Raw genomic sequence first — 113,316 nt, 5'->3', positions numbered from 1 at the left:
GGCGAGCAGGGTGCTCTTGCCGGTGCCGTTCGGGCCGAGGATGTGCACGTGATGGCAGGAGTCGGGGACGCGGAGCGCGACGGGCCGCTGGTGGCCGGCGTCCGCGGTACCGAGCACCTTGCCGTGCTGCGCGACCTGCGGTGTGGGCGCGACCGTGTTCGCTCCCGCCCGTCGCACGCCCGGGACGGCGGGATCGGTCGGCAGGTGCGCGAGCGCGGCGAGTTCGGGAACCGACAGCAGGAAGCCGCGCCCCAGACGACGGGATGCCAGCCCATGGGCCGGTCGGAGCAGCCGGCGCCGTTCCAGCCGGTTATGCCCCGAGTACAGGGCGAACGCGGCGGCAACCGCGTGCGCCCGACCTCGGATGGCCCGGCGGCGCAGCTTGGCCACCCCACCGTCGTCTCCTTGAACGGCGTAGCGGATGGCCACCTCGAAGCGGGGCTGGAGGGCTTTGTCCCGCACGGCGCGGGCCTCGGCGTAGCGCTCCAGCCGTAGGGCGTGATCCGGCTCCCGGTGCTGGCGGGAAGAGCCGGGGACGGCGAGATCGAGGATGGCGCGCAGCACTGCGACCGGGATGGGTGGGCGGGAGAGGCGGCGGCCGGTGGCGGGACGGGCGAGGATCTGTACCGCGGCGTGCTGCCAGGCCGGCATGCCCACCCCCGCGCCGAGCAGGGCGCGAAGAGGGTCCTGGTCGTGGTCGCTGCGGATCGGCAGCCGCTCCTCGCGGGCGATCACGAACTGCCCGCCGGTGGCACGCCCGCTCAGCGGCACCGGCGGGGCCGCCTCCACAACGGTGGTACGAGCTGACGGCCAGGCGGCTTCGACGGCGTGATCAACCAGGTGCTGCGGGACGGTGCCGGGCACCCACATGAGGATGCGCACGCCGCCCGCACCGAAGTGGTACTCGAAGGTCAAATGAGGCTGACCGAACAGGACCCGCTTCCACGCTGGGCGCAGCAGTCCGAGCAGGTTGCCCCACAGCGCCTCGGCACCGTGGAGATCCGCGACCGGCGGGGCCAGGATCTCCAGGCACCGTGCGCCCTTGGCCGTGGCGTTGTGGCGCAGACGTGTGAGCAGAAACCGGCTCAGGCTCACGGCGAGGACGCCGGGCGGGACTGCGACGGCGACCTTCCAGCCATCCCTGTGCAGCCATTTCAGTACGAAGGCCAGCAGGACGTCCGGGTCATGGAAGAGATGGTCGAGAAGCGTCACAGCTCCTCCTCGTACTGGGCGAGTTCTTGCGGGGAGGAGGTGACGAGGCGGTGTTCGCTGTCGCTGGCCAGGACGTGGAAGGCCACTCGGGATGTGCCGGAGTCCGCGGCCAGCAGGCCCGTGCCGCGCTCGGCCGACAGGAGGAGTTGGCGTTCGCCTTCTGACAGGTTGAAGGCGTCCGTGACCGCGTCGATGGCCTGGGGCGCCTGGCGGAGCAGGATCTGCGTGGCGGAGTTGGCGATGATCGCCTGCCCGACCTCGGAGCCGAGCAGGTCGGCGGCGTCCTGGGTGACCACGGACAGCCCGGCCCAGTGCTTACGGGCCGCTTTGGCCATCCGGAGCAGGAACCTGGCCCCTTCCGGGTCCTTCATGAGCAGCCAGGCTTCATCGACCACCACCAGCCGGGGACGGCGCAGGTCAGGGTCGGACACCCGCCGCCAGACGGCATCGAGGGTGAGCAGCGTGCCGACGGCCTTCAGCTCGTCGGGCACGTCTCGCAAGGAGAACACGATTAGGTGGGAGTCGGGCCGGGTGGTGGTAGGCCCGTCGAAGAGCCGGCGATGGCTGCCCGTCACGTACGGGGCGAGTCCGGCCGCTATGTCGGCGCCGTCATCGGTAAGCGCGGTTACCAGATCGCGCAGCAACGGCGCAGGCCGATCCCAGGTGTCCGGGTCGAAGGTTATTCCGGCCTGCTTGTACGTGGCGAGGATGGCCCGATCCAGTGCGGCCTTGTCCGCCTTGTCCGCCTTGTCCAGCGGTTCGCCGAGCATGACCGCGATCAGCGTGTGCAGGAACAGCACTCGGCGGGTCAGCGCGTCCCGTCCGTCGGCGGGTAGGTCGAAGGGATTGAGCCGGACGTCCGGTGCGCCGAGGTGGAGATAGGCGCCGTCGACGGCTTCGCACATCCGGGCGTACTCGTCTTCGGGGTCGATGACCGCGACCTCGACCCCGGTGTAGAGCGAGCGCAGCGCCTCCAGCTTGGCCAGGTACGACTTGCCGGCTCCGCTGCTGGCGATGATGGCCGAGTTGTGGTTGGGCTGCGCGAACCGATCCCAGGTCACCAGGGATGCGCTGGCCGCGTTCGCCCCGTACAGCACGGCGGTCGGCCCTGTCGCGGCGGTCAGGTCCGGGCTGGTGAAAGGGAACGCGGCGGCCAGGGCCGGGGTGTCGAACGTGCGAGTGGCCTGCAGGTTGTCGAAGGCGACCGGCAACGAGGACACCCAGCCCTGCAGCTGGCGGAACGTGGCCTGGCGAGCGTCCAGGAGCAGAGAGGCGGCCAGCGCGCGGACCTGGGCGCAGGAGGCGTCCAGTTCGTCGCGGGTGGTCGCGTGGACGGTCAGATAGATCGAGACGCGGAACAGGCGGGCTTGGCCGCGTGCGATCCGGGACGCGAGCTCCTGGGCGTCCTCGGCCGCTACCTCGGTGCTCGGATCGAGGAGCCGCCCGTGCTGCTGGTCGCTGCGTAGCCCGGACTCCAGCCGGGCCAGCTGCTTGCGCAGCCGATCCGCGGCCACGAGGGACGGGATCGGGTCCACGTGGAGTGACACGTCCAGGCGGCCGGGATAAGTGAGCAGCGGCTCCAGCCACCCCGGGGTAACCTCTCTCGGATACCCGCTGATGGCCAGCGTCGTACACAGTCCATCACCGACTCGAAGATGAGAGGGCCGGACCAGGACCGCGTCCGGCCCGAGTCCACCGCGCGCCGGCTTCGCGCGCCGGAGTTTCATCGATGCTCTCCCCTCGTGATGACTTCGCCGGGCTCGGCGAGCTGATCGGCGGGCAGGGGTGGCGCGGCCGGGTCGAAGCAGGACGCCAGTACAGCGCTGACGGCCTCGGCGTTCAGAAGCCGGACCGTGACCCCGCATGCCGGAAGCAGTCGCGTGGCCTCCTCCACCCGCCGTAGCGCTCGCGCCGTGGCCGTGTCCTGTCCGCCCGCGGCGGGTTCGCGGACGATCAGGAGGACCTGGCGGCTCAGGAGGTCGTGCCGGGCGGACAGCTCGGCGAGGAACGCGGCATGCTCGTGCGCGGCGGCCGTCAACGCTGAATGAGCAAGAGCGTCCGCGCCCTCCAGCAGCTGGTTGATCGTCGGAGCGAGATCCACCCGTTGGGCACGTACCAGGATCTGCGCCGGTCCGGACAGCGAGTTGAGCCAGCGTCCGAATGTGGCTACGAGCGCGTCCTGCTCCACGGGTGTCCGCAGCGCGAAACTGACCGTGGACACCTCCGCCACCGCGGCGACGCCATCCGAGCCGAGATCGATCAATCCGTCACCGATCACCCCACGAGCAGGCAGGCGCAGCGGAGCAGGCCGGGCGTCGGATCGAGCGGCCACCCACGACGGAGCCGCAGGCGCTTGCTCCGGTGAGGGGGCCATGGCCTTCGGCGAGACCAGGTGACGCAGGGCGGCCAGCAGATACCGATCCAGCGGGACGCCGTCACGCCGCCCGATCGCCAGCAGCAGTCCTGCCAGCCCGACCGGCAAGGCGCCGGCCGCGAACACCAGCAGGTCGACATGGTCGCCGGCGATCAGGTAAACGGCGTACAGGGTGGCTGCGGTGCCGCCGAGGATGGCTACCTGGCGTGCGGTGCACGCTCCGACGATTCGGTCGTCTTGCTCCACATCAGCGGGAATCCGTACCGACCAGCTCATTTCCTTTCACCTCCTGCGGCGGGCGGAGTGCGCCGCCCTGGGTTCGTGGTGGTGCCGGGGTAGATCGGTGGCTGGAACACGGCAGGCGGAACGGGCCTACCGGGTACGGCAGGGAGAGGGGACGGCTGAGCGCGTCCGATAGGGCCGGTGAAGAGCGGCGGCTGTAGCCACTGGGGCTGTGGCACAGGGCTTCTGTTCACTACGTGGACCGGCGGAGGAGACGATGCCGGGCTGCGGCGGTTGCTCGGGCGACGGGTGCCGGTCGGCGAGTGGCCGCCCTGGCCTGGTCCTCCACGGGGAGCCGGTCCTGCGGGAGGACGCGGCGCGCCCGGACCTGGGCGTCCAGGCGGGCGGCCCGGGGGCAGCGCTCTCGTCGGAACTCCCGCGCTGGTAGCGACTCGGCCGCGAACGCCCCGGCCCAGGTGCAGGGCGTTCAGCACAGGTGAGGTCAGTTTGTAGGCCAGGGCGTACTTGACGATCCGCGTGATCGACGAGCCGCGTCCGGCTGTCTGGGCGAAGATCGGGCGCAGGACCCAGCGCGGGATGCGTACCAGGATGATCAGCAGGCAGAGGGCCAGGACGAGGTTGATGAGCTGCCCGGACGGTATGAGTCCGAGCAGCAGGCGCCCATCCTGGTTGAAGAAGATCCGTACCGTCATCACCAGGGTCAGTGACTGGGCCACCTGGGCGATCAACAGCCCGGTGAAGGCGCGCCACCAGAAGCGGGCCAGCCCATCGGTGTAGGGGAGCGCCAGGCAGGCCAGCGCCAGCGGCGCGGCCACGACCAGCAGCAGCACCATCGCGGCCCGCATCACGAAGGCGATGAGCAGCAGGACCATCAGGATGACGGCGACAAGGGCGAGCAGGATGTAGAAGCTCTCGTCCTGCGCCGGAGGCAAGATCATGGACCGCAGCGTCGTCAAGGCACGCCGGCCGTCGAAGTTCTGCCCGAGCAGAGCCGCTGAGAGCGCGTTGGCCAGCTCGATGATCTTCGCGCAGATCGTGAAGCTCGTGTTGGCGGCAAGGGCGGCAACGAGCAGGCGCGGCAGGACCTCCTTGATCGCGTACCGGGTCTGAACCGTTCCGTGGCCCATTGCCGCGATGGCACCGATGGTGGCAAGCAGGATGAACCCGCTGTTGGCGATCACGGCGCTCGCCTGCCACAGGTCGAAGACCCTGGCGTTGCCGGTCACGTCCGGGGTGGCGAGCAAGGTCACCGAGAGGACCTTCAACATGGGTTCGATCGCCAGCGCGACCAGGTTGGAGAACCACGAGTTGATCCAGCCCGCGATCCAGTCGCCGATGCCGAACCCGAACCCGGGCGCCTCGACCGTGACGTCTCCTGGCGATGGGGACGGCACGGGGGAAGGCGACGGCGTGGCGGCAGCGCTGGCAGTGGTCCCGGCGAGACAGGTGGCAATGACGGCAGCGGCGGCAGCCGTTCTGGCAAGCAGGGCGGCAACGGCCGTCAGCCCTGTGCGCTGCTGAGCGGAAACGCCGATGGTCGGGCGCGGCATCGGGGATCACTCGCCCACGATTCGCTTCAGTACGGACATGAACAGCGGGGCCAGCACCGCCAGCGCGTAGCCGAAGGCCGCCGCCTTCAGCGCTCCCTTAGCCTTCTGGATCTCTCCGGGGTCGCCGCCCGCGATCAGATAGCGGAGCCCGCCGATGGTCAGCATGAGCGTTGCCAGGGTGGCAAGCAGCCCGATCAGCCAGTTCCGCAGGTTGGTGAACACCGCGTTGAGGTTCGAGGGAGCGGCAGCGACGGGGTCCGCGGCGAGCGCTCTGGTTGCCACCACGGCAACCAGCAGCGCGGCGATTGCCGCCGCGGCGATGAGAGAGGTGGCGAGGCCACGAGGGTAGCGCTGCCTCTGTCGGGGCTGCCGCGCGGCCTGCCGCCGCTTGGCCCGACCGGCAACGGACGGGTGGTTGGGGGAGATCCGCGCGGAGCCAGGGATCGTGTCCCTGCCTCCTTCTCTGTCGGTTGCTGGGTCTGCATCCGGGGCTTCCTGGCTCCGCGCGGAATCTGTGGTCGCCTCTCCCAGATCGGGGAAGGCAGCGAGGGGATCGGTGGCCCGCTGGCACAGCTCGTGCAGCAGGGTCATGTCCGTTGCGGACGGCTTGCGGGCTGGGTCCGGCGGGCGCAGGGGAGAGTGCTTCAGCCGGGTCAGGCTGATGAGGTCGGCCTCGTGCTCGCTGAGGACGCCGTCGGCGATGGCGTCGATGAGCACCACCTCGGGGTGGTACCAGGGGCGTGACGCGGTGGGCGGCTCGCCGGGCTGAGCTCGGTCGATCAGGTAGCGACGAGTGCGCTCCCCCGAGTAGCGCGCCGCCTCACACAGGCGCGGGCGGATGCCGGTCAGTTGCGGGTCCACACGGTGCAGTCCCCGCAGGAAGCCGGCCAGGACCGCGATGTCGATGTCCACCGGATCGCCACAGGGCAGGTCGCGGGAAAGCGCGAGCGCGATCCGGCGCAGCGGGGGCATCGCCATTCCGACCGCTGCGACCGTCCAGGACGGTCCGGACCGGCGGGATCGTACGACCAACTCCCGCCAGACGGCATCGCGGCTGTCATCGGTGACCTCACCGCTGGCGAGCAGCTCGCGCAGCTTTAGCAGCACGATCGGTCCCCGAGGAAGGCCGGGCGCCAGGGTGGTGCAGTCCAGGGAAAGGCTTCCCGGGCCGGTGGTCAGCAGCCGGAACGAGGTTTCCGCGGTGTCCAAGGGCGATTCAGCAGGGCGGCGAGCGCTCATGTCGTACTCCGGTCGAGATGAATCTCTGTGGTCTCGAAACCGGTCTACGCACCTGCTCAGAAGCGGCTGAGAAACGTGTTCAGACTTCGCTCAGAAATTCGTCAGAACCGGCCGCATCTGAGCGATCCGCAAATCTGGCAAGCCGGACCTTCCGCCTTCTCGCGCCCGACTTCTGAGCGGCTTCTGATCATGCTGCTTGCCTGGTCACGCATCCGGAACGCGTCCCGACAACCACGATGGAGAACCGCCATGAGATTCACGAGAACGACCGCCTGGACATTCCAGCCCGCCCGCACGACCGACGTCTGACGATTTCCGTGCTGGCGGTCCAGACCGCACGGGCATTCGCCGCCTGGACACATGACCGCCCCAATCCGCCGACCTATGCCGAGATCGTTCTCGGCGCCCATACAGAGGACGGAACTCTCGTGGGCGTCGTGTTCGCCGGCAGCCGGGAGCACGAAGAGGCGGACACGGTGGAGATCGCCTGCCTGTCCACCGACGGCACTCCCGACGCCTGCTCGACACTGCTGGGCGCCGTCTGCCAGGCGGCCGGAGCGGCGGGCTACCGGCGACTGGTCGTGCGCCTCGGCTCGCACGACGCCGCGGTCGGAGGTCGCCGATGACCGGGCTGCGCGAACCGTACTGGAGCGACGAGCAGGCGGCCATCTACCACGGCGACGCCCGTCAGGTGCTGGCCGAGATGCCCCCGGGTTCGGTGGACTGCATCGTCACCAGCCCGCCGTATTGGGGGCTGCGGCACTACTGCGACGACCAGTACGGCCAGGAGTCCACGATCTGGGCTTACGTGGACACCCTGCGAGCCACCTTCGCGGAGGCGCGCAGGGTGCTGGCGAACGACGGCACCTGCTGGCTCAACCTGGGCGACGTCTACGCCGCGAACTCCGACGGCTGTGCCCGCGGAACCGACTTCAACCCACGTCAGCCCTCCGTACGCCCCAAGGCCCGACAGTCGGTGCCGCCCAAGAACCTGCTCGGCATGCCCTGGCGGGTCGCCTTCGCCCTGCAGGACGACGGCTGGATCCTGCGCAACGCCATCGTCTGGCACAAACCCAACGCGATGCCGCAGTCCATCCGGGATCGCCTCTCCAACCGCTACGAGCTGATCTTCCTGCTGGTCAAACAGCGGCACTATCGGTTCGATCTGGATCCGATCCGCGAGCCGTACACCGGAGACCGCCCGATCGCCAGAAGGGCCCGCTCGGGCGGCAACAAGCCGAACAGCATCTCCACCGCGTGGCCACCGTCCGGCAAGTACGGCCAGGGTGCGGCAGGCCCTCGGCACGGCGCGGCAATGTGTCCCACGGGCAGCCGGCATGCCGCCGGCCATCCGAGCGGCAGGAATCCGGGGGATGTCTGGTCGATCTCCACCCGCCCGCTACGCGCGGCACACTTCGCGGCCTTCCCCATCGACATCCCGCTCAAGGCCATCGCCGCCGGCTGCCGCCCCGGCGGCAAGGTCCTGGACCCGTTCATGGGCAGCGGCACCACCGGCATCGCCGCTCAGCGACTCGGCCGCACCTTCGTCGGCATCGAACTCAACGCCGACTACTGCGACCTGGCCCGCACCCGCATCACCGAGGCAGGTGGCCAGGGTGGCTGAACAGCTACAAAGGGCCTGCTCAGGGCCTCCGGCAGAGGGTTCGGAAGCGTACCCTGCAGGGCCCGGATCGAAGGGGTGCCTGCGCGAGCATCGAGAGCTGCGCGTGGAGATCCCCGAGACGTGTCCGGCACTGACCGCTGGAGCAGCTCGTGCGCTCCTGCGGATTCTCCAGAAGTCCAACATCGCGCTGGCGGAGCGTCAGCCGGAAGAAGGGAAGCCTGAATGATCCCATTCGCCTTCTGGGGCCGGGTGTCCACGGAGGACAACCAGGACCCCACTTCGTCGAGGAACTGGCAGTTGTCCCGGTCCCGGGCCTTGATCGAGCCTCACGGGGGTGTGATCGTCGCGGAGTTCTTCGACATCGACAAGTCCCGATCGATCCCGCCGCAGCGCAGGCCGCGCGCCGGAACCCTGCTGGATGAGTTGAGCAACCCCACTCGGGGGTTTGACGCCGTCGTGGTCGGCGAACCACAACGGGCCTTCTACGGCAACCAGTTCGGGCTGACCTTCCCGTTGTTCGAACACTTCGACGTCCCGCTGTGGGTGCCCGAGATCGGGGGCCCCATCGATCCGGCCAACGAGGCGCACGAGCTGATCATGTCGATGTTCGGCGGCATCAGTAAGGGCGAGCGGAACCGCATCAAGCTGCGGGTCCGCACCTCGATGGCCGCACTCGCCCAGATGGAGGGCCGTTATCTCGGAGGGCGTCCACCGTACGGGTATCGCCTGGTCGATGCCGGTCCGCATCCCAACCCGGCCAAGGCCGCGGACGGCAAGCGCCTGCGCCGCTTGGAGCCGGACCCGCTCACCGGCCCCGTCGTGCAGCGCATCTTCGCCGAGTTTCTCGGGGGCAGGGGACTGCTCGCGATCGCGGAGAAGCTCACCCGCGACGGCATTCTGTGCCCCTCGGCCTACGACCGGGCCAGGAACCGCCATCGCAGCGGGATCGCCTGGTCGAAGGCGGCGGTCCGAGCGATCTTGCTCAACCCTCGCTACACCGGCCGCCAGGTCTGGAACCGGCAGCGGAAGGACGAGGTGCTCATCGACGTCAATGACGTCGCCCTCGGGCACATGACCAAGCTCCGCTGGAACGACTCGGACAACTGGATCTGGTCCCAGCAGGCCGCTCATGAGGCGCTGGTGGAAGAAGAGACCTTCGCTCAGGTGCAGGCGCTGCTGTCGGCTCCTGGAAGCGCCCAAGAGGGACGCAAGCCGCGCCGGACTCCCCGCCCGTACATCTTCCGCGGACTGCTGTTCTGCGGCATCTGCGAGCGGCGCATGCAAGGCAGTTGGAACAACGACAAGCCGCACTACCGCTGCGTCTTCCCACGCGAGTACGCGCAGGTCAATCACCTCGATCATCCACGCTCGGTCTACGTCAGAGAGGAACTCATCGTCGAGCCCCTGGACACGTGGCTGGCCACGACCTTCGATCCCGCGCACCTTCCGGACACCATCCGGGCGATGTCCGACGCCCAGCTCGCCGATGACCACCGCCTGGCGGAAGTCGAATCCGTCCGTCAGGTCGTGGCCGAGTGCGAGCGCAAGCTGACCTCCTACCGCGCCCTCGTCGACGCCGGGAGTGATCCTGCCGTCGTCGCCGGGTGGATCGCCGAGACGGAGGCGAAACGGAAGGTCGAGCAGATGCGCCTCGACCGAGTCATGAGCAAGATCCCGAAACGACTCACAGAAGAGGAGATAGCCGAGATGGTGGCCACGATCGGAGACCTGCGTAGGGCACTCCGTAACGCGGATCCGACAGACAAGGCCGAGGTGTACGGAGAGCTCGGACTGGGCCTGACTTATGAACCGGCCAGAAACGCAGTGATCGCCCAAGCTCAGCTTGGACGATCATGTACGAAAATGTGTCCGAGGGGGGACTTGAACCCCCATGCCCATCACTGGGCACTAGCACCTCAAGCTAGCGCGTCTGCCTATTCCGCCACCCGGACTTGGTGCCTGCACGCGGGACCGTCATCTCGCGTCGGCTCCGTAAGGTTAGCAAACTCTGAGCAGTGCGTCATACCAAGTATCGCGACCTTGCCGGCGACGGGTCTTCGACCGCTCAAGCAGAGGCTCCGATGGGGTGGGCATGGGGGCGCACGGGGGTGGGTGGGGTGGTTGGGGAGGGTTTGGGGGGAGGGTGGTTGGCCAAATTCTGGGTCTCGGGTGAAAAGCTCTTGCGGCAACCTTGAGTGCTGCTACGGTTACGGAACGTTGAGGGGTGAGTCCACGGACCGGCCTCACGGTGTGAGGCCGGTTCTGGATACTCGGGAGGAATTGTGGCGCGTGAGGCGGTGTGGCGGCAGAGGGCTCAGGCCCTGGCTGTCCGCCGCCCTCGTGTGATCACCCCGGCGCAGGACGTGACCACCGATCGGGCTGACCGGATGGCGCGGTTCGCGGCCGGCGCTCGTCGGGTCGTCGTGCGGGCAGCCGCTGTCGGCGCCCTGGTGGCCACCGGCTGGCTGCTCGCTGTCCTGTTCGGCACGTTCACCGCCGCCCCGGCGGCCGCGGATTCCACCGCGGCGACAGGGAGGGCGGCGGACGCGAGTGCGGAGACGGGAGCGGCAGCGGCCACCACAGCGGCGGCGAGAGCGGCTCTGTCCGGGGTCGCGCAGCAGTCCCTCCTCGATCCCGGCCACGCCTCGGCGTCGGAGAACGCCGAAGCCATGGCCGGACGTACGGTCGACGGCCTCAACAGCCAGCAGGATCCTGGCCTGCCTGTACCTTCTTCCGCCGGAGAGATCCTGGACACCAATGGTCTGGTGCCCAACGGCGGTGGCAGCGGTCCCTTCGGGGCCGCGACCGGGGATGTCGCGCGGTCAGGGTTCGACCCGCGGCTCCAGGCTGGGCGCGCCCCCCTGGCGCGCCTGCTTCCCCCCGTCGTCCGCACAGCGGCGGACGACCCTTCCTTCTCACCCGACTGAGTCACCCGACTGGGTCACCAGCCTGAGTCACTCAGGCTGGGGCACTCAAGCTGAGTCACTCAGGCTGGGGCACCCGACTCAGTCGCCTGGCTGACTCACCCGCACTGATTCCCCGCCTGATCCCAGGCCGGTCCCAGTCTGTTCTCCCGCCCGGTCCTCGGCTGGTCCTCGTGCGATTCAGCTGATCCCCCCGTCGAGGGCCGCGGTCGAGTTCGAGAGGGCCCGGCCGGTACGTGGCCGACCGTAATAGAGGTCGAGCCGGCAGGCCGGAATCAGGGCAGAGCGGCGGAGCGTGGCATGAATCCCCTCCGCCCGCAGGTGAAGGACATCACGTTCGACTGGTTCGCGAATCCGAGGTCTCCGCTGTGCGCGATACCTCGCACGGCTTCGGGCTGCCCGCGAACCGTTCAGGTATCCCCCCAAAACCACTAGGAGCATCCATCATGCGTACGTGGGCGAAGGCAACGAGCCCTGCGGCTCTCCTGGCCGTGGCCGTCATGTCGTTCGGCGGCGGCACCGCCCTGGCCGACACCTCCGGCGACGGGTCTGTCGCGGGCGGCAACCAGGTCGACCTGCCGGTCTCCATCCCGATCGACATCAGCGGCAACGCCATCGCCGCGGTCGGCAAGTCGGAGGCCACCTCCCAGGGTGGCGCCGAGGTCGTCAACTCGGGCCGGCCCGGCATCCCCAACGAGACGTCGGGCAACGGGTCCGTCGGCGGCGGTAACCAGGTCAACGCGCCGATCAGCGTCCCGATCAACGCCTGCGGCAACGCGGTCTCGCTGATCGGCAAGTCCGACGCGGGCTGCAAGGGCGGGGCCACCGTTCGCAACCAGGGCAAGGGCGGGGCCGGCGGCAACCGTACCTCCGGCGACGGCAGCGTGCTCGGCGGCAACCAGATCACCGCGCCGATCAGCGCGCCGATCAACGCCTGCGGCAACGCGGTGGCGATCTTCGGCGACGCGACGGCGGGCTGCAAGGGCGGATCGGCGGTCCACAACACCGGCGTGGGGGCGGGCGGCAACCGTACCTCGGGCAAGGGGTCGGTGCTGGGCGGCAACCAGGTCGTCGCGCCGATCAGCGCGCCGATCAACATCTGCGGCAACTCGGTCGCGGCGGTCGGCCGGGCGTTCTCCGGCTGCGCCGGCGGGTCGTCCGTCACCAACAACGGCGGGCCCGGCCACCACTACCGCGCCCCCCACCACGCTCACGGCTCCACCGGCAACGACACCGACGGGCGCTTCGGGGTCGGCAGCGGCAACCAGGTCATCGCCCCGATCAGCCTGCCGGTCGAGGCCTGTGGCAACGCCGTGGGCAACGCGGTCGCCGGGTGCAAGGGCGGCGCCGAGGTGCACAACACCCGCGGCGGCTCAGGGGCGGGCGGCAACCGTACCTCGGGCACCGGGGGCGTGCTGAGCGGCAACCAGGCGGTCGCGCCGATCAGCGCGCCGATCGACGTCTGCGGCAACGCCGTGGCCGTGCTCGGCCACGCGTTCGCCGGCTGCAAGGGCGGAGCCGTGGTGAAGAACGGCGGCAAGGGCGCCGGCGGCAACCGTACGTCCGGCGCGGGTGGCGTGCTGTCGGGCAACCAGGTGATCGCGCCGATCACCGCCCCGATCAACGTCTGCGGCAACGCGGCCGCCGTGCTCGGCGCGTCGCGGGCCCACTGCAAGGGTGGCGCGGGCGTCTGGCCGCACCACGGGGTCGGGGGCGGCGGCAACCGTACGTCCGGCGCCGGCGGGGTGCTGTCGGGCAACCAGGTCGTGGCCCCGATCAGCGCGCCGATCAACGTCTGCGGCAACGCCGCGGCCGTCCTGGGCGACGCCGCCGCCGGGTGCCTCGGCGGTTCGAACGTCGGCCGGCCCGGCTTCCAGCGTCCCGACGGGTTCGAGCGCTTCGCCCGGTTCAACAGCAAAATGTCGGGCGCCAAGGGCGGCATGCTGCCGATCACGCCGTCCCTGCCGGTCCTCGGCGGGGTGCAGGAGGTCGGCGGCAAGGTCGGCGGCCTCACCCAGGGGCTCGGCGGCGCGAACGACCTGACCAAGCAGCTACCCGACGTGACCAAGCAACTGGAGAGCGTCGGCGGCGTCACCCACCAGCTCCCCGTCGTCGACGACGCCGCCAGGACGTTCGGCCTGCCCCAGCTCCCCGAGCTGCCCGGCATGCCCGCCGCCCCGGCCAAGCCGAAGCGCACCGCGGTCTCCGCGCCGGTCGACAGCAAGGGCCGCTCGGTCGCGCCCCGGTCGAGCTCCCCGCTCGCCCCGGCCACCGACCTGGTCGCCTCCACCCCGATCGGCGGGGCCGTCAACTCCACCACCCGCGCCCTGCCGGTGCCCCAGCTCGGCCTGATGAGCGCCGAGCAGCCCGCGGGCGTGACCGGGATGAACTCGGGCTCCCTGCTCGCGCTGCTGGCCGGCGCCATGCTCGCCGCCTCGGCGACGCTCTTCGGCGCCACCCGCCGGTTCCGGATCGGCCGTAAGTAAGGGATCAGGAAGTACGTAACACAGGACGGCTTCCGCTCACAGTCTGTGAGTAGGCGGCGGTAGACGCTTTGCCCGTTCCGGGGGCGCGGCCCGGGGCGGGCAAAGCCATGTTCGCGTTCAAAGCGTGCTGCGTACCTTCATGATCTTGCGCCGCAGGCGGACGCGTCGGCTGCCGTCGGGGTAGACCCGGACGCGCGCGAGCTCCCACTGACCGTACTCTGCGTGTTCGGTCAGCAGTTGACGTGCTGCTTCGCGAGTGAGATCGCGTGGAATGAAGATATCCATGTAGGAGTAGTCGAGCACAACGATTAGTCTCCAGGGTGAGTCAGGGCGCCAGGCCGCTCGATGGGCCTTATTCTGCGTGCTTGCGGGTGGACCCGGAAGCTAGTGGGTAGCCCGGGGGAAGGAAATTTCCGCGAGTCGGGTTACCTTTCAGATCTGTGCCGACTCCCGGCAGGGGGATTTGCAAGCGAACAGCGAGGTAGGAAGCAGCGTGCCAGCCAAGAACGGCAGCGCCGGCGGAACACGCCTGGTGATCGTCGAGTCGCCCGCCAAGGCGAAGACGATCGCGGGGTACCTCGGGCGCGGCTACATCGTCGAATCGAGCATCGGTCACATCCGCGACCTGCCGGAGAAGGCCGACGACATCCCCGAGAAGTACAAGGGGGCGCCGTGGGCGCGTCTCGGAGTGAACGTCGAGCACGAGTTCGAACCGCTGTACGTCGTCAACCCCGACAAGAGGTCGCAGGTCAACAAGCTGCGGCAGCTGCTCAAGGACGCCGACGAGCTCTATCTGGCCACTGACGAGGACCGCGAGGGCGAGGCCATCGCCTGGCACCTGCGCGAGGTGCTCAAGCCCAAGGTGCCCGTGCACCGCATGGTGTTCCACGAGATCACCCCGCAGGCGATCCGCGACGCCGTGGCCAACCCGCGCGACCTCAACCTCCGCCTGGTGGACGCCCAGGAGACCCGGCGCATCCTCGACCGCCTCTACGGTTACGAGGTCAGCCCCGTCCTGTGGAAGAAGGTCAAGCCCAAGCTGTCCGCCGGCCGGGTGCAGTCGGTGGCGACGCGGCTGGTGGTGGAGCGCGAACGGGAGCGCATAGCGTTCACGGTCGCCCACTACTGGGACCTTCAGGCGCTGTTCGACACGGGCAAGGCCGACGAGCGGCCGCGCGACTTCACCGGCACGCTGACCGGGGTCGACGGCAAGCGGGTGGCGCAGGGGCGCGACTTCGCCAGCACCGGCCAGCTCAAGGGCAACGCCGACGTGCTGCACCTGTCGGAGGCCGCCGCGGGCGAGCTGGCCGGCCGGTTGCAGGGGGCGTCGTTCGCCGTCAAGTCGGTCGAGCGCAAGCCGTACACGCGCAAGCCCTACGCGCCCTTCAGGACGACCACGCTGCAGCAGGAGGCCAGCAGGAAGTTGGGCTTCTCCGCGAAATACACGATGCAGGTGGCGCAGCGGCTCTACGAGAACGGCTTCATCACCTACATGCGTACCGACAGCATCACGCTGTCGGAGACGGCGGTCGCGGCGGCGCGGTCGCAGGCCGTCAAGCTGTACGGCGCCGCGTACGTTCCGGACAAACCGCGCGTCTACTCCAGCAAGGTGAAGAGCGCGCAGGAGGCGCACGAGGCGATCCGGCCGTCGGGCGAGGAGTTCCGCACGCCGGGCGAGACCGGGCTATCGGGCGACATGTTCCGCCTGTACGAGCTGATCTGGCAGCGCACCGTCTCCTCCCAGATGAAGGACGCGGTCGGCGAGTCGGTCACCGTGAAGGTGGGCGGCAGGTCGTCGGCCGGCGAGGACGTCGAGTTCAGCGCGTCCGGGCGGACGATCACGTTCTACGGCTTCCTGAAGGCGTACGTCGAAGGCGCCGACGACCCCTCGACCGACCGCGACGACTCGGAGAAGCGGCTGCCGAACCTGGTGGAGGGCGACGCGCTCAGCGTGACGCGCCTCGACGTGGCCGGCCACTCGACCAAGCCGCCGGCCCGCTACACCGAGGCCTCGCTGGTCAAGGAGCTGGAAGATCGGGAGATCGGGCGGCCGTCGACGTACGCCTCGATCATCGGCACCATCCTCGACCGCGGTTACGTGTTCAAGAAGGGCACGGCGCTGGTGCCGTCGTTCCTGGCGTTCGCCGTGGTCAACCTGCTGGAGCAGCATTTCGGCAACCTGGTCGACTACGACTTCACCGCCGACATGGAGAAGGTGCTCGACGACATCGCCAACGACCGGGCGGAGCGCGTTCCCGAGCTGCAGCGCTTCTACTACGGCAGCGGCGACGACGGCGACGAGGGCCTGAAGGAGATGGTCACCGACCTCGGCGACATCGACGCCAAGGAGATCAGCTCGTTCCCGGTCAAGGGCAGCGACATCGTCCTGCGGGTCGGACGTTACGGCCCCTACCTCGACCGCGACGGCGCGCGGGTCAACGTGCCCGAGGACATGACGCCCGACGAGCTGACCGCGGAGAAGGCCGAGGAGCTGTTCTCGCGGCCGACGGGTGATCGGCAACTGGGCGCCGACCCGGTGACGGGTCACATGATCGTGGCCAAGGACGGGCGTTACGGGCCTTATGTGACGGAGGTCCTGCCTGAGCCGGCCGCCGACGAAGAGGCGCCCAAGCGGCGGACGAAGAAGGCGGACGCGGTCAAACCGCGTACGAGCTCGCTGTTCAAGACGATGTCGCTGGACACGATCACGCTGGACGACGCGCTCAAGCTGCTGACGATCCCGAGGGTCGTCGGCGAGCTGGAGGGCGAGGAGGTCGTGGCGCACAACGGGAAGTTCGGCCCCTACCTGAAGAAGGGCACCGACTCCCGCTCGCTGGCCTCCGAGGACGAGCTGCTGACGGTCACCATCGACAAGGCGAAGGAGCTGTTCGCGCAGCCCAAGCAGCGGGGCAGGGGCCGGGCGGCGGCCGCGGCGCCGCTGCGCGAGCTGGGCGACGACCCCAACTCGAAGAAGCCGGTCGTGGTCAAGGAGGGGCGCTTCGGGCCCTACGTGACCGACGGCGAGACCAACGCGTCCCTGCGTAAGGGCGACACGGTCGAGGACATCACGATCGAGCGGGCGGCCGAGCTGCTGGCCGAACGGCGTGAGCGGGCGCCCGCACCCAAGAAGACGACCACGCGGAAGGCGCCGGCGAAGAAGGCTCCGGCCAAGAAGCCCGCGGCCAAGTCGTAGATCACATTCCGGCGGCCGCCTGGCCGGGGCCGCCGGAATGTCGGCCGCCGGAAGTAGCATCGTTCATGTGTTCGTCCTGTTCTTCTTGGCCTTGGTGCTGCTCGCGCACGCATACCTGTGGTTTCGGCTGGTGCGCCGCACGACCGGTCCCGGGAGGCTGCGTAAGGCGCTGACCTGGAGCGTCGTCGCGCTGTTCGCGATCCTCGTGACCACGCTCGTGGGCAGCAGGATGGGGCTGGAGGGCTGGGCGCTCTGGCCCGGGTTCATCTGGCTGGCGGTGATGTTCTACCTGGTCGTGATCCTCGTCGTGCTGGAGGTGCCGCGGGCGGTCGTGGCGGCCCTCGTACGGCGTGCGGGGCGGCGGGAGCCGCAGAGTGTGGCGGCGCCGCCTGTCGCGGTGTCGGCCGGGGCGGGTGCTGGGGGCGGTGCTGGGGCCGGGGTGCCCGCTGACGTCGCCGTGGACGTTCCCGTCGCGTCTTCGATGAGCAGGCGGCTCTTCCTCGACCGGGCCACCGCCGCGGTCGCCGGGGTGGGCGCGCTGGGCACGGTCGGGTACGGGATGGTCAGCGCCCTGGGCGATCCCGTGATCGAGCCGGTCAAGGTCACGCTGCCGAAGCTGGATTCGCGGCTCGCCGGCCTGCGGTTCGCCGTGGTGAGCGACATCCATCTCGGGCCGCTCACGGGCATCGGGCACACCGAGCGGATCGTCCGGATGATCAACGGGCTCGAGGCCGACGTGGTCGCGATCGTGGGCGACCTGGTGGACGGGTCGGTGGCGCAGCTCGGGGCGCTGGCTCGGCCGCTCAAGAGTCTCGAATCCCGATATGGCGCTTATTTCGTTACCGGTAACCACGAGTACTTCACGGCCGAGGGGCCGGGGGAGTGGATCGAGGAGCTGGCCGAGCTCGGCGTACGCTCCTTGCGAAACGAACGGGTGGAGATCAGGCACCAGGGCGCCGTGCTCGACCTGGCCGGCGTCAACGACATCGGGGGCGCCCCGGCCGGTGAGTCGCCCGACTTCGCCAAGGCGCTCGGCGGGCGCGAGCCCGGCCGGTCCACGGTGCTGCTGGCGCACCAGCCGGTCCAGGTGAAGGAGGCCGCGCGGCACGGCGTCGACCTGCAGCTCTCCGGCCACACGCACGGCGGGCAGATCGCGCCGTTCAACCTGGTGGTGGGGCTGCAGCAGCCGGTCGTGTCTGGGCTGGCGACCGTGGACGGGGTGCAGGTGTACGTCACCAGGGGAGCGGGCTTCTGGGGCCCGCCTGTGCGCGTCGGGGCACCGCCCGAGATCACGATTCTCGAACTGCGCGGCTGACCTTTCGTAATCCGGTGGTCACGCCATGCCATGATGGCGTACAGTATCCGAGCGGATACTTTCGGAGGTGTGGTCATGGTCTCCTCGCCGTTGGAGCGAGCGCTGCGGCAGGACGTGGCCTTCTGGGCCAGACGCGGCGGGCTGCTGTTCAAGCAGGCCAGGCATGCGGCCAGCCTCAACCAGAAGGCGCTGGCCAGCGTGAGCGGCACCTCGCGCACGACGCTGTCGGCGTACGAGCACGGCAGGAAGTCGCCGACGCTGGAGACCGCGGGGCGCATCCTCGACGCCGCCGGGTTCCGGCTGGTGCTGGAGGCCAAGGTCGAGTGCGTGCCCCGGGTGACCGGCGAGGGGCGGACCGTCCACGTGCCCACCCGGCTGGGCCGGCTGCCGGTGGCGGCGGCGCTGGGGTCCGTGCGGGTCGGCGGGCGCGACTACGATCTGTCCGACCGGGACGAGCGCCGGGCGGCCTACACGGCGTTGCTGTGCGAGGGCGAGCCCGGAGAGCTGCTCGCTCACGTCGACGGCGTGCTGCTGATCGACCTGTGGGACGAGCTCGCTCTGCCCGACGACGTCAGGGCCGAGTGGCGGCCATTGGTGGAAGAGGCGCGACATGAGGCCGGAGTTATGAATTGAGAAGGTTTTCGGGGGCCTATTCGAGTGGCGAAACCTGCGCCCGAGCCCGATCACGTAATACTCTCAGCCACGAGCAGCCGGGAATATCCGGCTCGTCTTGTTCCCTCCCTTCCGGTCGACACCTGGATACGCTGAAATCATGACTGCCCTTGGCCGTAGCCGCTCGACCCATGTGCTGGCCAATGCGCCGTTTCGACGGCTGTGGACGGCCATGTCGGTGTGCAGTCTGGGCGACTGGCTCAACCTGCTGGCGCTGACGGCCCTCGCGGCCAACCTCACCCAGGGCGACTACCGGGTGCAGTCGCTCGCCGTCGGCGGCGTGTTCGTCGCCAAGATGTTGCCGGCCGTGCTGCTCGGGCCGCTGGCCGGCGTCTTCGCCGACCGGTTCGACCGGCGGCTGACGATGTTCTCGGCCGACCTGGCCAGGTTCGCGATCGTGCTGTCGATCCCGTTCGTGGGCAGCTACCAGTGGGTCATCGCCGCGACTGTCCTGGTCGAGTGCGTCAACCTGTTCTGGGTCCCGGCCAAGGACGCGACGGTGCCCAACCTGGTGCCGAAGGCGCAGCTCGAGTCGGCCAACCAGCTCAACCTGCTGGTCACGTACGGCACCGCGCCGGTCGCGGCGATGCTGTTCGCCGCGCTGTCGGTGGCGGGCGACCTGATCGGCGGGGTGGTGCCGTTCGTCGAGGGGCGCGACGCCACCGGGCTCGCGCTGATCGTCAACGCGTGCGCCTACCTCGTGTCGGCCTTCCTCATCTTCACGCTTCGCGACATCCCCAGGCGTGACGGCACGATCTCGACGCCCTCGGTGCTCAAGCAGGTCGTCGAGGGCTGGCGCTTCGTCGGCGGCAACCGGATGGTGCGCGGCCTGGTCATCGGCATGCTGGGCGCTTTCGCCGCGGGCGGGGCGGTCGTCGGCGTGGCCAAGGTCTACGTGGCGACCCTCGGCGGCGGCGACGCGGCCTACGGCGTGGTGTTCGGCGCCGTCTTCGTCGGCATGGCACTGGGCATGTTCTTCGGGCTGCGGCTGCTGCGCGAGCTGTCCAGGCGGCGGTTGTTCGGGCTGTCCATCACCGTCGCCGGGCTGGTGCTGCTCGCCATCGCGCTGGTGCACAACCTGGTGATCGTGGTCATGCTGACCGTGGTGCTGGGGGCGTGCGCGGGCATCGCCTGGATCATCGGCTACACGCTGATCGGGCTGGAGGTCGAAGACGGGCTGCGCGGCCGTACGTTCTCGTTCCTGCAGTCGACGGCGCGGGTGACGCTGCTGCTGGTGGTGTCCCTGGCCAACCCGCTGGCCGCGCTCTTCGGCCTGCACGTGCTGGAGTTCGGCACGCTCAGCTACCGCTTCGACGGCACCAACCTGGTGCTGGTGGTCGGCGGGGCGCTCGCGATGGGCGTCGGCATCCTGGCCCTGCGGCACATGGACGACAGGAAGGGCGTCTCCCTGGCGGCCGACCTCATCGCGGCGGTGCGCGGCGAGCGCTTCCCTGCCGAGTCGGCCGAGCACGTGCCCGGGCTGTTCGTGGCGTTCGAGGGCGGCGAGGGCTCGGGCAAGACCACGCAGTCGCGGCTGGTCGCGATCTGGCTGCGCGACCAGGGCTACGACGTCGTGCAGACGCGTGAGCCCGGCTCGACCAAGGTCGGCATGCGGCTGCGCGCGATCCTGCTCGACGCGGCCGAGCGCGGGCTGTCCGCGCGGGCCGAGGCGCTGCTGTACGCCGCCGACCGGGCCGAGCACGTGGAGAAGGTGATCAGGCCGGCCCTCTACCGGGGCTCGCTGGTGGTCACCGACCGCTACGTGGACTCGTCGCTGGCCTACCAGGGCGCGGGCCGTTCGCTCGACCCGGCCGACGTCTCCAAGATCAACGCCTGGGCGACCGGCGGGCTGGTGCCGCACCTGACCGTGCTCATCGACACGCCGCCCGAGGTCGGGCTGGCCCGGCTGGGCGGGGCGGCCGACCGGATCGAGTCCGAGCCGCTGGAGTTCCACGAGCGGGTGCGCAAGGAGTTCAGGGCGCTCGCGGCGGCGGCGCCCGAGCGCTACCTCGTGATCGACGGCACGATGCCGCAGGAGGCGATCACCCGCCGGATCCAGGACCGGATCAGGGAGATCCTGCCCGACCCGGTGCCGAGGGAGTCGGAAGACATCACGGGGACGATGCCGGCCATCCGCGACTAGCCTTACCCCGTGACCGTTTTCGATGACCTCGTAGGGCAGGAGCAGGCGGCGGCCGTGCTGTCGCGGGCCGCGGCGGCGGCCGGTGAGGTCGTCGCGGGCGGTCGGGGCGCCGGCATGACGCACGCGTGGCTGTTCACCGGCCCGCCTGGCTCGGGCCGGGAAGAGGCCGCCCGCGCCTTCGCCGCGTCCCTGATGTGCCCCCAGGGCGGCTGTGGCCACTGCGACCAGTGCCACCAGGTGTTCATCGGCTCGCATCCCGACCTGGAGGCCGTACGCCCGCAGGGGCTGTCCTACAGCGTCAAGCAGACCAGGGAGCTGATCCTGCGCGCGGCCGGGGCGCCGACGCAGGGGCGGTGGCGGGTCATCCTGTTCGAGGACGCCGACCGGGCCACGGAGTCCGCCGCGAACGCCCTGCTCAAGGCCGTGGAGGAGCCGCCGCCCCGTACGGTATGGCTGCTTTGCGCGCCCGCCCCCGACGACCTGATGATCACCATCAGGTCCCGGTGTCGCGTCGTCAACCTCACCACCCCCGCGACGGAGGCCGTCGCCCACGTGCTGGCCACCCGCGACAGCGTGCCCTGGGAGACCGCCAGGTTCGCCGCCAGGGCATCCCAGGGCCACATCGCCAGAGCCCGCTCCCTGGCGCTCGACGAGGGCGTCAGGAGCCGCAGGGAGGCGGTGCTGAGCATCCCGCGCACGCTGACCGGGGTCGGCGAGTGCGTCTCCGCCGCCGAACGGCTGGTGAAGACGGCCGAGGAGGAGGCCGCCGCCGCCACGGCCGCGCTCAACGAGAACGAGACGGCGGAGCTGCGCAAGCTGTACGGGGAGGGGTCCACCGGCAAGGGGCTCAACCGAGGGCTCGTGCGCGGCGGGGCCGGGGCGCTGAAGGAGCTGGAGGACCGGCAGAAGTCGCGGGCCACCCGGATCAAGCGCGACTCGCTCGACTCGGCGCTGCTGGAGCTCGTGGCCTTTTATCGTGATGTGCTGACGCTGCAGTTCGGGGCGGCCGGGGTCGAGCTGGCGAATGACGACATCCGGTTCGATCTCGACCAGCTCGCCCGGTCTTCGACGCCTGAGGAGACGCTGCGGCGGATCGACGCGATCATGCAGTGCAGGGAACGGCTGGCGGCCAACGTCAACCCGCAGATGGCCGTCGAGGCGATGATGCTTTCGCTGCGCTGAAGTTGTCCACAGGGCGGCCGGCGGGCGGTTGAGAGCCGTGGCGGCGGCCGCAAGATACTCCGGTGACCCAAGCAGCAGACGAGGCCCTCAGACGTCTCTGTTACGTGGAAGCCGAACTACTCATCCAGCAGGACGCTCGGACCGCGCGTCAGGTCGATGTGGCGGCGATCTTCGCCGAGCAACACGTCGGTCTCGTGCGCCTGGCGCTCATCATGGTCGGTGATCAGGCCACCGCCGAAGACGTCGTGCAGGAGGCGTTCGCGCGCACTCACGCGGGCCGGGCCCGGCTGCGTGACGCCGACCGGGCGCTCGCCTACGTGCGCTCCGCGGTGCTCAACGGCTGCCGGTCGGTGCTGCGCAGGCGGGCGACGGTGTTCAGACGGGCGGTGCCGTACGAGCCGCCCGTCTGGTCGGCGGAGAGCGCCGCGATGCTGGGCGAGGAGCGGCGGGAGGTGCTGCTGGCGCTGCACGGGCTGCCGCGCAGGCAGCGGGAGGCGTTGACGCTGCGCTACTACTTCGATCTCACCGACCAGGAGATCGCCGAGACGATGCGGGTCAACGCCAGCACGGTGAGGTCCACGATCACGCGAGGGCTGGCCGCCCTCGGGCGGGTGCTTAGGGAGGAATCATGAACAGCCCTGTGGAAGACCGACTGCGGCAGGCCCTCGCCGACGCCGGGGCGACGGTCGACACCGGCACGCTGCGGCCGTTGCGGCCGCCGGAGCGGCGGTGGTTCCGGGTGGATCTGCGGATGGTGAGCGCGGCGACGGTGGTGGTGCTCATGTGCACGGCGGCCTTCACAGCGTTCACGGCGTTCGGCGTGGACGGCGGCGACCAGGGCAGCGTGGCGGCGATGAACCCGCCGGCCGCCCAGGGCAAGGAGAGCGAGCTGGTGGCCTTCCTCTGCTCGGCGTCGTCGAAGCATGCGCGGTGCGGCACGGGCGACGTCCCACCTGACCGGATCCGGGAGATCGAGACCACGCTGAGAGCGCTTCCGCAAGTGGAGAGCGTGGTCTACACGAGCAGGGCGTCAGCCTACGAGAGCCTCAAGAAGGACTTCGTTCACAACAGGTCGGTGCTGAAAGAGGTGAAGATCACCGACCTGCCCGCCTCGTTCACCCTGCGGCTGAGCGAGGGCGCCGACGTGCGCGAGGTGCAGGACAGACTCCGGCAGGTGACCGGCATCCAGGAGGTCGTCAATCCCTCCGGGCCGCCCTGGCCGCAGGCCGCGGAGCTGCGCAAGTGGCCGATCAGCGTCTTCCTGTGCAAGAAGGGCACGGCTCTGCCCACGTGCGGTGCGGTGCGCGTGGACGGCGAAAACGGCGACTTCAAGGTCACGAAGGCGGGGAAGGGGGCGACACCTGCCGAGAAGAAGGCGCTCGAGGTGCTGATCGGGAAGATGCCCGAGGTCGAGAAATATGAGTACATCGATGAGAAGGCGGCGTACGAGGACTTCCGGAAGACGTACAAGAGCAACAAGACCCTGCTCGACGCGACCAGAGTGGAAGACATGCCGCAAGCCTTCCGCCTCAGGCTGAAGCCGGACTCATCCTGGCAGGACGTGCTCTCCGAGCTGCGGGAGCAGCCCGGGGTGGCTCAGGCCACGTACCTGCCGTGTCCGGCCGATAAATCCGCTCTGCAGTACGAGTTCGGAGTGACCCTGCCGGAGAGCACGATCTGCCCGGCGAGCGGCTGACGCGACGCAGCCCCGGGGCAAGCGTGCCCTCCGGGGCGGCTGACCCGACCAATAACCTCGCCACCACCCCTGACCACCGGCGCATGGACCCACGTAATGTGGCAACGAAGGCCGTAAGCGATCCCCCAGGCCGTCAGGAGGCGAGCTCGAGTCCATGGGCATGATGATGGCTGTGAGCTTCACCCGTTACGGGAGGCTCTACTACCTCGATCCCGGCCAGCACAGCCCGAAGGTGGGCGACAAGGTGCTCGTGCCGACGGACTCGGGCCCGGAGGTGGCGGAGTGCGTGTGGGCGCCCCAATACACCAGCGAAGACGTCGACGGCCTCCCGCTCTGCGCGGGGCCGGCCGGCGAGGAACACCTGGCCCGCGACGAGTCCAACAAACGCCGTAGAGCCGAGGCCCGCAGCGTGTCCAAGCGCCTGATCAAACGGCACGGCCTGCCGATGAAGGTCGTCGGCATCGACTATCTCGACGCGGACAACGTCTACACGGTCTACTTCTCGGCCCCCCACCGGGTCGATTTCCGCGCTCTGGTCCGTGACCTGGCCCGCAACCTACGGGCCAGAGTCGAGCTACGCCAGATCGGCCCGAGAGACGAGGCCCGCCTCCAGGGCGGCATCGGCCCCTGCGGCCGCGACCTGTGCTGCGCCACGTTCCTGAAGGACTTCGAGCCGGTCTCCGTCCGCATGGCCAAAGACCAGGACCTCCCGGTCAACCCGCTCCGGATCGCGGGGGCGTGCGGGCGGCTCATGTGCTGCCTGAAGTACGAGCACCCGCTCTACCAGGAGTTCCGAGCCTCGGCTCCGCGGGTGGGCGTGAGCGTGGAGACGCCGGAGGGCGCGGGCACCGTGGTGGGGCACAACGTGCCGTCGGACTCGGTGGTGGTGCGGCTGAACGACGGGGGGCGGCGGTGCGCCTGTTCGAAGGCGAGTGTCTGCGGGCCGCGGAAGGCTTATGACTCGACGTACGGGGACGGGGAACCGGTCTGACGGGCGGGGCCTCGTCCGTACGTCAGTGGTGCCTTGGCACGGCGATGGCGCTTGGCGGAGGAGGCCCCCTGACGCCGGGCCCTGGTGACGCCCGCCCTTCGGGATCATGTTCCCGAAGGGGTGAGGCGTAAGGGTGGCCGTTCGGGGCGGCGGACAGAGCGTGGCGCTCCCTGGTGGCGCTGGCCGGTCGGGTTCGCGTTCTCGAAGGATGTGGCAGATGGGCGGTTGTTGCGGGGCGCTGGTGGCACGGAGAGGACGGGCGGTCCGTCCCGGCATCTGATGATCGGTGGGAGCGAGAACCCTCAGGCTCCTGTAGACTCTTTCAAGCTGCACGGCAGATGCCGCCTTAGCTCAGTCGGCCAGAGCACTTCACTCGTAATGAAGGGGTCTGGGGTTCGAATCCCCAAGGCGGCTCCAGGTCAGAAGCCCCTCAAGGGATCTTGAGGGGCTTCTGAGTGTCTAAGTGAGTGACTAAGCTTCCCGATCTCACGCCTTGAAGATCCGATCCATGGCCACCGCACCATCCTGTAGAACGGGACGGATCTGCTTGCGGTAGACCAGTTCGGTAACCGCCGTACTGCTGTGACCGACCAGGCGGGAAATCTCCTCCAGTGGGATGCCCTGGTCTGAGAGCAGGGACACGAAGCTGTGCCGCAGCTCTCGGGGCGTCCACTCGTCGGGATCGAGGTCGGTTTTAGCGATGACCACTCGGAAGGCGCGCCGTACGTTGTGGGAGTCGAGGGGCGTGCCCACGGTGGAGGTGAACACGAGCCCGTGTTCCTCCCGCCGCTTGCCCGCTGCTTCCTTGTCCTTCTCCTGCTGAGCCTTCTGCACCCTGAGGGCTTCCACACAGCGCTGAGGAAGCGCGAGCGTGCGCCGGGACTTCCGGGTCTTGGTATCCCCTCCGGTGCGGACCGACCGCCACACGGCTACATACGGCGGCACGACGGGTTCAGCGTTGGGGGCGCCTTCCAGGTCTACATGATCCCACGTCAGCGCTCTCAGAGGGCGTTTGATTTGTAGGTGTTCGTCCTAGTACGTTCCTCGCCAGGTTGGGGTGGATTCGTCGGTGATGCGCTTGCTGGCATTGTCGATCATCGCTATGTGGATCATGGCCTCGGAGCTGGCGGGCAGGGTCTCGTAGTCGCGGGCGAGGCGGCGGTGGAGCATGAGCCAGCCGAAGGTGCGCTCGATCACCCAGCGTCGCTTGAGGACGTGGAAGCCACGGGTTTCGGGGTCGTGATGGACAACCTCGGCGTTGACTCCGAGAGTGGCGGCGTGTTCGGTGGACTGGTTCTTGGAACCGGTGTCGACCCAGGTCGCAGCCAGGGTGGGGTAGGCGTCCTTGGCCTGGTCGAGGACCTGGATGCCGGCCTGGTTCTCCGAGGCGGAGGCGGCGCAGACGACCACGGCGAGGAGTAGGCCGAGGGCATCGGTGGCTATGCTCCGCTTGCGTCCGACGATCTTCTTCGCGGCGTCCGTGCCCTGTGTGGCGGTCGGCGGGTTGGTGGAGGTTTTGATCGTCTGGGTGTCGATGACGGCAGCGGTGGGTTCGGGGTCGCGTCCTTCCTTGGCGCGGGCCAGGCCGGTGAGGTCGTAGTTGAGCTGGGCGAAGATGCCCTCATCGCGCCAGGCGGCGTAGGAGGAGTAGACGGCGCCGTGGGGTGGGAAGTCGTGCGGGAGGTAGGCCCAGGCGACGCCGGTCCGGTTCAGATACAAGATCGCGTTGAAGATGTCTCGCAGGTCAGTGGGCGCGGGTGCGCCGGTGGGACGGCGATCGAGCCGGGCCTGTCGCCGGGCCAGGACGCCGTACGGCTTCGCGGTATTCACGCCCACCTGGCCAGCGGCTTGGACGCGCCGGCCATGCTTGAGTTGGCCGGCGCGATTCTCGACCATGCCCGTGGCATTGGCGTCATGGAGGTGAACGTCGGCGGCGGCATGGCCGTTTCCTACGCCGACCCGGAGTCACGGTTCGACTGGGAGGCGTACGGTGCTGGCTTGGCCGCTCTCCGACGCCCCGGCGAGACGCTGCGCATCGAGCCGGGCCGGTCCATTTCTGTCTATTGCGGGCGGTACGTCACGCGAGTCATGGACGTGAAGCGCGTCCACGGAGAGCTGTTCGCCGTGGTGGCGGGCGGGACGCACCACATCAGGACCCCGGCGACCAAGGGGCACAGCCAGCCCATGGTCATTGACGAGCCGGGGGAGCCGGCCACGATTGTCGGCCAGCTCTGCACACCGAAGGACACCATGGCGCGGCACGTGCCGGTGGGCCTGAAGACGGGCGATGTGGTGGAGTTCCTCATGGCCGGTGCCTACGCATGGAACATCTCACACCACGACTTCTTGATGCACCCGAAGCCAGGCTTCCACTACGTCGGCGGTTGAGTGGAGGTGTCCGGGGGTGCCCCTATGGGGTTGGTCAAGCCGCGCGGAGCGTGGGTGGTTGGTAGGGGGTGTTGGTGCGGAGCATGGCGCACAGGACGTCGCAGCTGACCGCGATACGGCACCGGGCCCGGTCGATGGAGATCGCCGAGCTGGCGATCTCCGACCGCGACGCCGGGGTGGCCGGCTTCGACATCGCCGACGCCGAGGCGGGCTACCCGCCCACCCGGCACCTGGACGCCTTCGAGTACCTGCAATCGCCTGATGAGCGGCACCTCGATGACCCGCGAACTCGCCCTGCCCGCCGACGCTTTCGGCTACGGCCTGCCCCACTTCCGCTAGTTCGCCATCAACGCGATGAAGTCCGCCTTCATCCCCTTCGACGAACGCCTGGCCATCATCGGCAACGTCAGCAAGTCCTGGTACGCCGACCAGCTGAAAGCCTGAGCGTCAGCGGCTCAGGTGTACTGGTTGTATCGGGACTGGCTGTAGGCGTTAAGCCTCTGGCCTGATCGGGTGACGAAGGACACCTCCAGGAAGATCCGCTGTATGGACTTGCGGCCGGTGCGGATGCTGGTTCCGAAGTTGGTGCCGTCGTCGCCGCAGCCGTTGGTGTCCGACTTCCAGGCGCCGTACCCGTTGGTTCCGTCGGTGTATCTCCATATGATCCGGGCCCGCACCGGCATGTTGTCGCCGGGACAGAGGTCGCGCACCGTGGTGTTCCGAAAGACGACCTTCGTCCGGCTGACGAAGTCGACGGTCGTCCGGACGGACGCGCCACCGTCGCCGCGAGAGGGGTCTATGCGGATGGAGGACACTCCGTCGGCCGCCTGCGCCGGGCTTGCCACCAGCAGCCCGCTCAATGCTGCGATTGCCAGCGCGGCGCCCAGCATGCGTGTCTTCAACAGTCCTCCAGCAAGAGATGTTTCGGTTGGTTCGGTTGGCCTTGGGGCGTGCGCTTCAGCGTTTCCGCGCGGCCGGCGGGGGGAGATGTGCGAGGTATCGCCTCGTGGCGGATCGCGACGAAGAATGGCGATCGATGGTGCGGGGCCCTGTCTGAGGGTCAGGTCTGGAAGGTGAACGTCCCGCGCAGGACGGTGTCTCGCCCGCTCCAGTAGCTCTCGTGGACGGCCCGGTAGGTGACGTTGTCGAAGGCGGGGAGCACCGCGCAGGTGGCGCCGGGGTGGCGGATGTTGTCGTCTCTGATGACGATGGGCTTTCCGATCACACCCGGGCGGGTCAGGGTCACCTTCACCCAGGCGGTCCCTGTGGTGTCATCGGCCCGGACGCACAGCTCGTTGGCGGGGTCGGCGTAGCGGACGATCCCGTCTCCGACATCCCGTTGGAAACTCGCCGCCAAGGCCGGTTGCGCGAGAATGACGCTCGCCACCGCGACAGCGACGCCGACGGTGACCGTTTTGAGCGGGTTCATCGTTCTTCCTTCTCTCGGACGGAGATCAGCCCGCCGGAGCGCCTGGTGCCAGGGGATGGAATACGGCCTCCGACGAGGCTTCTGACATGAGTGATCCCGGCGGCCCGAGGTTCACCGGAGTGATCGTTGCACGCGTCGGCAGCAGCGTGGAATACGTCGGGAATACGCCTGGTCGCCCGGCGTGATGAGGTAGGCAGCCCTCCTGCCCCCGTTCCCGGTGAGCGCGGCGAACGCAACAGCGTGAAGGCGCTTCGCGCGTCTCCTGCGTGCTTCGCACGATTGACCTGACATCTTTGGGTGTCTATCTGGGTGACAACGACGGATGGCGATCACGGACGTAGGTGGACGCTGGCGGACGGTCCGACACGGCCCGTCTGACAACTCCCAGTGATAGATCATGCGTGATTTTGCTCGTAATGAAGGGGGTCTGGGGTTCGAATCCCCAAGGCGGCTCCAGCTACAAAGCCCCGTGAGATCATTCACGGGGCTTCTGCGTGTCTGAAGTGGGTGACCGCGGTTCCCATCGGGCCAGAAACTCTTGGTCTTCGGGACCGATCTTGGGGCATCATGCCTTCCATGACGACACCGTCGGCTCAGGTCCGGCAAGCCTTACGTGAGGACGCCGGGGTCTTGGCTCAGTTGAACCAGTTCGTTCATGGGCTACATGGTGCTGCCAGGCCGGACGTCTTTCGGCCGGCTCCGGCTGTTGAAGAGCTGACGCCGATCTTCTCCGGATTTCTGGCGCGTGAGGGTGCCATCGCCTTCATCGCTGAATTGGGAGATGGTACTCCTGTCGGCTACATCACCGCGACCATCCACGATCGCCCTGCTGATGCCCTCATGCATGCGCGGAGCTTCGTATTCGTCGAACACATCGCTGTAAATCCGCGGGTGGCTCGTACTCGGGTGGGTTCGGTGTTGGTCGAGGCGGTTCGTGTGGCAGGTCTGGAGGCCGGCTGCACAAGCCTGATCACCGATGTGTGGGATTTCAACACGCAAGCCCTGGCCTTCTTCGGCGAAGGCCAGAGGCTTCGCCCTATGCGGCATTGGTTGGAAGCTAAGTTGTGAGCCGGGTCTGGGGTCCGGGCGGCCGGCCTCCTCGGGTTCAGCGGCCTCCTACGTTTCGGGAGTCATCGGTTCATGGCTTGAGGGCCCGGTCCGTGGCGGGTGCATCTTCTGGGGTTGCGGGGTTGGTGTGCCCGGACTTTGGCGGGTGACAGCGAGGTGGGTCAGTATTTCGAGGACGGCGTGGGCGGCTACTGCGGTGCTTGAGGCGTTTGGTCGGACCTGGGTGATGCGTTCGGCGAGTAGGAGTGCAGCGGGGAGGCCGCCGTCTGTCTTGTCGCCGGTCAAGCCGAGTTCGATCCGGTCGGCCAGGTAGTCCTGTGGGAGGCCGTCTTCATTGCCGCCGTACAGTGGATCGAGAGACAGGACTTCGCGACCGCCGGCGTAATGGTCGAAGGATGCGACCAAGTTCACGTTGACGAAGACACTGGCCGTGACCGTCCCCGCGGATAAGGACCGCAGCACCTCGGGTAGCGTGCCGGCGAAGCCGTTCCATTCGCTCAGAATGGTTCCGCCCTCGGCGGGGCGGGCGCAGATGAGGCCTTCCTCGAAATCGCCTTCCTCGTCATCTCCGTCGAACACCTCAATGCCGAGGCGGGCCAGCGCCTCGTGGGGGGTGAGTCCGCGGACGAAGGTGCGGGTCCGTGAAGTGCGGAACGTGACCTGGAGTCTGCGTCGGCGGATAACCGTATGAATTGTCGTCAGGCGGGTTCGAGGTGGTCGGCGAGGCGGCGGAGGGTGAGCGCGAAACGGCCGCGGAGGCGTAGGAGAACTGGTCGGCGTGAGTGCGGCGGGATCATGCGTAAGCGTGCGGCTTCGGCTCGTTGCTCGGTGAGGCGGGCGCGGGCCAACTCCTCATGCATGGCGTACATGGGAAGGTCCTCAGGGTTCTTCGGGGAAGACGTGGTAGAAGGTGAAGATCGGGCGAGTGCCCGGCGGCGCTTCGCTCGATTCGACGCGCGATCTGGTCAGCTCTCGCCATGGCTGCAAGACGGCACAGAGTTGGTCGGCGAGTTGCGCGAGTTCGTCCTTGGTGAGTCTCAGGTGGTGGCTGCCGCCGAAGGCCGCGTTGCGCCATTCCTCGGGGAGGGTCGTGCGAGTGCGTTCGAAATCGCGCAGCCGCTCGAACTGGTCGATCACCCATTGTGACGTCCATGCTTGCATTGCGGCTTTGGCCTCTGGGTCTTCGAAGTCTCTCGTCAATATCCAGCCGACCATGGCCGCACGCACCCAGCGTTCCCGGCTGTCCCGGGCGAGTTCCGGGACGTCTTCGATGAAGCCATGTTTCTGCAGCTGCCGCAGGTGATAGCTCACCTGGCCGGGGTCGGCGTCCATCTGTCTGGCGAGCTCGCTCACCGTGACGGGGCCGATCTGGAAAAGGAGGCTGAAGAGTTTCATCCGAAACCCGTTGGCCAAGACTTTGAGCAGGTCCGGGTCATCGATCTGTCGCATGGCCATGACGGTAGGACCCGCAGGTGAAGATGCTCAAGAGGTCTACTGGATCTTGGAAATGCGTAAATGCGTGGTAGGTGGTGGCATCGCGTCTGGTGGGGGCGCGCGCGGGTGTACAGAACGATCCTTGCCCGAGATTGTCGTTCGCCGTCGCTACAGTCCGGTCGTGGATGACGATCTGAAGGATGGGCTCATCTGGTGGTCCACTGACCGCGCCACCGTTGGACTGGTCGTGCGTGACGGCGTTGTGGTCGAGACTGCCCCGTATGCCCGCTTTTGCCTTCGGTCAACCGTACCCCGGGTCGGTTCAGGTTCAGAGGGCGGATTGCAATTGGGCGCGGTGTTTGAGTAGCCAGTCTTCGAGAGGCTGGAGGCGGGGGTTGAGGGTGCGGATCAGGTTGAGATCGCGGTTGCCGACGAACGTGGCTGCTGCTTCGGTGAAGAATTGGAACATGTTTCCCAGCTCTTCGGCGTCCGGGAAGCCGGCGGCGCGTAGCTGGTCGTGGGTCATGGGGCGGTAGGCGACCGGTTCCCGAGGACCTTGGTGAAGAGGGCGGCCAGCTGCCTGCCGGTGGCGTGGGTGCCAGCCAGGCCGATGGTGCGGTTGATGAAGCGGGCTCCTGCCTGGAAGATGCCCTAGGCCGTGCGGCCGATGTCCTCGGCGGCGACCAGGGCCATGACGCTGTCGCCCATCGGCAGGGTGAGGGTCGCCGCGCCGTCCGGGCCGCGGCGCGGGCTCAGGCCGGCGTGGATGAACATCTCGTAGAAGAACGAGGTTTTCAGGAATGTCGTGGGTACGCCCAGGGCGGTGAAGTAGGCGTTCGCCTCGTTCTTGGCGTCCGGGTGCGGGACCTTGTAGCCGTCGCCGATGGTGGGTGGCTCGCTGCCGAGGATCGTGAAGTGCGGGCGGGTGTCCTCCAACGTCGACCAGATGACGTGCTTGAGTCCGGCTGCCTTGGCGGCGCGTGCCGCGTTGGCGGCCTGGTCCAGTTCCATGGACTCATCCATCGCCGGTGGCCGCGGCGCGCAGAGCCGCGGCGACGACTCGCTGTCCTTGCGACGGTTCGGGCCTGGTCACGGTCAGGGTGGTGCGCCCGGACCACGCGGGGTCGTCGACCTCGACGATGGCGATCCCGGCAGGCAGGCCGGGAACGGCCATCCGGGCAACGGTGGTGATGCCGAGTCCGGCGGCGACGAAGCCGAGCCTGGCGTTCCAGTCGCGGATCCGGTGGGCGATCCGGGGCTGCGGCAACGTCGGCCACGCGCCGAACTGCGGATCGCCCCGCAAACCCGCGCCGACGATCCAGGGCTCGCCGGCCACGTCGTCCACCGTGACGCGCGACCGTCCGGCCAGGCGGTGCCCCAGTGGTACGGCGACGACGCCCATGCCGCTGTCCGTCAGGCGCTCGGTTCTCAGGTCGTGCAGGTCGTACTCGGGCAGCCCCTGGCCGACGGCGATCACGGCGACGTCGACTCCGCCGGCCCGCACCTGACGCAGGAGCGCCGGGCTGGAGGCCTCGTGCAGCTCCACGGCCAGCGCGGGGTGCTCGCCGGCGAGCGCGGCCACCGTACGCGGGATGAGCGACCAGGTCGCGGTCGGAAAGGCCCCGAGCCTCACCTGCTCGGCGAGCGTGTCGGAGAGCAGGGCCAGATCACGGTTCATCGCGTCGAGCTCGGCCAGCACGACAACCGCCCGGCGCGCGACCGCCTCGCCGGCCCGGGTGGCCGCCACTCCACGGGCCATACGTACGAACAGGGGCATCCCGGCAGCCGCCTCCGCGGCCGCCACCTGCCGGGAGATCGCCGACTGGGTGTATCCGAGGAGGTCGGCCGCCGCGGTGAAGGATCCGGTTCCGACGACGGCGTGCACGACGCGCAGCGCGGGAACGGTGAACTCCGCCATGCGAGCAACCTAATCCATGCGTACTCCGCATGTCTAATATGCGAAAGACTCGTTTGTGGAATGCCTTGGGCATCGGGATGCTGGAACCAAGAGCGAACGCCTCTGGAAGGGAACGATCCTGATGTCCAAGATCTGGTTTATCACCGGCGCCTCTCGGGGCTTCGGCCGCCTGTGGACGGAAGCCGCACTGAACCGAGGTGACAGGGTCGCGGCCACAGTCCGGGACATCACCACACTGGAGCCGCTCGCACGTCGGTTCGGGGACGCCGTCCTGCCGCTGCCACTCGACGTCACCGACCGGAAGGCGGTGTTCGACTCAGTCGAGCGAGCCGTCGAACGGTTCGGAGGTCTCGACGTCGTCGTCAACAACGCCGGCTACGGACTTTTCGGCATGGTCGAGGAACTCACCGAGGCCGAGCTGCGCGCCCAGATGGAGACGAACTTCTTCGGCACCGTCTGGGTCACTCAGGCGGTCCTGCCCGTGCTCCGGGCCCAGCGTTCCGGCCGGATCATGCAGGTCACGAGCGAGGGCGGCGTACGCGCCTATCCCGGGATCGGCGGATACCACGCCTCCAAGTGGGCGGTGGAGGGCCTGTCCGAATCGCTCGCCCAGGAGGTCGCCTCGTTCGGCGTCCACGTGACCGCGGTCGAGCCGGGCCCCTATGCCACGGATTTCGGCGCCAGTACGAGCATGCGAACCACCGACCGTCACCCCGATTACGCCGGCGTCCACGAAGCTACCGCCAAGGAGTGGATCCTCGGCGACCCGGCAGCGACCGCGGACGCGATCCTCACGATCGCCGACGCCGAGAATCCTCCCCGGCGGATCGTCCTCGGGCACACACTTCCCGAAATCGAGGACATCTACGCCGAGCGGCTTCGTGTGTGGCGGGAGTGGGCACCTGTCACGGAGGCGGCGTTCGGCGAGCGGATCATTCCCGAGCCTGCCTGACGAAAGCGACTCGGCTCGACTGGAAGCAGCAGCTGAGCTTCGTGCGCGAAAGCGTCCCATCGCGAAGGGCGGCTCCTGCTTGCGAACCGGCCTGGACTCCATCCTCCTCCCAAGCCGTCGGCCCAAGACGGGAGTTCTCGATCAGATAGGCCTGGCAGGATCATCTCCATGACCGGGATCGATGACCTTTTACGGCGAGTGCTCGTGAAGGCAGACGCGACCACGGAACGGCTGTCTCCCCCCGCGACAGCGGAGGAAGTCGAAAATGCGGAGCGCATTCTGGGCTTCAAACTCCCTCCGGTGCTGGCGCGGCTCTACGGTGAAGTGGCCAACGGCGGTTTCGGCCCCGACTATCACCTCTTGCCGCTCACAGGCGATGGGCGTACCGCGGTAAGCGGCTATCGCGAGGAACGTGCGACGCGGAGGTCCGGTGAGGCATCCTGGCCGGCAGAGGTTCTGCCGATCCTGGATTGGGGATGCGGCATGTACGCCGCCGTGGACTGTCGCAGTCCTGAGGGCACCGTGTTGCTCTTCGAGCCGAACGGCATCTGCGCTGACTGGCACAGCGCGTGGTACGTCGACGCCGAGAGTCTGACCGACTGGTTGGAGACGTGGCTCTCAGGGACGGGCTGGTACGAAGAAGATGCCGAATGCGATGACGCGCAGGAACCAAGGCCCTGGAGGATAGCTCGGCAGCGATTGTCAGAACCGGAATGATTCGGCCGCCCCGCGTTGGTTCGATGGGTCGCCTTCGAGACCGTCTTCGGGGTGCTGTATCGCCTTGATGAGCCGGATCTCGCCGAGGACGATGTGCCGGAGACGCTCCAGGAGCAGCTCCCAAGCTGGTTTCTGGTCGAGGTCGCCGGAGACGATCTGGTACCGACCGGCCGAACCCTTGTAGGGCTGCATGAGGATCTGCTGGGTCTGGATCCAAGCGGACGGAACGGGCGTCCAGAGCTGCCGGTCGAATGACGGCGGTATCTGGCGGGCGGCGGGCCAGGCGTTCAACAGAGCGCCATGACGATGTGGCGGCTCGTTCCGCGGATCAGATCCAGCCTTCCTCCCAGGCGCGGCGGGCGGCGGCGTGACGGGAGCCGACGCCCAGTTTGGCCATGGCCGCCGACAGGTAGTTGCGCACCGTGCCGGGCGCAAGGTGCACCTGGGTGGCGATCTCGACGACCGACGCCCCCGTACGGCAGGCACGCAGCACGTCGAGTTCCCGGTCGGTGAGCGGGCAGGGGCCTTCCGTCAGGGCGGATGCGGCGATGTCGGTGTCGATGTACCGCCGGCCCGCGGCGACATCGCGGATGATCTCGGCGAGCCGGGACGCCGGCGTGGTCTTGGGCACGAACCCGCTGACGCCGGCCGCCAGGGCGCGGCGCAGCACCCCCGGCCGCGCGTGCCGGGTGACCAGCACGATACGGACACCGGGCAGCGCGGCCATGATCCGTGCGGCGGCATCCAACCCGTCGGCCGGCGGCATCTCCAGGTCGAGCACGGCGATGTCGGGGCGGTGCTCGCGGGCCAGCCGTACCGCGTCGGTGGACGTGGCGGCCTCGGCCACCACGGTGAGGTCGGGTTCCAGCGCCAGCAGCGCGGCCAGGGCGCTGCGCAGCAGCTCCTCGTCGTCGGCGATCAGCAGCCGGATCATCGCGCCTCCGCGCTCGCGTCGACCGGCAGGCAGGCGGCCACGACGAAGCTTTCGTGTTCGTGCTCCCAGGTCAGCTCGCCTCCGGCGGCCCGCAGCCGGTCGGCCAGGGTGCGCAGCCCGGTGCCCGCCCCCGAGCCGGGCGGGCCGGTCGCGCCGTCGTTGCGTACCCGCAACCGGGCCAGGCCGTTGGTGAGGCGGTAGTCGACCTCGGCGGCGCGCGCCCGGCTGTGGCGCAGCACGTTGGTGGTGGCCTCACGCACGACCAGCCCGAGCAGGTGCCGGCAGGCGTCGGGGAGCGGCCCGGTGGCCGCGGCGGGCTCGACGTTCATCTGGACCCGGATGTCGGCCGCGGCGAGCACCCGGCCCGCGTTGGCCAGCTCCGCCTCCAGCGTCGTACGGCGGTAGCCCTGCACGACGGCCCGCGTGTCCGAGAGCGCGTTGGTGGCGAGCCGCTGCACCTCCAGCATCTCCGCGGTCGCGCGGGGCGGGTCGGCCGCCGCCAGCCGCGCGGCCAGTTCGCTCTTGCGCGCGATCACCTGGAGATGGTGGCCCTGGATGTCGTGCAGGTCGGCGGCGAACCGCAGCCGTTCCCGGGTGACGGCCAGCTCCCCGTCGAGGCGCCGCGCCGCGTTCAGCCGTTCCGCGATGTCCCACGCCCACAACGAGCCGAGCGTGACCCAGGCGCTGAACGCGACCAGTCCCGGCGGGAACAGCACCGCGCGCACCGGGTCGTCGCCTCCCGCGACCGCGCCCGGCACGGCCGCGGCGGCCATCGCCACGGCGATCAGCGCCCACCGGCGCGGCCGCGGCAGGAACGTCGCGACGACCGACACCGTCATCGCCGGGGCCAGCGCCCACAGCGCGTCGTCCCGTACGGCCAGCAGAACGCCGCCGAGCGTGGCCGTACCGGCGGCACCCGCGGCAATCCACGCCAGGAGTGGGCGGCCGGGGCTCTCGCCGGGTGCGGCGGTGGGGTCGAACGCCAGCCGGCGGTGCAGCAGCACCGCGCAGCACACGGCTGTCACGGCCAGCGCGGCGGCGCCCGCACCTCTGGCCCAGACCGGTACACCGGAGGCCAGGAGCCCCGCGCCGGCCACGGCGACCAAGAAGAACGCGGTGCTGCCGGTGAGGCTCCACCAGGTGTAGCGGCGGAAGCTCCGGAGTGCCGCCGTCCCGCCGTCGGTCCCGTGGTCGCGCACGCAGTCATTGTGACAGCACGCCGCGCCGCGGGCCGGTCGCGATTTCCGCCGCGGTCAATTCATGACAGTTGTCACGAGATCGAGTGACAAAGCCACGCGCACGCCTGCGGTTTCGGCACTACTGGCCGCTGCCTCCAGCGGCCAGGCTGAGCGCGGTAGATACCCGGCCCCCGTAGGGAGGAACCGCATGGACGGCCCGCCCGCGCACCCCGATCCGTCATTCGTCACCCCATCACCCCACCAGGAGGCCTCCATGGCGAGCGTGCCCCATGGACGCCGGCACCGGGTCCGCCGGCTGCTCGACCGCTGGCCCACGGCGCTGGCGCTGGCACTGTCCGCGGTGACCTTCGGCGGCACCGAGTCGGACGAGGCGGTGGCGTCGTTCGCGTCGATCCTCGTGCTCCTGCCGTTGCTGTACCTGGTGGTCGCCAAGCTGGAAGCGCGCCGGGCGACGTGGCCGCTGCTCGTGGTCGGGCTGGCCGGCGTCGTCGCGCTGCGCGGGCTGGACGTGATCGAACCGGCCGCCGTGTTCTCCGCCGTCGCGCTGATCGTCCTGCTCTGGAGCGTCGTGGACGGGCATGTGTTCCGGTCCGGGACGTTCCGGGTGCAGGCGCTGGGGATGCTCGCCTTCGGTGCGCTCGGGCTGATCGGGCTGGCCGTGCATCCGGATCTGGGCCGTTACCTGGTGGCGGCCGGCTGGTTCTTCCATGGCGTCTGGGACTTCGTCCACCTCCGGCGGGACAAGGTGGTGGCCCGGTCCTTCGCCGAATGGTGCGGCGTCATCGACGTCGTGATCGCCGCAGAGTTGATCTTCAGGTGGTAGGGCGGGGTCGGGAACGACGGGACAGCCGCTTTGGTTGCTCCGAGGCGCAGACGTACCCTGCGCCCTCGCGCGCCAGAGGCGCGCAACGGCGGGGCAGCCCGAGCGGAGCGAGGACCGCCGATGCGGGCCACGGCGGCGTACCGGACGGTCGCCGCATTACCGACGAAGGCGTCGAGGCCACCGAAGCGTTCCTCGGTCACCTGGAAGAGCTTGCGCAGTTCGTGGGGGTCGCTCACGTCAGCACGGACGGCGACGGCGCTGCGGCCCGCTGTTTCTTCGATGTGTGCGACGACTTCGGCCGCGGCCTGGGCGTCGTCGCGGTAGTTGATGACGATGTCGAAGCCGTCGGAGGCGAGCCTGTGGGCGATGGCGCGGCCGATGCCGCGTGAGCTTCCGGTGATGAGTGCGACGGCCATGGTTTCTGCTTCTCTCGATGGTCGCGTTTTGGGCAGGCTCGCGCCTGAGTACGAGGGTGATCAACTGCTGGGTCAGGCGTCGTACAGAGGGATCAGCACCCTGTGGTCCGGGGTTGTGGTCAAGGAAGCGATCGTGTCGGCGATCGCCTCTGGCGTGGCTGCGCTGGTCAGGAGGTGTGGAGGGAGCGCCGCTTTGTTGGCGGCGGTGGCGATGAGCTGGGGCAGGAGCACGTGGACGCGGATGCCGTGGGGGCGCAGTTCGAGGTCGAGGATGCGGCCCAGGTGGGCGAGTGCGGCCTTGGTGATGCCGTACGCGGTCGCGCCGCCGGCTGCTTCCACACCCGGTCGTGCGCCGATGTGGATGATCACGCCCTCTTTTTTTGCCAGATTACTTCAAGCGTCAAGCATATTTACTTCAAGCTTGATGCGATCTGGGGGTCTTGGTACTGGTTGAACGGGGGGGTGCGCCGTGCGGAGTCGCTCGTTGTGCGCGGCGACGGCGGAGACGCCGCGGTGTGGATGCGTGGCTGGGACGTTATGGTGCCGATGGCGAGTTCTGATCGACCCAGCGTCGCAGGGCGTTGATGCATTGCTGGTTGTACGGCTGCAGTGCTGCGTGGAAAAGCCTGTCCAGTTTTGTGGTGGGCCGGGGGAGATGGAACGCGGGCACGCGGGTCCAGCGTGGCCAGCCGTTTTCGCCCTTCCACCACAGATCTGTTTTCCCGGTCCGGGACGGGCGGATTTCGATGACTCGTTCGGTCGGCACGCGGCGGGTCCACAGCAGTTTGTGCACCTTGACCGTGGTGGGGGTGCAAGTGACGCCCAGCCAGGATGCCCGAATCATGATGACGGTGCCGATCGCCAGTAGCGGCACCGTCACAACAGCGCCCGCGGCCAGGTCGGACGGTGCCGCGTTGAACAGCGGGTCCAAGTGCAGAAGGGTGATCGGCGCGTCGAGGGCGGTGCTCATCCATGATTGCGCGAGCGATATCAAGATCAGCCCTGACACTGCGGCGCACCCGCGCACTATGGGGTGGGCCCGGAGTTTCATGTTTCCATGGTCCGGGCGGATTGAAGGGCTGTCCAGGTGGTGGCTCAGTGGGCAGGGAGTGTTGGGTGGGGAGTGTCGGGGACTATGCCGTGCATGTCGTTGGTGAGGGCCCAGCGGTCGTGGCCGCGCCAGGCGCCGTTGATGAACAGGAGATCAGGGGAGTAGCCCTCGTTGCGGAAGCCGTGGCGTTGCACCAATTTGATGGAGGCGTGGTTGTCGGGGCTGATCTGTGCTTCCAGGCGATGCAGTCGTAATGCGCGGAACGCATGGCGCAATACCAGGCCGAGGCCTTCTGTCATGTATCCGCGATTGGCATAGGGCGGGAAGGCGGCGTAGCCCAGTGAGCCGTTCTGGAAGCGTCCGCGGATGATGCTGTTGATGTTGACATTGCCGGCGATGGCGCCGGTGTCGCGCAGGCAGATCAGCAGGCCGTCGGCGGATCGGCCCTCGTCGAAGCGGGCGAGGAACGTCTGGAACGCTTCCGGGGTCGCGGGCAGGTTGAGGCCGTTGCCGGCCCGGACCCCTTTGATGAACTCGTCCTGGTCGTGGCTGGTGAGACGGCGCAGGATGACTCGGAAAGAGCGCTCCAGGATTTCGCCGGATTCCGTGGCAGGCTTGAATTCATCGCTTTCTGTCACGGACGGAACGATATCGCGGGGCAGCGCTTTTCCAGCAGGTCAGTCGTAGTGGTGATAGCGGGCGGCTTTGGCCTCCTTCTCCTCGCAGAAGAACACGTCGTGGAGCGGTGTCACCGTGTAGTCCTCGTCCCCGGGGACGGTGTAACTCATGGCGGCGGCGAAGCGGGAGGCGACGATGGGCAGGCCGCCGCATCTGATCACGTGGTACGGATAGCGGACCATCGGGCTGACCAGCGGCGTGACCGACGCGATCGCGTACACGAGCACCCCCGCCACCAGCGCGCGCAGCCAGTTTGGACGGAAGCGCAGCAGGGCGAGCAGGATCAGGCCCGCGAGGTAGGCCAGCCCGAACAGCAGCACGTACGTCGCCGAGAACATCATCCACGACCGCCCCCGCACCGCGATGATCACGGCGGCCACGCCCAGCGCGGGCAGGCCGGCGACGAACAGGGCCAGCCACGCACTCGCTCGTCCAAATGACCACATGGGTAGTGAGATGGTGGGATTCGTGGGCTGGTTCCAGGACCGGGCAGATAGGCAAGCAGTTAGGCAGGCAGTCCGGTTGTAGGCCGTCTCATTGAAGAGTTACGGCCGAGCGTTTCCCTGTGCCTTGGGGGACCGATGAGCGTGGCGTCAAGGCGTTGGCGGGCCTGAGGGCATGGGTGGCGAGTCCTCGGCCGGCTGCTCTCCGCTGCCGGTCAGCTCGTCAGAGGCTCCGGTGAACTCGGCGATGGCGGCGGGGTGGCCGTCCAGGGCGGCGCGGCGGAACCAGCCGGCCGCCACCCAGGGCTCGCCTCTGCTGCGGTGGGCGCAGCCGAGCTGGTACGCGGCCTCCACATGGCCGCTGTCGCCCGCCAGGCGGTAGAAGAACATCGCCATGCTCAGATGGCCGGGGCGCTGCCGTTGGAAGTCCTGGCCGTACTGATAGGCGAGTTGGGCGGCCAGTTGCCGGTGGTGAGGGCGGTTGAGCAGCTCGGTGGCCTGAGGGTGGCCGGCCTCTTCGGCGCGGCTCAGCCACGGGCGGGCGTCTTCCGGCCAGTCGCGGAGCAGGGCGATGACGGCCAGGCGCATGCAGTCCTGGGCGTTGCGGGGGTTGCTGGCGAACAGTACGCGGATGCCGCTTCGGCCGAAGACTCGGAGGAGGTACTCCCTCGATGGTGAGGGTGAGGGAGAGGGTGGTGTCTCCTCCTTGTCCTCCTCCTTCTTCCTCTTCTTCTCCTCCTGCTCGTCGGTGAGTGGAGGAGTCGGGCGGGTGGGGTGGTTGTCTCGGGCCGCGCGCCACAGGTCGTGCCAAGCCTTCACGTCGTTCAGGGGTTGGATGTCCAGGCCGGTCTGCTCGGCGGCGGTTCGGCAGGCGGTGACGAAAGAGAACACCCAGGGCCATTCTGGTGCTCGCTTGCGTTTACCGGCCAAAATGTCGTGCGTGGTGCTTTCTGCCAGTTCCCTGCTGCTGTTTCGCGAAAATTTTCGCAGGTCGGACAGGGAAGGGGATCCCGCCAGTGTGACCAGCTCATTCAACTGGTCGACCAGCGTGCACAGTGCCAAGTCGCGAGGTTGTTCAGCCATCGCCCCAAGCCGGAAATGAGTGATCTTCGAGATCGGTGTGTGACGGTGGTCATATTGGCATCATCTGGCGGTCAATCTGGTGCAGATCGCATATTCAGCCTCATTTCAGATCGGTGACGACTGAGTCGCCACTCAGGATCGGGGATCTTGTTCTGGGTGGGTGGCAGTCGGGATCGGGGCTGGGGTTGGGCATGGTGGCGGGTGGGGGCAAAGGGCGGTCTTGGGTGCGTGGTGGGCGGCGTGGGCAAGGTTGATGAGCAGGGGCGGCAGGGGTGATCGGTGGGGATGTAAAGGGCTGGCGGAGAGGGTCGGATGAGGTCGGACGAAGCCGGACGCGGGAGGTCGGACGGGTTCGGGCGGGGGAGTTGGACGGGTTCGGTCAGCGCGCAGATCAGCGGCCTGTGGAGGGGACGTGATCGTGCGGGTGGATGAGGATGTCGGATGGGGTTGGACTGGGAGCGTTGGGTGGGTTGGTCGGGGGGCTTAGGGGCATTCGGTCCGGGATCGTCCGGAGTTGCGAGGGGTGGTGGACTTGTGACTCGCCGCTGCCGCAGGATCGGTGACCGCAGCCCTCTCCGCAGTGCTCACCAGCCACGTGAGTCAGGTGGGCGGAAGGGGGCTTCTGCTCGTAGCCGACGTTGCGCGGGGGACAGCAGGTCGGGAGAGGGTGCCTTCGCTCGTGTGGTGGAGGGTGGCCGGCTCGCCTGTGGCTCGCGAGAGCGTCGGTGGGCCTCAGCGGGCCTCAGCGGGCCTCAGTGAGCGTCGGCGGGCGTCCTGGGGTGGCGGGTGAGGGTGTGCTGGAGGGCGCGGAGGGGTTAAGGGGGGAAGTGTGGATGAATCGTGCGGAATCAGGATAAGTCGGTGCTTTAGGAGGTGTAGGTGGATGAACTGCGAGTATGGGGATCGGATCTATGCCGAACCATTATGGCCACTTGAACAGCAGCCACTAACCATGCTTCAGTGCCTACACTCCGCATCAAAACAGTTCAAACTGACTCGGCACTTGACCGAGTCGCACAGGATCGGGGACAGATGGAAGACCTCGCAGGTGAGGGAGGGAGGGGTCGTACCAAGCGCCAGCGGCTGGCCGGTGAGTTGCGGCGGCTGCGGGACCTCGCCGGCATCTCCGGGCGGGATCTCGCTCACCGCATCGGCATCAGCCAGTCCAAGGTCTCGCGGATCGAGTCCGGCAGCGTGGTCCCGTCGTTGCCGGAGGTGACGGCGTGGGGTGAGGCGGTGGAGGCGCCGACGCCGACGCGGGAGTTCCTCGCCGACCTCACCCAGGCGGCCTTCACCGAGATGCACACCTGGCGGGAGGCCCTGCAGCGGCAGACGCATCTGCAGGACGAGATCCGCGAGCAGGAGGACCAGGCGCACGTCGTGCGGGTGTACCAGCCGACGATCGTTCCCGGGCTGCTGCAGACCGCGGAGTACGCCCGCCGCGTCTTCTCGCTCTTCGACCCGCCCTATTCCGAGGGCGACCTGCCCATGGTGGTCGCGGCGCGGCTGCAACGGCAGCTCGCGCTGTACGACGAGAGCCGCACCTTCGAGTTCCTGATCACGGAGGCGGCGTTGCGGCTGCGGCCGGGAACGCCGCGTCTTCTGCTGGCCCAACTGGACCGGGTCGCCTCGCTGAGCACGCTGGAGAACGTCCGCATCGGGCTGATCCCGCAGGACGGTGAGGCGCTGGTCTGCCCTTCGAACGGATTCACGCTCTACGAAAGTGACGGCAGCGCGGGTGACAGTTTCGTGGAAGTCGAGGTTACGCACATGAGGTTGACCGTTCGCGATGCCGATGACATTGCCACGTACCATCGGCAATGGTCCGTGCTGGCCGCGATGGCTATTTACGACGACGCGGCGCGGCAATTTCTCGCGAAACTGAGCGCCGATATTCGTGCCATGGCCCGATGACCCGCCATGCGCGCCCTCGCGGCCTCGGGGCCCGGCACTCCTGCGCCGGCCCCGGGGCCGGGGGAGGCGCCGCGGGCCGCGTACCGCGGCGTCTCCCCTGGGGGCGATCGCCTGTTACGTCAGGTCGAACTCCCCGGCGTACACGCCGGAGAGGAACGCGTCCCACTCCGAGTTGCTGAAGTTGAGCGTCGGCCCCGTCGGATTCTTCGAGTCGCGGAGCCCGACCCAGTTCTCGCCGAAGGCGACCTCGACGCAGCCGCCGCCGTGGTCGCTGAAGGTGGCCTTGCGCCACCCGGCGCCCGTCGACTCATTCCGCCTGGCCTCGTTCATTTCGTTCTCCTTTTTCTGGGGGATGCTTTGTGCGTCCCTCTGGAATTAAGGATCGAATAGCGAGTCAGAGACCGGATGAGCGGGCTGATGTAAGGCCCGTCATAGGTCCTTCATAGGTCTTTCATGACAATTCCCGAGTGGAGGAAGTGGCCGTGAGATATCAACTGCTCAATGGGATGCAGGCATTCCGGGACGACCGGCCGGTTCAGCTCGGGGAGCGGCAGCAGCGGCTGTTGCTGGCCCTGCTGCTGCTCGCCGAGGGCAAGCCGGTCACGATTGAGCAGGCCATCGACAAGATCTGGGGCGAGAAGCCGATCAGCAGCGCCCGTCCTGTCCTGTCGCAGTACGCCAGTGACCTGCGCGGCCGGCTCGGCCGCACACCCAAGGGGACGCTCGTCCTGCCCACCCACACGACCGGCTACCTGGTGGTGGCCGAGCGGGACCAGGTCGACGTGCATCGTTTCCACGACCTCGTCGGCGCGGCGCGGCCGCTGCTGCGCAAGGACGACGCGCGTGCCGTGGAGCTGCTGCGGGACGGTCTGAGGCAGTGGGGCGGCGAAGGCATGCGACCCGGTGAGCCGCTCAGCGGGCTGCCGGGCCCTGGCGCGGCCAACGCGCGCACCAGGCTGCTGGAGGAGCATCGCGCCGCGGTCGTCGAGTGCATGGAGGCCGAACTGCGGCTCGGACGTCACACCCAGGTGGTGCCCGAGGTCCAGGACCTCGTCGAGAGACGTCCGCTGGACGAGGAGGCGACCCGGCTGCTGATGCTGGCGCTGCACCGCGTCGGCCGGTCGTCGGACGCCCTGGCCGCCGGCGACGAGCTGCGGCGCAGGCTGGGGCACGAGCTGGGGACCGACCCCGGCGTACGGATCAGGGACCTGCGGCAGCGGATCCTGCAGCAGGATCCCGGGCTCGAACCACCAGCCGATTCCCCCGTCATCGATTCCTCTGGAGCGAACATGAGATCAGTCGCGGAGCTCGGGAAAGACGCCGCCCACCTCGTCGCAGAAGCCGTGACAGGCGGTGGGACCGCACACCCCGAAGAGCAGGCAGGCGTGTCCTGGGCCGAGGTCTCCTGGGGCCGGCATTCCGTCCAGCTCCTGGAAATGGTGCGGGTACGGTTCGCCGGGGACACGGCCGCGACGAGCGCGCTCGCCCAGGTCGAGGCCGATCCCGTCGACCCGACGGCGCTCGCGACCCTGGAGCGGGTGCTCGTCGCTCACCTCGGCAGCGACCGCGCCTTCCTGGAAGGCGTTGAGCGCCTGGTCAGGCGGCTGTCGCGGGCGAAGGACGGCTCGCCGTCGATCGTCGCCGACACGATCAAGAACGCCAGCGTCTACCACGCGCCCGTGCACTTCTCGGGCGACTTCACCATCTCCTGAACGCCGCGGAGGCCGGAACATGAGCCAGTCAGTCGAGGATCCTCCGATCGAGGAGGCGGGCGACAAGGCGGAGGCGGAGCAGCCGCCCCAGGCCCGACAGGACAAGGACGACAAACCGCTCAGCGAGGAGGACGCCCTCCGGGCACTCCACCGCAAGGGCGAGAGCGAGGACGAGGCCGAACGCGCGGAGGCGGCGAGGGCCGCCGCGATCGCGGCCAGTGTCATGGAACGGCTGAACGCCGACCCGTTCGGCATGCGGATCGGCACGGTGGCGCTGTTCAACGACGCGGTCAGCTTCGGCGGCGGGATGAACCTCGGGGACGGCGCACGCCGCACCGGGCAGCCGACGGCGCGGATCAGCGAGCGGCGGCTGGCCCACTGGACCGAGGGGCATCTTCCGCTGCCGCGCTTCGACGAGGCGCTGCGGATCCTGGTCGAGCGCCGGCTGCTGATCCTGGCTCTCCCGCCTGGAGGGCGGAAGGCCACAGGGGTGAATCTGCTGGTCAAGGCCGTAAACGAGCAGGCCGCCGTCAGGGAGCGGGCCGTAGGAGCGCAGGAGGCAGGGCAGACGGTGAAAGGTGGTGGGTGTCACGAAGTGCTGGACGCGTCGGCGCTGCGGGACGCGCAGTGGCGGCCGCCCGAGCGGAACAGCGGCTACCTCCTCGTCCTCGACGACGCCACCCCCGGCCTGACTCCCCACCTGATCGACGAGCGGTGGATCGACGACCTGACCGCCTGCCTGAACGAGCACGAGAGCTACCTGGTCCTGGTGACGGGCCCGCCGCGTGGGGCGCTGATGGAGGCCGAGCGTTCTGGGCAGGTGCTGACCACGCTGGGCGGGCTCGATCTCGTACGTCTCATCGAACGCCGCGTCCACGACCGCGAGCCGACCCCCGAGGAGTCGGCCGACCTGCGGCTGCGGCTCATCGAGGCGGGCGCGCTCGAACTCCTGCGCGAGGACACCCGCCCTCGCACCGCGCTGCACCTGGCAACCGTGATCCGCGAGCGGGCGGACCTGGCGGCCAAGGTCAAGGAGTTGCGTGATCCGACGGGCCGGGTCCATGACTGGTTCAGCCGTCATCGCACGCCCGAGGCGATGTGCTTCGCGCTGGCCGCCGCGGCGCTGGAGGATGCCACGTACCTGACGGTCTCGGACGCCGCCGCGCAGCTCTACGATCTGCTCACGCCGGCCGCGGAGGCGCCGCCCGACCTGCGCTTCCGGGAGCGGATCGGCTCCGACCACCCGTGGATCGACGTCTCGGTGGGGTCGGGCGGGCCCGGCGACGTGGCGCCGCGGGTCCGTTATCTCAATCCGCTCGTCCGGCAGGCGGTGCTCGGGTACGCCTGGACCTATCTGGACGGGCAGCGCTCGGCTTTCCTCGCCTGGATCCGCCGGCTGGTCGCCCATCCGGACATCGGCGTACGGGCGCGCACGTCGGTGGCCGCGGGAGTGATCGCTTGGAGCGACTACGACCATGCGCTGCACCGGTTCCTGCGGCCGTGGGCCAGGCACGGCTCCGTCGTGGTGCGCCAGAGCGCGGCCACGGCGCTCGACGTCGTGGGCGGTCACCCCGATCTGGCCGAGGCCGTGTGGCTGCTGCTCGAAGCCTGGGTGGCGGAGGGGGACACGGCCGAGCAGCGCAGGCAGGGGCTGACGGCGGCCGCGGTGCTCGGCGGCGGGCTGGGTGCGGCCCGGCCGCGGCGTGCGGTCAAGGCGTTGCGCGTGCTGCTGGATCGTGACGACTGGGGCACGCTCCTGCCGGTCGGCCACGCGTTGTCCGGCCTGATGGAGCGCGGGAGGGTGGCCGAGGTGCTGGCGGCGCTGGTCGAGTGGTCGCAGCCGCGGGACGCGTCGCCGATGGTGACGAAGGCGCTGGCGGCCTTCGTCTTCGTGGCCGCCCAACCGGTCGCACAACCGGTGGCCCAACCGGCTGCCCAATCGGCCGCACAGCCGGCGGGAGAGGCGTCAGGACAGGGCCATCAGTCGCTGCCGCTGCTGCTGGCCGGCGCGGAGGAGCACCGGCCGCAGCTGATCGAACTGTGGGCCCGTGCCCTCGACCGCAGGCCGGCGCAGCAGCCCGCTCTGGAGACGCTGCGCGAATACGTGGACGTGCACGCGGACCGCGACGCGGCCGCCTACCGCGGTGTCCGCGACATCGTGCTCGCCGTGGCCGCCCGCTCGGGCCGGCACCGGGAGCGGCTGCACCACCACCTCGACGACTGGGCCAGGGCCGCCGGGCGTCGCGATCATCCGGCCGCGCGGCTGCTCGCCGAGCTGGGCCGTTCCTCGTACGCGAACGGAAGGACCTGACATGGAGTTGTACACCTACAACCCGATCACGAAGAGCAGCAACCTGTCGCTGCTCCTGCCCCGCATGCCCCTGCGCCCGCCCGCGCCGGGGACCGCGATGGTGCTGGCTCCGCGCAAGGGCGACCTGCTCACGATCCGGCACGGCGAGTCCGTCCCCGACGCCTGGTACGGCACGTACCGGCAGGTCTACGAGGTGGACGTGACCGAGCACCGGCTGGTGCTGAGCATGCCGCTGCTCAGCAGGGATCCCGCGTTCGGCTTCCCGAGCCTGGTGCGGCTCAACTGCCGGGTCGCCGATCCCGCGGAGATCGTGCACCGCGGCATCATGGACGTCAGCGGCGCCCTGTACCTGCCGATTCAGCGGATGTTGCGCCGGGTCTCGCGGAACTTCGACATCGGCGAGCTGCACCAGGCCGAGGACGCGCTGACCGAGTCGATGCGCACCTTCAGCGGCGACGCCGCGCTCCGGCTGCGCAACGTCACCGTCGAGGTGGTGGTCGACGGCAACGAGATCGTGGCGAGCGGGCGGGCGTACCGGGAGATCGAGCGTGACACCCGGCTCATGGAGATGCGCAGGGAACGCCATCTGCGCATGTTGCGCAGGGACGGCGCGGAGGGGCTGATCGCCGAGATCATGGAGCGCGAGGGCCCGCGGGCGGCGTACGACATGATCGCGAACGCCGAGCGGGAGGAACGTCAGGAGCTGCTGGTCGCCTGGCAGGCCGTGCTCAAGCACTCGGAGGCGGACCGGGAGCCGTGGGAGTCGCTGCAGGCCGAGCGCGCCCTGCGCGACCGCATGAACGGGGGCTCGTCGTCGCCGTTCGGCGGGATCCGCTCGACCCGGCTGCGCGGCACGCTCGCGCCGGCGCCGGCCCTGGAGGACGAGTCCCGCGGTTCCGACGGCGACGGCCGGCGCACCAGCCGGGTCCGCGGTCTGCGGCCGACGAAGATCGAGGAACCGGACAGGTGACGGAGGTCAGGGTCAGGGGCGTCGCCGTCGGCTCCCCGGGCGAGGGCACGATCTGGCACTACCGCGACGAAGGGGTCATGGCCGTGGGGGTGTGGACGGAACGGCGCGACGGACGGGGTGAGGACGCCGAGCCGCTCTTCGCCCACCGCTTTGCGGCGGCCGAGGGGATCGTGGGCGTCTTCGATGGTTTGGGCGGGTCGGGCGCGGGGGCGGCGTGCGAACTTCGTGACGGTACGCGGCGCAGCGGGGCCTGGGTGGGGTCGCGGCTGGTCAGGTCCGGCGTGCTGTCCTGGTTCATGGACGGGGCAGCACGGACGGCGTTCGCGGACGGGGAGGCCCGGGAGACGGCCACCGATGGGGCGGCCCAAAAGACGGCCCAAAAGACGGCGCGGAAGACGGTCGCTGACGAGACGGAGTCGTTGCGGACGCGGCTGGTGGAGGTGCTGGCGGACGTGCCGGCACCGCCGCGAGGCAAGATCGTGAGCCGGATGCGCAGGTGGCTGCCCACGACCATGGCCGCCGCGCACTACCGGCTCGGCGGGGAGCAGGCCGAGTGCCGGGTCCTTTGGGCGGGCGACTCGCGGGCGTACGCGCTGAGCCGCGGCGGCGGGCTGCAGGCGCTGACCAGGGACCACACGGACGAAACCGACAGCCTTCAGCAGCTGGTGCAGGACCCGCCGATGACGAACGTGATCTGCGCCGACCAGGAGTTCACCATCGAGGAGCACGTGCTGCTGCTGCCGCTGCCGTGCGTCCTGGTCTGCGCGACCGACGGCTTCTTCGGCTACGTCGAGACGCCCGCCCATTTCGAGTGCCACCTGCTCAGCACGATGCGGGCGGCGGCGGACGAGCGGGAGTGGGCGGAGCGGCTGGCCAGGCAGGTGTCGGGGTACACGGCCGACGACGCCTCGCTGAGCCTCGCGGCCCTGGGCTACGCCGGGTTCGCGGAGCTCAGGGAGAGCTTCGCCCCGCGCTCGCTGGAGATGGAGGCGCACTATCCGCTCGTCCGCCCGCCGGCCGAGGACGCCGTGGCCAGGGAGTGGCGAGCGCGTACGTGGGAGGACTACCGGCCGGACTACGAGCGGCTCATGCCGGTGGAACCGGGATGAGGGCGGGCGACGTCATCAGGGGATACCGCATCGTCAGCGAGCCGACGAACAGCGGCGGCGGGAGATGCGTGTGGGCCTTCGCCGAACGCGACGGGCGACCGTACTTCATCAAGCGGTTCCTGGACCCGAAACGGCCCAAGAGCGGGTCCGCGGCGAGTGTGCGGCTGCGGATGCGGGCGTGCGAGGAGTTCGAACGGCGGCACCGGGCGGTCATGAGCCGGCTGCGGCACGACGCGGCCGGTGGTGGAAACCTGGTGCTGGCCTGTGACTTCTTCCACCACGGCGCCTCGTACTACAAGGTCACGGAGCGGATCGACGCGGTCGGCACGCCGCGGCCCGGCTCGCTCACGGCCGCGGAGAAGGCGGTGCTGCTGCGTACGCTGGCGCTCAGCCTGGGCCTGCTGCACGCCATCGACCTGGTGCACGGCGATCTGAAGCCCGGCAACGTGCTGATCGTCAAGCGCCGGCAAGGTGCCTTCCACACGGCCAAGCTCATCGACTTCGACGACGCCTACGCGTCCGGCCTTCCCCCGGCACGCGAGGACATCGCCGGGGACATGGTCTACGGGGCTCCCGAATGGCGCCGCTACGTGCAGGGGGACGAGGACGTACGGCCGGAGGAGCTGACCACCGCGGCCGACGTCTTCGCCCTCGGCCTGCTCGCCCATCACTACCTGACCGGCGCGCTGCCGGGGTTCGGCGACCGGTTCGGCTCACCGGCCGACGCGGTGAACGCCGGAACGAAGCTGCGTCTCGACGACCGGCTGTGCGAGCCCATGAGACGGCTCCTGGCCGCGATGACGGCCAGGTCGCCCGGCGCCCGGCCGGGCACGGCGGCGTTCCTGCGGACGCTCAGGAACCCCGCGGTCTGCGAACTGAGCTCCCGGTACGTCACGTCGCCGGGCTCACGAGTGCGAATCAGCATGCGAACAGAGGAGAACCAGCCATGACCTCCGTCGGCGAGTACCAGGGGAACCTGCGGTACGCGGTGGACATCGTGCTCTGCATCGACGTGACCGAGAGCATGGCTCCGGTCCTGGACACGGTCAAGAAGAGCGCCCTGACCTTCCACGAACGGTTGAGCCAGGTGATGGGCGGCAAGGGCAAGGAGATCAGCCGGCTCCGGCTCAAGGTCATCGCGTTCCGCGACTTCGGCGACTTCGCCGAGGACGCCATCGAGGAGACCGGCTTCCTGGTCTTCCCCGAGCAGGCGGACGAGTTCGACGGATTCGTCCGGCGGCTGCGCGCGACCGGAGGCGGCGACGAGCCGGAATCGGGACTGGAGGCGCTGGCTCTGGCCATCGACTCCCCCTGGGAACGGGGGCTCGACCGGCGCCGGCACGTCATCGTGATGTTCACCGACGCGTCGGCGCATCCGCTGCGCTCCCCGCAGGCCGTCTCCGCGCACACCTATCCGCAGCACCTCCCCCAGGACATGGACGGCCTGTTCGAGCAGTGGGGTTACTCCGGGAGCCGGACGGCCGTCATGGAGAACTCGGCCAAGCGCCTGGTGATCTTCGCGCCCGACGTCTACCCGTGGAGCGACATCACCGAGGAGTGGAACATGACGCTGCACTTCCCCTCCACCGCCGGGCAGGGGCTGGAGGAACTGGAGCTGGACGAGATCATCGACACGATCGCGAACAGCCTGTGACCGTTCCCGGGCCGAACTGGCGGTGCTCGCTGTGCGACGTGTGGAACGCCTCCGGCGACGCCGCCTGCCTGGGCTGCGACACCCGTCGCGCGTCTGTCGTGACTCCCCCGCCCGACCTCTTCTTCGCCCCGCCGCCACGGGGGCCGGGGTGGGGAGCGGGAGGACCCGGGGGAGTGGGAGGGCCTGGGAGGGGACCGGTGCCGTGGGCGACGGTGCACGCGCCGTCGCCCGCTCCCCATCACGCCGTCCACCCGCCGCCTGTGCCCCGTCACGCCTTCCACCCGCCGACGCGGCCGGCTGCTCCGCCGCCCGTGCCGTGGCCCGCTCCGCCACCTCCGGCCGCGTCGCCGCAGTTCGGCGCCACGGGCTGCCTGCTGGCGATCGCGGTCGTGGCGGTGATCTTCCTGCTGTACGTCATGGTGATCCTCGTCGCGGCCGCGTCGCAGAGCCCTTCGATGCCGTACGGCAGTCAGCGGGCGTCATGCGTGCCGTGGGCCTCGATCGACAGGTCCTGCCAGTCCTCCCAGGTCTTGAGCCGGGCGGCGTAGGCCTGCTGGATCATCGGGTAGAAGCCCTTGCCGAACAGCACCCGCACCGGCGGGTTGGCGGAGTCGACCAGCTTCAGCAGCGCCTGGGCCGCGGCGGCCGGGTCTCCGGCGGGCATCTTGCCCGCTATCGCGCCGAGCCGCTGACGGACGGCGTCGTAGGCCGGGTCGGTGGTGGCCATGTGGCCGTTGGCGAGCGGGTCGGGGTTGTTGCCGTCGCGGGTGGCGAAGCCGGCGGGCTCGATCACGGTCAGCTTGACGCCGAACTCGGCGACCTCGCCGGCGAGCGCCTCGTTCAGGCCCTCCAGGGCCCACTTGGAGGCGTGGTAGGCGCCGCCGAGTGGCATCGCGATGATCCCGGCCGCCGACGACAGCTGGACGATGTGGCCCGAGCGCTGCTCGCGCAGGTACGGCAGCGCGGCCTGGACCACCCACACCGCGCCGAACAGGTTGGTTTCGAGCTGGTCGCGCAATTCCCGCTCGGTCAGCTCCTCGACCGCGCCGATCTGGGCGTAGCCGGCGTTGTTCACGATGACGTCGAGCCGGCCGAAGTGCTCTTTGGCCTGCTTCACGGTCGCGAAGACGGCGGCCCTGTCGGTCACGTCCAGTTCCAGCGGGAGGATGGCGTCGCCGTAGGTGTCGGTCAGTTCCTTGAGGGCGGCGGTGCTCCTGGCGGTGGCGGCGACCTTGTCACCGCGCGCCAGGGCGGCCTCGACGAAGTTGCGGCCGAGGCCGCGGTTCGAGCCGGTGACGAACCAGACTTTCTGCATGGTGTGCTCCTCGTTTTCAGGGTGACAACCCCTGGACGAGACAGCCCCTTACGGATGTGAGCCGGTCGGGATGTGACCTGCGACACCACCCACTTTTGTCGGGAATGATGTATCAGTGGAGGGCGTGACCCGTACGGAGGAGTTCCAGGAGCTACGGCCGCTGCTGTTCGCGATCGCGTACCGGATCCTGGGCAGCGTGAGCGAGGCCGAGGACGCCGTACAGGAGGCGTGGCTGCGTTACGACGGCTCCGCGACCCGGGCCGAGTCGCCCAAGGCGTTCCTGTCGGCCACGGTGACCCGGATCTCGATCGACGTGCTGCGCTCGGCCCGTGTCCGGCGCGAGGCGTATGTCGGGCCGTGGTTTCCCGAGCCGCTGCTGAGCGACCCGTACCAGGATCCCGCGCGGTCGGCGGAGCTGGCCGACTCGGTGTCGATGGCGGCGCTGATCCTGCTGGAGCGGCTGAGCCCGCTTGAGCGGGCGGTCTTCGTGCTGCGCGAGGTGTTCGCGTTCAGCTATCGGGAGATCGCCGCCGCCGTGGAGCGGTCGGAGGCCGCGTGCCGTCAGCTCGGGGTGAAGGCGCGCCGCCACATGGACGCGGGTCTGCCCCGTTTCGAGGCGGATCGCCGCTCGCGCGACCGGCTCGCCGCGCGGTTCTTCGGCGCGCTCAAGGACGGGGACGTGGACGGGCTGCGCGAGTTGCTGGCCGCCGAGGTGCAGCTGGTCAACGACGGCGGCGGCAAGGTCGGCAGTACGGTTCCGCTCTTCGGCGCGGAGAGGGTGGCCAGGGTGCTGGCCGTCGCCATCCCGCCGTTCGCCTGGATCGGCGCGGTGCTGGAGACGCACGAGGTGAACGGCCAGCCGGGCGCGATCATCCGCGACCGCGACGGGCTGATCGTCATCGCCTGGGCGATCGACATCCTGGACGGACGCATTCAGACCATCCGCTCGATCGCCAACCCCGACAAGCTCGGGCATCTGGGTCCGGTCGCCGACGCCCTCGCGGTCATCCACGAGAAGAAGCAGGCCCGCCGCGACCAGCGGACACCGTGACCAGCGGGCGCCGTGGCTGCGGCGCCGAGGTCGGTGCGGCTCGGTGTCGATGGCGGCGCAGGAGGCGTGTGACCTGGTGGTGAGGTCGGTGCAGGAGGCGTGTGACCTGGTGGTGAGGTCAGCGCAGGAGGGCGCGGGTTTGTGCGAGGGCGTCGACCTGGGTGCGCCAGTCGCCGCCCGCGATGCCGATCACGGCGTGGCTCGCTCCCGCCTCCCGGTACGCGGCCAGGCGCTCGGCCGCTTGCTCGGGTGAGCCGGTGAGGGGGAGGCCGATCACCTCGTCCAGCGGGCGGCCGTAGGCGCCGCTGATGCCGGCGGCGATCTCCTCCCGGGTGGGCAGGCCGTCGCCGCCCAGGGCCGAGGTGCCGCCGATCGCGATGATCGGGGTACGGCGGCCGTACTCGGAGGCCAACTCGGCCAGCCTGGCCCGGCCGGTGGCGACCTCTTCCGGCGAGATCAGGGACGGGAACCAGCCGTCGCCCAGGCGGGCGGCCCGCCGGATCGCCGCCGGCGACGCGTTCCCGACCCAAACGGGCGGCATCTCCACGGCCGGCGCCAACTCCACCACCGGCCCCTGCTCGGCGGCCGGTCCGTGTTCGGTGATCGGCCCGGTCTCTCGCGCGGAGACGGGGAGAGGGGTGAGGTGGGTGGGCTTGCCGGACAGGAGACGCGGCAGGAGTTCCAGTGCGGCGTCCGTGCGGGGACCGCGTGCTCCGTACGGGACGCCGGCCGCGGCCCACTGCTCGGGACCGCCTCCTGAGCCCACGCCGAGGACGAGGCGGCCGACGGAGACGTACTGGAGGGAGGCGACCTGCTTGGCGGCCCACGCGAGCGGGCGGATGGCGGGGACGAACACGCTGGTGCCGATGCTGATCCGGGTGGTGGCCGCGGCGGCGGTGGCCAGGGCGACGGGGGCGTCCAGGGTCGGGCCGCCGATGGCGAGGTGGTCGCCGTGCCAAGCTCCGTCGAGCCCGGCCTGCTCCAGGTGCCTGGCGGCCTCCTGCAACGTGAGGCCGTCCCTGCGCTGCACGCTGACCCCGGGCAGGATGACGCCGATCGCGAAATTTCCCATGCGCCAACGATGCAACCTCAAGTCAGGTCGAGGTCAACGGCGAAACCCGGTGGCGTTCTGGGTGGCCGAAAGCCACGATCGTCCCTATGCGAAAACCCAGGACAGGTGAGCGGCGGTTCGTCGGGGCGGATGACGTGGCGCCGCTGGCGCGGGAGGTCTTCGGCCCGAGCCGGACGCCGGTGACGGTGCAGCGGTTGCGGGGCGGCACCAGCAAGGGCGTCTACCGGCTGTCGGCCGGCGACGGGCGCAGCGCGATCCTCTACGTCTGGAGCCAGGACGAGGACTACTGGCAGGCCCCCACCGGCCAGAGCGTCTCAGGCGGTGAGGGCGGTCAGGGCGTCTCCGGTCCTCCCGACGGTCAGGGCGGTCTGGGCAGTCAGGGCGGTCTGGGCAGTCAGGGCGGTCAGGGTGGGACGGTGGGGGAGCCGTCCGGGATGGAGCTGTTCGAGGCGAGCCGGGCGCGGTTCGAAGGGCTCGGGGTACGCGTGCCGCGCCTGCTCCTCGCCTCCTGCGCCGGCGAGTGGCTGCCGTCGGACGCCGCCGTCGTCGAGGACCTGCGCGGCGGGACCCTGGAGGCGCGGTTGCTGGAGGACCCCGAGAGGGCCGCGCCCATGATGGACCGCCTGGCGGAGTCGTTGCGGCTGATGAGCACGTGCCGGGCGCCCCGCCCTGGCCGGATCGCCGAAATCGATCACGGCAGGGCGGAAGAGGGCGACGGCGATGCCGCCATCGGTCGCGGAGATGACGTCGAGGGGACGTATCACGGCGACGGCGACGGGATCTCCGACGGCGGAGGTGTCCACAACGGCGGCGGCGGAGACTCGGCTGGTGGCGGGGCCTCCCATGGCCACGAGGGCTCGTGTCCTGAGGTTGTGTTGCGGTGGTCGTTGAAGGATCTGCGGGAGGCGGCCGGGCGGGTCGGGCGGATCGCGGCCGAGCGGGACGCGTTCGAGGCCGCCCTGCTCGACCTGCACGCCGCCGTACGCCCGCGACCCGGTCACGGGCTCATCCACGGCGAGCTCGGCCCGGATCACGTCCTGCTGGACGACCGGAACGAGCCGGTCCTCATCGACATCGAGGGCGCGTCGTACTTCGACGTCGAGTGGGAGCACGTCTTCCTGAAGATCCGCTTCGGCGATCACTACGAGCGGTTGCGGCTGGACGGCCTGGACGAGCGGCGGCTGCGCTTCTACCGGCTGGCCCACCACCTGTCGCTGGTGGCGGGGCCGTTGCGGCTGCTGGACGGCGACTTCCCCGACCGTGACTTCATGACGGAGATCGCCACGAGTCACACCGAGGAAGCACTCACCTTCCTGCGCACCCTTCAGTAGGTCGAGCCCGGGCCCGTGGCCGATGAGGAGGTAGTGCACTTGCGCCCCCGCATCGCATCATTTAGGAACATTTCCTAAAAGGAGCTGATGCGGGTGCGCGCACTCTTAGCCGTCCTCGTGCTCCTGCTGGCCGCCGCGTGCGGGCAGCAGGAGCCGGAGGAGCCGGTCAACGCCGAGGACGTGATGTTCGTGCAGATGATGGTGCAGCACCATCGGCAGGGCATCGAGATCGCCAAGGTCGGCACGTCGCGCGCCACCACCTCCGAGCTGAAGACGCTCACCGCGGCGATCGAGAGCACCCAGCAGGGCGAGGTCGAGATGATGCTGCGCTGGCTGCACTCCTGGCAGCAGCCGCTCACCCCGGCCGCGGAGGCGCACGACCACCACGGCGGCCGGCCGGAGACCGACGCCAAGCAGATCCAGGCGCTGAAGGCGTCGAAGAACTTCGAGTACGACCTGTGCAACCTGCTGATCGCGCACCAGGACGACGCCGTGCAGATGGCCGCCGCCGAGGTGGCGAACGGGGTCAACCCTGAGGTGCAGCGGTGGGCGGCCCAGGTGCAGACGTCCCGCCGAGGGCAGATCGACCTGATGATGGACCTGATCAAGAAGTGACCGCCGGACCGTAAGCGCCCGCACAACCACGACCGCAGGAAAACCAAACTCCTCATAGACGCCGTCGCCGAGAAGTGATTAGATCACTTGATATGTCCGAGGTAGCGCGGCCTACGCTTTCCGACGCTCTGACCGAGCGCATGCTGGAGCTCATCCGTACAGGAGGGCATCGGCCCGGCGACAGGCTGCCTTCGACCAGGGAACTCTCCCAGCGCTTCGCCGTCACCACTCCCACCCTGCGCGAGGCGCTGCGCCGGCTTGAGGCCACCGGGGCCATCGAGCTGCGGCACGGCTCCGGCATCTACGTCGGGGCCGCCATCGAGCGGCTGGTCCTGCCCAACCCCAACATGCGCGAGATCCACGCGGCCCAGCTGCTTGAGCTGCTCGACGCGCGGATCGTGATCGAGCCCCCGCTGGCCGCCATGGCCGCCGAGCGCGCCGGCCAGGAGGAGCTGGCGACGCTCAAGCAGGTGCTCGACGGGGCGGGCAGCCACCTGCGCGGCGAGGACGCCGAGCTGCACGACGCGAACATGACCTTCCACCGGGCCACGGCCCGGCTGGCGGGCAACAGCGTCCTGCACGAGGTCGTCGACTCGCTGCTCACCGTGCACGGCCCGGAGCAGCGCGAGATCCTGCAGATCTTCGACGACCGGCGCCGCGACTACGAGGAGCACGTGGCGATCCTGTCGGCCATCGAGGCGCGCGACGCCGCGCGGGCCGAGGAGCTCATGCGCAGTCACCTGGCGGACGTGAAGACGGTCATCCAGCACAGGATGCGACCCCGATAGGGGCCCCCGATGAAAGTCCCCCCGATAGAACCAAGGAGGCCGGCCCATGTTCCGGTCACGTGTGGCCACGCTCGGCGTGGCGGCGCTCGTCCTGACCGCGTGCGGTGGCAACAGCGCCGAGGCGCCGCAGAAGAAGACCGAGCTGACGCTGTACAACGACAAGGGCGCGTGGACCAAGTACTTCGACGAGATGGGCGCGCTGTCCAAGCAGCAGATCGGCCTCGGCATGAAACCCACGGGCTACACCGACTCGGCCCAGTACCAGGCCTTCATCAAGGCGTCGTTCCGGACGAAGGTCAAGCCTGATCTGTTCACCTGGCAGACCGGGGGGATGCTGGAGGAGGTGGTCAAGCAGAAGCAGGTGGCCGACACCACGGCCATCTGGCAGGAGGCCATCAAGGCCGGCGACCTGTCGCAGGACCTCCTGCCCTACTACACCGTCGGCGGCAAGCAGTACTGCGTGCCGATGAACGTCGCCTACTGGGGGATGTTCTACAACAAGCAGATCTTCGACAAGTACGGGCTCAAGCCCCCGCAGACCTGGGACGACCTGGTCGCCACCGCCGAGACGCTGAAGAAGAACGGCGTCAAGGCCTTCTACCACACCAGCGTGCTGTTCTCCTTCGTCTGGTTCGAGCAGCTCATGGCCGGCACCGACCCCGACCTGTACGACCGCCTGGCCACCGGCAAGGCCAAGTACACCGACCCGGGCGTGGTCCAGGTGATGGAGCGGTGGAAGCAGCTCATCGACGCCGGCTACTTCATCAACCCGGGCGACAAGACCGACCCCGGCGACGTGCTGAAGAACGGCAAGGCCGCGATGGTCTCGTTCGGCTCCTGGTTCAACACCAGCATGACCACGCGGGACATGAAGGCGGGCACCGACTACGACTTCTTCGTCATCCCGAACGTGAACCCCGCGCTGCCCAAGACCTCGATGATCTTCGAGAGCGGGCCGCTGTGCTCGCTGACCAAGGCGGCCGACCCCGACGCCAGTCAGAAGTACCTGAAGTGGTGGACGAGCGCCGAGGCTCAGGAGAAGTGGGCGACCAGCCGCGGCGACGTGAGCGCCAACCCGAAGGTGACGATCGATGACAAGGCACTCGGCACGGTCACCAAGGACGCGGGCAGCGGCAAATATCGCCTGGTCAACCGCTATTTCGAGGCCACGCCGCCGCCCGTGCTGACCGCCGCGCTCGACGGGTTCAGCAAGTTCGTCACCGAGCCCGGCACGTACAAGGAGGTCCTGGAGACGATCCAGAAGGCCGCCGACGAGTACTGGAGCACCCACCAGTGAGCGGGGGAACGCCTCACGGGACGAGGCCATGAGAAACACCGCTCCCATGCTCGGCCGGTTCAGGTACGGATACGTCGCGCCCGCGGTCCTGCTGGTCGCCGGGCTGCTCTACGCGCCGTTCGTGTGGACGGCCTACCTGAGCCTGACCCGCTACGACGGCCTTGAGCCGCCGGCGTTCGTCGGCCTGGCCAACTTCGCCAAGCTGTTCCAGGACGAGGCGCTGCTCACCTCCACCCGCAACACGCTCATCTGGGTGATCGGCACCATGGTGCTGCCGGTCGGGCTCGGGCTGCTGGTGGCGGTGCTGTCGTACGACATCAAGGGCGGCGCGTGGTACCGGGTGCCGTTCATGCTGCCGTACGCGCTGAGCGGCGCGGGCCTGGCCATGGTGTGGAGCCCGATCCTGTCCCACGACGGCATCGCCAACCTGCTGCTCGGCGTGGACACCGCGTTCCTCCAGGAGGCGCCCGCCAACACGTTCGCCATGCTCGCGGTCTGGACCTGGCAGCAGCTCGGGGTGAACACGCTGCTGTTCGTCGTCGGGCTGCAGTCGATCCCCAAGGAGCCGATCGAGGCCGCGCGGCTCGACGGGGCCGCGGGCTGGCGGCTGTTCCGGCACGTGATCTGGCCGCTCATGCGGCCGCTGACGGCGGTCGTGGTCGGGCTCGCGCTGGTGGCCGGGCTGAAGACGTTCGACATCGTGTGGGTGCTGACGCAGGGCGGCCCTGGACGCAACTCCGAGACGCTCGCGGTGACCATGTACAAGGAGACGTTCGTGGCCAGCGACTACGGCTACGGCTCGGCGGTGGCCGTGCTGCTGACCGTCGTCACCGGGCTGGCGTCCTACCTGTATCTGAAGAGGCAGGTGACGGCCACATGATCAGGCGTGCCGTGCTGATCGTGCTCGGGCTGGTCTGGCTCGGGCCGACGTACCTGCTGCTCGTCAACGCCTCCCGGCCGGCGAGCTCGTACGATCCGGGCAGCGCCTGGATCCCCTCCGGCGACTTCGCCCTGTTCGACAACTTCGCGCAGGCCCTGGAGGGCGCGAACCTGTCGCAGAGCCTGGCCAGCACCGCGCTCTACAGCGTCGTCTCGCCGCTGCTCGGCGTGATCATCGGGGCGCTGGCCGGCTACGTGATCGTGGTGCTGCGGCTGCGCGGCGGGTTCTGGTGGTTCCTGCTGATCTTCGGCGGCACCGTGTTCCCCTCCCAGATGCTGCTCGTGCCGCTGTTCGTCGGCTACAGCGACGCCGGCCTGTACGACAGCCGCCTCGGCCTGATCCTCGTCTACACGGCGATCAACGTGCCGCTGGCCGCGTTCGTGCTGCGCAACTTCTACTCCGGCGTCGCCTTCTCGATCTTCGAGGCGGCGCGGATGGACGGCGCCTCCACGTGGCGCATCTTCTGGCGCATCTACCTGCCGATCTCGTTCACGGCGCTGACGGCCGTGTTCATCCTGGAGTTCACCTTCATCTGGAACGACCTCATCTTCGGCCTGACCCTCAGCCAGACCGAGGACGTGCGGCCGGTGATGACCGCCATCGCGGGTCTGATGACCGACGTCTACGCCGGCACCCCTGTCCCCGTCGGCCTGGCCGCCGGGCTGGTGGTCTCGCTGCCGACCGTCGTGCTGTTCCTCGCCACCCAGCGCCTCTTCGCCAGGGGCCTGTCACTAGGGAGTGTTCATTGACATCCTCCCCCTCCTGAAGGAGGGGGATTCCCACGGTCGCCCGTGAGGGTTCCTGCTTCATCGCCGGTTGCCCGCCCGAGAGGACTCTCGTTGAGGTCTGACACCAGCTCCACAGACGTTTCAGTTCTCCGCCAGCCCGGCGGCGAGCACGTTCTTCGCGGCGTTCACATCCCGGTCGTGGATCGCGCCGCAGGCGCACTCCCATTTGCGGACGTTCAACGGCATCGTTGCTCGCAGTGCCCCGCACACAGAGCACAGCTTGCTGGAGGGGAACCAGCGGTCCACCGCCACCAGGGTGCGCCCGTACCAGGCGGCCTTGTACTCCAGCATGGAGCGCAACTGCCGCCAGGAGGCATCAGAGATGGCGCGGGCCAGGCTGTGATTCTTGACCAGGTTGCCGACGGTCAGGTCTTCCACGGCGATCACTTGGTTCTCGCGAATGAGCCGTGTAGTGACCTGGTGCAGGTGATCCCTTCTGCGGTCGGCGATCCGGGCGTACACCTGGGCCACCTTCAGGCGAGCCTTTGCCCGGTTGTTCGACCCCTTCTCTTTTCGGGCCAGTGCCCGCTGGGCCTTGGCCAGCTTGCGCCGGCCGCAGCGCTCATGACGCGGGTTGACGATCTTCTCACCAGTCGAGAGTGTGGCCAGCGCGGTAATGCCCGCATCCACGCCTACGTTCTGCGTCACGGCCGGGAGAGGACTGATCTTCTCCTCCACCAGCAGGGAGATGAACCAGCGCCCGGCCGCGTCCCGGCTCACGGTCACCGTGGACGGCTGCGCGCCTTCCGGCAACGGACGCGACCACACGATGTTCAGCGGCGCGTCCATCTTGGCCAGCGTCAACTCCCCGTCACGCCAGCGGAACGCCGAGCGGGTGTACTCGGCCGACGCCCGCGACTTCTTGCGGGACTTGAACGTCGGGTACTTGGCGCGCTTGGCGAAGAAGTTGGCGAACCCCGCCTGCAGATGACGCAACGCCTGCTGCAACGGCACACACGACACCTCCGACAGGAAGCCGAACTCGCCGCTGCGCTTCCACTCCGTGAGCATCGCCGACGACTCCGCGTAGGAGACGCCGCGGCCTTCCACGGTGTAGGCGCGGGTGCGCTCCTCCAGCGCCTTGTTGTAGACGAGGCGGACGCACCCGAACGTCCGGGCAAGCTCTGCGGCCTGCTCGGGGGTCGGGTAGAAGCGGTACTTGTAGGCCCGCTTCACGATCTGCGCCACGCCCCACATCATATCGAACGATCAAGAAATACTCGTGCGTTTGTTCGATACGCCGGTTCGCCTTACGGCGAATCGGCTGCCCCTGTCCTGCTCCGCAGGGGTCCGATTCCTCCCCCGCCTGAAGGCGGGGATCTCCTCGGAGGTATTCAATGACCAGCCGGTTGCTGCAGCGCAGCCTGGGAAGCCCTGACTACGACGGGATCAGGCAGGCGCTGCGCGACGACACCTCCACGCCCGTCATCAGCGTGCGCGGGCTGGAGGTGCGGGTCGCGGTGCTGCCGCTGTTCACCCACGACGGCCGCCAGGCCGTGCGCGTCTGCAGCACCGAGCCGCTGACGCACGTGCTCGTCGGCGTGGACAGCGGCTCGGGCAAGGACGTCACGCTGCTGGTGCCCGAGGTGGACGCGCCGCGCACGCTGACCCTGGAGTGCCGCGACGACGCCGGGGTGGTCGGCAGCGCGCGGATCACGGTGACGCCGCAGCGCAAGTGGAGCGTGTTCGTGGTGCACCACTCGCACCTGGACATCGGCTACACCGACCCGCAGGGCACGGTGCTGCGCCACCACCTCGACTACCTCGACTCCGCGCTGCGGCTGGCGGAGGAGACCGCGTCCTGGCCGGACGACGCCAGGTTCAGGTGGACGGTCGAGTCGTCGATGCCGGCGCTGAAATGGCTCGACGCCCGGCCCAAGGAGATGGTCGACTCCTTCGCCGAGCTGGCCAGGGCGGGCCTGATCGAGGTGACCGCGCTGCCGTTCCAGCTGCACACCGAGGCGTGCTCGACCGAGGAGCTGCACCGGCAGCTGCGCTTCATCGCCCAGCTGGAGCAGCGGCACGGCTTCACCACCAGGTCGGCCATGCACACCGACGTGCCGGGGGCGGTCGTGGGCCTGGTGGACGCGCTCAGCCAGGCGGGCGTGCGTTACCTGGCCGCCGCGCACAACTGGGCCGGGCGCTCGGTGCCCTACCTGCACGGCGGCGACAAGCTCACCCGGCCGTTCCGGTGGCGGGCGCCGAGTGGCAACGAGATCATCGTGTGGTTCACCGACACGCCGCACGGGATGGCGTACATGGAGGGCAACACGGTCGGGCTGACCGACTCCTACGAGCTGGCCGACGACCTGCTGCCGCGTTACCTGTCCGCCTTGGCCACGCGGGGCTATCCGTACGGGCCCGGGACGTTCGGCTGGCAGGGGCCTGACGCGCCGAAGGAGCCGTACGAGCTGGACGTGCTGCACCTGCGGGTGCAGGGCGCCCACGCCGACAACGCGGGCCCGTCGATCGTGCCCGCGACGATCGCGCGCCGGTGGAACGAGCAGTGGGCCTTCCCGCGCCTGCGCTCGGCGGTCAACAGCGACTTCTTCGAACACGTCGAGGAGCACTACCTCGACCGGCTCTCCGTGCACGAGGGCGACTGGACCGACTGGTGGGCCGACGGGCTCGGCTCGGGGGCGCGCCCGCTCGGGTACGTCCGCCGCGCCCAGTCGGCCCTGCGCGTGGCCGAGACGCTGCACACGTTGGCCGGCGTGGACGCGACCGAGCAGATCGACGCCGCCTACGACAAGGTCGCCCTGTTCAACGAGCACACCTGGGGCGCGGCCAACCCGTGGGAGGACGCCGAGGAGGGCGGCGACTCCGGCGGCCTGCAGTGGACGCGCAAGTCCTCGGGCGCCTACTCAGCCCAGGACGACGCGAGCGACCTGCTGCACGCCGCGACCCGCAGGTTCGCCGCGGCGCTGTCGGAGCGGGGCACCGAGGGCGGCGCGCTGGCCTCCTTCGCCGTCTTCAACCCGGCCACCTGGGCCCGTACCGACGTCGTGCGCGCGTTCCTGCCGCGCGACGTGGTGGGCCCGGACGTGCCGATCGCGCTGGTCGACTCGCGGACCGGGCGGACGCTGCCGCACCACGAGGAGCTGGTGGACCCGGCGGACTGGCCGACCAGGCCGATCGGGCGGCACGTGCACGCCGTCGTGCCGGACATTCCGGGCTACGGCTACGCCCGCATCGACGTCGTTCCCGGCGAGGCACAGGCGCCCGAGCCGGTCGAGCTCGACCGGGACGGCGTGATCGAGAACGAGTTCTACCGCGTCGCGTACGACGTGCGCGAAGGCTACGTCAGCTCGATCTTCGACAAGCGCGCGGGCAGGGAACTCGTCAACGGCGAGGCCGCGGCCGGCTTCGGTCAGTACGTCTACGACCAGTACGCCACCGCCCCCCATTTCAACCACATGTCGGGACATGTCGGTGCGCAGGACCGCACGCTGCTCGGCGACCGCGCCATCGGCCGGGGCGCCGTCGTCAAGGAGGTCACGCGCACGGCCGTGGGCGAGAAGCTGGTCGTGGAGTTGCAGGGCAAGGGCGTGGACTGGATCCGGACCACGATCGAGCTGCACCACGGCGTGCCCAGGCTCGACCTGACCTACCAGCTCGCCAAGCAGGGCACCCCGGCCAAGGAGGCGGTCTTCCTGGCCTTCCCGTTCGCCGCGGGCAAGGCCACCGCCTGGGAGCTGACCGGCGGCGTCGGCGGCCCCGACGTGGCGAGAGTGCCGGGCTCGGCCGAGTACATGCTGCCGATCAGGCACTGGATCGCCTTCGACGAGCCAGGGCTGAGCATCGCGTGGGCCACGCTGGAGGCGCCGCTGGTGCAGCTCGGCACCATCCACATGCCGTACGCGCCGTTCCCGCCGACCCTCGACGAGGAGGACGGCACGGTCTACTCGTGGGCGCTCAACAACATCTGGGACACCAACTTCCCCACTCAGCAGCAAGGTGAGACCACCTTCCGCTACGCGGTCACCTCCAGCGTCGAGGCGACCGGTGTGCGGCTCGGCGCCGCGGCCGCCGCCGGGTTGTGCGAGCCGTTCGTCGGCGTGCTGGTCACCGACAGCCCGGACGTGTCGGAGACGTACGCGTCGGTCGACCATCCGGACGTGCTGATCACCTCGCTCGGCCACGACGGCGTCGTGCGGCTGCAGTCGCTGGCCGCCGAGCCGGTGCGGGCGACGGTGACGATGCCGGGATTCGAGCCGGCCGACGTGAGCCTGCCCGCCTGCGGGGTGGCCGTGGTCAGGGGGACGCGTCAGTGAAGATCGTCGACATCAGGGCCACGACGGTCGCGGTCCCGCTCGAAGCGCCGCTGCGGCACAGCAACGGCGCACACTGGGGCCGGTTCGTCCGCACGATCGTCGAGGTCGAGGCCGACAACGGGCTGATCGGCCTGGGGGAGATGGGCGGCGGGGGCGAGAGCGCCGAGGCGGCGTTCAGCGCGTTGCTGCCGTACCTGAAGGATCATGACCCGTTCCAGCTTGAGGCGCTGCGTTTCAAGATCGCGAACCCGACGGCCTCGCTCTACAACAACCGCACGCAGCTGCTGGCCGCGATCGAGTTCGCCTGCCTCGACCTGATCGGCCAGCATCTCGGGGTGCCCGTGCACGACCTGCTCGGCGGGCGCGTGCGCGACCGGGTGCCGTTCGCCTCCTACCTGTTCTTCCGGTACGCCGCAGAAGGCCATCCCGAGATCCGCACCCCCGACCAGCTCGTCGAGCACACGGCCGCGCTCAAGGCGGCCCACGGGTTCACCGTGCACAAGCTGAAGGGCGGAGTGTTCCCGCCGGACCACGAGCTGGAGTGCTACCGCGCCCTGGCCGAGGCGTTCCCGGGAGACCGGCTCAGGTACGACCCCAACGCCGTGCTGTCGGTGGCCGAGGGCCTGCGCTTCGGCAAGGCCATCGAGCACCTGGACAACGACTACCTGGAGGACCCCGTCTGGGGGCTCGAAGGGCTGCGGATCGTGCGCGAGCAGGTCAGGGTGCCGCTGGCGACCAACACGGTGGTGGTCAACTTCGAGCAGCTCGCCTCCAACGTGCTGCGCAGAGGCGCCGACGTGATCCTGCTCGACACGACGTTCTGGGGTGGCATCAGGCCGTGCGTGAAGGCGGCGGGGGTGTGCGAGACGTTCCAGCTCGGGGTGGCCGTGCACTCGTCGGGGGAGCTGGGCATCCAGCTCGCGACCATGCTGCACCTGGGTGCGGTGCTGCCCAACCTCACCTACTCTGCCGACGCGCACTACCACCAGCTCAGGGACGACGTGATCGAGGGCGGCAAGATGGCGTACTCGGAGGGCGCCATCTCCGTCCCGTCCGGTCCAGGGCTGGGCGTGCGGCTGGACAAGGAGCGGGTGGCCCGGTACGCGGAGCTCTACCGGGAGCAGGGCGGCTACCCGTATGACCGTGATCCGGGGCGTCCCGGCTGGTACGCCACGGTGCCCAACGAGCGCTTCGCGGACCCGGAGCGCGATATCGCACCATAATGTGTTGAATGTCTGAAGAGTCGAAGCAATCCCTTGCCGACAACCTCGTCACCACCAGCCACACCCTGCCCTCCGGCCAGTCGTACACCGCGACGACCGGGACCATGGTGCTGCGCGAAGAGGTGGTCACCGACGGCAAGTTCGAGGGGCTGCGGCCCAAGGCCGAGGTGTTCGTCACCGCGTACACGCTGGACGGGGCCGAGCCGCTGAGCCGGCCGGTCACGTTCGCGTTCAACGGCGGGCCGGGCTCGTCCAGCGTGTGGCTGCACCTGGGCGTGCTCGGGCCCCGCCGGGTCGTCATGGGGGACGCGGGGGCGCTGCTGCCGCCGCCGTACGGGCTGGTGGACAACGAGGAGAGTCTGCTCCAGGTGAGCGACCTCGTCTTCATCGACCCCGTCTCCACCGGCTACTCCCGGGTGGCAGAAGGGGAGAAGACCGAGCCTTACCACGGCTTCGCCGGCGACCTGGAGTCCGTCGGCGAGGTGATCAGGTTGTGGACGACCAGGAACGGGCGGTGGATGTCGCCGAAGTTCCTGGCCGGCGAGTCGTACGGGACCGTGCGGGCCGCCGGCCTGGCCGACCACCTGCAGTCGCGCTACGGCATGTACTTCAACGGCGTCATCCTCATCTCGTCCGTGCTCGACTACATCACGGGCGAGTTCAACGACGGCAACGACCTGGCCTACGCCCTCTACCTGCCGACCTACGCGGCCATCGCCCACCACCACGGCCTGCACGGCGACCGGCCGCTGGCCGAGGTGCTGCGCGAGGCCGAGGAGTACGCCTCGGGCGAGTACCTGTGGGCGCTCACCCGGGGCAACCGGCTCACCGCCGAGGAACGTTCCGAGGCGGTCGCCAGGGTCGCCGCGCTGGCCGGGCTCAGCGAGGACTACGTGGACCGGGTCAACCTGCGCATCGAGCACATCAGGTTTTTCACCGAGGTGCTGCGCCCGCGCCGCCAGGTCGTCGGCCGGCTCGACGGCCGCTTCACCGGCTGGGACCCCGACTCCGGCCGCGAGCACTTCACCGCCGACCCCAGCATGGACGCCATCATGGGGCCCTACAGCGCCGCGCTCAACCACTACCTGCGCACGGAGCTGGGCTACGCCAACGACCTGCCGTACGAGATCCTCACCTCACGCGTGCAGCCGTGGTCGTACAAGGAGTTCGAGAACGCGCACGTGCAGGTAGCCTCCAACTTGGGGGCAGCCATGCGGGCCAACCCGCACCTGCGGGTGCACGTGGCCTGCGGCTACCACGACGGCGCGACGCCGTACTTCGCCGCCGAGCACACCTTCGCCCACCTGCCCGTGCCCGCCGAGCTGGCCGCCCGGATCGAGTTCAGGTACTACGAGGCCGGCCACATGATGTACGTCCACGAGCCCAGCAGGCTGGCCCAGTCAGCGCACCTGGCGGCCTTCGTGCTCGGCGAGCAGGCGTGAGGCCCGGCCCAGGCGCTGCTTGAGGTTGGCGCGCAGCGCGGCGAAGCGCCCGGCGTTGTCGCGGATGACGGCGCGCTGCAACTCGGCGTCGGCCGCGTACCAGGCGGAGACCAGGCCGGCGGACCACTTGCAGGTCGTGTCCGCGGTCGCGACCTGCTTCTCGTCCTCGGTCACGGCCGGCTTGTCGAGGTCCCAGCGGCTGTCGCCGATGGCCGCCTCTGGAGCCGGGTAGGAGTGGCCCGCCTGGGTCATGCACGACTGCCAGCGCCTGACCGCCGCCGTCACCGACGGGTGCTTGGCGGCCTGCTCCAGCGTGAGCGAGTCCTGCAGCGCCAGCCACGGCCAGTCCGCCTGGCGCGCGCCCTTGTCCAGGGTGAGCGTGGCGCGGTCGAGGCAGCCGCGGTTCGCGGCGGTGCCGTACAGGCGGTGGCGGGCCCGCACGGGCAGCTTGCCGGCCCAGGCGCCGGTGGTGTCGGGGGAGGGCGGCCTGGCCAGGTGGTAGCCGTGGCTCCTGGCGGCCCCGATGTCGGTGACGCCGTAACGGCGTGAGTTGCCGGGATCGATCGCGGCGATGGCGGCCGGATCCTCGGCGGGCGGCGCGACGGTGATGCCCTGCTCGCGCATGCATCGCGCGACGAGTGCGTTGTGGGCGTTGCCCAGGACGGCCCGCTGCTCGGGAGTGGTCTTATAGGCGTCGAACGGCAGCACCAGCTGCGACACCGAGGTGACGCCCCGCGCGGGCGCCGGTGCCGCGGGCTCGTCGGCGCGGCAGGCCGCGGTGGCCGTCACGAGCAGCAGCGCGCTCGCGATCAGCCCGCGGCAGCCGGTTTCCGGCGGCCAAGCCCGGAAACCGGCACTCCCTGTATTGCTCAGTGGCACCAGATGTCGATCGCGCTGGTGCGGTTGTTGCCGACGGCGTTGTTCGCCAGGAACCCGTCGTTCGAGTTGTGCGTGAACGTGCTGTGGGCGCCGGTGTAACCCGGGTGCTGCCAGAGGGTGGCGCTGCAGCCGACGCGGTTCCTGACCGAGCTGGTCTGGTTGTTCATGCTGACCCAGGAATTGCTGAAGTCCCAGTTCAGCCAGTTGTTGTCGGCGAAGTTGGAATCGTCTTGGGTGAAGTCCCGCCAGTGGTCGACCTGGCCGCGGTTGTAGTCGTAGCCGGCGTACAGGCAGACACGACCGCCGTAGCAGGTCGAGCGGGGGCTGGCCACCGCGGCGGCTGCGGGGGCGAGCGCGGTGAACAGAGTGGCCGCGGCGATGAAGCCGGCGGCCTTCTTGGATAGCCTCACAGGTCTCTCCTCGATCAGTGAGTCGTTTCGACCTCGTAACTTAGCGTGCTGAATCGAACGCGAGTTGTACTGACTCGCCGATTCCAAAAGGGCTCCACGCCCAGTGAAGGGTCGCGTGCCCAGGCCCGCCGACTCACTCGTATCAGGCTGATGAACTGCGCCTTCACCGCATTGGCCGAAGCCTTGGCGGTGAAGGAGAAACCCGTGGCCTGCGCTCTACCTATTCGGGAAGCGCCGCCGGATTCTGCGCCAGCAATCCCCCGTCCACACGATGCTCCGCACCCGTGATGAACGACGATCGCGGTCCGGCCAGAAATGCCACCAGTTCCGCCACCTCCTCGGGCCGGCCCACGCGGCCCAGCGGATGGGAGCGGCCCCACTGCGCGATCTGCTCCTCCTGCGACAGCTCGCCGCGCCACAGGTCCGCCGCCCAGCGCAGCATGGGGGTGTCGACCGAGCCGGGGCAGACCACGTTCACCCGGATGCCGTCGGCCGCGTGGTCGAGCGCCATCGACCTGGTCAGGCCGTTGAGCGCGGCCTTGCTCGACGAGTACGCCGCCACCTGCGCCTGCGAGGAGAACGCCTGCACCGACGACATGACCACGATCGAGCCGCCGCCGCGGGCGCGCAACTCGGGTACGGCGGCCTTGCAGGTGAGGTAGACACCCTTGAGGTTGATGTCGAACACCTCGTCCCAGACCTCTTCAGGGGTGTCCTCGACGGTGCCGTAACGCTGCACCCCGGCGCAGGTCACCACGATGTCCAGCCCGCCGAACCTGCTCACCGCCAGGCTCACCAGATCACGCATGTCGCCGGCCCTGCGCACGTCGGCGATCCTGCCGATGACCTGCCCGGTGTCCAGCTCGGCACCCCTGTCGGCGCCGCAGAACACCACGGACGCCCCGCCGTCGGCCAGCCGGTCGACCACGGCCCGTCCGATCCCCGTCGAACCGCCCGTGACCAGCGCGACCTTGCCGGCGAACTCGCTCATACCCTTACCTCCGCGCGCAAACTCAGCACCTTCGTCTCGTGGGGTCCCAAGGTCAGGGCCGTGCCGTTGGCCACGGCCGCGGCCAGGCCGTCGGTCGGCATGCCGGCGAACGGTTCCAGCCCCACGGTGTACGCCCGCCCCCACCACGGGTAGCCGGTGGACGCGCCGACCTCCTGCCACATCCACAGGTACGGCAGGACCGAGGCATCCCACTCAACCCGCATAGCGATATCCCCCGAAATTTCGTACCAACCCTCGTTAAAGCCGGTCAGATAGACGATGTCGCTCGGCGCGCCCGGCTCCGGCACCACGCTCAGATCCGTCACACCGCCGCCGTCGGCCGGCACCAGAGGCCATTCCCACGGCCCGCCCGCCCTGACCCGGCGGGCCGGCGGAGTGAGCGCGCTCTCGTGCGGGATCACCCGGACGCCGTCGGGCAGCCGGATCCTGGCCCCAGGGCGCAGGAACGGCCGGCCGTACACGATGTGCTGGCCCCACATGGCGTGCAGCGGCAGGCCCGACTCGTTGGTGGCCCGCCCCTCGACCTCCAGCGCGGTCGTGCCCGAGCGCAGCCGCAGGACCTTCTCCATCCGGTACGGCAGCCGCCGCGTGCGCACGCTCAGCCGGACCGCGACCTCCTCGGGGGAGTCGGCCACGACCTCGCACTCCCACGGCAGCCCCGACACCTCGCCGTGCTGCGCCAGCCGCGCCCCCCGGTACTCGCTGGGTGCGCCCCCGTTCGGGAAGACCTCCTGCCAGCCGCCCTCGTAGTGGTCGACGAACTGGGCGACCCCGTCGGCCGCGCCGTGGAGATGGTCGCGCGGGTCGCGCAGCCCCTGCGGCGAGAGCCAGACGAAGTCCGTGTCCGTCGGCTTGTGCAGGAACTCGACCACGTCGCCGCCCTTGCCGGGCAGGACGCTCACGCGCAGCCGTTCGTTCTCCAGCGTGACCGCCCGCAGCCCGTCGATCGTGCCGTGCCGCAGCCGGGCCGCCCAGTTACGCCTCATCTGAACGTCACGTCCAGAAATCTAGGCCGGTAGATGGAGACGTCGCGGTAGTGGTCGGTGTTGACGAAGCTGTTGACGTTGTACGACACCACGAGCCCGTCGCCGGCCACGTCGGGATGGGCGTGGGCGTTGTAGGTGAAGATGTTCCCGCTGGTCTCGGGGGTCGTGTAGACGTGCTGCTTGCCGGTGAAGGGGCCGGCGGGCGAGCACGAGGAGTAGGCCACGATGTTGGCGCTCAGCGCCTCGGTCGTGTCATGCGTGATCAGGACATATCCGGATCCGATCCGGCTGACGCTGTACTCGTTCGCCACGCCGTCCATCACCCGCGCCGAGTCGGCCTGGTCCTGCGACCAGGTGCCGTCGGCCTTGAGGTACTCCCAGCGGCCGAGCAGGCTCTGGCCCTTGACCCTGGCGATGTGCATGTACTTGGGCGAGCCGAGGTCCTCGACCCCGTACACGTAGGTGTGGCCGCCGTCCCTGAGCACGCCTGAGGCCCAGGCCACGCCGTGCCCCGACGGCAGGTCGTGCACGCTGATCGGCCGTTCGAGCCGTCCAGGCGCGAACCTGGCCACCACGTTCCTGTGCCAGCGCCAGTCCCAGGCCCCGGGGCCGAAGCGCTCGTACTCCTGGTAGGTGACCTCCACGACGCCGCCCGCCAGCGTGGCGTCACCGGCCCAGTACCAGTGGTCCTTGTCGCGCGGCGGCATCACGGCCACGGGCTCGGCGGCGGTGCCAGCGTGGATGGTGGACAGCCTGCCGTTCCGTTCGACGGCGAAGGAGTTGTTCAGGAAGACCGTGCTCCCGCCCTCCTCGACCACGGGCGGGCGGCTCCCGTCGGGGTTGACCCGGCCGAGGAAGGTGTCGGAGAACACCCAGAGCTCCCGGCCGTCGGGCAGTTTGACCGAGTAGGTGCCGTCGGCGCCCGTCCAGTCGTCCAGGCGGCTGTTGTCGTTGCCGTAGTTGGTGAACAGGGCGGTCAGCCGGGCGTCGGTCCTGGCGCCCGTGACCGTGGGAGCACAGTCGGAGGCGGCGGCCGTCCTGGTCTGCTCCTGGACGACGGGCACGGGTTTGGGCGGTGCGGCGAGGGCCTGCTGCGGGGTGGCCGTGAGACCCAGCAACGCGATGGCCAGGGGGGCGAGGGCGGAGCGGAATCGCGTCATCACCTGTTCCTAGGGGAGGGGGTTCCCTACAGTTCTAGTCATTAGATCACTTACTGTCTAGGGCCCGTGTGAGCGCCGGGGCGGGCGCGGCGAAATCCATATGACCGGAGCGCGGGTGGGCGGCTACCCTGCCGGAATGGGACACGTGGAAGTCGGACATCTGACGTACGTGCTGCCCGACGGGCGGCCGCTGCTCAACGACGTGTCCTTCAGGATCGGCGAAGGTGTCAAGGCCGCGCTCGTCGGGCCCAACGGCGCGGGCAAGACCACGCTGATGCGCCTGATCGCCGGCGACCTCCAGCCCGTCGAGGGCAGCGTGGCCGGCTCCGGCGGCCTGGGCGTGATGCGGCAGTTCATCGGCAGCGTGCGCGACGGCAGCAACGTGCGTGACCTGCTCCTGGGCGTCGCGCCGCCCGCGGTGCGGCACGCCGCCGAGCGGCTCGACCAGGCCGAGCTGGCCATGATGGAGCGCGACGACGAGAAGACGCAGATGCGTTACGCGCAGGCCATCAGCGACTACACCGACGCGGGCGGCTACGAGATCGAGGTGCTCTGGGACACCTGTACGGTGGCCGCGCTCGGCATCCCCTTCGAAAGACTGAAATATCGGGACGTGGCGACACTGTCGGGCGGCGAGCAGAAGCGCCTGGTCCTGGAGGCGCTGCTGCGCGGCCCCGACCAGACCCTGCTGCTCGACGAGCCCGACAACTACCTCGACGTCCCCGGCAAGGAATGGCTGGAGCAGCAGCTCAAGGAGACGCCCAAGACCGTGCTGCTGGTCAGCCACGACCGCCAGCTCCTGGCGAACGCGGCCGACCGCATCATCACCGTCGAGTCAGGAAACATCTGGATCCATGGGGGCGGCTTCCGTACGTACGCCGAGGCCCGCAGAGCGCGCAACGAGCGCCTCGACGAGCTGCGCCGGCGCTGGGACGAAGAGCACGCCAAGCTCAAGGCCCTGGTCAACATGCTGAAGAACAAGGCGAGATACAACGACGGCATGGCCCCCGCCTACCACGCCGCCCAGACGCGGCTGCGCAAGTTCGAGGAGGCGGGCCCGCCGGAGGTGGCGCCGGCCGAGCAGAACATCAAGATGCGCCTGCGCGGCGGCCGCACCGGCAAGCGCGCCGTCATCTGCGAACAGCTTGAGCTCAAGGGCCTGATGCGCCCGTTCGACCTGGAGATCTGGTACGGCGAGCGGGTCGCCGTGCTGGGCTCCAACGGCTCGGGCAAGTCCCACTTCCTGCGCCTGCTGGCGGGCGAGGAGGTCGCCCATGAGGGCGTGGCCAGGCTGGGCGCCCGCGTGGTGCCCGGCCACTTCGCCCAGACCCACGCCCGGCCCGACCTGCTCGGCCGCACCCCGGTCGAGATCGTCATGACCGAGCACGCCAGGCTCAAGAACGAGGCCATGAAGATCCTGGCCCGCTACGAGCTGGCGGGGCTGATCGCCGAGCAGCGCTTCGACACCCTGTCGGGCGGTCAGCAGGCACGGCTGCAGATCCTGCTGCTTGAGCTGTCGGGGGCCACGCTACTGCTGCTCGACGAGCCGACCGACAACCTCGACCTGGCCAGCGCCGAGGCGCTGCAGGCCGGTCTGGAGGCGTTCGACGGCACGGTGCTGGCGGTCACCCACGACCGCTGGTTCGCCGCTGATTTCGACCGCTATCTGGTGTTCGGCTCCGACGGCACGGTCTACGAGTCGGCCGAGCCGGTCTGGGACGAGACCAGGGTGGTCAGGACCCGCTGATATCCGCTGATGTCTCGTTGATAAAGAGTTGGTAGGGCTGGCGCGTGTCCCGCGCCAGCCGTGCCCATGCTCGGGTTATCACGGCAAAGTGATCCCGCGTAGCCGAACCGCCAGCCTCCTCGCACTCGGGGCGATCTGCCTCACCGGGTGCGCGAGCGAGGAACAGCCGGTCCAGAAGCTCAAGCCGCTCGCTCTCAAGGAGCAGGTCTCCCATATCGTCAAGTCCGCTGACGGATATGCCGTCACCTGGGCGGGCGTGCTCAGCAACGCCAACCCGTGGCACTTCGGCGAGCACGTGGTGGCCACGATCGTCGGGCACGACGCCAAGGGGGGCGAGGTGCTCAAACTGGACCAGCCGCTCGACGCGGTGCCGCCGGGCGGCACGCTGCCCTTCACCGGCCAGGCCGTCGCCACCCAGAAGCCGGCCAGGGTGACGATCCAGTACCGTCCCGCGCGGTGGCGGCCGGCCGCGCGCATTCCTTCGGCCTTCCAGCGGTTCCCGATCTCGCGTGTCCAGACAATGCGCCAGAAAGATGGCACGTACCTTATTACTGGATATGTCGGCAACCCTTATCAAGTTTCGGCGAGCAGTCTGGTCGTGAACGCGATGTTGCGCGACAAAACGGGAAAGCTCATCGGCGGTGGCAGCACCTATGTGGACGACGTGAAAGCGGGCAGCCCGCCGCGTTTCATCCTCACGGTGGGCGGCCTGCCGAGGGGCTCCCAGGTCGCCAAGACCGAGATCGCGGCCAGGACCTGGGGCTCCACCGGCCGTCCCTACGAGGATCTGGCCCTGTCGGGAGCCGTTCCCGTGCACACGGTCAAACCCACCAGCGAGCCGTTCACGGTGGACCGGAGCACGCAGGTGGTGTCCGAGCACAAGCAATAAATAAGCCGCGCCTATCCGGAATGTCGGGATAATTTTCCGGTTCTTCGCCTGACAAGTGATGCCTTCGGCGTGGAACCGGTAGAACTGCTAGTTACCGATCCATTACCTTCGGTCACATGACTGACCGCGTTCTGGTCGAAGCACTCCGCGCCCGTGATCCCGCAGCGCTCAGCGCGCTCTACGACGCGTACGCGGAGAGCGTCTACCGCTATTGCTGGTCCCTCCTCCTGAGCGCCGACAGCGCGCAGGTGGCGCTCCGCGACACGCTGATCGCCGCCGAGGCGCACGCCGGCGCGCTGACCACGCCCGAACGGCTGCGCGCCTGGCTGTTCGCGCTGGCGCGCGCCGAATGCCTGCGGCGCAGAACCGCCGCGCCACCCGGCGCCGCCGAGGCGCTGGCCGAGGCGCCGGAGCCCGACGACCCCGCCGACGCCGACCTGCGCGTCATGGCCTGGAACGCGGTCCACAGCCTGCCCGTGGCCGACAGGGAGCTCCTGGAGCTCGTCCACGGGCACGAACTGCCCGCGGACGAGCTGGCCCAGGTGCTCGCCACACCGCCGCGCCAGGTGGAGCTGCTGCTGGAAGCGGCCCGCGAACGCCTGGGCGACGCGATCACCGTCGAGGTCCTGGCCAGGAAGGGCCCGTACGACTGCCCGCGGCGCGCCCGCATCCTGGCCGGGTTCGGCGGTGAGCTGACCAGGGACATGCGCGAGTACCTGATCAGGCACCTGCCGCGGTGCGAGACCTGCGCGCCGCACCGCACCCGCCAGGTGTCCCCGGCCAAGGTGTACGCGCTGCTGCCCGCGCCCGCGCTGCCCGGCACCTTGCGCGTCAGGGTGATGAGCTGCTTCGCCGACCCCGAGCTCCTGCCCTACCGCCGCTACGTCGCCAGGCGTACCAGCGCGCTGGACGCCGCCGGGTTTCCCGTTTCCCCGCGGCGACAGGGCCGGCGGTGGCCTCAGGCGGTGGCGGGCACGCTGGCGGCGATCGCGACCGTGGTGGCGATAGCGGTGATCTTCGATCGGATCGGAAGGGAGAACGGCGGGGTGACAGGCGTGGCGACGGCCGCGTTCCCGCCGACGGGTGAGCCTCCGGGCATCCGGCTGCCCTGGCAGGGCGATCCCCACGACTCGCCGCTGAGCGTGGAGCCCATCCTCGACAGCACCACCACGCAGCCCCTGGGCGTGACCGGGACTCCGAGCGGGGCGCCGGCTCCGGCCGTGCCGTCCCAGATCCCCTCCTCGCCCACCGGCGTACCTGCCACGTCGGGGTCCCCACCGGGGTCGCCGCCGGGCAAGGACCCCGGTGGAAACGACGGCGCCGCTCCGGACCCCGGTCCCGGGCCGGACGGGCTCCCGTCCGGCACGCCCGCGCACGAACCGCCGCCGGGCCGGCCGACGATCGGCTCACCGCCCGGCGGGCCGCCCGGCAGGTCGCACCCGCCCAGGCCCGGCACCCGTACCCCCACTCCGCCCCCGACGCCCACCCCCACACCCACGCCGACCGAGACCCCCACCCCGACCTCCACACCGACGGAGCCGGCCACCCAGACCCCCACGGAGGAGCCTTCGGCGACCCCGTCGGCAACGGGCAGCTGACCTCCTCCCTCGTCCGGCGCCGGGACTTCGCCTCCCGCGTTCGCCCGGCGCCGGGACCTCCGGGCTTCCGCGCCCGACCGGCGCCGGCCCTGGTCCCTGACGTGCGGCCGTGAAGGGGAGAGGTGCGCCCGTGAATAGGGACCTGGCAGCCTGTTCACTTTCACGTGACGTTACGTGAGTGAAGTGCCGGGAACTGTGTGCATAGAGTAACCATCTGTTTTCAGGGGGACCTATGCGCGCATTCCGGGCCGGGCTCCTCGCGGGCTGCCTGCTCGTGGCCGCCTGCCCGCCGGTCCTGGCCGAGCCGGGGCCCTCCGCGCACGACGTCAAGCAGGCCCGCCAGACCGCGCGCGAGAGGTCCAAGCAGCTCAGCCGGACGACCGCCAAGCTGGCCACCGCGCACTCGCGGCTGGAGCGGCTGGCGGCCGAGGTCGAGCTGCTGGTGGAGGCGTACAACGGGGAGATGGTCCGGCTACGGCAGGCCGAGCAGGCGTACCAGCAGGCCAGAGCCCGGCTGGCGGCGGCCAACGGCGAGGTCGAGCGGGCCAGGCAGGCCGCGGCGCTGCTGGCCACCGAGAGCAGCGGCGGGCTCGGCTCGCTCGGGCCGGTCGTCGGCATGCTGATCGACCAGGGCGGCACCGACGGGTTCCTGCACCGCGCCAGCGTGCTCGGGCACCTGAGCGGCGAGCGGGCCGCGGTCCTCGGCCGGATGCGCGACGCCCAGGAGGTGGCCGCGATCCTGCGCATCCACGCCGACAGCGCGTACGCGGCCCAGCAGGCCGCCTCGGAACGCGCCCGGCTGGCCAAGCTCGCCGCCGAGCGGGCGGTGGCCGGGCAGCGCCGCGAGACCAGGGAACTCGCGGCGCGCAAGCAGACCCTGCAGCGCAAGGTCGACGCGGCCCGTACCCGTGCCGACCTGCTGGCCAGGCGGCGTACGGCGGCGCTGGCCGGGCTCGTCGCCGGCGGCTCGGCCATGGGCGACGTTGCCGCGAACTGGGCGCTCACCCAGCTCGGCAAGCCTTACGTGTGGGCGGCCGCGGGACCGGAGACGTACGACTGCTCAGGCTTGACGATGCGGGCGTGGGAGAAGGTCGGCGTGCGCCTCGACCACTGGACGGGCACGCAGTGGACCTCGGGCCCCCACGTGCCGCTCGACCAGCTGCGCCGCGGCGACCTGCTCTTCTTCGCCCACGTCACCGCCGACCCCTCGACCATCCACCACGTCGGCATCTACGTCGGGCGCGGCCAGATGGTGCACGCGCCGCAGACCGGCGACGTGGTGCGGGTCGCCTCGATCTGGCGCGGAGACCTGGTGGGCGCCACCAGGCCCGCCGCCGCGTGAGGCGTCAGTGGTGGCCCTCCTCCTTGGCGCGCCGGAACGAGCGCTCGATCTCGGCCTCGGCCTCGATGCGGCCGACCCAGTTGGCGCCCTCGACCGACTTGCCGGGCTCCAGGTCCTTGTAGACCTCGAAGAAGTGCTGGATCTCCAGCCGGTCGAACTCCGACACGTGATGGATGTCCTGGATGTGATGCATACGGGGGTCGGTGGACGGCACGCAGAGCACCTTGTCGTCACCGCCCTTCTCGTCGGTCATCCGGAACATCCCCACCGCGCGGCACGTGATGTAGCAACCGGGGAACGTCGGCTCCTGCAGCAGCACCAGCGCGTCCAGCGGGTCGCCGTCCTCACCGAGAGTGTGCTCGATGAAGCCGTAGTCGGCGGGGTACTGCGTGGAGGTGAACAGGAGCCGGTCAAGCCTGATCTTCCCGGTCTCGTGGTCCACTTCGTACTTGTTCCGTTGCCCCTTGGGAATCTCAACGACAACGTCGAACTCCACCGCGGTTCCTCCGCTCAGGCCCCCGGGAACCCCCGGTTGGGCGTTAATGTCTCGTAGGCGAACACAGGAGAGAGGGCAGGCGACGTGGCGCGGCGCGACCAGTGGGTGATGCTGACCACCCTCGCCGTGCTCCAAACCCTGACGATCGTCACCGGCGTCTACGCGATGACCACCGACTTCAGCCTGAGCGCGCTGACGAACGGATCGACACCCACCGGCCCGACGGCGTCGTCACCGGCGGAAGGCTCTTCCCCCGTCCCCGTGGTCACCTCCGGGCCAGTGCTGGCCCGGCTGCCGGTGAAGCCCGGAGACGGACCTCTCCCGACTAAGGGTACTTTGACGCGCCAGCTCACCGGCGCCCTGGGTGACAAAGCGCTCGGCGGCCGGGTGGGCGCGGTCGTGATCGACACGGTCACCGGCGAGCAGATCTTCGCCTCCAACGCCGACCTGGCCATCACCCCCGCGTCCACCACGAAGATCGTCACCTGCGCCGCGGCGCTGGCCGCGCTCGGCCCCGACACCCGCTTGTCCACCCGCGTCGTCCAGGGTCCCAAGCCCGGCACCGCGATCCTCGTCGGCGGCGGCGACCCCCTCCTCGCCGGTCCCGCCGCCAAGGGCGACGACTATCCGAAGCAGGCCCGCCTGGCCACCCTCGCCGCCCGTACCGCCGCCACGCTCAAGGCGCAGAACATCCGCAAGATCACTCTTTCGTACGACACCTCCCTCTTCTCCGGCACCCCGAAGGCGCCCGGCTGGAAGAGCAACTACATCCCCGATGGCGAGGTGGCCCCCGTCTACGCCCTCACCATGGACGAGGGCAGGCAGGACCCCCGCTTCCGCAGCCCCCGCGTCGCCGACCCGCCCCGCTACGCCGCCACGGCCTTCGCCCGGCTGCTCGCCAAGCAGGGCATCGCCGTGGCCAAGTCCGTACGCCAGGCCAAGGCCCAGCCAGGGGCCGCCGAGCTCGGCAAGGTCGACTCCGCCCCCCTGTACGCCCTGGTCGAGCACACGCTCACCCGCAGCGACAACGACCTCGCCGAGGCCCTGCTGCGCCACGTCGCCATCAAGCAGGGCAAGCCCGCGACGTTCGACGGCGGCGCCAGCGCCGTGATCGCCGTCCTGCAGCGCCTCGGAGCCGGCCAGAACGTCGCGCTGTCCGACGGCAGCGGCCTGTCCATCCGCAACCGCATCAGCCCCAACGCCCTGGCCAAGGTCCTCGCCCTGTCCGGCTCGGCCGCCCACCCCGAACTGCGCGCCGTCGCCTCCGGCATGCCGATCGCCGGCTTCTCCGGCACGCTCGGCAACGGCCGCCGCTTCACCAGGAGCGACAGCAAGGGCCAGGTCGGTCTCGTACGCGCCAAGACCGGCACCCTCAACAACATCAACACGCTGGCCGGGATGGCCACGACGAAGGACGGGCGGCTGGTCACGTTCGCCTTCATGGCCGACCGCGTACCCCTCAACGCCGAGCCCGTCCTCGACCGGCTGGCCGCCACCGTGGCACGTTCCTGACGCGCTCCTTCGCAGCCGTGGGGAGAACCACGTACGGTGGACGGTATGCAGGTGATCGACTGGGATCTGGCCGTCACGACCGGCACGCGCCTGGTGCGCCCCGGTCCTCAGGTGAGCCGGGAGGAGGCCAGGCAGGCCGTCACCGAGCTCCGCACCCTGTCGCGCGAGGCCGAGGGGCACGTGCGCGAGTTCACGAAGATTCACACCGAGACCGCGCCGCAGCCGGCCACCATCGTGGACCGGCCCGGCTGGATCAAGGCCAACGTCGAGGGCTTCCGGGTGGTCCTTGAGCCCCTGACCCAGCGCATGGGCAGCGGCGACAACCAGCCGCCCGCCATCGTCACGGCCGTGGGGTCCCGCATCACGGGCGTCGAGGTGGGCGCCGTCCTGGCCTTCCTCGCCTCGCGCGTACTCGGCCAGTACGAGCTGTTCCTCCCACCCGACCCCACGGGCAAGGAGGCCGCCGGCCGCCTGACCCTCGTGGCCCCCAACATCGTCCACGCCGAGCGCGAGATGGGCGTCGACCCTCACGACTTCCGCCTGTGGGTCTGCCTGCACGAGGAGACCCACCGGGTGCAGTTCACCGGGGTCAAGTGGCTGCGCGAATACGTGCGCGGGCAGATGACCGAGTTCCTGCTCGCCTCCGACCTCGACCTGCCCACCCTGCTCGAACGGCTGCGCAACGCCGCCGACACGGTGGCCGACGTGGTGCGCGGCGGCGAGGGCAACCTCATCGACGCCATCCAGTCGCCCGGCCAGAAGGAGATCCTCGACCGCCTCACCGCCGTGATGACCCTCGTCGAGGGCCACGGAGACTACGTCATGGACGCGGTCGGCCCGTCGGTGGTCCCCTCGGTGGCCGACATCCGCGCCAAGTTCGCCCAGCGCCGCGAGGGCGGCTCCCGCCTGGACCGCACGGTGCGGCGTTTGCTGGGGATCGAGGTCAAGATGAAGCAGTACGCGGAGGGCTCGGCCTTCGTCCGTACGGTGGTGGACCGGGTGGGGATGGACGGCTTCAACAAGATCTGGACCTCCCCGCAAACCCTCCCCACGACCCCGGAAATCGCCGACCCCACCCTCTGGATCACCCGAGTGATCGGCACCCCAGCCCTCCCCGCCTAACCCGCCCCCACCCACCACCACGGCCTCCGACCCCCACCCCGCTTCCCCGCCCGATCACCCACACCCCTCCCGGCGCCGCGTCGGTGGAGGGGGTGGTGTGGCGGTGTCCGGCGCTCGTGTGCGGTGCCCGGCCGGGAGGTGCACCCGCCCCGCTGCCCGGCGCCCTCTTCACTCGATCACCCGCGCCCCAACGTCCGCCTCACCGCATCTCCCCGCGCCGCGTCGGCGGGAGGTCGTGCGGTGGTGCTCGGCGCTGGTGCACGGTGCTAGGCCCGTCGGTGTCGGTGTCACCCGCGCTTCCTACGACGCCCCTTCACCACCCCTCACGGCGACGCGGCCCAAGGAGTCGGGCGTCGCGTCCGGGGATGGGGGCGCGGGAGAATGGGGGTGTGGGGCCGCATCCGGCTGTTGCCGACGTTCGCAGGGCAGTGCGTGAGGCGCTGGCCGATGTGCCGGAGGGCGCGCTCGTGCTGGTCGCGTGCAGTGGCGGGGCCGATTCGCTGGCGTTGGCCGCCGCGCTCTCCTTCGTCGCACCCCGTGCGCGCCTGCGTGCGGGGCTGGTCACCGTGGATCACCAGCTGCAGGAGGGGTCGGCGCAGCGGGCGGAGGCGGTGGTGAAGGTGGCCCAGGGCATGGGGCTGGAGCCGGCCGAAGCGCTCACCGTCACCGTGGGCGCCCAAGGCGGACCCGAGGCGGCGGCGCGGGAGGCCAGGTACGCGGCGCTGGCCGAGGCGGCCGATCGGCTGAAGGCGGAGGCGGTCCTGCTCGGCCACACCAGGGACGACCAGGCGGAGACGGTGCTGCTGGGTCTGGCCAGGGGCAGCGGCCCGCGGTCGTTGTCGGGCATGGCAGCCAGGTCAGGCCGTTACCGGCGACCCCTGCTCGACCTGCCCAGAGCCACCACCGTGGCCGCCTGCCAAGCTTTGGGCCTCGCCCCTTGGGACGACCCGCACAACGAGGACCACCGCTACACCCGCGTCCGAGTCCGCCGTACGGTGCTGCCGGTGCTGGAGGCGGAGCTGGGCCCGGGGGTGGCCGAGGCGCTGGCGAGGACGGCGGGGCTGGCGAGACAGGACGCGGACGCGCTCGATGAATGGGCCGATTCGGCGTACCAGAATTGCGCTCTTAGCGATATCGGCGGGTCGATAAAGGTGACCGTGGCCGAGGTGGAAAAGCTGCCCGACGCCGTCAGGCGGAGGGTGCTGAGGCGGGCCGCGCTCGCCGCCGGCGCCCCGTCCGGCGCCTTGTCGGCCACCCACGTCATGGCCGTGGACCGGCTGGTCACGAACTGGCGCGGGCAGAAAGCGGTGGACCTGCCCGGGGGTCTGTCCGCCGTCCGGCGATATGGCACCCTGATATTCGCCATCAGTCCCATCGCGTAAGGAACCACACGTGGACGCAGCCGACATGGGCAATGACCTGGAAAAGGTCCTCATTCCCGAGGACGAGCTCCAGGCCAAGATCAAAGAGCTCGCCGGCCGGATCGACGAGGACTACGCGGGCCAGGACGTCCTGCTCGTGGGTGTGTTGAAGGGCGCGGTCATGGTGATGGCCGACCTGGCCAGAGCGTTGCACGTGCCGGTGCAGATGGACTGGATGGCGGTGTCCTCGTACGGCGCGGGCACCAGGTCGTCCGGCGTCGTCCGCGTGCTGAAAGACCTCGACACCGACATTCTCAACCGCCATGTGCTCATCGTCGAGGACATCATCGACTCCGGCCTGACCCTCCACTGGCTGCTGGAAAACCTGAAGTCGCGTAATCCGGCGTCGCTGGAGATCTGCGCCGCGCTGCGGAAACCCGACGCGGTGAAGGTGCCCATCGAGGTGAAATACGTCGGCTTCGACATTCCCAACGAGTTCGTGATCGGTTATGGGCTCGACTACGCGGAGCGATACCGGAACCTGCCGTTCATCGGCACTCTGGCGCCGCACGTATATAAGTAGGACTCTCCGCGATGGCCGGGAACATCGCGCAACGTGACGTACGTTGATAGGGCAAGACCGGTGTAGCGGGCGGGTCCCTCCGTGCGCTGTGCCGGTGTACCTTCAGACTCCGGGAGGGTGACCTCGCGTCCCCTTCGGGTAGTCAGAAGTCGCGGTGTCGGATGCCGCGGCCCCGGGCCAGCCCGGGGTTCCAGGCCATGGTCAGGAAGGGACGGGCCCGCAAGGGGTTCCGCATCGGATGGATCTCAAGCGATTTACACGTGGGCCACTGCTGTGGATCCTGGGCATCGTCGTGCTGCTCCTGCTCGTCACCCAGCTCTGGAGTGGCGGCGGAAATTACAAGACGGCCGACACGTCCTTGGTTCTTCAGCAGATTCGCGCCGGAAACGTCAGCAACGCCAAGATCGTTGACAAGGACAACCGGATCGAGGTGACGCTGACCAACCCCGTTCCGGTCAAACCGGGTGACGCGCCGACGAAACTGATCCAGTCCGACTGGGTCACCGGTTACGGCGCCAAGCTGACCGACGAGCTGCAGGCTCAGGTCGTCGCGGGCAAGACGAAGAGCTTCACGACCGAGGTGCCGCAGGAGAACATCCTGCTCAGCCTGCTGGTGAGCTTCCTGCCGATCGTCATCATCGTGCTGATCTTCCTGTTCATCATGAACCAGATGCAGGGCGGCGGCTCGCGGGTGATGAACTTCGGCAAGTCGAAGGCCAAGCTCATCACGAAGGACACCCCCAAGACCACCTTCGCCGACGTCGCCGGCGCGGACGAGGCCATCGAGGAGCTCCAGGAGATCAAGGAGTTCCTGCAGGCCCCGGCCAAGTTCCAGGCGATCGGCGCCAAGATCCCCAAGGGCGTGCTGCTGTACGGCCCGCCCGGCACCGGCAAGACGCTGCTGGCGCGCGCCGTCGCCGGTGAGGCCGGGGTGCCGTTCTACTCGATCTCCGGTTCCGACTTCGTCGAGATGTTCGTCGGCGTCGGCGCCTCGCGTGTGCGCGACCTGTTCGAGCAGGCCAAGGCCAACGCCCCGGCGATCATCTTCATCGACGAGATCGACGCCGTCGGCCGCCACCGCGGCGCCGGCCTGGGCGGCGGTCACGACGAGCGCGAGCAGACGCTTAACCAGCTGCTGGTCGAGATGGACGGCTTCGACGTCAAGGGCGGCGTGATCCTCATCGCCGCGACCAACCGGCCCGACATCCTCGACCCGGCGCTGCTGCGTCCTGGCCGCTTCGACCGGCAGGTCACCGTCGACCGTCCAGACCTCGAAGGCCGCAAGGGCGTCCTGCGGGTCCACGGTCGTGGCAAGCCGTTCGCCCCCGACGTCGACCTCGACGTCATCGCGCGCCGCACCCCCGGGTTCACCGGCGCCGACCTGGCCAACGTGATCAACGAGGCCGCCCTGCTCACCGCGCGGGCCGACCAGAAGCTGATCACGATGGACACCCTTGAGGAGTCGATCGACCGTGTCATGGCAGGGCCCGAGCGCAAGACGCGGGTCATGTCCGACAAGGAGAAGAAGATGATCGCCTACCACGAGGGCGGTCACGCACTGGTGGCGCACGCGCTGCCCAACTCCGACCCGGTCCACAAGATCACGATCCTTTCCCGCGGCCGCGCCCTCGGTTACACGATGACGCTGCCGATGGAGGACAAGTTCCTGGCCACCAGGTCCGAGATGATGGACCAGCTCGCGATGCTGCTCGGCGGCCGCGCGGCGGAGGAGCTCGTCTTCCACGAGCCCACCACCGGCGCCTCCAACGACATCGAGAAGGCCACCGCCGTCGCCCGCCGCATGGTGGTCGAATACGGCATGAGCGAGCAGCTCGGCGCCCGCAAGTTCGGCAGCGGCCAGGCGGAGGTCTTCCTGGGCCGCGAGATGGGCCACGAGCGCGACTACTCCGAGAAGATCGCCTCCACGATCGACGAGGAGGTCCGCCGGATGATCGAGACGGCGCACGACCAGGCCTGGGACATCCTGGTGCAATACCGCGACGTGCTCGACAACCTGGTGCTGGAGCTCATGGAGAAGGAGACCCTCTCCCGCCAGCAGGTGCTGGAGATCTTCGCGCCGGTGGTCGTCAAGGAGCACCGCCCGTCCTACGCGGGCTACGGCAAGCGGCTCCCCTCCGACCGCCCGCCGATCCTGACGCCGAAGGAGCAGTCGGCCAACGGCTCGCTCACCACGGGGCATCAGGGCGCACTGCCGTCAGGGGACAGTGCGTGACTCAGCACGACGTCGACCTGGGGCGGATCGAGAAGGCCGTTCGCGAGATCCTCTACGCCATCGGCGAGGATCCCGATCGTGACGGCCTGATCGAGACGCCCGCCCGGGTCGCCCGCGCGATGGCCGAGCAGTACTCCGGGCTCGGCCAGACGCCGGAAGAGGTGCTCACGAAGGTCTTCGACGTCGATCACGACGAGATGGTGCTCGTGCGCGACATCGAGGTCTACTCGACCTGTGAGCACCACCTGGTCCCGTTCCACGGCCTGGCCCACGTCGGCTACATCCCCAACACGAAGGGCCAGGTCACGGGCCTGTCGAAGCTGGCCCGCCTGGTCGACGTCTACGCCCGCCGCCCCCAGGTGCAGGAGCGCATGACGTCCCAGATCGCCGACGCTCTGATGCGCGTGCTGGAGCCGCGCGGAGTCATCGTGGTGGTGGAGGCCGAGCACCTGTGCATGACGATGCGCGGCGTACGCAAGCCGGGCGCGAAGACCGTCACCTCCGCCGTCCGCGGCAGTTTCCGCAGCAGCGACAGCACCCGATCCGAGGCGATGGCGCTCATCCTGGGCCGCTGAGGACGAACGGGGTACCCACGATGTCAGCAAGTGTGGGGAAGCGCCTAGGCTTGGCCCATGACTAGCGTGCCCATCAGCGTGCCGGGAGGTGCGGAGCGGTGCCTCGTCATGGGCGTGGTCAATGTGACCCCCGATTCGTTCTCCGACGGCGGCCTGTGGTTCGACGAGGCGGCCGCCATCCAGCACGGCCTTGAGCTGGTGCGCGAGGGCGCCGACATCGTCGACGTGGGCGGCGAGTCCACCCGTCCAGGCGCGGCCAGGGTCTCGCTCGAAGAGGAGCTGGCCAGGGTCGTCCCGGTGATCAGGGCGCTGCGCTCGGAGGGCGTGGCGGTCAGCGTCGACACGATGCGCGCCGAGGTGGCCAAGGCCGCGGTCGAGGCGGGCGCCCAGCTCGTCAACGACGTGAGCGGCGGCCTGGCCGATCCCGAGATGCCGCGCGTGGTGGCCGCGACCGGCGTCACCTACGTCGTGATGCACTGGCGCGGCCACAGCCATGACATGGACACCCGCGCCGTCTACGCCGACGTGGTCACGGAGGTGCGCGAGGAGCTGAGCAAGCGAGTCGACCTGGTGCTGGCGGAGGGGGTCACGGAGGAGCAGATCGTGCTCGATCCTGGCCTCGGCTTCGCCAAGAACGCCGAGCACAACTGGGCGTTGCTCGCGGGCATCCCCGAGCTGACGGAGCTGGGTTATCCGTTGCTCATCGGGGCGTCGCGCAAGCGTTTCCTGGGGCGGCTGCTGGCCGACGCCGACGGCACGCCCCGGCCGTTCAGCCGCAGCGACGACGCCACGCTGGCCGTGACCGCGCTGGCCGCGCAGGCCGGCGCGTGGTGCGTACGCGTGCACGAAGTAGGTCCCAATGCCGATGCCGTGCGCGTGGCAGCCGCATGGAAGAGAGCCGGAGCCAACACATGAGCGTCGACACCGCCGCCATCGAGACGGTCAACCAGGAGTTCTACACCGCGATCGAGAGCGCGGACCTGGACAAGATGACGGAGATCTGGGCCGAGGACACCACCGACGACCAGGTGAGCTGCGTCCATCCGGGCTGGACCCTGCTGACGGGCCGCTCCGAGGTGCTGCGGTCGTGGGCCCTGATCATGGCCAACACGACCTACATCCAGTTCGTGCTGACCGACGTCAACACGACCGTGCTGGGTGACGTGGCCGTCCTGACCTGTGTGGAGAACATCCTGACCGCGGGCGAGGAGGGTGAGGCCAGTTTCGCCGCGGGCAAGGTGGTGGCGAGCAACGTCTACCTCCGCACCCCGCAGGGCTGGCGGCTGTGGATGCACCACGGCTCGCCGGTGCTCCAGGGGGATGACGACGAGGAGGAGGAAGGCGAGCTTGAGCCCTGATCGCATCACTCTCAAGGGCCTGCGGGCCAGGGGGAGACACGGCGTGCTCGCCGCCGAGCGGGAGCTCGGGCAGGAGTTCGTGGTGGACGCGACGTTGTTCCTCGACACCGCGCCGGCGGCGGCCGGCGACGACCTGACCAAGACCGTCCACTACGGGGAGCTGGCGCAGGCGCTGGTCGAGGTGGTGGAGGGCGAGCCGGTCGAGCTGATCGAGACGCTCGCGCAGCGCCTGGCGGACGTGTGCCTGGCGGGCGAGCCGGTGCGTAAGGTCGAGGTGAGCGTGCACAAGCCGGCGGCGCCGATCCCGCTGCCGTTCGACGACGTGATCGTGACGATTGAGCGGAGCCGCGGATGAAGGTCGTGCTCTCTCTCGGCAGCAACCTGGGGCACCGGTTCCAGACGTTGCAGGGTGCCGTGGACACGCTGTTCGACGCTCCGGGGCTGGAGTTCGTCAAGGCGTCCCCCGTCTACGAGACCGACCCCGTAGGAGGGCCGGAGGGGCAGCGGCCCTTCCTCAACGCGATCGTGGTGGCCGAGACGACGCTCGCGCCGCGCACCCTGCTGGAGCGGGCCCAGGGCGTGGAGAACGCCTTCGGCCGCGTACGCGAGGAGCGCTGGGGCCCGCGCACCCTCGACATCGACCTGATCGTCGTGGGCGACCAGGTCAGCGACGACCCCGACCTGACGCTGCCGCATCCACGGGCCCACGAGCGTGCGTTCGTGCTCGTGCCCTGGTCGAAGGCCGATCCCGAGGGTGTGGTCCCGGGGCACGGGCGGGTGGCGGAGTTGCTGGAGGCGGTCGAGGAGCAGGGCGTGCGCCTGCGCGACGACCTCAAGCTGCAGAGGCCCGATTGAAGCCCACCCATCCCGGCCTCCTGGCCGGCATCTTCGCCGTCCTCGCCCTGCTGACCTGGGCGGTGATCCGGCCTATCTACTCCGAGCTGCCTCTCATGCCCTGGACCGCGATCCCCACGGTCCTGCTGCTGGCCGTCGGCGAGGGCTACAGCGGCTGGGCGACCAAGGCCAGGATCGCCAGGAAGCCCGGCACCAAGCCGGTCGAGCCGCTGGCCGTGGCCCGGCTGGCGGCGCTGGCGAAGGCGTCGGCGTACGCGGGGGCGGCCTTCGGCGGGATCTTCGCCGGATTCGCCCTGCACACCGTGCAACTGCTCGACCGGGAGACGCCGCGCGGCGAGTTCTTCGTCTCGGCCGGGTCGTTCGTGTCGTGCGTCGTGCTGGTCTGCGCCGCGCTCTACCTGGAGCACGCCTGCCGCATCCCCAAGGATCCGGAAGAACAGGGCCAGTACCGGCAGAACGGACGCGACTAGGGCTCTAGTTGTGCTCGCCCAGGCCCTCCACGGCCTTGCGGGCCGCCGCGGCCAGGCGGTCGTGCCACATCTCGCGCTGGAGCAGGCGCAGCGCGCGGCGCAGGACGTCACTCGGCCGTTCGTCTTCGCGAAGGGCGGTGCGGATGATCCGCTCGTCTTCGGCGTTGGCCCGGAAGGCGATCTCAGCCATGTCCCGAGCTTATGGACCCGCCGACGCCCTTGTCCCGCGTTTGCCCGACGCGGGCCCGCCGGGCGGCCGACGGGGGGCCAGATGGGGGGCACGACGGCGGCCGAAGAGATAGATGACCGGGGCCGTGCAGATGAGCGGCCCGATGACGGCGATCGGGCGTTCCAGCCACCACACCGTGTCCGGCGGGATCCGGTCGCCCAGCGAGCCGAACAGCCACCACGACAGGCCCAGGGAGATGGCCATCCCGGTGGTGTGGAAGAGGAACAGCGGCAGCGCGTAACGGTTGATGAACTCGTTGAGCCGCCGCCAGCCCGGCCGTTCCAGCACCCGTTCCATGGCCGGGCGCAGCACCTCGACCAGCCCGATCTGGAAGAGCAGCAGCGCGACGATGACGAACGTGGGCGGCGCCATGTTGGACCACTTGTCGCCGGGCACCCCGACCATCGAGCCCGGATAGATGCCGGAGTAGACGAGCCCGAACAGGGCGAACAGCCCCGTCCACAGCAGTGCCACGTCATAGCGTCTGGGCAGCTCGACGACGCGGTCGTAGAAGAACCCGGCCTGGTGGGCCAGCCCCCAGATGATGATCATGTTGAGCCAGGCGACGCCCTCCACCTCGTACCGGAAGCGCAGCACGTCCACCACCAGCGCCGCGCCGCCGAGCCAGATGAGGGTGAGCACGTCGTAGCGCTTGTGCAGCCAGAGCGCGAGCGGCAGCAGCGCGATCAGCACGAGGTAGACGCCGAGGAACCACAGCGGGCTGAGCACCAGCAGCACGACCCGCCACATCCAGTCCACCTGGAACGTGTACGTCACCGCCGCCCCGATGGCGATCCACACCCCGGACAGAACCAGCGCGGGTAAGGCCAGCGCCTTGATCCGCCGCGCCACGAACGAGCCGATGCCGACCCCGCGCGCCCTGGCCCGGCGCCAGGACAGCAGGTGCACGTGGCCGCCGACGTAGAAGAACAGCGGCAGCACCTGCAGCAGCCAGGTGAGGATCCACAGGCCGGAGGTGAAGCCCAGCGGGCTGGTGGGCTCGGGGCCGTGCGGCTTCCACTCCAGGATGGTGAAGGCCCAGTGCCACAGGACCACGACGACCAGGCTCAGCGCGCGCAGCCAGTCGACGTACTTGTCGCGCTCTGCTGAAGGGGAGGGGCTGGGGGCGGGGACGGGGGTGGAGGTCACTTGTCGATGTCACCTACCACGAAGAACATGGAGCCGAGGATGGCCACCATGTCGGCCACGAGATGCCCGGGCAGCATCTCGCGCAGCACCTGGATGTTGCTGTAGGAGGCCGAGCGCAGCTTGAGCCGCCACGGCGTCTTGTCGCCCTTCGACACCAGGTAGTAGCCGTTGATCCCGAGCGGGTTCTCCGTCCACGCGTACGTGTGGCCCTCCGGCACCTTGAGCACCTTGGGCAGCCGCTGGTTGACCGGGCCTGGCGGCAGCGAGCGCAGCCGTTCGACGCAGGCGTCGGCCAGGTCCAGCGAGACCTTGAGCTGCTCGAACAGTATCTCGAAGCGGTCGTGGCAGTCGCCCGCGCTCCGGGTGACGACCTTCACCGGCAGCTCGGGGTAGGCCAGGTACGGCTCGTCGCGGCGCAGGTCGAAGTCGACGCCCGAGGCGCGGGCGATGGGGCCGCTGACGCCGTACTGCATGATCTGCTCGCGGGTGAGCACGCCCACGCCTCTGGTGCGCGCGATGAAGATCTCGTTGTGCAGGATGAGGTGCTCGATGTCGGGTACGCGCCGGCGGGTCTCGGCGACGGCCTGGCTCACCCGGTCGAGCCAGCCGAGGGGCAGGTCCTCCTTGAGCCCGCCGACCCGGTTGAACATGTAGTGCATGCGCCCGCCGGAGATCTCCTCCATGACGGCCTGGATGCGTTCGCGTTCGTCGAAGGAGTAGAACAGCGGCGTCATCGCGCCCAGCTCCAGGGGATAGGAGCCGAGGAACATCAGGTGGTTGAGCACCCGGTTGAGCTCGGCCAGCAGCGTGCGCGCCCACACGGCCCTGACCGGCGGCTCCATGCCCAGCAGGCGTTCGGCGGCGAGCACCACGCCCAGCTCGTTCGCGAAGCCGGACAGCCAGTCGTGCCGGTTGGCCAGCATGATGATCTGACGGTAGTCGCGCACCTCGAACAGCTTCTCCGCGCCCCGGTGCATGTAGCCGATGATCGGCTCGGCGGTGGCGATGCGCTCGCCGTCGAGGGTCAGCCGGAGCCTGAGCACCCCGTGGGTCGACGGGTGCTGCGGGCCGATGTTGAGGATCATGTCCTCGGTGGCGAGCTCTTTCGCGCCCGCGCCGATTCCGACCACTCGTTCCGTCATACGGCCATGCTGCCACCGTACCCGCACGTGATCCAGCGCGGGGGATGGTCAAGAGATGGTACGGAAACGCATCCCGAAGCCGGACATGGGGAGGAATACCGGTAACGGGGGGAGAAAACACCATGAAGAAGGTTCTTTTTGATGTCGCAGCTCTGATCGCACGAGTCGTCACCGGCGTGATCTTCCTCGCGCACGGCTGGCAGAAGTGGCAGGGCGGGCTCAGCGCCGCCTCCGAGGGTTTCCGGGAGATGGGCATCCCGATGCCGGTGATGGCGGCCGGGTTCTCGACCGTCGTCGAGACCGTCGGCGGTGTCTTCCTGATCCTCGGGCTGCTGGTGCGTCCAGTGGCGTTGCTGCTGCTGATCAACATGATCGGCGCGATCGTGTTCGTGCACGGGAGCCACGGCGTGCTGTCGGCGAACAACGGCTGGGAGCTGCCGGGGGCGCTCGGCGCGCTGTGCCTGCTGTTCCTCGCGCTGGGCGGCGGGCGCATCGGGCTGGACGCCATCTTCGCCTCGGTCTTCCGCAGGCGCGGGGAGCGGCGGGTGGCCGAGGAGGAACTGGCCGCGCACGCCCCGAGCAGGGACGACGCGGGCATGACGGCGGGCACGGCGGCGGGCACGGCGGCGGGCACGGCGGCGGGCACGGCCGCGGGTACCGCGGCGGGCAGGACCGCCACGGGTACGGCTCAGGGCGGTCGCACCGGCGGGCCCATGACGCCCGCCGAGCGGGACGTGTCGGCCGACCGTCCGGAGGTGCCCAGGCAGCCGGCCGCGCCCGACACGACCCGCTCGCCTGACACGACCCGCTCGACCGGCTCGACCGGCTCGACCGGCTCCGGGAGGTTCAACGACGACGACATGAGGGAGATCGACGCGCTCGTTTCCGACGAGCCGCCGCAGCACCACAAGCCGCCGAACCGCTGACCTCCGCAGCACGACAAGCCGCCGAGCCACCGACCTTCCGGCGCGCGCGTGCGGGGCCGCAGGCCGAGCTCCCGGGCGCGCGGGCCGAGGTCGGTTCAGCGGCGGGAGACGAGGTCGCGCACGGCCTCGATCAGCCGGTCCACGTGCTCCTGCGTGCTCCCGATGCCGATCGAGGCTCGCACCGCCGAGCCGGTGTCGTCCGCGCAGTCGCCGTCGGGGGCGCCGTCGGGGGCGCCCTCAGACGTGCCCAGCAGGTGCCGGACGAACGGGTGCGCGCAGAACTTCCCGTCGCGCACCCCGATGCCGTACTCGCCGGACAGCGCCTCGGCCACCTCCCGCGCCGTGTACCCGGCCACTGTGAACGACACGATGCCCACGCGCGGGTGGTCGTCCCCCCACAGGGACAGCTCCCGTACGCCCTCGATCGAGGCCAGCCCCGAGCGCAGCCGCGCGATCAGCCGCTCCTCCTCCCGCACCAGCGCGGTCCAGCCGGTCGCGGTCAGCGCGTCGCAGGCGGCGGCCAGGGCGATGGCGCCGAGCACGTTGGGCGTGCCGGCCTCGTGCCTGGGCTCGGGGTCGTCGTGCCACTCCACGCTCTCCCCGACCGAGCGCACCGCGCCCCCGCCCTTGAGGTACGGCTCACCCTCGGCCAGCCAGTCCCTCCGCCCGACGAGCGCGCCGGCCCCGAAGGGCGCGTACAGCTTGTGCCCGGAGAAGGCCACGTAGTCCAGGTCGAGCGCGGTCAGGTTGAGCCGCCGATGCGGTACGAGCTGCGCCGCGTCCACCAGGATCCTGGCCCCGTGCCGATGCGCGATGTGCGCCAGCGCGGCGATCGGCCACAGCTCGCCGGTGACGTTGGAGGCAGCGGTGACGACCAGCAGCTTGGGCCCCTCGATCGCGGCCAGCGCCTCGTCGGCGGCGCGCACGGCCTCGCCGGGGAAGGCGGGCGGCGCCAGCCGCACGGCGTGCCGCCAGGGCAGCAGGGAGGCGTGGTGCTCGGTGTCGAAGACCACCGTGGTGGTGCCCTCGGGCAGGCAGCCGGCCAGCAGGTTCGTGGCGTCGGTGGTGTTGCGGGTGAAGATCACGGAGTCGTCCGGGCGGGCGCCGACGAAGGCCCTGACCGTGTGGCGGGCCTGCTCGTACCGGGCGGTGGTGAGCTGGGAGGCGTAGCCGGCGCCGCGGTGGACGCTGGAGTAGGCCGGAAGCGCGGCGGTGACGGCGGCGCTGACCGGCTCAAGACAGGGCGCGCTGGCCGCGTAGTCCAGGTTGGCGTACCCCACCAGTCTGCCGCCCTTGACCGGCACCTCCAGGTCGGCTCCCAGCACGGCGGGAATGGGCCGGCTCGTCGCGGATGCGGGGGCGGCCTCGGGCGTACGGGCGGAGTTGAAGATCGTCAGAGTGGACACAGGGGTACCTCCTGAAGGGCCATCGGACCCCTGGAAGCAGCCACGGAGCCCGCGCTTGCCCGCCACACCTCGTGACGGACCAGGTCTTCACCCGGGGCACCCCGCCGCGGACGCGAGGGTTGCCGGCCAGCTAGCCGGGGCTTGTCGCTGGCACTCATGACCTACGAGGGGAACTATAACCGACACCCCGGCATGAATCGCAACCCCGCGAACTAATGCCCGACTCGGCTCGTTGCTACCGGGAAACCCCCATCAACCCCCGAGTCATGGAGGTACCCGATGCTGGACTGGGTGGCCGACCCGAACATCTGGATCGGCTTCTTCACCCTGGTCGCCCTGGAGATCGTTCTGGGGATCGACAACATCATTTTCATCTCCATCCTCGCCGGGAAGCTGCCCGCCGAGCAGCGCGACAGGGCCCGCGTGCTCGGTCTGGCGGCGGCTCTGATCAGCCGGCTGCTCCTGCTGTTCGGCCTGTCCTGGGTGGTGCAGCTTACGCAGCCGCTGTTCACGGTGCTCGGTCAGGAGATTTCGGGACGTGACCTGATCCTGCTGCTCGGCGGGCTGTTCCTGCTGGGCAAGAGCGTCACCGAGATCCACCACAGCATGGAGGCGCCGGCCGGCAAGGACGGCAAGCAGGCCGCCGCCGTCTCCTTCACGTCGGTGATCGTGCAGATCATGGTGCTGGACGTGGTGTTCTCGCTGGACTCCGTGATCACCGCCGTCGGCATGGTGGACGAGCTGGGCGTGATGATCGCTGCGGTCGTGGTGGCCGTGGTGGTGATGCTGTTCGCCTCCGGGCCGATCAGCCGGTTCGTGGACGCGCATCCGACCATCAAGATGCTGGCGCTGTCGTTCCTGGTGCTGATCGGGGTGGTGCTCGTGGCCGAGGGCCTCGACCAGCACATCCCGAAGGGCTACATCTACTTCGCGATGGCGTTCTCGGTCGTCGTGGAGCTGCTCAACATCCGGGTACGCAGCAGGCACGCCAGGAGGCAGCAGGCCGTCCAGGAAGGAGAAACCCCCTCCTAAGATGAAATAGTGGGCTTTGATCCTTGGAATCCTGATTTCGTGGCGTACCCGTACCGCGTGTACGACGAGTTGAGGCGCGAGGCGCCCGTCAGCTACTACGAGCCGACGGGCCAGTGGCTCATCGCGCGGCACGCCGACGTCAACGCGCTGCTCAGAGACCGCCGGCTGGGCCGCTCCTACCTGCACGTGGCCACCCACGAGGAGTTCGGCCGGCCGGCGGAGCCGGAGTTCCAGGAGCCGTTCTGGCGCGTGATCAGGGCGGGCATGCTCGACGTGGAGCCGCCGGTGCACACGAGGCTGCGCCGGCTGGTCTCCAGGGCGTTCACGCCGCGCATGGTCGAGTCGCTGCGCCCCCGCGTCCGCGCCATCGCGGGGGATCTGGTGGCGGCGTACGTGGACAAGGGCGGCGGTGACCTGATCGCCGAGGTGGCCGAGCCGCTCCCGGTGACCGTCATCGCGGAGATGCTCGGCATCCCCGGCCAGGACCGCCACCTGCTGCGCCCCTGGTCGGCCGACATCTGCGGCATGTACGAGCTCAACCCCGCCCCCGAGGCCCAGCACACCGCGGTGCGCGCGGCGTCCGAGTTCGCCGGCTACCTCAAGGCCCTGGCCGCCGAACGCCGCCGCGCGCCGGGCGAGGACCTGATCTCGGCGCTCACCCAGATCGACGAGCTGACCGAGGACGAGCTGGTCGGCACCTGCGTCCTGCTGCTCAACGCCGGCCACGAGGCCACCGTGAACGTGACGGGCAACGGCTGGTGGTCGCTGTTCAGGAACCCCGGCGAGCTGGCCAGGCTGCGCGCGGACCGGTCTCTGCTGCCCACCGCAGTCGAGGAGCTGATGCGCTGGGACACGCCGTTGCAGATGTTCGAGCGCTGGGTGCTGGAGGACATCGAGGTGCACGGCGTACGGATCCCGCGCGGCTCGGAGGTGGCGCTGCTGTTCGGCTCGGCGAACCGGGACCAGGACGTGTTCGAGGACCCGGACCGGCTCGACGTGGGCCGTGCCGACAATCCGCACATCTCGTTCGGGGCGGGCATCCACTTCTGCCTGGGCGCGCCGCTGGCCAGGATCGAGCTGGCGGAGTCGTTCGGCGCGCTGCTGGACCGGGCGGCCACGCTGGAGCTGCGCGAGGAGCCGGTTTGGAAGCCCGGCTACATCATCCGCGGCCTGCAAAGCCTCGACCTGACCGCCACCGCCTGAGCCCGCCGCCACCGCCTGAGCCGCCCGCCCGCCGCTTCCCGCCTGAGCGGGCCGACGGGCAGGGCCGGCACCCGGCCGTGCCGGCGTTCACCGCTTCTGGCTGAGCCAGCCGAAGCCGCCGAGCCCCGACGGGTCGATCAGCTCGCCCTCCTCCGAGGCCCGCGCCAGTGCCTTGAGATAGCCGCGCGGATCGGCGCGGGCCAGGTCGAGCGGCGGACGCGCGCCGGTGACCCCCAGCTCGCGCAGCGCCGCGCGTTGTGTGGACAAGGTTGTGGATATCGCACCGGCCCTGATCCCGGCCGCCGCGCACGCGTCGAGGGCGACATGTGCGGTGATGTCGCAGGTCCCGTCGGGTACGGGGGTGACGACCGCGCCGTCGCGGTACCCGGTCAGCGTGCCGCACAACGGCCGGTTGTCCACAGGGTGTGCATAATCGATGGCTATCGCCCGGCCTCTGCGGAGACGTACCAGGACCGAGGCCCAGGCCTCGTCGCGGGGGAGGCCGATCTCGGCCCGCGAGCCCACGCGGGTCAGCGGCCACCACCGCTCCAGCCAGGCCCGGTCGGCCGGCCGCAGCGGCCCACCGAGCCGCTCCTCGCCCGTGCGCACGTCGACCAGGATGAGGCGCGGCCCTTCGGCGGTCTGCTCGGCCACGTCGAGCGGCACGTTGTCCAGCCACTCGTTGGCGATGACCAGGCCCACGATGCCGTCGGGCACCTCGCCGGACCAGCTGACGCGCCCGGACAGGCCGGGCGGCCTGGGTGACAGGTCGACGGCCGTGATCCGCAGCCGATCGCGCAACGCGGGCGGCGCCCACTCCAGGACCTGGGTGACCAGCACACCCTCGCCCGCGCCGATGTCGACCAGGTCGAGCACGTCGGGTTTGCCCAGCTCGGCGTCCACTTCCGCGAGCAGCGCCAGCACGGCTCCTGCGAAGGCGGCCGAGGCGCTGACCGAGGTGCGGAAGTGGCCTGACGGGCGTTCGCGGAGGTAGAAACCCTCCTCGCCGTACAGCGCGCGCTCGGTGGCGGCGCGCCAGGTGAGCCACATGTTCTGGACTATCTCATGACTCGCGATGGGTACGCACTGTCATCATATGACTACTCAATGTCTCCGACTTGCGATAGCGTTTACCCATTGTCATCGAGTGATCGCGTTGCGCCATCCCCTACCGGCGGAGCGGATCGCTTCCCGAGCACGCGCGGCGCGGAGCCGCGAAACTGAGAGGAGCCCTCATGCTGAAGAAGGTCCTGGTCGTCGCCGGTGCCGCCGCCATGCTGTCGATGGCCGCTCCGGCCCACGCCGACATCACCAACGGCGCCGGCGGTGTGCTCTCCGGCAACCAGGTGCACCTGCCGATCACCGCCCCGATCAACATCTGTGGCAACGCCATCGCGGTCATCGGCCTCGCGGTGGCGGGCTGCAAGGGCGGGGCCAACGCGTACGCGCCGAGCCACCACTGACAGCGGCGAACCCGGGCCGGCGCAGGCCGGCCCGGGTTCGTGTCCCCAACTGGTCAGTCGGCGGATGACCAGCCGGCGCACCTCCAAGGGGTCGCAATGTGCGGGCGTCAGGTTCCGGCAAGGGACATGGCGCCCGTTTTCATACGGTGACCCCTCTCCTCATCTCTTCCGACAGGGGGTGCGCTCTTTGTATGCCCTTGTCGCTTTTGTCGTTAACTCAACGCGCGGCAAAGCACTCGTCACGCTGGCACTCTCGCAAGGCCGTTACGCTGGTCGGCGGTGCCATTACGACAGGGGTGAGACGTCATGGACGCTGGGGATCGCCCGGCCCGGCTGACTGTCGGCGTGCTGGGGGCGGGCAAGGTCGGCTCGGCTCTCGGTGCCGCGCTGGCGCAGGCGGGTCACCGCGTGGTGGCCGCCAGCGGAGTGTCCGACACCTCCCAGCGGTGGGCGGCCGAGCGGCTCGGCCTCACGCCGTCCAGGCCGGACGAGGTGGTGGCCGCGGCCCAGCTCATCCTGCTCACCGTGCCGGACGACCCGCTGCCCGGCCTGGTCAGCGGGCTGGCCAGCACGGGCGCCGACCTCCAGGGCAAGATGCTGGTGCACACCAGCGGGGCGTACGGGCTGTCGGTGCTCGACCCAGCGGCCGAGGCGGGCGCGCTGCCGCTCGCCCTGCACCCCGTGATGACCTTCACCGGCAGGGACGACGACCTCAACAAGCTCACCGGCATCTCGTACGGCGTCACCGCGCCCGACGTGCTGCGGCCGGTGGCCGAGGCGCTGGTGATCGAGATGGGTGGCGAGCCGGTGTGGATCGCCGACGCCGACCGCCCGCTCTACCACGCGGCCCTGGCCGGAGCCGCCAACCACATGGTCACGCTCATCGCGGAGTCCTCCGACCTGCTGCGCGGCATCGGCGTCGAGCATCCGGGCCGGATGCTGGGCCCGCTGCTCGGCGCGGCGCTCGACAACGTGCTGCGGCTGGGCATCGCCGGCCTGACCGGCCCCGTCGTGCGGGGTGACGCCGGCACGGTGCGCAAGCATGTCGACGCGCTGATCCTGGCCGCCCCGGAGGCGGCCGACGCCTACATCGCGCTGGCCAGGCTCACGGCGGACCGGGCGCTGGCCGCGGGGTTGCTCAAACCCGAGGAGGCGGAGCGGCTGCTCGACGCGCTAGGGGGCAATATATGGACCTGACCGTCGCGCTTGGAGGGCACTTATGGAGCTGATCGTCGCCGGCAACCGGGAAGACCTGGTCAAGGCGCGCCGTGCCGGCACGGTGGCGCTGGTCCCGACCATGGGGGCGCTGCACGAGGGCCACCGGTCGCTGATCAGGCAGGCCCGGGTGCGCGCCGATCAGGTCGTGGTCAGTATCTTCGTCAATCCTCTTCAATTTTCTCCAAACGAGGATTTTTCACGCTATCCCCGTACATTCGACGCCGATCTCGATGTGTGCCGCGCCGAAGGCGTGGATGTCGTGTTCCACCCGGCCGTCGAGGACATGTACGCCCCCGACCGCCAGATCTCCGTCTCCTCCGGCGAGATGGGCCGCATCGTCGAGGGCGCCGCCAGGCCCGGCCACTTCGACGGCATGCTCACGGTGGTGCTCAAGCTGTTCAACCTGGTCCAGCCCGATCTGGCCGTCTTCGGGCAGAAGGACGCCCAGCAACTGGCCCTCATCCGCCGCATGGTCGCCGACTTCGACCTGCCGATCGAGATCCTGGGGTCGCCGACCGTACGCGAGCCCGACGGCCTGGCCCTGTCCAGCCGCAACCGCTTCCTGTCGGAGGATGACCGGCGGCTGGCCCTGGCGCTCTCGCAGGCCCTGCGGGCGGGGGCGGCCCGGCTCACCCCGTCCGAGATCAGGCGTACGGCGATGGCCGTGCTCGACGAGGCGGGACCCGGGCTTGAGGTGGACTATCTGGCGCTGGTGGATCCGGCCACGTTCGCCGAAGTGAGCGAGTCGTACGAGGGCCTGGCCGTGCTCGCGGTGGCGGCCAGGGTCGGCACCACGCGGCTCATCGACAACGTCACCCTCACCCTCAACCCCGCCTGAGGACCCCCGGGGCATGGGCACGCCGCGCCTGGCGTTATCGTCATAGTGACGAAATCGCCTCAGTGAGGAGACCCCCGATGAGTGCACCGGCGATTCCCCTGCGTCTGACCGCCCCCGAGCCCGGCTGGATCGCCACGGCCGACGTGGTCGTGGTGGGCTCCGGCATCGCCGGCCTGACCGTGGCCCTGCGTTACGCGGAGCTGGAGCCGGCGGCCAAGGTACTGGTCGTCACCAAGGACGTGCTGTCGTCCGGCTCGACTCGGTGGGCCCAGGGCGGCATCGCGGCCGTGCTCGACCCGGAGGACACCCCCGACGAGCACCTGAGTGACACGTTGCTGGCGGGGGTCGGGCTCTGTGACGTACGGGCGGTGCGCACGCTGGTGACCGAGGGCCCCGACGCGCTGCGCCGGCTGATGGCACGGGGCGCCCGCTTCGACCGGACGGTCGACGGGGAGCTCCAGCTCACCAGGGAAGGCGGGCACCGGCGCCGCCGGATCGTGCACGCGGGTGGCGACGCCACCGGCGCCGAGGTCCAGCGGGCGCTGGTCGAGGCGGTGCGGGCCGGCTCGATCGAGGTGATCGAGCACGCGCTGGTGCTCGACCTGCTGAAAGACGCGAAGGGCCGGGCCAGGGGCGTGACGCTGCACGTCATGGGCGAGGGCGCGCGCGACGGCGTGGGCGCGGTGCACGCCAGGGCGGTGGTGCTGGCGACCGGCGGCATGGGCCAGGTCTACGCCGCCACCACCAACCCGGTCGTCTCCACCGGCGACGGCGTGGCCCTCGCGCTGCGGGCCGGAGCGGTGGTGCGCGACCTGGAGTTCGTCCAGTTCCACCCGACCGTGCTGTGGCTCGGCGAGGGCTCGACCGGGCAGCAGCCGCTGATCTCCGAGGCTGTCAGGGGCGAGGGCGCCTTCCTCATCGACCACGAAGGCCGCCGGTTCATGGAGGGCGCGCACGAGCTGGGCGACCTCGCGCCGCGCGACGTGGTGGCCAAGGCCATCATGCGCACGATGCGGGCCAACGGCCGCGACCACGTCTTCCTCGACGGCCGCCACTTCGGCAGGGAGAAGTGGGAGTCGCGCTTCCCCACGATCTACGCGGTCTGCCGCGAGCACGGCATCGACCCGGTCACGCAGCCGATCCCGGTCTCGCCGGCCGCCCACTACGCCAGCGGCGGCGTGCGTACGGACCTGCACGGCCGTACCTCCATCGAGGGTCTCTACGCCTGCGGCGAGGTCGCCTGCACCGGCGTGCACGGCGCCAACCGGCTGGCCTCCAACTCCCTGCTCGAAGGGCTCGTGTTCGCCGAGCGCATCGCCGCCGACGTGCACGCGCGGCGGCCCGCGCCGGGGGAGCCGGTGCCGGGCACGGCCGCGGAAGGGCTGGTGGACCCGCGGGTCAGGGCGAGGATCCAGGCCCACATGAGCACCGGCGCGAGCGTGCTGCGCAGCCGCGAGTCGCTGGTCGCCACCGCCAGTGCGCTGCGGGACGCCCGCTGGACCCCGGTCGAGGTGGCCGCCTGCACCGAGGCGTGGGAGGCCACGAACCTGCTCACCGTCGCCACCGTGCTCACGGGCGCGGCGGCCGCCAGGCTGGAGACGCGCGGCTCACACTGGCGCGAGGACCACGACACCCGCGACGACGACGAATGGCTGGGCCACCTCGACGTGACCCTGACGAAGGAGGGCCTCCGCATGACGTACACGCCGCATGGGGACGCGATGACGCCGCGCCTGGCGCAGGAGCTCACGGCGGCCGGGCTGGACCCGGCCGAGGTGGACGCGCTGATCGACCGCGCGCTGACCGAGGATCTGCAGGACGCGGGCGATGTGACGAGCCTGGCCACGATCCCCGAGGGGCAGCGCGCGGTGGCCGACGTGGTGGCCCGCAGGGACGGTGTGGTGGCCGGGCTGGCGGTGGCCGAGGCGGTGTTCGTCCGGCTCGGGGCCGCCCGCGCCGAGCGCGGTGCCAAGGACGGCGAGCGGGTGCGGGCCGGGGACGTGCTGATGACCGTCGAGGGCCCCGTACGCGCCCTGCTGACGGCCGAGCGCACCGCGCTCAACCTGCTCACCCACCTGTCGGGAGTGGCCACGCTGACCGCGCGCTGGGCCGAGGCCGTCGGCGGCACGGGCGCGCGGGTGCGCGACAGCCGCAAGACCCTGCCCGGCCTGCGGGCATTGGAGAAGTACGCGGTACGCAGCGGCGGCGGCGTGAACCACCGGATGTCGCTGTCGGACGCCGCTCTGATCAAGGACAACCACGTCGTGGCCGCGGGCGGGGTGGCCGAGGCGTTCAGGGCGGTCAGGGAGCGCTACCCCGACCTGCCGATCGAGGTGGAGATCGACCGGCTCGACCAGCTCGACCCCGTGCTCGACGAAGGGGCTGAGCTGATCCTGCTGGACAACTTCACGGTCGAGGACACCGCGCGTGCCGTACATATCGTGAAAAATCGGGCGAAAAATAGGGTTGCTCTTGAGGCGAGCGGGGGATTGACCTTGGAATCGGCCCGTGATGTGGCGGAAACTGGCGTTGACTACCTTGCGGTGGGAGCCCTGACGCACTCAGCGCCGGCCCTTGACATCGCTCTGGATCTGCGGGGGTAATGAATGCTGCTCACGATCGACGTCGGCAACACGCACACGGTGCTGGGGTTGTTCGAGGGCGAGGACGTCATCGAGCACTGGAGGCTGGCCACCGACGCCCGCCGTACCGCCGACGAGATCGCCGTCGTCCTCCAGGGGCTGCTGAGCCAGTCGCCGCTGCTCAAGGGGGCCGACATCGACGGCATCGCCATCTGCTCCACGGTGCCGAGCGTGCTCAACGAGATGCGTGAGATGTGCCGCCGTTACTACGGCGACGTGACCGCCGTGATCGTGGAGCCGGGCATCCGCACCGGGGTGCCCGTACGGATGGACAACCCCAAAGAGGTCGGCAGCGACCGCATCGTGAACGCGCTGGCCGCCATCGACCAGTACGGCGGCCCCTGCGTCATCGTCGACTTCGGCACCGCGACCTCGTTCGACGCCGTCTCCGCCAAGGGCGAATACGTCGGCGCGGTCACCGCCCCCGGCATCGAGATCTCGGTGGACGCCCTGGCCGCCGCCGGAGCCCAACTGCACAAGGTCGAGCTGGTCAGGCCGCGCTCGGTGATCGCCAAGAACACGGTCGAGGCGCTGCAGGCCGGGATCATCTACGGCTTCGCCGGCCAAGTGGACGGCATCGTCGAGCGCATGACGGCCGAACTGGCCGACGACCCCGACGAGGTGACGGTCGTCGCCACCGGCGGGCACGCGGCGCTGGTCGTGGGCGAGTCACGTTCGATCGACGTGCACGAGCCGTGGCTGACCCTCATCGGGCTGCGGCTCGTCTACCATCGCAACACCGCCTGAGCTCCGGCACACGACGAGCGGCCCCCCGCTCGGGTGGGGGGCCGCTCGCGCTTTCACCCGTCACTCGCTCTCGGCGGTGTAGATGTACTGCCAGTGGCCGCACTTGACGGGGAAGTTGCTGTGGGGGCCGATCTGGCAGACCTTCGCCCGCAGGCTGAAGACGTCGTGCTCCTGGAACTGGAACCACTTCGAGCCCGGGTAGCCGCAGTACTTCTTGTAGTAGACCGGCGACCAGTCGTGGTCGAAGTCGCTGGCCTCGAACTTCACGAACGCGCACTTGCCGCCGGCGCGGTAGGTGCGGTTGTCCAGGTCCCAAAGCCGGCCTCTGACCGTGACCTCGTTGGACTCGCCGTCGTGGTCCCAGTCGACGCCCACCCAGCCCTGCGCCTTGGCCTTGAAGTGCTTGGCGTAGACGGGGCCCCAGTACTCGGAGTGGTCGTCGGGCGTGCTCGCGTAGGCGGCGGCGGGAAGCGCCAGGGCCAGAGCGCTGGTCGCGGCGACGGCGGCGAGGCCGGTCGCGATCTTCTTGAACATCTCGTCTCCTTGAGCTCCCCTCGGGCCGGCTCTTTGCCGGCACCCCCCTTCGAGCTCGTGAGACATTGATAGGCGCGGGGCCTTGCAGAAAGTCTGCAGCAGACCGACGAGCCCTTGCAGTTCGCCATATCCCCTACCCTTTGATGTTGTGAGCGACGAACTTCCCGAGCAGATGCGCATCCGGAGGGAGAAGCTCGACCGCCTTCGCAGCGAGGGCGTCGATCCTTACCCGGTGAACTTCCCACGTACGGCGACCAACGCCGAGGTCAGGGAGAAATACGAGGGCCTTGAGCCCGACACCGCGACCGGCGACCGGGTCGCCGTCGCGGGGCGCGTCATGCTCAACCGTGTGGGCGGCAAGCTCTGTTTCGCCACGCTTCGCGACGGCGGCGCCGACCTCCAGGTGATGATCTCGCTCGACAAGGTCGGCGAGGAGTCCCTGGCCGCCTGGAAGCGTGACGTCGACCTGGGCGACCACGTGGGCGTCAGCGGCGAGGTCATCACCTCGCGCAGGGGCGAGCTGTCGATCCTGGCCGAGAGCTGGCAGATCACCTCCAAGTGCCTGCGCCCGCTGCCGGAGAAGCACGTCGGCCTCACCGACCCCGAGGCGCGGGTGCGTCAGCGCTACGTCGACCTCATCGTCAACGACGAGGCCAGGACGATGGCGCGGGTACGCAGCGCCACGGTGCGCGCGGTGCGCGACTTCTGGCACGAAGAGGGCTATCTAGAGGTCGAGACGCCGATGCTGCAGCCGATCCACGGCGGCGCGACGGCCCGGCCGTTCAAGACCCACATCAACGCCTACGACATGGAGCTCTACCTTCGCATCGCGATCGAGCTCTACCTCAAGCGGCTCGTGGTGGGCGGCATCGAGAAGGTCTTCGAGATCAACCGCAACTTCCGCAACGAAGGCGCCGACTCGACGCACAACCCCGAGTTCACCATGATCGAGGCGTACGGCACCTACCTCGACTACAACGACATGGCCGACCTCACCCAGCGGATGTACCAGAAGGCCGTGGTGGCCGCCCTGGACACCACGGTGGTCGTCCACGACGGCAAGGAGATCGACCTCGGCCTGCCCGAGTGGCCGCGCATCACCCTCTACGGCGCGGTGTCGCAGGCCGTGGGCGAGGAGATCACCACCTCCACCACCCTGGAGGAGCTGCGCAAGCTGGCCGACCGGCGCGAGATCCACTGGGACCCGAAGTGGGGCTCGGGCAAGATCGTGCAGGAGCTGTTCGAGGCGCTGGTCGAGCACACGCTGGTCCAGCCCACGTTCGTGATGGACTATCCGCTGGAGACGTCCCCGCTGGCCCGCAACCACCGCGACGACCCGCTGCTGACCGAGAAGTGGGACCTGATCGGCTTCGGCACCGAGCTGGGCACCGCCTACTCCGAGCTCAACGACCCGATCGAGCAGCGGCGCCGGCTGGTGGAGCAGTCGCTGCTGGCGGCCGGGGGCGACCCCGAGGCCATGCAGGTCGACGAGGACTTCTTGCAGGCGCTCGAATACGCCATGCCGCCCACAGGGGGCATGGGCGCCGGCATCGACCGGATGATCATGGCGTTCACCGGCAGGAACATTCGCGAGACGATCCTGTTCCCGCTGGTCAAGCCCACCCACTGAGTCACGGTCACCCGGCGCGGCCCCGTCGGGCCGCGCCGGGCCTTGCCCGGGATCGAACCGGCCCCGCCCGGGTGCGCACCGGTCCCGCCCCGGTGCGCCGGGGTGCGCCTGGCCTCAGCCGTCGGCGATGAGGCCGACTCGGGCTCTCAGCTCCCGCACTCTCGTCACGGCGTAGTCGTGAAACTCCCTTCCGGCCCGCCCGGTTCCCGGCCCGAGCGCCGCTGTAAGCATCGGGTCAAGGCGCGCGCCAGGATCTCACTACGGCCGCGGCTCCGTTCGTGATCCTCCGCAGGCGCTCCGAGCGGTTCGCTGATCGTCGTGTCCGGAAGTGACCACGCCGGAGCGGACCCGAGAGCGGGCTCGCCGGGCGGAGCGGCGAGCAGGTCGCCGGTGATCACCTCCAGGCGCGGGCTCGGACGCCGGCACCTGCGGAAAGTGACGCCCTGATCACCAGGGCGCGCGGCCAGGTGCGCTCCTGCGGGTCCGTCCGTACGAGCGGCCCGGCCTGCTGACCTGGGCCTGTGCCGGCCATGGGCGCGGTGCCGCGACCGCAGCGCGGATCGCGGAGCGGCAGGGTGCGGAGGACGTGCGTGGTGGCTGCGAGTGATCAGACGCGCGTGCGGAACAAAGCGGTCCAGGCGCGAAGATCGCGATGACGGGGATAAGGATCACGCAGAAATTCGCCGTCGAATGGATCAAAACCCAGCACGTCCACCGCGTTCGTCATTGCGGATCCGGCCTGCGCGGAAGGCTCGATGACTTCGCGTATCGCCCGACGATCATTAGCGACATATCGCGAGTGCGTCATATATATCGGATCATGTCAATAGCGCTCGTCAAGAGCTCGGATTGTCATGCTTGACGACCTTTCCAGGATGCGTTTAACGTCTGCGAGGAGCGACTTCGGCCCACTTGAGAGGCCCAAGTTCAGCTGTTGGGGGGGAGGGCTCCCGATGGATGTGCTCACTGAAGGCGTCGAGCTGAGTCATGCCGATCTTGCGTTGCTGTCGGAGCTGGCCAAGGGAGTCACGGTTGACCGGGTGGGCAGACGTCTGGACATCAGCGGTCGTACCGTACGTCGGCGATTGCGCGGCATCTGCGACCGCATCGGCGTGGCCACGGCGATCGAGGCCGTGGCCTGGGCGGCCCGCCGCCAGCTGATCTAGCGGCGGGCACGTCTGGCGACAGCGCCGGCGAGCCGTGGGCAGGGGCTCAGTCGGCGATGCGTACGGCGCCGGCGAACGGCCGGTTGGCGATCGAGGCGATGCGCACCACGTCACCGGTCCGCGGCGCGTGCACCATCATGCCGCCGCCGAGATAGATGCCGACGTGGTGCAGGTCGCTGTAGAAGAACACCAGGTCGCCCGGCCGCATCTGCTCGCGCGGGATGTGCCGGCCCGCCGTCCACTGGCTGCCGGTGTAGTGGGGCAGTGAGATGCCCACCCTCTGGTAGGCGGCCATGACCAGACCGGAGCAGTCGAAGGAGCTCGGCCCCTCGGCGCCCCAGACGTACGGCTTGAGCTGCTGTGTGAGCGCCCAGCGCGCGGCCTGGGCGGCCTTGCCGGCGCCGACGATCGGCAGGTCGACGCGGGTCGCGCGGGTGCCGGGCCGCCCGGCCTCGCCCAGCGCCCGGCTGAACAGGTTGCTCTCGACCTTGGTGACCAGCTTGGTGATCTTGTCGCGCTTGCCGCCCAGCTCGTTGACGAGCTGCTCGACCTCGTCGATGCGCGCCTTGGCGCCGGCCCTGGCCCGCTCGGCGGCCGCCCTGGCCTTGGTGACCTGGTTGACCGCCTCGCCCTGCTGCTGCTCCAGCACGTACGTGGTGGCGGCGCGGTCGAGGAAGGTGTCGGGGTCCTTGGAGGTGGTGAACGCCAGCACCCGGCCCAGGCCGCCCGTGATGTAGGCGTTCTCGGCGAGCATGGCGGCCTTGGCCCGCTTGGCGGCGAGATCGGCCTCACTGGTGGCCAGGGTCTTCTTCGCGGCCTCTGCGGCCTTCTTGGCGGTCTTGAGCTTCTCCCGCTGGCCGTTGTACTGCTCGCTCAGCGTCTCGATCTCGGTGTGCATCTTCTCGACCCGCTTGGCCAGCTCCTTGAGCGAGGGCTTGGGATCGGCGGACGCCGAGGCGACGGGGATCGCGAGGAGGACCGCGGCGATCGTGAGACTCACCACACCGAAGCGGTGTGGCCGCCGAGGTCGTTCCGGAGGGCGGGCGTGCTTGCCCGCCGTCTTCCCCCCACCGTCGTGCGTGCGCTTCACCAACGAGCTCCTCTCATGGACGCCTACCGGGTTAGCTGACGGGTTCGGGCCGGAGCAGCCCTACCGAACGATTCGGATTCACCCCAGTGGTGACGATGGGGGTCGTCACCGGCGGGTCCCCGGCTTCCCTCACGGGAATTGGGCGTGTCCCTCACGTTGTGACACGTGGGGGACATCGTCGCAGGACACTAATGCACTCCGGGTTCGTGCTCAACCAGAACTGCCGAGTCTGTAGAGGTTTCACAACCGAAGGGTCACAAGGTGATCTCGTGGTCACTCGTACAGAAGCGACTTTATGTCCCCTTTGCCCTTGCTTCCGCCGCAGCCGCGAGGTCGGCGCCAGGGACGCGCCCATATGACCGGGTCATGTAACAGGATGGGCCGGGACATGGCAGTTAGGGCCGAGCCGTAATGACATCTGTACTCTGGAGAGCCATGGAGCAGGTGGCCGAACTGACGATGCCCGAGACCGCGGTGGTGGTCCGGCGTGCCCGCACGCCGGATGTGCGCACGGTCAGGAGGCTAGTGGACACCTACGCGGGCGCGGGCCCGCGGCTCCTGGAGAAGGCCACAGTGACCCTGTACGAAGACGTGCAGGAGTTCTGGGTGGCCGAGCGGGGCGGGCAGGTAGTCGGCTGCGGCGCGCTCCACGTGCTGTGGGAGGACCTCGCGGAGGTCCGCACCGTGGCCGTGGATCCCGAGTGCCGGGGCATGGGCGTCGGCCATCGGATCGTCTCGGCGCTGATACAGCAGGCGACGGATCTGGGTCTGCGGCGTGTATTCTGTCTAACTTTTGAGGTCGATTTCTTCGCGAGACTCGGGTTCCGCCCGATACAGGGCACCCCCGTCTCACCCGAGGTGTACGCCGAACTTCTCGCCTCCTACGACGAGGGCGTGGCGGAGTTCCTCGACCTGGAACACGTCAAACCGAACACCCTGGGCAACACCCGCATGCTGCTCCATCTGACATCGGGTGACGCGGACCTTGACCAGATGGAAAGGTGATTGTTGATACCTATGTCGATACGTTGGGCAGCACAGGCATGTGTCCTGACACGTGCCACATGCGCACTCGAAGCGAGGTGACACGGTGAGCACCGGACAGCCGCCGTATCCACAGGACGACTCCGGAGAAAACTCTGCCCCCGGCACCCCTTACGGGCAGCAGAACTCGGGCCGCCACCCCGGCGAGCCCGACCCCGACGTCACTGTGGTCGGCTACCGGGCGGACGACGCCTATGGGCAGCAGCCCCAGTACGGCCAGCAGCAGGGCTACGGACAGCAGCAGCAGTCCCAGCCCGGCTACGGCCAGCAGGGCTACGGCCAGCAGCAGCAATACGGCCAGCAGCCCCAGTACGGTCAGCAGCAGGGCTACGGACAGCAGCAGCAGTCCCAGCCCGGCTACGGCCAGCAGGGCTATGGCCAGCAGGACTACGGTCAGCAGCAGCAGTCTCAGCCTGACTACGGTCAGCAGGCTCAGTACGGGCAGCAGGGCTACGGCCAGCAGCCTCAGTCGGGTCAGCAGCCGCAGTACGGTCAGCAGCAGCAGTCGCAGCCGGGCTATGGCCAGCAGGACTACGGTCAGCAGCAGGGCTATGGACAGCAGCAGCAGTCTCAGCCTGACTACGGTCAGCAGGCTCAGTACGGGCAGCAGGGCTACGGCCAGCAGCCTCAGTCGGGTCAGCAGCCCCAGTACGGTCAGCAGCAGCAGTCGCAACCCGGCTACGGCCAGCAGGACTACGGTCAGCAGCAGGGTTACGGCCAGCAGCAGCAGTCCCAGCCCGGCTACGGCCAGCAGGGCTACGACCAGCAGGCTTACGGCCAGCAGGGCTATGGGCAGCAGCAGCAGTCGCAACCCGGTTACGGCCAGCAGGGCTATGACCAGCAGCAGGCCTACGGTCAGCAGCAGGGTTACGGGCAGCAGCAGCAGTACGGGCAGGGGGGCTACGGCCAGCAGCCCGGTTACGGGCAGGCCTACGGCCAGCCGGTCGGCGTCCAGCCGCCCGGCGCGCCGGCTCCGCTGGCGGAGTGGTGGCAGCGGTTGGTGGCGAGGATCATCGACATCGTCATCCTCTACATCATCAACATCGTCATCGGCGTGATCTTCGGCCTCTTCCTCGTCGCCAGCTACTCCTCCCAGACGGGCGCGAGCAGTGGCCTCCTCACCTCCTCGGTGGTGGGGATCCTGACGAGCGTGATCGTGACGGCGCTGTGGGTGGTCTACGACTTCTTCCTGCTGAAGTCGAAGGGCCAGACCGTCGGCAAGATGGTGATGGGCATCAAGGTCGTCCCGATCGGGCAGATGATGCCGCCCGGTGGCCTGCCCACCGACATGGCGCTCAAGCGCGCCGGCGTGACGTGGGGCGGTTGGATCCTCAACGTGGTCCCGTTCGTCGGCTGGCTGGTCGGCTGGGCCGTGGTGGCGCTCAACGGCGCCTCGCAGCTGTGGGACAAGCCGTTGCAGCAGACCTTCGCGGACAAGTTCGCGAAGACCGTGGTGGTGAAGATCAAGTAGGTCTTCTCTCCGCAAAACCAGGGGCCGGCTTCGCGCCGGCCCCTATGTTTTGGGCGTGGGGCCGTACACAATGAGGTCCCTACGCCGAGACGCGAGGTGGGAGTTATGGCCGGGACCGCGCCGCGCCCGGACGCGCCACCCGCTGAATGGTGGGAACGCCTCGGCGCCCGGCTGATTGAAGCACTCGTCTTCGGGGTCTTCTATTACATTCTGTTCATCGGGCTATGGGGGTTCTTCCGAACTGTCGGGATGGCCGACGTGTTCGGCGGACGACTGCCCGGCGTGTTGGCATGGGCGGTGGCGGGGCTGGCATATGCCGGCTACGACTGGCTGGCTCATTCCCGCCACGGCAGGACGTTCGGTAAGGCGATCATGCGGATTCGCCTGGCGCCGCAGGGTCTTCAGGCCCGTGCACTGCTCAAACGAGCACTGATCTATCCCGCCCCGCTCATGCTGATGGGCATTCCGGTGGTCAATCTCCTGGCCGGAATGTCGCTGTTCGGCGTAGGGTTGCTCGTCCTGATCGACAAGCCGCTGGAGCGGGGTCCGCACGACAGGGCGGCGGGAACGCGCGTGGTAAAAGATCTTCGCTGAGCCGGGCGTACCTGGGCGGATGCCTTTTCGCAAAATTTTCGCTTGATCCGGTAAGGAGCCTGGAGAGACTGGCATTAGGCTATGGGGCGTCTGGGTTGCCGGGTGTCGGCGCCCCTGTGACACGCAGGGCAGCTGTGTGCCGCTATGGTCGGATGCGGGTGGTTGTAGCCTGCGTGTCTTGAGGGAGCGGGGCTCTCTGCGGTCACGCTCCCAGCGCTTTTTGCGCCCCCGAAACCCCGCTGGCCGTGGAGGCGAGGACGAATGGAAGCCCTAACAGACGTATTGTCAGCGCTCATCCCCCCGGTGGTGGTGGGTGGCGCCTTCATCTTTGGCGTAGTGAAGTTGGTCCGGTCCGAGGCCGTCCAGGGCCGTCGAAACCGCGAGGATCAGCCCGAGAGCCAGAACTGATCGGCTAGTCAGCCGAATCCCCGTAGCGCTGAATTGTCTCCACGCCTTTCCGGGTATATGTTTGGGCAGGCGAATGAAACAATGCTCCGCGAAAGGATTGCGTACATGGCCAAGCAGATCCAGGAGATTCTCATCGATGACCTCGATGGGGGCGAGGCCAATGAGACGGTCAGCTTCGCTATTGACGGCTCCACCTATGAGATTGACCTCAGCGACCTTAACGCGAAGAAGCTGCGGGACGCTCTCACGCCTTTCGTGCAGCATGCGCGCAGGGCGGGCGCCGTCTCCACCCGTCGTCGTGGCCGCGGCGGCAACCGGGCGATGAGCCGCGAGAAGAGCTCGGAGATCCGGCAGTGGGCCAAGGCCCACGGCCTGCCGGTCAGCGAGCGCGGCCGCATCGCCTCCACGGTCGTGGAGAAGTACGAAGCTGCTCACTAAGGGGCCGGCTCTCGACCATGCGCTTATGATGTTCGCCTTGGACCCCGGCGACCGCCATAAGCGCATGATCGTTTCCTGGACGTTCCGGAAACCGGAGCGTCTCGGACGATGATCTTCTGAGCGCCCAAATGTGGGCGATTAGGGCATGCGTCTTGCCGGCTCCGCCCTGACGCCGTTTCACAGGGCGAGACGCTGTAATGCGACGGCCCCGCGCGCAAAGCCGTGCGGGGCCGTCGTCATGCCTCATTCGGCGCGGCGGATGCGCCGGGTGAGAGGCCGGTCTCCGGGCCGGCCGTGGTGGCGCAAACCGGGTCGGCCCGAGGTGGCGCAAAGCCCTCACCTCACGCCAATGCGGCTATGGAACGGGCCATAGGGAAAACATGGCGTCGGTTAACCGGGCGCCGATCTTCACGCGCTGTAGCGCAAAAGCATGATCCAGGCCGCCGCCGTACGGAGGAAACCGGCCGTGCGGTGATCGGTTCCGGTACGGATTACCCCGCTCCAACGGATGCGTGGGGTCACGGATTACCCGGCGCGTACGGATGGGTGAGCTCCGCAAAACCCGTCCGGTGCCGATGGCCGAGCTTCCAGGAAATCCCGTACGAACCGCGATGCGGGGCGGGAGCGAATACCCGGCCTGGGCCGCGATGCGGGGGCACGCGCAAAACCCGAGCCCGCGCCGGATGCGTACGAGCGGCGCAAAACCCGGCGCCGCGGGGGCGGACGGGCGACGCAAAACCTGATCCCGTGACGGGCGGGTGAGCCGGGCAAAACCCGGCCCTGTGACCGGACGGTTGAGGCGCGCAAAACCGGTGCCGAGCGATGTGCCGGAGCGAGCATAACCCACAAGCATGAGCACGCCTCAGAGATTGCCGCTTCTCGGGGCAAGCACTCACAAAGTCGTCACTCTGTGAGTGCGTGAGATTGCGTTTGCCGTACAACCGAAGAGTGCGCCGAGTGGTGGCGAATGCCAAGGGCGGCGGGGGTGCCGTCTCAAGATGCGGGATGAACTCCGGTAACCCGGCTGACCGGATGGCGGAAATCCGATTACGGTGAGTGCTGTGGGAAGCGGCGCTCGGTGGTACATCGGCGCGGTGCCCGGTGTGCGTTCAGTGCGCCGCTCGGCGCGCGTCGGCAGCGGCTGTCGGATACGGGTGTCGGATACGGCATAAGTACCGTGCCGACAGGGTGTGCGTTCCGCGCCGTCGTTGCGGTGTGCGTTCCGTGCCCCGTTGTGCTCAGGGCGTAGCGCGCACGTTTGGCCAAGCATTGGGCCGCGACATAGGATGTTTGGCGTAACAGATACGGACGCGGCATCTGAGATGCAGGGGTGAAGGGCGTCCCCGTGCCGGCCTTCGCACCGAGCGTCCGATGGCCGATCCGTGTGGGTCCGCGTACACCGTGTGCGGCGTTATGGAGCCGCTTCCGCGAAGGGTCCTAAACATCGTTCGCTTGCGGCGTATCGGGAACACGTCACCCCCGAACAGTAGTTGGATGGAGGGTGAACGCCCTGCTCTCGGGGAACGTGTCTGCTATAGAGCGTGTCAGCGGCAGTGGGCACGGTTCGCCGAGCCAGGGCTAGCATGCGGGAGGACGGGACCGGATTTACCGGCCTGACTGACCGCTCTGTGAGGAGCGACGAGATGTTCGAGAGGTTCACCGACCGAGCGAGGCGTGTTGTCGTCTTGGCCCAAGAAGAGGCCAGGATGCTCAACCACAACTACATCGGCACTGAGCACATTCTTCTTGGTTTGATCCACGAAGGTGAGGGCGTAGCCGCCAAGGCTCTGGAGAGCCTCGGCATCAGCCTTGAGGGTGTGCGCCAGCAGGTCGAGGAGATCATCGGCCAGGGCCAGTCGGCTCCGTCGGGGCACATTCCGTTCACCCCGCGGGCCAAGAAGGTCCTCGAGCTGTCGCTCCGTGAGGCTTTGCAGCTGGGTCACAACTACATCGGCACCGAGCACATCCTGCTCGGGCTCATCCGTGAGGGTGAGGGTGTGGCGGCTCAGGTGCTGGTCAAGCTTGGAGCTGATCTCAACCGTGTCAGGCAGCAGGTCATCCAGTTGCTCCACGGTTACCAGGGCAAGGAGCCGGCCGCGGCCGGCGGGCCGCAGGAGTCCGCTCCGTCGACCTCCCTGGTGCTCGACCAGTTCGGCCGCAACCTGACCCAGGCCGCCCGCGAGGGCAAGCTGGATCCGGTCATCGGCCGTGAGAAGGAGATCGAGCGGGTCATGCAGGTCCTCTCCAGGAGGACCAAGAACAACCCCGTTCTCATCGGCGAGCCCGGCGTCGGCAAGACCGCCGTCGTCGAAGGCCTGTCGCAGAAGATCGTCAGGGGCGAGGTGCCCGAGACGCTGAAGGACAAGCAGCTCTACACGCTTGACCTCGGTGCTCTGGTGGCCGGCTCGCGTTACCGCGGTGACTTCGAAGAGCGCCTGAAGAAGGTGCTCAAGGAGATCCGCACGCGCGGCGACATCATCCTGTTCATCGACGAGCTGCACACGCTCGTGGGTGCGGGTGCCGCCGAGGGCGCGATCGACGCCGCCAGCATCCTCAAGCCGATGCTGGCCCGCGGCGAGCTGCAGACGATCGGTGCGACCACGCTCGACGAATACCGCAAATACCTGGAGAAGGACGCGGCGCTCGAGCGCCGGTTCCAGCCGATCCAGGTGGCCGAGCCTTCGCTCAGCCACACGATCGAGATCCTCAAGGGTCTGCGCGACCGCTACGAGGCGCACCACCGCGTGTCCATCACCGACGACGCGCTGGTCGCCGCCGCGCAGCTGGCCGACCGCTACATCAGCGACCGCTACCTTCCCGACAAGGCGATCGACCTCATCGACGAGGCCGGCTCCCGGATGCGCATCCGCCGGATGACCGCTCCGCCGGACCTGCGCGAATACGACGAGAAGATCGCCAACGTCCGTCGCGACAAGGAGTCCGCGATCGACGCGCAGGACTTCGAGAAGGCCGCTGCCCTCCGCGACCAGGAGAAGCAGCTGCAGCTCAAGCGCGAGCGGCGGGAGAAGGAGTGGAAGGCCGGCGACATGGACGTCGTCGCCGAGGTCACCCAGGAGCTCATCGCCGAGGTTCTGGCGACCGCCACCGGCATCCCGGTCTTCAAGCTGACCGAGGAGGAGTCGCAGCGCCTGCTCCGCATGGAGGACGAGCTGCA

106 protein-coding genes, 2 tRNA genes, 4 pseudogenes and 2 riboswitches (1 of these 114 only partly in view) are annotated in these 113,316 nt (G+C 69.4%); of the genes and pseudogenes, 67 read left to right on the top strand and 45 right to left on the bottom strand.

All coding sequences use genetic code 11. The features are described from left to right. The 5 genes from AB0C28_RS00560 to AB0C28_RS00540 all read right to left on the bottom strand — a co-directional run. Positions 1-1,212, bottom strand: the 5' portion of a protein-coding gene (locus AB0C28_RS00560; RefSeq protein WP_358072415.1) for a type IV secretion system DNA-binding domain-containing protein. 1,149 nt of this gene lie to the left of the window's left edge; only the first 1,212 of its 2,361 coding nucleotides appear in the window; the start codon lies at positions 1,210-1,212; its stop codon lies off the left edge, out of view. Then, positions 1,209-2,759, bottom strand: a complete 1,551-nt coding sequence (locus AB0C28_RS00555; RefSeq protein WP_358072413.1) for a DUF87 domain-containing protein — start codon at positions 2,757-2,759, stop codon at positions 1,209-1,211. Before AB0C28_RS00555 ends, AB0C28_RS00560 begins: the two co-directional genes overlap by 4 nt. Before the next feature lie 176 nt (positions 2,760-2,935). Further along, positions 2,936-3,862 carry a PrgI family protein gene (locus AB0C28_RS00550; RefSeq protein WP_358072410.1) on the bottom strand — a complete coding sequence of 309 codons (927 nt, stop codon included), beginning with the start codon at positions 3,860-3,862 and terminating at the stop codon, positions 2,936-2,938. Continuing rightward, positions 3,859-5,223: a conjugal transfer protein TrbL family protein gene (locus AB0C28_RS00545; protein WP_358072408.1), complete on the bottom strand. Its 1,365-nt coding sequence runs from the start codon at positions 5,221-5,223 to the stop codon at positions 3,859-3,861. Before AB0C28_RS00545 ends, AB0C28_RS00550 begins: the two co-directional genes overlap by 4 nt. A gap of 162 nt (positions 5,224-5,385) precedes the next feature. Continuing rightward, positions 5,386-6,618 (bottom strand): hypothetical protein, encoded by a 1,233-nt coding sequence (locus tag AB0C28_RS00540; RefSeq protein WP_358072406.1) that lies wholly within the window; start codon positions 6,616-6,618, stop codon positions 5,386-5,388. A gap of 236 nt (positions 6,619-6,854) precedes the next feature. Between AB0C28_RS00540 and AB0C28_RS00535 the strand changes: the two genes are divergently transcribed. The 3 genes and pseudogenes from AB0C28_RS00535 to AB0C28_RS00525 form a co-directional block, all read left to right on the top strand. Then, complete coding sequence (locus AB0C28_RS00535) at positions 6,855-7,244, top strand: XF1762 family protein (protein WP_358072404.1); 390 nt, start codon at positions 6,855-6,857, stop codon at positions 7,242-7,244. After that, positions 7,241-8,242, top strand: a complete 1,002-nt coding sequence (locus AB0C28_RS00530; protein ID WP_358072402.1) for a site-specific DNA-methyltransferase — start codon at positions 7,241-7,243, stop codon at positions 8,240-8,242. Before AB0C28_RS00535 ends, AB0C28_RS00530 begins: the two co-directional genes overlap by 4 nt. 222 nt (positions 8,243-8,464) lie before the next feature. Continuing rightward, a pseudogene (locus tag AB0C28_RS00525) lies at positions 8,465-9,577 on the top strand (recombinase family protein); the annotation flags it as partial. A 531-nt stretch (positions 9,578-10,108) separates the two neighbouring features. Here AB0C28_RS00525 and AB0C28_RS00520 read toward each other — a convergent pair. Next, a tRNA-Leu gene (locus tag AB0C28_RS00520) sits at positions 10,109-10,194 on the bottom strand. Positions 10,195-10,605: 411 nt separating this feature from the next. On the opposite strand from AB0C28_RS00520, the gene AB0C28_RS00515 reads away from it, so the two are divergent. Next, entirely contained in the window at positions 10,606-11,169 is a 564-nt protein-coding gene (locus AB0C28_RS00515) for a hypothetical protein (RefSeq protein ID WP_358072400.1), read from the top strand. Between the two features lie 443 nt (positions 11,170-11,612). Further along, positions 11,613-13,652 (top strand): chaplin family protein, encoded by a 2,040-nt coding sequence (locus AB0C28_RS00510; protein WP_358072398.1) that lies wholly within the window; start codon positions 11,613-11,615, stop codon positions 13,650-13,652. A 117-nt stretch (positions 13,653-13,769) separates the two neighbouring features. Here the strand turns inward: AB0C28_RS00510 and AB0C28_RS00505 are convergent, their stop codons facing one another. Next, positions 13,770-13,955, bottom strand: coding sequence for a DUF5703 family protein (locus AB0C28_RS00505; RefSeq protein WP_106243331.1), 186 nt, complete (start codon positions 13,953-13,955; stop codon positions 13,770-13,772). A 190-nt stretch (positions 13,956-14,145) separates the two neighbouring features. On the opposite strand from AB0C28_RS00505, the gene topA reads away from it, so the two are divergent. From topA to AB0C28_RS00460, 9 genes are all read left to right on the top strand, one after another. Continuing rightward, a complete protein-coding gene (gene topA / locus AB0C28_RS00500; protein ID WP_358072396.1) occupies positions 14,146-16,845 on the top strand; it encodes a type I DNA topoisomerase in 2,700 nt (899 codons plus the stop codon). A gap of 67 nt (positions 16,846-16,912) precedes the next feature. After that, entirely contained in the window at positions 16,913-18,160 is a 1,248-nt protein-coding gene (locus AB0C28_RS00495; protein WP_357840506.1) for a metallophosphoesterase, read from the top strand. A gap of 75 nt (positions 18,161-18,235) precedes the next feature. Next, a complete protein-coding gene (locus AB0C28_RS00490) occupies positions 18,236-18,793 on the top strand; it encodes a helix-turn-helix transcriptional regulator (RefSeq protein ID WP_358072394.1) in 558 nt (185 codons plus the stop codon). 139 nt (positions 18,794-18,932) lie between these two features. Further along, positions 18,933-20,975, top strand: coding sequence for a dTMP kinase (gene tmk / locus AB0C28_RS00485; protein ID WP_357840511.1), 2,043 nt, complete (start codon positions 18,933-18,935; stop codon positions 20,973-20,975). Between the two features lie 9 nt (positions 20,976-20,984). Next, on the top strand, positions 20,985-22,157 hold the full coding sequence (locus tag AB0C28_RS00480) for a DNA polymerase III subunit delta' (protein ID WP_357840514.1): 1,173 nt from the start codon (positions 20,985-20,987) through the stop codon (positions 22,155-22,157). Between the two features lie 62 nt (positions 22,158-22,219). Further along, positions 22,220-22,789, top strand: coding sequence for a sigma-70 family RNA polymerase sigma factor (locus tag AB0C28_RS00475; protein ID WP_357840517.1), 570 nt, complete (start codon positions 22,220-22,222; stop codon positions 22,787-22,789). Beyond that, on the top strand, positions 22,786-23,853 hold the full coding sequence (locus tag AB0C28_RS00470; RefSeq protein WP_357840520.1) for a permease-like cell division protein FtsX: 1,068 nt from the start codon (positions 22,786-22,788) through the stop codon (positions 23,851-23,853). The genes AB0C28_RS00475 and AB0C28_RS00470 overlap by 4 nt, the downstream gene beginning before the upstream one ends. A gap of 160 nt (positions 23,854-24,013) precedes the next feature. Further along, a complete protein-coding gene (gene ricT / locus AB0C28_RS00465) occupies positions 24,014-24,844 on the top strand; it encodes a regulatory iron-sulfur-containing complex subunit RicT (RefSeq protein WP_357840523.1) in 831 nt (276 codons plus the stop codon). A 340-nt stretch (positions 24,845-25,184) separates the two neighbouring features. Further along, positions 25,185-25,261 (top strand) — tRNA-Thr (locus AB0C28_RS00460). 69 nt (positions 25,262-25,330) lie between these two features. Here the strand turns inward: AB0C28_RS00460 and AB0C28_RS00455 are convergent. Both AB0C28_RS00455 and AB0C28_RS00450 read right to left on the bottom strand, forming a co-directional pair. Further along, positions 25,331-25,789: a tyrosine-type recombinase/integrase gene (locus AB0C28_RS00455; protein ID WP_358072392.1), complete on the bottom strand. Its 459-nt coding sequence runs from the start codon at positions 25,787-25,789 to the stop codon at positions 25,331-25,333. A gap of 87 nt (positions 25,790-25,876) precedes the next feature. Continuing rightward, positions 25,877-26,650: pseudogene (locus AB0C28_RS00450) on the bottom strand (IS5 family transposase); the annotation flags it as partial. Positions 26,651-26,758: 108 nt separating this feature from the next. Between AB0C28_RS00450 and AB0C28_RS00445 the strand changes: the two are divergent. After that, positions 26,759-27,232, top strand: coding sequence for a hypothetical protein (locus tag AB0C28_RS00445; RefSeq protein ID WP_357840582.1), 474 nt, complete (start codon positions 26,759-26,761; stop codon positions 27,230-27,232). Positions 27,233-27,318: 86 nt separating this feature from the next. After that, positions 27,319-27,676, top strand: a pseudogene (locus AB0C28_RS00440) (hypothetical protein); the annotation flags it as partial. Positions 27,677-27,687: 11 nt separating this feature from the next. Here AB0C28_RS00440 and AB0C28_RS00435 read toward each other — a convergent pair. Then, positions 27,688-28,134, bottom strand: a complete 447-nt coding sequence (locus AB0C28_RS00435) for a hypothetical protein (RefSeq protein ID WP_358072390.1) — start codon at positions 28,132-28,134, stop codon at positions 27,688-27,690. A 158-nt stretch (positions 28,135-28,292) separates the two neighbouring features. Further along, a complete protein-coding gene (locus tag AB0C28_RS00430; RefSeq protein WP_357840592.1) occupies positions 28,293-28,661 on the bottom strand; it encodes a hypothetical protein in 369 nt (122 codons plus the stop codon). A gap of 576 nt (positions 28,662-29,237) precedes the next feature. On the opposite strand from AB0C28_RS00430, the gene AB0C28_RS00425 reads away from it, so the two are divergent. Further along, the gene (locus AB0C28_RS00425; RefSeq protein ID WP_358072388.1) at positions 29,238-29,729 is read left to right on the top strand and encodes a GNAT family N-acetyltransferase; all 492 of its coding nucleotides are present in this window, start codon (positions 29,238-29,240) and stop codon (positions 29,727-29,729) included. Between the two features lie 48 nt (positions 29,730-29,777). On the opposite strand, the gene AB0C28_RS00420 is transcribed toward AB0C28_RS00425, so the two are convergent. From AB0C28_RS00420 to AB0C28_RS00400, 5 genes are all read right to left on the bottom strand, one after another. Then, positions 29,778-30,410 (bottom strand): DUF6461 domain-containing protein, encoded by a 633-nt coding sequence (locus AB0C28_RS00420; RefSeq protein ID WP_358073170.1) that lies wholly within the window; start codon positions 30,408-30,410, stop codon positions 29,778-29,780. Between the two features lie 198 nt (positions 30,411-30,608). Then, a complete protein-coding gene (locus AB0C28_RS00415) occupies positions 30,609-31,178 on the bottom strand; it encodes a helix-turn-helix domain-containing protein (protein WP_357840598.1) in 570 nt (189 codons plus the stop codon). A 313-nt stretch (positions 31,179-31,491) separates the two neighbouring features. Then, on the bottom strand, positions 31,492-31,689 hold the full coding sequence (locus AB0C28_RS00410; protein ID WP_358072386.1) for a hypothetical protein: 198 nt from the start codon (positions 31,687-31,689) through the stop codon (positions 31,492-31,494). A gap of 125 nt (positions 31,690-31,814) precedes the next feature. Beyond that, positions 31,815-32,174 (bottom strand): NmrA family NAD(P)-binding protein, encoded by a 360-nt coding sequence (locus AB0C28_RS00405; RefSeq protein ID WP_358072384.1) that lies wholly within the window; start codon positions 32,172-32,174, stop codon positions 31,815-31,817. Positions 32,175-32,178: 4 nt separating this feature from the next. After that, positions 32,179-33,081: a LysR family transcriptional regulator gene (locus AB0C28_RS00400; RefSeq protein WP_357840603.1), complete on the bottom strand. Its 903-nt coding sequence runs from the start codon at positions 33,079-33,081 to the stop codon at positions 32,179-32,181. A gap of 121 nt (positions 33,082-33,202) precedes the next feature. Here AB0C28_RS00400 and AB0C28_RS00395 point away from each other — a divergent pair, with 121 nt between their 5' ends. After that, entirely contained in the window at positions 33,203-34,033 is an 831-nt protein-coding gene (locus tag AB0C28_RS00395) for an SDR family NAD(P)-dependent oxidoreductase (protein WP_358072382.1), read from the top strand. A 168-nt stretch (positions 34,034-34,201) separates the two neighbouring features. Next, entirely contained in the window at positions 34,202-34,750 is a 549-nt protein-coding gene (locus AB0C28_RS00390) for an SMI1/KNR4 family protein (protein WP_358072380.1), read from the top strand. On the opposite strand, the gene AB0C28_RS00385 is transcribed toward AB0C28_RS00390, so the two are convergent. Genes AB0C28_RS00385 through AB0C28_RS00375 form a run of 3 tightly spaced genes read right to left on the bottom strand, consistent with a single transcriptional unit; the run spans position 34,736 to position 36,883 of the window. After that, on the bottom strand, positions 34,736-35,041 hold the full coding sequence (locus AB0C28_RS00385) for a hypothetical protein (protein WP_357840611.1): 306 nt from the start codon (positions 35,039-35,041) through the stop codon (positions 34,736-34,738). The genes AB0C28_RS00390 and AB0C28_RS00385 overlap by 15 nt on opposite strands. Before the next feature lie 37 nt (positions 35,042-35,078). Continuing rightward, the gene (locus AB0C28_RS00380; protein WP_358072378.1) at positions 35,079-35,684 is read right to left on the bottom strand and encodes a response regulator transcription factor; all 606 of its coding nucleotides are present in this window, start codon (positions 35,682-35,684) and stop codon (positions 35,079-35,081) included. Further along, on the bottom strand, positions 35,681-36,883 hold the full coding sequence (locus tag AB0C28_RS00375; protein WP_358072376.1) for a histidine kinase: 1,203 nt from the start codon (positions 36,881-36,883) through the stop codon (positions 35,681-35,683). The genes AB0C28_RS00380 and AB0C28_RS00375 overlap by 4 nt, the downstream gene beginning before the upstream one ends. Before the next feature lie 187 nt (positions 36,884-37,070). Here AB0C28_RS00375 and AB0C28_RS00370 point away from each other — a divergent pair, with 187 nt between their 5' ends. Continuing rightward, on the top strand, positions 37,071-37,706 hold the full coding sequence (locus AB0C28_RS00370) for a hypothetical protein (protein WP_357840620.1): 636 nt from the start codon (positions 37,071-37,073) through the stop codon (positions 37,704-37,706). A 182-nt stretch (positions 37,707-37,888) separates the two neighbouring features. Here AB0C28_RS00370 and AB0C28_RS00365 read toward each other — a convergent pair. The 6 genes and pseudogenes from AB0C28_RS00365 to AB0C28_RS00340 all read right to left on the bottom strand — a co-directional run. Further along, positions 37,889-38,122 (bottom strand): annotated as a pseudogene (locus AB0C28_RS00365) (SDR family NAD(P)-dependent oxidoreductase); the annotation flags it as partial. A 72-nt stretch (positions 38,123-38,194) separates the two neighbouring features. Continuing rightward, positions 38,195-38,509 carry an SDR family oxidoreductase gene (locus AB0C28_RS00360; RefSeq protein WP_358073169.1) on the bottom strand — a complete coding sequence of 105 codons (315 nt, stop codon included), beginning with the start codon at positions 38,507-38,509 and terminating at the stop codon, positions 38,195-38,197. Positions 38,510-38,657: 148 nt separating this feature from the next. Beyond that, a complete protein-coding gene (locus AB0C28_RS00355; RefSeq protein ID WP_357862832.1) occupies positions 38,658-39,131 on the bottom strand; it encodes a hypothetical protein in 474 nt (157 codons plus the stop codon). An 86-nt stretch (positions 39,132-39,217) separates the two neighbouring features. Further along, complete coding sequence (locus AB0C28_RS00350; protein WP_357862830.1) at positions 39,218-39,811, bottom strand: GNAT family N-acetyltransferase; 594 nt, start codon at positions 39,809-39,811, stop codon at positions 39,218-39,220. Between the two features lie 39 nt (positions 39,812-39,850). Next, positions 39,851-40,297, bottom strand: a complete 447-nt coding sequence (locus tag AB0C28_RS00345; protein ID WP_357862828.1) for a hypothetical protein — start codon at positions 40,295-40,297, stop codon at positions 39,851-39,853. Positions 40,298-40,444: 147 nt separating this feature from the next. Then, a complete protein-coding gene (locus tag AB0C28_RS00340) occupies positions 40,445-41,185 on the bottom strand; it encodes a hypothetical protein (RefSeq protein ID WP_358072374.1) in 741 nt (246 codons plus the stop codon). Positions 41,186-42,409: 1,224 nt separating this feature from the next. Here AB0C28_RS00340 and AB0C28_RS00335 point away from each other — a divergent pair. After that, positions 42,410-43,291: a helix-turn-helix transcriptional regulator gene (locus tag AB0C28_RS00335; protein WP_357862824.1), complete on the top strand. Its 882-nt coding sequence runs from the start codon at positions 42,410-42,412 to the stop codon at positions 43,289-43,291. A 114-nt stretch (positions 43,292-43,405) separates the two neighbouring features. Here AB0C28_RS00335 and AB0C28_RS00330 read toward each other — a convergent pair whose 3' ends face one another. Beyond that, positions 43,406-43,621 carry a DUF397 domain-containing protein gene (locus tag AB0C28_RS00330; protein ID WP_346100761.1) on the bottom strand — a complete coding sequence of 72 codons (216 nt, stop codon included), beginning with the start codon at positions 43,619-43,621 and terminating at the stop codon, positions 43,406-43,408. A gap of 152 nt (positions 43,622-43,773) precedes the next feature. Between AB0C28_RS00330 and AB0C28_RS00325 the strand changes: the two genes are divergently transcribed. Genes AB0C28_RS00325 through AB0C28_RS00300 form a run of 6 tightly spaced genes read left to right on the top strand, consistent with a single transcriptional unit; the run spans position 43,774 to position 51,047 of the window. Further along, the gene (locus AB0C28_RS00325) at positions 43,774-45,003 is read left to right on the top strand and encodes a BTAD domain-containing putative transcriptional regulator (RefSeq protein WP_358072372.1); all 1,230 of its coding nucleotides are present in this window, start codon (positions 43,774-43,776) and stop codon (positions 45,001-45,003) included. 19 nt (positions 45,004-45,022) lie between these two features. Next, complete coding sequence (locus tag AB0C28_RS00320) at positions 45,023-47,314, top strand: hypothetical protein (protein WP_358072370.1); 2,292 nt, start codon at positions 45,023-45,025, stop codon at positions 47,312-47,314. Between the two features lies 1 nt (position 47,315). After that, on the top strand, positions 47,316-48,284 hold the full coding sequence (locus AB0C28_RS00315; protein WP_357862818.1) for a hypothetical protein: 969 nt from the start codon (positions 47,316-47,318) through the stop codon (positions 48,282-48,284). Then, positions 48,281-49,393, top strand: a complete 1,113-nt coding sequence (locus tag AB0C28_RS00310; protein WP_357862816.1) for a hypothetical protein — start codon at positions 48,281-48,283, stop codon at positions 49,391-49,393. Before AB0C28_RS00315 ends, AB0C28_RS00310 begins: the two co-directional genes overlap by 4 nt. Beyond that, the gene (locus tag AB0C28_RS00305; protein WP_358072368.1) at positions 49,390-50,343 is read left to right on the top strand and encodes a serine/threonine protein kinase; all 954 of its coding nucleotides are present in this window, start codon (positions 49,390-49,392) and stop codon (positions 50,341-50,343) included. The genes AB0C28_RS00310 and AB0C28_RS00305 overlap by 4 nt, the downstream gene beginning before the upstream one ends. Continuing rightward, positions 50,340-51,047 (top strand): vWA domain-containing protein, encoded by a 708-nt coding sequence (locus AB0C28_RS00300; protein WP_357862812.1) that lies wholly within the window; start codon positions 50,340-50,342, stop codon positions 51,045-51,047. The genes AB0C28_RS00305 and AB0C28_RS00300 overlap by 4 nt, the downstream gene beginning before the upstream one ends. Before the next feature lie 268 nt (positions 51,048-51,315). On the opposite strand, the gene AB0C28_RS00295 is transcribed toward AB0C28_RS00300, so the two are convergent. Together AB0C28_RS00295 and AB0C28_RS00290 are read right to left on the bottom strand one after the other, a co-directional pair. Further along, on the bottom strand, positions 51,316-51,465 hold the full coding sequence (locus AB0C28_RS00295; protein WP_357862810.1) for a hypothetical protein: 150 nt from the start codon (positions 51,463-51,465) through the stop codon (positions 51,316-51,318). Positions 51,466-51,516: 51 nt separating this feature from the next. Then, a complete protein-coding gene (locus AB0C28_RS00290) occupies positions 51,517-52,362 on the bottom strand; it encodes an SDR family NAD(P)-dependent oxidoreductase (RefSeq protein ID WP_358072366.1) in 846 nt (281 codons plus the stop codon). A 124-nt stretch (positions 52,363-52,486) separates the two neighbouring features. Here AB0C28_RS00290 and AB0C28_RS00285 point away from each other — a divergent pair, with 124 nt between their 5' ends. After that, complete coding sequence (locus AB0C28_RS00285) at positions 52,487-53,413, top strand: RNA polymerase sigma-70 factor (RefSeq protein ID WP_357862835.1); 927 nt, start codon at positions 52,487-52,489, stop codon at positions 53,411-53,413. Between the two features lie 118 nt (positions 53,414-53,531). On the opposite strand, the gene AB0C28_RS00280 is transcribed toward AB0C28_RS00285, so the two are convergent. Then, on the bottom strand, positions 53,532-54,485 hold the full coding sequence (locus AB0C28_RS00280; RefSeq protein WP_358072364.1) for an LLM class flavin-dependent oxidoreductase: 954 nt from the start codon (positions 54,483-54,485) through the stop codon (positions 53,532-53,534). 86 nt (positions 54,486-54,571) lie between these two features. Here AB0C28_RS00280 and AB0C28_RS00275 point away from each other — a divergent pair, with 86 nt between their 5' ends. The 6 genes from AB0C28_RS00275 to AB0C28_RS00250 all read left to right on the top strand — a co-directional run bounded on the left by AB0C28_RS00275 (position 54,572) and on the right by AB0C28_RS00250 (position 60,205). After that, positions 54,572-55,816, top strand: a complete 1,245-nt coding sequence (locus tag AB0C28_RS00275; RefSeq protein ID WP_357862804.1) for a phosphotransferase — start codon at positions 54,572-54,574, stop codon at positions 55,814-55,816. A gap of 93 nt (positions 55,817-55,909) precedes the next feature. Beyond that, entirely contained in the window at positions 55,910-56,431 is a 522-nt protein-coding gene (locus AB0C28_RS00270) for a DUF305 domain-containing protein (protein WP_357862802.1), read from the top strand. A 92-nt stretch (positions 56,432-56,523) separates the two neighbouring features. Further along, positions 56,524-57,219 carry a FadR/GntR family transcriptional regulator gene (locus tag AB0C28_RS00265; protein ID WP_357862800.1) on the top strand — a complete coding sequence of 232 codons (696 nt, stop codon included), beginning with the start codon at positions 56,524-56,526 and terminating at the stop codon, positions 57,217-57,219. Positions 57,220-57,265: 46 nt separating this feature from the next. Continuing rightward, complete coding sequence (locus AB0C28_RS00260; protein WP_357862798.1) at positions 57,266-58,516, top strand: ABC transporter substrate-binding protein; 1,251 nt, start codon at positions 57,266-57,268, stop codon at positions 58,514-58,516. Positions 58,517-58,544: 28 nt separating this feature from the next. Continuing rightward, positions 58,545-59,396 carry a sugar ABC transporter permease gene (locus AB0C28_RS00255; protein WP_357862796.1) on the top strand — a complete coding sequence of 284 codons (852 nt, stop codon included), beginning with the start codon at positions 58,545-58,547 and terminating at the stop codon, positions 59,394-59,396. Then, entirely contained in the window at positions 59,393-60,205 is an 813-nt protein-coding gene (locus AB0C28_RS00250; protein WP_358072362.1) for a carbohydrate ABC transporter permease, read from the top strand. The genes AB0C28_RS00255 and AB0C28_RS00250 overlap by 4 nt, the downstream gene beginning before the upstream one ends. Before the next feature lie 120 nt (positions 60,206-60,325). Here the strand turns inward: AB0C28_RS00250 and AB0C28_RS00245 are convergent, their stop codons facing one another. Beyond that, positions 60,326-61,432 (bottom strand): RNA-guided endonuclease TnpB family protein, encoded by a 1,107-nt coding sequence (locus tag AB0C28_RS00245; RefSeq protein ID WP_357862792.1) that lies wholly within the window; start codon positions 61,430-61,432, stop codon positions 60,326-60,328. A gap of 149 nt (positions 61,433-61,581) precedes the next feature. On the opposite strand from AB0C28_RS00245, the gene AB0C28_RS00240 reads away from it, so the two are divergent. From AB0C28_RS00240 to AB0C28_RS00230, 3 genes are read left to right on the top strand one after another with little or no spacing between them, the layout of a single operon-like run. After that, on the top strand, positions 61,582-64,518 hold the full coding sequence (locus AB0C28_RS00240) for a glycoside hydrolase family 38 C-terminal domain-containing protein (protein ID WP_358072360.1): 2,937 nt from the start codon (positions 61,582-61,584) through the stop codon (positions 64,516-64,518). Beyond that, positions 64,515-65,741, top strand: coding sequence for an enolase C-terminal domain-like protein (locus AB0C28_RS00235; protein ID WP_357862788.1), 1,227 nt, complete (start codon positions 64,515-64,517; stop codon positions 65,739-65,741). Before AB0C28_RS00240 ends, AB0C28_RS00235 begins: the two co-directional genes overlap by 4 nt. 8 nt (positions 65,742-65,749) lie before the next feature. Continuing rightward, a complete protein-coding gene (locus AB0C28_RS00230; protein ID WP_358072358.1) occupies positions 65,750-67,183 on the top strand; it encodes a peptidase S10 in 1,434 nt (477 codons plus the stop codon). On the opposite strand, the gene AB0C28_RS00225 is transcribed toward AB0C28_RS00230, so the two are convergent. The 5 genes from AB0C28_RS00225 to AB0C28_RS00205 all read right to left on the bottom strand — a co-directional run bounded on the left by AB0C28_RS00225 (position 67,142) and on the right by AB0C28_RS00205 (position 71,630). Continuing rightward, positions 67,142-68,062, bottom strand: a complete 921-nt coding sequence (locus tag AB0C28_RS00225; RefSeq protein ID WP_358072356.1) for a hypothetical protein — start codon at positions 68,060-68,062, stop codon at positions 67,142-67,144. The genes AB0C28_RS00230 and AB0C28_RS00225 overlap by 42 nt on opposite strands. Continuing rightward, complete coding sequence (locus AB0C28_RS00220; RefSeq protein WP_346100783.1) at positions 68,053-68,472, bottom strand: peptidase inhibitor family I36 protein; 420 nt, start codon at positions 68,470-68,472, stop codon at positions 68,053-68,055. The genes AB0C28_RS00225 and AB0C28_RS00220 overlap by 10 nt, the downstream gene beginning before the upstream one ends. A 220-nt stretch (positions 68,473-68,692) precedes the next feature. Next, positions 68,693-69,463 (bottom strand): SDR family oxidoreductase, encoded by a 771-nt coding sequence (locus tag AB0C28_RS00215; protein WP_358072354.1) that lies wholly within the window; start codon positions 69,461-69,463, stop codon positions 68,693-68,695. Beyond that, positions 69,460-70,470 carry a DUF4432 family protein gene (locus AB0C28_RS00210; protein WP_358072352.1) on the bottom strand — a complete coding sequence of 337 codons (1,011 nt, stop codon included), beginning with the start codon at positions 70,468-70,470 and terminating at the stop codon, positions 69,460-69,462. Before AB0C28_RS00210 ends, AB0C28_RS00215 begins: the two co-directional genes overlap by 4 nt. Further along, a complete protein-coding gene (locus AB0C28_RS00205; RefSeq protein ID WP_358072350.1) occupies positions 70,467-71,630 on the bottom strand; it encodes a DUF4185 domain-containing protein in 1,164 nt (387 codons plus the stop codon). Before AB0C28_RS00205 ends, AB0C28_RS00210 begins: the two co-directional genes overlap by 4 nt. A gap of 136 nt (positions 71,631-71,766) precedes the next feature. Here AB0C28_RS00205 and AB0C28_RS00200 point away from each other — a divergent pair, with 136 nt between their 5' ends. From AB0C28_RS00200 to AB0C28_RS00185, 4 genes are all read left to right on the top strand, one after another. Then, positions 71,767-73,377 carry an ATP-binding cassette domain-containing protein gene (locus AB0C28_RS00200; protein ID WP_358072348.1) on the top strand — a complete coding sequence of 537 codons (1,611 nt, stop codon included), beginning with the start codon at positions 71,767-71,769 and terminating at the stop codon, positions 73,375-73,377. A gap of 88 nt (positions 73,378-73,465) precedes the next feature. Then, positions 73,466-74,266: a hypothetical protein gene (locus AB0C28_RS00195; protein WP_357862775.1), complete on the top strand. Its 801-nt coding sequence runs from the start codon at positions 73,466-73,468 to the stop codon at positions 74,264-74,266. 116 nt (positions 74,267-74,382) lie between these two features. Next, positions 74,383-75,864 carry a sigma-70 family RNA polymerase sigma factor gene (locus AB0C28_RS00190; protein WP_358072346.1) on the top strand — a complete coding sequence of 494 codons (1,482 nt, stop codon included), beginning with the start codon at positions 74,383-74,385 and terminating at the stop codon, positions 75,862-75,864. A gap of 232 nt (positions 75,865-76,096) precedes the next feature. Beyond that, entirely contained in the window at positions 76,097-77,206 is a 1,110-nt protein-coding gene (locus AB0C28_RS00185; protein ID WP_358072344.1) for a C40 family peptidase, read from the top strand. 4 nt (positions 77,207-77,210) lie between these two features. On the opposite strand, the gene AB0C28_RS00180 is transcribed toward AB0C28_RS00185, so the two are convergent. Beyond that, a complete protein-coding gene (locus tag AB0C28_RS00180; protein WP_106243463.1) occupies positions 77,211-77,702 on the bottom strand; it encodes an inorganic diphosphatase in 492 nt (163 codons plus the stop codon). Positions 77,703-77,786: 84 nt separating this feature from the next. Here AB0C28_RS00180 and dacB point away from each other — a divergent pair, with 84 nt between their 5' ends. The 11 genes from dacB to AB0C28_RS00125 all read left to right on the top strand — a co-directional run bounded on the left by dacB (position 77,787) and on the right by AB0C28_RS00125 (position 87,771). Next, on the top strand, positions 77,787-79,214 hold the full coding sequence (gene dacB / locus AB0C28_RS00175) for a D-alanyl-D-alanine carboxypeptidase/D-alanyl-D-alanine-endopeptidase (protein ID WP_358072342.1): 1,428 nt from the start codon (positions 77,787-77,789) through the stop codon (positions 79,212-79,214). A gap of 45 nt (positions 79,215-79,259) precedes the next feature. Next, on the top strand, positions 79,260-80,336 hold the full coding sequence (locus AB0C28_RS00170; protein WP_346100792.1) for a zinc-dependent metalloprotease: 1,077 nt from the start codon (positions 79,260-79,262) through the stop codon (positions 80,334-80,336). A 365-nt stretch (positions 80,337-80,701) separates the two neighbouring features. Further along, positions 80,702-81,718 carry a tRNA lysidine(34) synthetase TilS gene (gene tilS, locus AB0C28_RS00165; protein ID WP_357862767.1) on the top strand — a complete coding sequence of 339 codons (1,017 nt, stop codon included), beginning with the start codon at positions 80,702-80,704 and terminating at the stop codon, positions 81,716-81,718. A 10-nt stretch (positions 81,719-81,728) separates the two neighbouring features. Further along, positions 81,729-82,280, top strand: a complete 552-nt coding sequence (hpt, locus tag AB0C28_RS00160; RefSeq protein ID WP_357862764.1) for a hypoxanthine phosphoribosyltransferase — start codon at positions 81,729-81,731, stop codon at positions 82,278-82,280. A 238-nt stretch (positions 82,281-82,518) separates the two neighbouring features. Continuing rightward, entirely contained in the window at positions 82,519-84,513 is a 1,995-nt protein-coding gene (ftsH, locus tag AB0C28_RS00155) for an ATP-dependent zinc metalloprotease FtsH (RefSeq protein WP_357862762.1), read from the top strand. Continuing rightward, positions 84,510-85,088 (top strand): GTP cyclohydrolase I FolE, encoded by a 579-nt coding sequence (gene folE / locus AB0C28_RS00150; protein WP_106243473.1) that lies wholly within the window; start codon positions 84,510-84,512, stop codon positions 85,086-85,088. The genes ftsH and folE overlap by 4 nt, the downstream gene beginning before the upstream one ends. Positions 85,089-85,145: 57 nt before the next feature. Continuing rightward, a complete protein-coding gene (folP, locus tag AB0C28_RS00145; RefSeq protein ID WP_346100796.1) occupies positions 85,146-86,003 on the top strand; it encodes a dihydropteroate synthase in 858 nt (285 codons plus the stop codon). Further along, on the top strand, positions 86,000-86,446 hold the full coding sequence (locus AB0C28_RS00140) for a nuclear transport factor 2 family protein (RefSeq protein WP_346100797.1): 447 nt from the start codon (positions 86,000-86,002) through the stop codon (positions 86,444-86,446). Before folP ends, AB0C28_RS00140 begins: the two co-directional genes overlap by 4 nt. Then, on the top strand, positions 86,409-86,801 hold the full coding sequence (gene folB, locus AB0C28_RS00135; RefSeq protein ID WP_106243479.1) for a dihydroneopterin aldolase: 393 nt from the start codon (positions 86,409-86,411) through the stop codon (positions 86,799-86,801). The genes AB0C28_RS00140 and folB overlap by 38 nt, the downstream gene beginning before the upstream one ends. Further along, on the top strand, positions 86,798-87,301 hold the full coding sequence (gene folK / locus AB0C28_RS00130; RefSeq protein ID WP_357862759.1) for a 2-amino-4-hydroxy-6-hydroxymethyldihydropteridine diphosphokinase: 504 nt from the start codon (positions 86,798-86,800) through the stop codon (positions 87,299-87,301). Before folB ends, folK begins: the two co-directional genes overlap by 4 nt. After that, the gene (locus AB0C28_RS00125) at positions 87,298-87,771 is read left to right on the top strand and encodes a DUF3180 domain-containing protein (RefSeq protein WP_357862757.1); all 474 of its coding nucleotides are present in this window, start codon (positions 87,298-87,300) and stop codon (positions 87,769-87,771) included. Before folK ends, AB0C28_RS00125 begins: the two co-directional genes overlap by 4 nt. 4 nt (positions 87,772-87,775) lie before the next feature. On the opposite strand, the gene AB0C28_RS00120 is transcribed toward AB0C28_RS00125, so the two are convergent. Genes AB0C28_RS00120 through AB0C28_RS00110 form a run of 3 tightly spaced genes read right to left on the bottom strand, consistent with a single transcriptional unit; the run spans position 87,776 to position 90,291 of the window. Further along, complete coding sequence (locus AB0C28_RS00120) at positions 87,776-87,961, bottom strand: hypothetical protein (protein ID WP_346100800.1); 186 nt, start codon at positions 87,959-87,961, stop codon at positions 87,776-87,778. Between the two features lie 9 nt (positions 87,962-87,970). Then, complete coding sequence (locus AB0C28_RS00115) at positions 87,971-89,149, bottom strand: acyltransferase (RefSeq protein ID WP_357862755.1); 1,179 nt, start codon at positions 89,147-89,149, stop codon at positions 87,971-87,973. Beyond that, complete coding sequence (locus AB0C28_RS00110; RefSeq protein ID WP_357862753.1) at positions 89,146-90,291, bottom strand: NADH-quinone oxidoreductase subunit D; 1,146 nt, start codon at positions 90,289-90,291, stop codon at positions 89,146-89,148. Before AB0C28_RS00110 ends, AB0C28_RS00115 begins: the two co-directional genes overlap by 4 nt. Before the next feature lie 122 nt (positions 90,292-90,413). On the opposite strand from AB0C28_RS00110, the gene AB0C28_RS00105 reads away from it, so the two are divergent. Next, positions 90,414-91,217 (top strand): DoxX family protein, encoded by an 804-nt coding sequence (locus AB0C28_RS00105; RefSeq protein ID WP_358072340.1) that lies wholly within the window; start codon positions 90,414-90,416, stop codon positions 91,215-91,217. 95 nt (positions 91,218-91,312) lie between these two features. On the opposite strand, the gene AB0C28_RS00100 is transcribed toward AB0C28_RS00105, so the two are convergent. Further along, positions 91,313-92,623: an aminotransferase class V-fold PLP-dependent enzyme gene (locus AB0C28_RS00100; protein ID WP_358072338.1), complete on the bottom strand. Its 1,311-nt coding sequence runs from the start codon at positions 92,621-92,623 to the stop codon at positions 91,313-91,315. Between the two features lie 46 nt (positions 92,624-92,669). Next, positions 92,670-92,785, bottom strand: a riboswitch (SAM riboswitch). A gap of 117 nt (positions 92,786-92,902) precedes the next feature. Between AB0C28_RS00100 and AB0C28_RS00095 the strand changes: the two genes are divergently transcribed. After that, positions 92,903-93,655, top strand: coding sequence for a TerC family protein (locus AB0C28_RS00095; RefSeq protein WP_357862747.1), 753 nt, complete (start codon positions 92,903-92,905; stop codon positions 93,653-93,655). Between the two features lie 39 nt (positions 93,656-93,694). Next, complete coding sequence (locus tag AB0C28_RS00090) at positions 93,695-94,858, top strand: cytochrome P450 (protein WP_357862746.1); 1,164 nt, start codon at positions 93,695-93,697, stop codon at positions 94,856-94,858. Between the two features lie 87 nt (positions 94,859-94,945). Here the strand turns inward: AB0C28_RS00090 and AB0C28_RS00085 are convergent, their stop codons facing one another. Continuing rightward, positions 94,946-95,908, bottom strand: a complete 963-nt coding sequence (locus AB0C28_RS00085; RefSeq protein WP_358072336.1) for an SAM-dependent methyltransferase — start codon at positions 95,906-95,908, stop codon at positions 94,946-94,948. Positions 95,909-96,093: 185 nt separating this feature from the next. On the opposite strand from AB0C28_RS00085, the gene AB0C28_RS00080 reads away from it, so the two are divergent. The 5 genes from AB0C28_RS00080 to AB0C28_RS00060 all read left to right on the top strand — a co-directional run bounded on the left by AB0C28_RS00080 (position 96,094) and on the right by AB0C28_RS00060 (position 101,766). Continuing rightward, positions 96,094-96,321, top strand: coding sequence for a chaplin (locus AB0C28_RS00080; protein WP_346100808.1), 228 nt, complete (start codon positions 96,094-96,096; stop codon positions 96,319-96,321). Positions 96,322-96,627: 306 nt separating this feature from the next. After that, on the top strand, positions 96,628-97,518 hold the full coding sequence (locus tag AB0C28_RS00075; RefSeq protein ID WP_357862742.1) for a DUF2520 domain-containing protein: 891 nt from the start codon (positions 96,628-96,630) through the stop codon (positions 97,516-97,518). 22 nt (positions 97,519-97,540) lie between these two features. Then, entirely contained in the window at positions 97,541-98,377 is an 837-nt protein-coding gene (panC, locus tag AB0C28_RS00070; protein ID WP_358072334.1) for a pantoate--beta-alanine ligase, read from the top strand. A gap of 77 nt (positions 98,378-98,454) precedes the next feature. Beyond that, positions 98,455-100,980 carry an L-aspartate oxidase gene (locus AB0C28_RS00065; protein ID WP_358072332.1) on the top strand — a complete coding sequence of 842 codons (2,526 nt, stop codon included), beginning with the start codon at positions 98,455-98,457 and terminating at the stop codon, positions 100,978-100,980. 3 nt (positions 100,981-100,983) lie between these two features. Beyond that, a complete protein-coding gene (locus AB0C28_RS00060; RefSeq protein ID WP_357862736.1) occupies positions 100,984-101,766 on the top strand; it encodes a type III pantothenate kinase in 783 nt (260 codons plus the stop codon). 60 nt (positions 101,767-101,826) lie between these two features. Here the strand turns inward: AB0C28_RS00060 and AB0C28_RS00055 are convergent, their stop codons facing one another. Beyond that, positions 101,827-102,300 carry a hypothetical protein gene (locus AB0C28_RS00055; RefSeq protein WP_357862734.1) on the bottom strand — a complete coding sequence of 158 codons (474 nt, stop codon included), beginning with the start codon at positions 102,298-102,300 and terminating at the stop codon, positions 101,827-101,829. Positions 102,301-102,448: 148 nt separating this feature from the next. On the opposite strand from AB0C28_RS00055, the gene lysX reads away from it, so the two are divergent. Next, a complete protein-coding gene (gene lysX / locus AB0C28_RS00050; protein WP_358072330.1) occupies positions 102,449-103,930 on the top strand; it encodes a bifunctional lysylphosphatidylglycerol synthetase/lysine--tRNA ligase LysX in 1,482 nt (493 codons plus the stop codon). Positions 103,931-104,537: 607 nt separating this feature from the next. Here the strand turns inward: lysX and AB0C28_RS00045 are convergent. After that, positions 104,538-104,738, bottom strand: a complete 201-nt coding sequence (locus AB0C28_RS00045) for a hypothetical protein (protein WP_358072328.1) — start codon at positions 104,736-104,738, stop codon at positions 104,538-104,540. A 145-nt stretch (positions 104,739-104,883) separates the two neighbouring features. Here AB0C28_RS00045 and AB0C28_RS00040 point away from each other — a divergent pair, with 145 nt between their 5' ends. Beyond that, entirely contained in the window at positions 104,884-105,096 is a 213-nt protein-coding gene (locus AB0C28_RS00040) for a LuxR C-terminal-related transcriptional regulator (RefSeq protein WP_090937160.1), read from the top strand. Between the two features lie 46 nt (positions 105,097-105,142). On the opposite strand, the gene AB0C28_RS00035 is transcribed toward AB0C28_RS00040, so the two are convergent. Continuing rightward, positions 105,143-106,186: a C40 family peptidase gene (locus tag AB0C28_RS00035; RefSeq protein WP_358072326.1), complete on the bottom strand. Its 1,044-nt coding sequence runs from the start codon at positions 106,184-106,186 to the stop codon at positions 105,143-105,145. A 5-nt stretch (positions 106,187-106,191) separates the two neighbouring features. After that, a riboswitch (cyclic di-AMP (ydaO/yuaA leader) is annotated at positions 106,192-106,341 on the bottom strand. A 280-nt stretch (positions 106,342-106,621) separates the two neighbouring features. On the opposite strand from AB0C28_RS00035, the gene AB0C28_RS00030 reads away from it, so the two are divergent. Then, positions 106,622-107,191, top strand: coding sequence for an amino-acid N-acetyltransferase (locus AB0C28_RS00030; RefSeq protein WP_357862728.1), 570 nt, complete (start codon positions 106,622-106,624; stop codon positions 107,189-107,191). A 10-nt stretch (positions 107,192-107,201) separates the two neighbouring features. Here the strand turns inward: AB0C28_RS00030 and AB0C28_RS00025 are convergent, their stop codons facing one another. Then, positions 107,202-108,041, bottom strand: a complete 840-nt coding sequence (locus AB0C28_RS00025) for a hypothetical protein (RefSeq protein ID WP_358073187.1) — start codon at positions 108,039-108,041, stop codon at positions 107,202-107,204. Positions 108,042-108,206: 165 nt separating this feature from the next. Here AB0C28_RS00025 and AB0C28_RS00020 point away from each other — a divergent pair, with 165 nt between their 5' ends. The 4 genes from AB0C28_RS00020 to AB0C28_RS00005 all read left to right on the top strand — a co-directional run. Beyond that, entirely contained in the window at positions 108,207-108,701 is a 495-nt protein-coding gene (locus AB0C28_RS00020; protein ID WP_357862833.1) for an RDD family protein, read from the top strand. A 105-nt stretch (positions 108,702-108,806) separates the two neighbouring features. Continuing rightward, positions 108,807-109,295, top strand: coding sequence for an RDD family protein (locus AB0C28_RS00015; RefSeq protein ID WP_358072324.1), 489 nt, complete (start codon positions 108,807-108,809; stop codon positions 109,293-109,295). A 513-nt stretch (positions 109,296-109,808) separates the two neighbouring features. Continuing rightward, positions 109,809-110,141 (top strand): Lsr2 family protein, encoded by a 333-nt coding sequence (locus AB0C28_RS00010; RefSeq protein WP_106243615.1) that lies wholly within the window; start codon positions 109,809-109,811, stop codon positions 110,139-110,141. Between the two features lie 1,643 nt (positions 110,142-111,784). Further along, a partial coding sequence (locus tag AB0C28_RS00005) for a Clp protease N-terminal domain-containing protein (protein ID WP_357789239.1) occupies positions 111,785-113,316 on the top strand: 1,532 nt, incomplete at its 3' end.

The organism is Nonomuraea sp. NPDC048892 (assembly GCF_040649735.1).
Taxonomy (GTDB): Bacteria; Actinomycetota; Actinomycetes; order Streptosporangiales; family Streptosporangiaceae; genus Nonomuraea; species Nonomuraea maheshkhaliensis.
This window is presented reverse-complemented; position numbering and strand designations above follow the sequence as displayed.

Coding starts and splice junctions, on each gene's coding strand:
- AB0C28_RS00110 (WP_357862753.1), bottom strand. CDS start 90,291: ATGACGGAACGAGTGGTCGGAATCGGCGCGGGCGCGAAAGAGCTCGCC.
- AB0C28_RS00425 (WP_358072388.1), top strand. CDS start 29,238: ATGACGACACCGTCGGCTCAGGTCCGGCAAGCCTTACGTGAGGACGCC.
- AB0C28_RS00240 (WP_358072360.1), top strand. CDS start 61,582: ATGACCAGCCGGTTGCTGCAGCGCAGCCTGGGAAGCCCTGACTACGAC.
- folK (WP_357862759.1), top strand. CDS start 86,798: ATGAAGGTCGTGCTCTCTCTCGGCAGCAACCTGGGGCACCGGTTCCAG.
- ftsH (WP_357862762.1), top strand. CDS start 82,519: ATGGATCTCAAGCGATTTACACGTGGGCCACTGCTGTGGATCCTGGGC.
- folB (WP_106243479.1), top strand. CDS start 86,409: ATGACGACGAGGAGGAGGAAGGCGAGCTTGAGCCCTGATCGCATCACT.
- AB0C28_RS00250 (WP_358072362.1), top strand. CDS start 59,393: ATGATCAGGCGTGCCGTGCTGATCGTGCTCGGGCTGGTCTGGCTCGGG.
- AB0C28_RS00210 (WP_358072352.1), bottom strand. CDS start 70,470: ATGAGGCGTAACTGGGCGGCCCGGCTGCGGCACGGCACGATCGACGGG.
- AB0C28_RS00095 (WP_357862747.1), top strand. CDS start 92,903: ATGCTGGACTGGGTGGCCGACCCGAACATCTGGATCGGCTTCTTCACC.
- AB0C28_RS00120 (WP_346100800.1), bottom strand. CDS start 87,961: ATGGCTGAGATCGCCTTCCGGGCCAACGCCGAAGACGAGCGGATCATC.
- AB0C28_RS00030 (WP_357862728.1), top strand. CDS start 106,622: ATGGAGCAGGTGGCCGAACTGACGATGCCCGAGACCGCGGTGGTGGTC.
- AB0C28_RS00380 (WP_358072378.1), bottom strand. CDS start 35,684: ATGATCCGGCTGCTGATCGCCGACGACGAGGAGCTGCTGCGCAGCGCC.
- AB0C28_RS00390 (WP_358072380.1), top strand. CDS start 34,202: ATGACCGGGATCGATGACCTTTTACGGCGAGTGCTCGTGAAGGCAGAC.
- AB0C28_RS00205 (WP_358072350.1), bottom strand. CDS start 71,630: ATGACGCGATTCCGCTCCGCCCTCGCCCCCCTGGCCATCGCGTTGCTG.
- AB0C28_RS00315 (WP_357862818.1), top strand. CDS start 47,316: ATGGAGTTGTACACCTACAACCCGATCACGAAGAGCAGCAACCTGTCG.
- AB0C28_RS00170 (WP_346100792.1), top strand. CDS start 79,260: ATGCAGGTGATCGACTGGGATCTGGCCGTCACGACCGGCACGCGCCTG.
- AB0C28_RS00540 (WP_358072406.1), bottom strand. CDS start 6,618: ATGAGCGCTCGCCGCCCTGCTGAATCGCCCTTGGACACCGCGGAAACC.
- AB0C28_RS00065 (WP_358072332.1), top strand. CDS start 98,455: ATGAGTGCACCGGCGATTCCCCTGCGTCTGACCGCCCCCGAGCCCGGC.
- AB0C28_RS00300 (WP_357862812.1), top strand. CDS start 50,340: ATGACCTCCGTCGGCGAGTACCAGGGGAACCTGCGGTACGCGGTGGAC.
- AB0C28_RS00290 (WP_358072366.1), bottom strand. CDS start 52,362: ATGCAGAAAGTCTGGTTCGTCACCGGCTCGAACCGCGGCCTCGGCCGC.
- ricT (WP_357840523.1), top strand. CDS start 24,014: ATGATGATGGCTGTGAGCTTCACCCGTTACGGGAGGCTCTACTACCTC.
- AB0C28_RS00370 (WP_357840620.1), top strand. CDS start 37,071: ATGGACGGCCCGCCCGCGCACCCCGATCCGTCATTCGTCACCCCATCA.
- AB0C28_RS00345 (WP_357862828.1), bottom strand. CDS start 40,297: ATGTGGTCATTTGGACGAGCGAGTGCGTGGCTGGCCCTGTTCGTCGCC.
- folP (WP_346100796.1), top strand. CDS start 85,146: ATGACTAGCGTGCCCATCAGCGTGCCGGGAGGTGCGGAGCGGTGCCTC.
- AB0C28_RS00260 (WP_357862798.1), top strand. CDS start 57,266: ATGTTCCGGTCACGTGTGGCCACGCTCGGCGTGGCGGCGCTCGTCCTG.
- AB0C28_RS00400 (WP_357840603.1), bottom strand. CDS start 33,081: ATGGCGGAGTTCACCGTTCCCGCGCTGCGCGTCGTGCACGCCGTCGTC.
- AB0C28_RS00320 (WP_358072370.1), top strand. CDS start 45,023: ATGAGCCAGTCAGTCGAGGATCCTCCGATCGAGGAGGCGGGCGACAAG.
- AB0C28_RS00335 (WP_357862824.1), top strand. CDS start 42,410: ATGGAAGACCTCGCAGGTGAGGGAGGGAGGGGTCGTACCAAGCGCCAG.
- AB0C28_RS00275 (WP_357862804.1), top strand. CDS start 54,572: ATGCGAAAACCCAGGACAGGTGAGCGGCGGTTCGTCGGGGCGGATGAC.
- AB0C28_RS00255 (WP_357862796.1), top strand. CDS start 58,545: ATGAGAAACACCGCTCCCATGCTCGGCCGGTTCAGGTACGGATACGTC.
- AB0C28_RS00330 (WP_346100761.1), bottom strand. CDS start 43,621: ATGAACGAGGCCAGGCGGAATGAGTCGACGGGCGCCGGGTGGCGCAAG.
- tmk (WP_357840511.1), top strand. CDS start 18,933: ATGACTGCCCTTGGCCGTAGCCGCTCGACCCATGTGCTGGCCAATGCG.
- AB0C28_RS00410 (WP_358072386.1), bottom strand. CDS start 31,689: ATGACCCACGACCAGCTACGCGCCGCCGGCTTCCCGGACGCCGAAGAG.
- AB0C28_RS00295 (WP_357862810.1), bottom strand. CDS start 51,465: ATGACGTACAGCAGGAAGATCACCGCCACGACCGCGATCGCCAGCAGG.
- AB0C28_RS00185 (WP_358072344.1), top strand. CDS start 76,097: ATGCGCGCATTCCGGGCCGGGCTCCTCGCGGGCTGCCTGCTCGTGGCC.
- AB0C28_RS00015 (WP_358072324.1), top strand. CDS start 108,807: ATGGCCGGGACCGCGCCGCGCCCGGACGCGCCACCCGCTGAATGGTGG.
- AB0C28_RS00055 (WP_357862734.1), bottom strand. CDS start 102,300: ATGTTCAAGAAGATCGCGACCGGCCTCGCCGCCGTCGCCGCGACCAGC.
- AB0C28_RS00550 (WP_358072410.1), bottom strand. CDS start 3,862: ATGAGCTGGTCGGTACGGATTCCCGCTGATGTGGAGCAAGACGACCGA.
- AB0C28_RS00265 (WP_357862800.1), top strand. CDS start 56,524: ATGTCCGAGGTAGCGCGGCCTACGCTTTCCGACGCTCTGACCGAGCGC.
- AB0C28_RS00085 (WP_358072336.1), bottom strand. CDS start 95,908: ATGTGGCTCACCTGGCGCGCCGCCACCGAGCGCGCGCTGTACGGCGAG.
- AB0C28_RS00105 (WP_358072340.1), top strand. CDS start 90,414: ATGAAGAAGGTTCTTTTTGATGTCGCAGCTCTGATCGCACGAGTCGTC.
- AB0C28_RS00060 (WP_357862736.1), top strand. CDS start 100,984: ATGCTGCTCACGATCGACGTCGGCAACACGCACACGGTGCTGGGGTTG.
- AB0C28_RS00140 (WP_346100797.1), top strand. CDS start 86,000: ATGAGCGTCGACACCGCCGCCATCGAGACGGTCAACCAGGAGTTCTAC.
- AB0C28_RS00305 (WP_358072368.1), top strand. CDS start 49,390: ATGAGGGCGGGCGACGTCATCAGGGGATACCGCATCGTCAGCGAGCCG.
- AB0C28_RS00395 (WP_358072382.1), top strand. CDS start 33,203: ATGTCCAAGATCTGGTTTATCACCGGCGCCTCTCGGGGCTTCGGCCGC.
- AB0C28_RS00535 (WP_358072404.1), top strand. CDS start 6,855: ATGGAGAACCGCCATGAGATTCACGAGAACGACCGCCTGGACATTCCA.
- AB0C28_RS00215 (WP_358072354.1), bottom strand. CDS start 69,463: ATGAGCGAGTTCGCCGGCAAGGTCGCGCTGGTCACGGGCGGTTCGACG.
- AB0C28_RS00510 (WP_358072398.1), top strand. CDS start 11,613: ATGCGTACGTGGGCGAAGGCAACGAGCCCTGCGGCTCTCCTGGCCGTG.
- AB0C28_RS00075 (WP_357862742.1), top strand. CDS start 96,628: ATGGACGCTGGGGATCGCCCGGCCCGGCTGACTGTCGGCGTGCTGGGG.
- AB0C28_RS00415 (WP_357840598.1), bottom strand. CDS start 31,178: ATGCGACAGATCGATGACCCGGACCTGCTCAAAGTCTTGGCCAACGGG.
- AB0C28_RS00200 (WP_358072348.1), top strand. CDS start 71,767: ATGGGACACGTGGAAGTCGGACATCTGACGTACGTGCTGCCCGACGGG.
- AB0C28_RS00045 (WP_358072328.1), bottom strand. CDS start 104,738: ATGACGCACTCGCGATATGTCGCTAATGATCGTCGGGCGATACGCGAA.
- AB0C28_RS00040 (WP_090937160.1), top strand. CDS start 104,884: ATGGATGTGCTCACTGAAGGCGTCGAGCTGAGTCATGCCGATCTTGCG.
- AB0C28_RS00010 (WP_106243615.1), top strand. CDS start 109,809: ATGGCCAAGCAGATCCAGGAGATTCTCATCGATGACCTCGATGGGGGC.
- AB0C28_RS00190 (WP_358072346.1), top strand. CDS start 74,383: ATGACTGACCGCGTTCTGGTCGAAGCACTCCGCGCCCGTGATCCCGCA.
- panC (WP_358072334.1), top strand. CDS start 97,541: ATGGAGCTGATCGTCGCCGGCAACCGGGAAGACCTGGTCAAGGCGCGC.
- AB0C28_RS00470 (WP_357840520.1), top strand. CDS start 22,786: ATGAACAGCCCTGTGGAAGACCGACTGCGGCAGGCCCTCGCCGACGCC.
- AB0C28_RS00430 (WP_357840592.1), bottom strand. CDS start 28,661: ATGAACCCGCTCAAAACGGTCACCGTCGGCGTCGCTGTCGCGGTGGCG.
- AB0C28_RS00405 (WP_358072384.1), bottom strand. CDS start 32,174: ATGGAACTGGACCAGGCCGCCAACGCGGCACGCGCCGCCAAGGCAGCC.
- AB0C28_RS00445 (WP_357840582.1), top strand. CDS start 26,759: ATGGAGGTGAACGTCGGCGGCGGCATGGCCGTTTCCTACGCCGACCCG.
- AB0C28_RS00080 (WP_346100808.1), top strand. CDS start 96,094: ATGCTGAAGAAGGTCCTGGTCGTCGCCGGTGCCGCCGCCATGCTGTCG.
- tilS (WP_357862767.1), top strand. CDS start 80,702: ATGGGGGCGCGGGAGAATGGGGGTGTGGGGCCGCATCCGGCTGTTGCC.
- AB0C28_RS00530 (WP_358072402.1), top strand. CDS start 7,241: ATGACCGGGCTGCGCGAACCGTACTGGAGCGACGAGCAGGCGGCCATC.
- AB0C28_RS00280 (WP_358072364.1), bottom strand. CDS start 54,485: ATGGGAAATTTCGCGATCGGCGTCATCCTGCCCGGGGTCAGCGTGCAG.
- AB0C28_RS00230 (WP_358072358.1), top strand. CDS start 65,750: ATGTCTGAAGAGTCGAAGCAATCCCTTGCCGACAACCTCGTCACCACC.
- AB0C28_RS00490 (WP_358072394.1), top strand. CDS start 18,236: ATGGTCTCCTCGCCGTTGGAGCGAGCGCTGCGGCAGGACGTGGCCTTC.